The 115343-nt window shown below is 70.1% G+C and carries 103 protein-coding genes, 3 tRNA genes, 1 other RNA gene and 3 pseudogenes (1 of these 110 running past the window's edge); 67 read left to right on the forward strand and 43 right to left on the reverse strand.

Annotated elements, in window-relative coordinates; translation table 11 throughout:
• Positions 1-706: 706 nt before the first annotated feature.
• Positions 707-1378, reverse strand: a complete 672-nt coding sequence (locus RB614_RS20040) for a DUF6082 family protein (protein ID WP_308714093.1) — start codon at positions 1376-1378, stop codon at positions 707-709.
• 109 nt (positions 1379-1487) lie between these two features.
• Here RB614_RS20040 and RB614_RS20045 point away from each other — a divergent pair, with 109 nt between their 5' ends.
• Together RB614_RS20045 and RB614_RS20050 are read left to right on the forward strand one after the other, a co-directional pair.
• Positions 1488-2030 (forward strand): helix-turn-helix domain-containing protein, encoded by a 543-nt coding sequence (locus RB614_RS20045; RefSeq protein WP_308714094.1) that lies wholly within the window; start codon positions 1488-1490, stop codon positions 2028-2030.
• A 35-nt stretch (positions 2031-2065) separates the two neighbouring features.
• A complete protein-coding gene (locus RB614_RS20050; RefSeq protein ID WP_308714095.1) occupies positions 2066-2473 on the forward strand; it encodes a VOC family protein in 408 nt (135 codons plus the stop codon).
• Positions 2474-2554: 81 nt separating this feature from the next.
• Here RB614_RS20050 and RB614_RS20055 read toward each other — a convergent pair whose 3' ends face one another.
• Together RB614_RS20055 and RB614_RS20060 are read right to left on the reverse strand one after the other, a co-directional pair.
• Positions 2555-3184: an alpha-ketoglutarate-dependent dioxygenase AlkB gene (locus RB614_RS20055; protein ID WP_308714096.1), complete on the reverse strand. Its 630-nt coding sequence runs from the start codon at positions 3182-3184 to the stop codon at positions 2555-2557.
• 18 nt (positions 3185-3202) lie between these two features.
• Positions 3203-3799, reverse strand: coding sequence for a TetR family transcriptional regulator C-terminal domain-containing protein (locus tag RB614_RS20060; protein ID WP_308714097.1), 597 nt, complete (start codon positions 3797-3799; stop codon positions 3203-3205).
• A 34-nt stretch (positions 3800-3833) separates the two neighbouring features.
• Between RB614_RS20060 and RB614_RS20065 the strand changes: the two genes are divergently transcribed.
• Positions 3834-4319, forward strand: coding sequence for a GNAT family N-acetyltransferase (locus tag RB614_RS20065; RefSeq protein WP_428983067.1), 486 nt, complete (start codon positions 3834-3836; stop codon positions 4317-4319).
• Positions 4320-4443: 124 nt separating this feature from the next.
• Here RB614_RS20065 and RB614_RS20070 read toward each other — a convergent pair whose 3' ends face one another.
• From RB614_RS20070 to RB614_RS20085, 4 genes are read right to left on the reverse strand one after another with little or no spacing between them, the layout of a single operon-like run.
• Complete coding sequence (locus RB614_RS20070; protein WP_308714098.1) at positions 4444-5601, reverse strand: VWA domain-containing protein; 1158 nt, start codon at positions 5599-5601, stop codon at positions 4444-4446.
• Positions 5594-7765 carry a DUF5682 family protein gene (locus tag RB614_RS20075; protein ID WP_308714099.1) on the reverse strand — a complete coding sequence of 724 codons (2172 nt, stop codon included), beginning with the start codon at positions 7763-7765 and terminating at the stop codon, positions 5594-5596. The genes RB614_RS20070 and RB614_RS20075 overlap by 8 nt, the downstream gene beginning before the upstream one ends.
• Entirely contained in the window at positions 7758-8819 is a 1062-nt protein-coding gene (locus RB614_RS20080; RefSeq protein ID WP_308714100.1) for an ATP-binding protein, read from the reverse strand. Before RB614_RS20080 ends, RB614_RS20075 begins: the two co-directional genes overlap by 8 nt.
• Positions 8816-11665 carry an SWIM zinc finger family protein gene (locus RB614_RS20085; protein WP_308714101.1) on the reverse strand — a complete coding sequence of 950 codons (2850 nt, stop codon included), beginning with the start codon at positions 11663-11665 and terminating at the stop codon, positions 8816-8818. Before RB614_RS20085 ends, RB614_RS20080 begins: the two co-directional genes overlap by 4 nt.
• A gap of 200 nt (positions 11666-11865) precedes the next feature.
• Between RB614_RS20085 and RB614_RS20090 the strand changes: the two are divergent.
• The 4 genes and pseudogenes from RB614_RS20090 to RB614_RS20105 all read left to right on the forward strand — a co-directional run.
• Positions 11866-12258: pseudogene (locus RB614_RS20090) on the forward strand (DedA family protein); the annotation flags it as partial.
• 286 nt (positions 12259-12544) lie between these two features.
• Positions 12545-14866 (forward strand): endopeptidase La, encoded by a 2322-nt coding sequence (gene lon / locus RB614_RS20095; protein WP_308714102.1) that lies wholly within the window; start codon positions 12545-12547, stop codon positions 14864-14866.
• 438 nt (positions 14867-15304) lie between these two features.
• Entirely contained in the window at positions 15305-15856 is a 552-nt protein-coding gene (locus RB614_RS20100) for a DUF6230 family protein (protein WP_308714234.1), read from the forward strand.
• Positions 15857-15935: 79 nt separating this feature from the next.
• Positions 15936-17369: a DUF6114 domain-containing protein gene (locus RB614_RS20105; protein WP_308714103.1), complete on the forward strand. Its 1434-nt coding sequence runs from the start codon at positions 15936-15938 to the stop codon at positions 17367-17369.
• Positions 17370-17464: 95 nt separating this feature from the next.
• On the opposite strand, the gene RB614_RS20110 is transcribed toward RB614_RS20105, so the two are convergent.
• Complete coding sequence (locus RB614_RS20110; protein ID WP_308714104.1) at positions 17465-19135, reverse strand: DUF885 domain-containing protein; 1671 nt, start codon at positions 19133-19135, stop codon at positions 17465-17467.
• A 134-nt stretch (positions 19136-19269) separates the two neighbouring features.
• Between RB614_RS20110 and RB614_RS20115 the strand changes: the two genes are divergently transcribed.
• A complete protein-coding gene (locus RB614_RS20115) occupies positions 19270-20241 on the forward strand; it encodes a DMT family transporter (protein WP_308714105.1) in 972 nt (323 codons plus the stop codon).
• Here the strand turns inward: RB614_RS20115 and RB614_RS20120 are convergent.
• Together RB614_RS20120 and RB614_RS20125 are read right to left on the reverse strand one after the other, a co-directional pair.
• Positions 20189-21268 (reverse strand): PHP domain-containing protein, encoded by a 1080-nt coding sequence (locus RB614_RS20120; RefSeq protein WP_308714106.1) that lies wholly within the window; start codon positions 21266-21268, stop codon positions 20189-20191. The two genes, RB614_RS20115 and RB614_RS20120, sit on opposite strands and share 53 nt — an antisense overlap.
• A 9-nt stretch (positions 21269-21277) precedes the next feature.
• Positions 21278-22258 carry a DUF4034 domain-containing protein gene (locus RB614_RS20125; RefSeq protein ID WP_308714107.1) on the reverse strand — a complete coding sequence of 327 codons (981 nt, stop codon included), beginning with the start codon at positions 22256-22258 and terminating at the stop codon, positions 21278-21280.
• Positions 22259-22380: 122 nt separating this feature from the next.
• On the opposite strand from RB614_RS20125, the gene RB614_RS20130 reads away from it, so the two are divergent.
• Positions 22381-24225: a M48 family metallopeptidase gene (locus RB614_RS20130; protein WP_308714108.1), complete on the forward strand. Its 1845-nt coding sequence runs from the start codon at positions 22381-22383 to the stop codon at positions 24223-24225.
• Between the two features lie 53 nt (positions 24226-24278).
• On the opposite strand, the gene RB614_RS20135 is transcribed toward RB614_RS20130, so the two are convergent.
• Positions 24279-25262: a prephenate dehydrogenase/arogenate dehydrogenase family protein gene (locus RB614_RS20135; RefSeq protein ID WP_308714109.1), complete on the reverse strand. Its 984-nt coding sequence runs from the start codon at positions 25260-25262 to the stop codon at positions 24279-24281.
• An 82-nt stretch (positions 25263-25344) separates the two neighbouring features.
• Here RB614_RS20135 and RB614_RS20140 point away from each other — a divergent pair, with 82 nt between their 5' ends.
• Positions 25345-26490: a PQQ-binding-like beta-propeller repeat protein gene (locus tag RB614_RS20140; RefSeq protein ID WP_308714110.1), complete on the forward strand. Its 1146-nt coding sequence runs from the start codon at positions 25345-25347 to the stop codon at positions 26488-26490.
• Between the two features lies 1 nt (position 26491).
• Here RB614_RS20140 and RB614_RS20145 read toward each other — a convergent pair whose 3' ends face one another.
• Positions 26492-27232 (reverse strand): M23 family metallopeptidase, encoded by a 741-nt coding sequence (locus RB614_RS20145; RefSeq protein ID WP_308714235.1) that lies wholly within the window; start codon positions 27230-27232, stop codon positions 26492-26494.
• A gap of 66 nt (positions 27233-27298) precedes the next feature.
• On the opposite strand from RB614_RS20145, the gene RB614_RS20150 reads away from it, so the two are divergent.
• The 4 genes from RB614_RS20150 to RB614_RS20165 all read left to right on the forward strand — a co-directional run bounded on the left by RB614_RS20150 (position 27299) and on the right by RB614_RS20165 (position 29233).
• The gene (locus RB614_RS20150; protein ID WP_308714111.1) at positions 27299-27646 is read left to right on the forward strand and encodes a hypothetical protein; all 348 of its coding nucleotides are present in this window, start codon (positions 27299-27301) and stop codon (positions 27644-27646) included.
• 98 nt (positions 27647-27744) lie between these two features.
• On the forward strand, positions 27745-27912 hold the full coding sequence (locus RB614_RS20155) for a hypothetical protein (protein ID WP_308714112.1): 168 nt from the start codon (positions 27745-27747) through the stop codon (positions 27910-27912).
• A gap of 117 nt (positions 27913-28029) precedes the next feature.
• Positions 28030-28554, forward strand: a complete 525-nt coding sequence (locus RB614_RS20160) for a tRNA adenosine deaminase-associated protein (protein WP_308714113.1) — start codon at positions 28030-28032, stop codon at positions 28552-28554.
• A gap of 256 nt (positions 28555-28810) precedes the next feature.
• Entirely contained in the window at positions 28811-29233 is a 423-nt protein-coding gene (locus tag RB614_RS20165; protein ID WP_346434203.1) for a nucleoside deaminase, read from the forward strand.
• Here RB614_RS20165 and RB614_RS20170 read toward each other — a convergent pair.
• The 4 genes from RB614_RS20170 to RB614_RS20185 are packed head-to-tail and all read right to left on the reverse strand — an operon-like array spanning position 29207 to position 32172.
• Entirely contained in the window at positions 29207-29695 is a 489-nt protein-coding gene (locus tag RB614_RS20170; protein WP_308714115.1) for an acyl-CoA thioesterase, read from the reverse strand. The two genes, RB614_RS20165 and RB614_RS20170, sit on opposite strands and share 27 nt — an antisense overlap.
• Positions 29695-30324: a TetR/AcrR family transcriptional regulator gene (locus tag RB614_RS20175; RefSeq protein ID WP_308714237.1), complete on the reverse strand. Its 630-nt coding sequence runs from the start codon at positions 30322-30324 to the stop codon at positions 29695-29697. The genes RB614_RS20170 and RB614_RS20175 overlap by 1 nt, the downstream gene beginning before the upstream one ends.
• 40 nt (positions 30325-30364) lie before the next feature.
• Complete coding sequence (locus RB614_RS20180; protein ID WP_308714116.1) at positions 30365-31519, reverse strand: sensor histidine kinase; 1155 nt, start codon at positions 31517-31519, stop codon at positions 30365-30367.
• Positions 31516-32172 (reverse strand): response regulator transcription factor, encoded by a 657-nt coding sequence (locus RB614_RS20185; protein WP_308714238.1) that lies wholly within the window; start codon positions 32170-32172, stop codon positions 31516-31518. Before RB614_RS20185 ends, RB614_RS20180 begins: the two co-directional genes overlap by 4 nt.
• A gap of 113 nt (positions 32173-32285) precedes the next feature.
• On the opposite strand from RB614_RS20185, the gene RB614_RS20190 reads away from it, so the two are divergent.
• From RB614_RS20190 to RB614_RS44310, 5 genes and pseudogenes are all read left to right on the forward strand, one after another.
• A complete protein-coding gene (locus tag RB614_RS20190) occupies positions 32286-32825 on the forward strand; it encodes a hypothetical protein (RefSeq protein WP_308714117.1) in 540 nt (179 codons plus the stop codon).
• Positions 32822-33877, forward strand: coding sequence for a peptidoglycan-binding protein (locus RB614_RS20195; protein ID WP_308714118.1), 1056 nt, complete (start codon positions 32822-32824; stop codon positions 33875-33877). The genes RB614_RS20190 and RB614_RS20195 overlap by 4 nt, the downstream gene beginning before the upstream one ends.
• Positions 33874-34527 carry an ABC transporter ATP-binding protein gene (locus tag RB614_RS20200; RefSeq protein WP_308714119.1) on the forward strand — a complete coding sequence of 218 codons (654 nt, stop codon included), beginning with the start codon at positions 33874-33876 and terminating at the stop codon, positions 34525-34527. Before RB614_RS20195 ends, RB614_RS20200 begins: the two co-directional genes overlap by 4 nt.
• Entirely contained in the window at positions 34524-35711 is a 1188-nt protein-coding gene (locus RB614_RS20205) for an ABC transporter permease (protein ID WP_308714120.1), read from the forward strand. The genes RB614_RS20200 and RB614_RS20205 overlap by 4 nt, the downstream gene beginning before the upstream one ends.
• A gap of 186 nt (positions 35712-35897) precedes the next feature.
• Positions 35898-36023: pseudogene (locus tag RB614_RS44310) on the forward strand (type IV toxin-antitoxin system AbiEi family antitoxin domain-containing protein); the annotation flags it as partial.
• A 251-nt stretch (positions 36024-36274) separates the two neighbouring features.
• Here RB614_RS44310 and deoD read toward each other — a convergent pair.
• A complete protein-coding gene (gene deoD, locus RB614_RS20210) occupies positions 36275-36982 on the reverse strand; it encodes a purine-nucleoside phosphorylase (protein ID WP_308714121.1) in 708 nt (235 codons plus the stop codon).
• Between the two features lie 67 nt (positions 36983-37049).
• On the opposite strand from deoD, the gene RB614_RS20215 reads away from it, so the two are divergent.
• Together RB614_RS20215 and RB614_RS20220 are read left to right on the forward strand one after the other, a co-directional pair.
• Positions 37050-37136, forward strand: a tRNA-Ser gene (locus RB614_RS20215).
• 273 nt (positions 37137-37409) lie between these two features.
• Entirely contained in the window at positions 37410-39203 is a 1794-nt protein-coding gene (locus RB614_RS20220; protein WP_308714122.1) for an ATP-binding protein, read from the forward strand.
• 260 nt (positions 39204-39463) lie between these two features.
• Here RB614_RS20220 and RB614_RS20225 read toward each other — a convergent pair whose 3' ends face one another.
• A complete protein-coding gene (locus RB614_RS20225) occupies positions 39464-39958 on the reverse strand; it encodes a hypothetical protein (RefSeq protein ID WP_308714123.1) in 495 nt (164 codons plus the stop codon).
• A 292-nt stretch (positions 39959-40250) separates the two neighbouring features.
• Here RB614_RS20225 and RB614_RS20230 point away from each other — a divergent pair, with 292 nt between their 5' ends.
• Positions 40251-41987, forward strand: a complete 1737-nt coding sequence (locus RB614_RS20230; RefSeq protein ID WP_308714124.1) for an NACHT domain-containing protein — start codon at positions 40251-40253, stop codon at positions 41985-41987.
• The gene (locus RB614_RS20235; protein ID WP_308714125.1) at positions 41984-42373 is read left to right on the forward strand and encodes a cytidine deaminase family protein; all 390 of its coding nucleotides are present in this window, start codon (positions 41984-41986) and stop codon (positions 42371-42373) included. The genes RB614_RS20230 and RB614_RS20235 overlap by 4 nt, the downstream gene beginning before the upstream one ends.
• 229 nt (positions 42374-42602) lie before the next feature.
• Here RB614_RS20235 and RB614_RS20240 read toward each other — a convergent pair whose 3' ends face one another.
• The gene (locus RB614_RS20240; RefSeq protein WP_308714126.1) at positions 42603-44126 is read right to left on the reverse strand and encodes a hypothetical protein; all 1524 of its coding nucleotides are present in this window, start codon (positions 44124-44126) and stop codon (positions 42603-42605) included.
• Positions 44127-44815: 689 nt separating this feature from the next.
• Positions 44816-45745, reverse strand: a complete 930-nt coding sequence (locus RB614_RS20245; protein WP_308714127.1) for a hypothetical protein — start codon at positions 45743-45745, stop codon at positions 44816-44818.
• Between the two features lie 196 nt (positions 45746-45941).
• On the opposite strand from RB614_RS20245, the gene RB614_RS20250 reads away from it, so the two are divergent.
• Positions 45942-46925, forward strand: a complete 984-nt coding sequence (locus tag RB614_RS20250) for a hypothetical protein (protein WP_308714128.1) — start codon at positions 45942-45944, stop codon at positions 46923-46925.
• A 98-nt stretch (positions 46926-47023) separates the two neighbouring features.
• Here the strand turns inward: RB614_RS20250 and RB614_RS20255 are convergent, their stop codons facing one another.
• The 3 genes from RB614_RS20255 to RB614_RS20265 all read right to left on the reverse strand — a co-directional run bounded on the left by RB614_RS20255 (position 47024) and on the right by RB614_RS20265 (position 49231).
• A complete protein-coding gene (locus RB614_RS20255) occupies positions 47024-47698 on the reverse strand; it encodes a hypothetical protein (protein WP_308714129.1) in 675 nt (224 codons plus the stop codon).
• Positions 47699-47886: 188 nt separating this feature from the next.
• Positions 47887-48870, reverse strand: a complete 984-nt coding sequence (locus RB614_RS20260) for a hypothetical protein (protein ID WP_308714130.1) — start codon at positions 48868-48870, stop codon at positions 47887-47889.
• On the reverse strand, positions 48839-49231 hold the full coding sequence (locus RB614_RS20265; protein ID WP_308714131.1) for a nucleotide pyrophosphohydrolase: 393 nt from the start codon (positions 49229-49231) through the stop codon (positions 48839-48841). The genes RB614_RS20260 and RB614_RS20265 overlap by 32 nt, the downstream gene beginning before the upstream one ends.
• Before the next feature lie 196 nt (positions 49232-49427).
• Between RB614_RS20265 and RB614_RS20270 the strand changes: the two genes are divergently transcribed.
• Complete coding sequence (locus RB614_RS20270; RefSeq protein WP_308714132.1) at positions 49428-50450, forward strand: HNH endonuclease; 1023 nt, start codon at positions 49428-49430, stop codon at positions 50448-50450.
• A gap of 690 nt (positions 50451-51140) precedes the next feature.
• On the opposite strand, the gene RB614_RS20275 is transcribed toward RB614_RS20270, so the two are convergent.
• Positions 51141-51992: a GntR family transcriptional regulator gene (locus RB614_RS20275; protein WP_308714133.1), complete on the reverse strand. Its 852-nt coding sequence runs from the start codon at positions 51990-51992 to the stop codon at positions 51141-51143.
• Between the two features lie 714 nt (positions 51993-52706).
• On the opposite strand from RB614_RS20275, the gene RB614_RS20280 reads away from it, so the two are divergent.
• From RB614_RS20280 to RB614_RS20345, 14 genes are all read left to right on the forward strand, one after another.
• Entirely contained in the window at positions 52707-52949 is a 243-nt protein-coding gene (locus RB614_RS20280) for a DUF6284 family protein (RefSeq protein ID WP_308714134.1), read from the forward strand.
• A gap of 7 nt (positions 52950-52956) precedes the next feature.
• A complete protein-coding gene (locus RB614_RS20285) occupies positions 52957-53223 on the forward strand; it encodes a hypothetical protein (RefSeq protein WP_308714135.1) in 267 nt (88 codons plus the stop codon).
• Positions 53220-53558, forward strand: coding sequence for a MazG-like family protein (locus RB614_RS20290; RefSeq protein WP_308714136.1), 339 nt, complete (start codon positions 53220-53222; stop codon positions 53556-53558). Before RB614_RS20285 ends, RB614_RS20290 begins: the two co-directional genes overlap by 4 nt.
• Entirely contained in the window at positions 53555-55009 is a 1455-nt protein-coding gene (locus RB614_RS20295; protein WP_308714137.1) for a coiled-coil domain-containing protein, read from the forward strand. The genes RB614_RS20290 and RB614_RS20295 overlap by 4 nt, the downstream gene beginning before the upstream one ends.
• Positions 55009-55278, forward strand: a complete 270-nt coding sequence (locus RB614_RS20300) for a hypothetical protein (RefSeq protein ID WP_308714138.1) — start codon at positions 55009-55011, stop codon at positions 55276-55278. The genes RB614_RS20295 and RB614_RS20300 overlap by 1 nt, the downstream gene beginning before the upstream one ends.
• A 115-nt stretch (positions 55279-55393) precedes the next feature.
• Positions 55394-55558, forward strand: coding sequence for a hypothetical protein (locus RB614_RS20305; RefSeq protein ID WP_308714139.1), 165 nt, complete (start codon positions 55394-55396; stop codon positions 55556-55558).
• Between the two features lie 98 nt (positions 55559-55656).
• A complete protein-coding gene (locus tag RB614_RS20310; RefSeq protein WP_308714140.1) occupies positions 55657-56148 on the forward strand; it encodes a single-stranded DNA-binding protein in 492 nt (163 codons plus the stop codon).
• Positions 56149-56237: 89 nt separating this feature from the next.
• Complete coding sequence (locus RB614_RS20315; protein WP_308714141.1) at positions 56238-56765, forward strand: hypothetical protein; 528 nt, start codon at positions 56238-56240, stop codon at positions 56763-56765.
• 200 nt (positions 56766-56965) lie between these two features.
• Positions 56966-57331 carry a hypothetical protein gene (locus RB614_RS20320; RefSeq protein ID WP_308714142.1) on the forward strand — a complete coding sequence of 122 codons (366 nt, stop codon included), beginning with the start codon at positions 56966-56968 and terminating at the stop codon, positions 57329-57331.
• Positions 57331-59364 carry an ATP-binding protein gene (locus RB614_RS20325; RefSeq protein ID WP_308714143.1) on the forward strand — a complete coding sequence of 678 codons (2034 nt, stop codon included), beginning with the start codon at positions 57331-57333 and terminating at the stop codon, positions 59362-59364. The genes RB614_RS20320 and RB614_RS20325 overlap by 1 nt, the downstream gene beginning before the upstream one ends.
• A 60-nt stretch (positions 59365-59424) precedes the next feature.
• Entirely contained in the window at positions 59425-59598 is a 174-nt protein-coding gene (locus RB614_RS20330) for a hypothetical protein (RefSeq protein WP_308714144.1), read from the forward strand.
• A gap of 205 nt (positions 59599-59803) precedes the next feature.
• Entirely contained in the window at positions 59804-60157 is a 354-nt protein-coding gene (locus tag RB614_RS20335; RefSeq protein ID WP_308714145.1) for a hypothetical protein, read from the forward strand.
• Positions 60158-60173: 16 nt separating this feature from the next.
• Entirely contained in the window at positions 60174-60491 is a 318-nt protein-coding gene (locus RB614_RS20340) for a hypothetical protein (protein WP_308714146.1), read from the forward strand.
• A 69-nt stretch (positions 60492-60560) separates the two neighbouring features.
• A complete protein-coding gene (locus tag RB614_RS20345; RefSeq protein ID WP_308714147.1) occupies positions 60561-61961 on the forward strand; it encodes a bifunctional DNA primase/polymerase in 1401 nt (466 codons plus the stop codon).
• Between the two features lie 28 nt (positions 61962-61989).
• Here RB614_RS20345 and RB614_RS20350 read toward each other — a convergent pair whose 3' ends face one another.
• Entirely contained in the window at positions 61990-62766 is a 777-nt protein-coding gene (locus RB614_RS20350) for a hypothetical protein (RefSeq protein ID WP_308714148.1), read from the reverse strand.
• Between the two features lie 60 nt (positions 62767-62826).
• Between RB614_RS20350 and RB614_RS20355 the strand changes: the two genes are divergently transcribed.
• The 4 genes from RB614_RS20355 to RB614_RS20370 all read left to right on the forward strand — a co-directional run bounded on the left by RB614_RS20355 (position 62827) and on the right by RB614_RS20370 (position 66698).
• Entirely contained in the window at positions 62827-63522 is a 696-nt protein-coding gene (locus RB614_RS20355; protein WP_308714149.1) for a DNA cytosine methyltransferase, read from the forward strand.
• A 4-nt stretch (positions 63523-63526) separates the two neighbouring features.
• Positions 63527-64717 carry a DUF3631 domain-containing protein gene (locus tag RB614_RS20360; RefSeq protein ID WP_308714150.1) on the forward strand — a complete coding sequence of 397 codons (1191 nt, stop codon included), beginning with the start codon at positions 63527-63529 and terminating at the stop codon, positions 64715-64717.
• Positions 64718-65157: 440 nt separating this feature from the next.
• Positions 65158-65409 carry a helix-turn-helix domain-containing protein gene (locus tag RB614_RS20365; protein WP_308714151.1) on the forward strand — a complete coding sequence of 84 codons (252 nt, stop codon included), beginning with the start codon at positions 65158-65160 and terminating at the stop codon, positions 65407-65409.
• Positions 65410-65423: 14 nt separating this feature from the next.
• The gene (locus RB614_RS20370) at positions 65424-66698 is read left to right on the forward strand and encodes a tyrosine-type recombinase/integrase (RefSeq protein ID WP_308714152.1); all 1275 of its coding nucleotides are present in this window, start codon (positions 65424-65426) and stop codon (positions 66696-66698) included.
• Between the two features lie 78 nt (positions 66699-66776).
• On the opposite strand, the gene RB614_RS20375 is transcribed toward RB614_RS20370, so the two are convergent.
• Positions 66777-66864 (reverse strand) — tRNA-Ser (locus RB614_RS20375).
• Between the two features lie 95 nt (positions 66865-66959).
• Between RB614_RS20375 and ffs the strand changes: the two genes are divergently transcribed.
• From ffs to RB614_RS20420, 9 genes are all read left to right on the forward strand, one after another.
• Positions 66960-67054, forward strand: an RNA gene (gene ffs / locus RB614_RS20380) — signal recognition particle sRNA small type.
• A gap of 115 nt (positions 67055-67169) precedes the next feature.
• Positions 67170-69665: a DNA polymerase III subunit gamma and tau gene (locus tag RB614_RS20385; RefSeq protein WP_308714153.1), complete on the forward strand. Its 2496-nt coding sequence runs from the start codon at positions 67170-67172 to the stop codon at positions 69663-69665.
• 69 nt (positions 69666-69734) lie between these two features.
• Positions 69735-70067, forward strand: coding sequence for a YbaB/EbfC family nucleoid-associated protein (locus RB614_RS20390; RefSeq protein ID WP_308714154.1), 333 nt, complete (start codon positions 69735-69737; stop codon positions 70065-70067).
• Positions 70068-70088: 21 nt separating this feature from the next.
• Positions 70089-70682 (forward strand): recombination mediator RecR, encoded by a 594-nt coding sequence (gene recR / locus RB614_RS20395; protein ID WP_308714155.1) that lies wholly within the window; start codon positions 70089-70091, stop codon positions 70680-70682.
• A 260-nt stretch (positions 70683-70942) separates the two neighbouring features.
• Positions 70943-72610 carry an ABC transporter substrate-binding protein gene (locus RB614_RS20400; RefSeq protein ID WP_308714156.1) on the forward strand — a complete coding sequence of 556 codons (1668 nt, stop codon included), beginning with the start codon at positions 70943-70945 and terminating at the stop codon, positions 72608-72610.
• Between the two features lie 80 nt (positions 72611-72690).
• Positions 72691-73695 carry an ABC transporter permease gene (locus RB614_RS20405; protein ID WP_308714157.1) on the forward strand — a complete coding sequence of 335 codons (1005 nt, stop codon included), beginning with the start codon at positions 72691-72693 and terminating at the stop codon, positions 73693-73695.
• On the forward strand, positions 73692-74663 hold the full coding sequence (locus RB614_RS20410) for an ABC transporter permease (protein ID WP_308714158.1): 972 nt from the start codon (positions 73692-73694) through the stop codon (positions 74661-74663). The genes RB614_RS20405 and RB614_RS20410 overlap by 4 nt, the downstream gene beginning before the upstream one ends.
• 231 nt (positions 74664-74894) lie before the next feature.
• On the forward strand, positions 74895-75893 hold the full coding sequence (locus RB614_RS20415; RefSeq protein ID WP_308714159.1) for an ABC transporter ATP-binding protein: 999 nt from the start codon (positions 74895-74897) through the stop codon (positions 75891-75893).
• Positions 75890-77029 (forward strand): ABC transporter ATP-binding protein, encoded by a 1140-nt coding sequence (locus RB614_RS20420; protein ID WP_308714160.1) that lies wholly within the window; start codon positions 75890-75892, stop codon positions 77027-77029. Before RB614_RS20415 ends, RB614_RS20420 begins: the two co-directional genes overlap by 4 nt.
• 187 nt (positions 77030-77216) lie before the next feature.
• Here the strand turns inward: RB614_RS20420 and RB614_RS20425 are convergent.
• Both RB614_RS20425 and RB614_RS20430 read right to left on the reverse strand, forming a co-directional pair.
• A pseudogene (locus RB614_RS20425) lies at positions 77217-77456 on the reverse strand (hypothetical protein); the annotation flags it as partial.
• 27 nt (positions 77457-77483) lie between these two features.
• The gene (locus tag RB614_RS20430) at positions 77484-78119 is read right to left on the reverse strand and encodes an HNH endonuclease family protein (protein WP_308714161.1); all 636 of its coding nucleotides are present in this window, start codon (positions 78117-78119) and stop codon (positions 77484-77486) included.
• Positions 78120-78218: 99 nt separating this feature from the next.
• Between RB614_RS20430 and RB614_RS20435 the strand changes: the two genes are divergently transcribed.
• Entirely contained in the window at positions 78219-79640 is a 1422-nt protein-coding gene (locus RB614_RS20435) for an MFS transporter (RefSeq protein ID WP_308714162.1), read from the forward strand.
• Here RB614_RS20435 and leuA read toward each other — a convergent pair.
• From leuA to RB614_RS20450, 3 genes are all read right to left on the reverse strand, one after another.
• Positions 79624-81366 carry a 2-isopropylmalate synthase gene (leuA, locus tag RB614_RS20440; RefSeq protein ID WP_308714163.1) on the reverse strand — a complete coding sequence of 581 codons (1743 nt, stop codon included), beginning with the start codon at positions 81364-81366 and terminating at the stop codon, positions 79624-79626. The genes RB614_RS20435 and leuA overlap by 17 nt on opposite strands.
• Positions 81367-81511: 145 nt before the next feature.
• Positions 81512-82060 (reverse strand): nitroreductase family protein, encoded by a 549-nt coding sequence (locus RB614_RS20445; RefSeq protein WP_308714164.1) that lies wholly within the window; start codon positions 82058-82060, stop codon positions 81512-81514.
• A 76-nt stretch (positions 82061-82136) separates the two neighbouring features.
• Positions 82137-82910, reverse strand: coding sequence for a hypothetical protein (locus RB614_RS20450; RefSeq protein WP_308714165.1), 774 nt, complete (start codon positions 82908-82910; stop codon positions 82137-82139).
• 240 nt (positions 82911-83150) lie between these two features.
• Between RB614_RS20450 and RB614_RS20455 the strand changes: the two genes are divergently transcribed.
• The 7 genes from RB614_RS20455 to RB614_RS20480 all read left to right on the forward strand — a co-directional run bounded on the left by RB614_RS20455 (position 83151) and on the right by RB614_RS20480 (position 91876).
• The gene (locus RB614_RS20455) at positions 83151-84416 is read left to right on the forward strand and encodes an aspartate kinase (protein WP_308714166.1); all 1266 of its coding nucleotides are present in this window, start codon (positions 83151-83153) and stop codon (positions 84414-84416) included.
• Between the two features lie 2 nt (positions 84417-84418).
• Positions 84419-85477, forward strand: a complete 1059-nt coding sequence (locus RB614_RS20460; RefSeq protein ID WP_308714167.1) for an aspartate-semialdehyde dehydrogenase — start codon at positions 84419-84421, stop codon at positions 85475-85477.
• 206 nt (positions 85478-85683) lie between these two features.
• Positions 85684-87633: a vWA domain-containing protein gene (locus tag RB614_RS20465; protein ID WP_308714168.1), complete on the forward strand. Its 1950-nt coding sequence runs from the start codon at positions 85684-85686 to the stop codon at positions 87631-87633.
• A gap of 1 nt (position 87634) precedes the next feature.
• Positions 87635-88948: an extracellular solute-binding protein gene (locus RB614_RS20470; protein WP_308714169.1), complete on the forward strand. Its 1314-nt coding sequence runs from the start codon at positions 87635-87637 to the stop codon at positions 88946-88948.
• 670 nt (positions 88949-89618) lie between these two features.
• Entirely contained in the window at positions 89619-90452 is an 834-nt protein-coding gene (locus RB614_RS44315; protein ID WP_428983068.1) for a TIGR04255 family protein, read from the forward strand.
• Entirely contained in the window at positions 90445-91098 is a 654-nt protein-coding gene (locus RB614_RS20475; protein WP_428983069.1) for a hypothetical protein, read from the forward strand. The genes RB614_RS44315 and RB614_RS20475 overlap by 8 nt, the downstream gene beginning before the upstream one ends.
• Positions 91099-91183: 85 nt before the next feature.
• Positions 91184-91876, forward strand: coding sequence for a hypothetical protein (locus RB614_RS20480; protein ID WP_308714171.1), 693 nt, complete (start codon positions 91184-91186; stop codon positions 91874-91876).
• Between the two features lie 654 nt (positions 91877-92530).
• Here the strand turns inward: RB614_RS20480 and RB614_RS20485 are convergent.
• Positions 92531-92604, reverse strand: a tRNA-Pro gene (locus RB614_RS20485).
• 57 nt (positions 92605-92661) lie between these two features.
• Positions 92662-93564, reverse strand: coding sequence for a metallophosphoesterase (locus tag RB614_RS20490; RefSeq protein ID WP_308714172.1), 903 nt, complete (start codon positions 93562-93564; stop codon positions 92662-92664).
• Positions 93565-93589: 25 nt separating this feature from the next.
• On the opposite strand from RB614_RS20490, the gene RB614_RS20495 reads away from it, so the two are divergent.
• Positions 93590-94045: a GatB/YqeY domain-containing protein gene (locus tag RB614_RS20495; RefSeq protein WP_308714173.1), complete on the forward strand. Its 456-nt coding sequence runs from the start codon at positions 93590-93592 to the stop codon at positions 94043-94045.
• 123 nt (positions 94046-94168) lie between these two features.
• Here RB614_RS20495 and RB614_RS20500 read toward each other — a convergent pair whose 3' ends face one another.
• Positions 94169-96595, reverse strand: a complete 2427-nt coding sequence (locus tag RB614_RS20500) for a penicillin-binding protein (RefSeq protein ID WP_308714174.1) — start codon at positions 96593-96595, stop codon at positions 94169-94171.
• 436 nt (positions 96596-97031) lie between these two features.
• Between RB614_RS20500 and RB614_RS20505 the strand changes: the two genes are divergently transcribed.
• Complete coding sequence (locus tag RB614_RS20505; RefSeq protein WP_173040558.1) at positions 97032-97328, forward strand: WhiB family transcriptional regulator; 297 nt, start codon at positions 97032-97034, stop codon at positions 97326-97328.
• On the opposite strand, the gene bagB is transcribed toward RB614_RS20505, so the two are convergent.
• From bagB to RB614_RS20520, 3 genes are read right to left on the reverse strand one after another with little or no spacing between them, the layout of a single operon-like run.
• Entirely contained in the window at positions 97315-98463 is a 1149-nt protein-coding gene (bagB, locus tag RB614_RS20510; RefSeq protein WP_308714175.1) for an ArsA family ATPase, read from the reverse strand. The two genes, RB614_RS20505 and bagB, sit on opposite strands and share 14 nt — an antisense overlap.
• Positions 98464-98486: 23 nt before the next feature.
• Positions 98487-99464, reverse strand: coding sequence for an ATPase BagA (gene bagA, locus RB614_RS20515; RefSeq protein ID WP_308714176.1), 978 nt, complete (start codon positions 99462-99464; stop codon positions 98487-98489).
• A gap of 34 nt (positions 99465-99498) precedes the next feature.
• Entirely contained in the window at positions 99499-100626 is a 1128-nt protein-coding gene (locus RB614_RS20520; protein WP_308714177.1) for an Rv0361 family membrane protein, read from the reverse strand.
• 129 nt (positions 100627-100755) lie between these two features.
• On the opposite strand from RB614_RS20520, the gene sp36 reads away from it, so the two are divergent.
• The 5 genes from sp36 (at position 100756) to RB614_RS20545 (ending at position 107452) form a co-directional block, all read left to right on the forward strand.
• The gene (gene sp36, locus RB614_RS20525; protein ID WP_265247995.1) at positions 100756-100914 is read left to right on the forward strand and encodes a Sp36 family protein; all 159 of its coding nucleotides are present in this window, start codon (positions 100756-100758) and stop codon (positions 100912-100914) included.
• Position 100915: 1 nt separating this feature from the next.
• On the forward strand, positions 100916-101374 hold the full coding sequence (locus RB614_RS20530) for a RidA family protein (protein ID WP_308714178.1): 459 nt from the start codon (positions 100916-100918) through the stop codon (positions 101372-101374).
• Between the two features lie 137 nt (positions 101375-101511).
• Positions 101512-102282, forward strand: coding sequence for an MBL fold metallo-hydrolase (locus tag RB614_RS20535; protein ID WP_308714179.1), 771 nt, complete (start codon positions 101512-101514; stop codon positions 102280-102282).
• Positions 102198-105902, forward strand: coding sequence for an adenylate/guanylate cyclase domain-containing protein (locus RB614_RS20540; RefSeq protein ID WP_428983070.1), 3705 nt, complete (start codon positions 102198-102200; stop codon positions 105900-105902). Before RB614_RS20535 ends, RB614_RS20540 begins: the two co-directional genes overlap by 85 nt.
• Positions 105899-107452 carry a serine/threonine-protein kinase gene (locus tag RB614_RS20545; protein ID WP_308714181.1) on the forward strand — a complete coding sequence of 518 codons (1554 nt, stop codon included), beginning with the start codon at positions 105899-105901 and terminating at the stop codon, positions 107450-107452. The genes RB614_RS20540 and RB614_RS20545 overlap by 4 nt, the downstream gene beginning before the upstream one ends.
• A 34-nt stretch (positions 107453-107486) precedes the next feature.
• Here the strand turns inward: RB614_RS20545 and RB614_RS20550 are convergent, their stop codons facing one another.
• The 6 genes from RB614_RS20550 to RB614_RS20575 all read right to left on the reverse strand — a co-directional run.
• Positions 107487-108635, reverse strand: a complete 1149-nt coding sequence (locus RB614_RS20550) for an acyl-CoA dehydrogenase family protein (protein ID WP_308714182.1) — start codon at positions 108633-108635, stop codon at positions 107487-107489.
• A 3-nt stretch (positions 108636-108638) separates the two neighbouring features.
• Complete coding sequence (locus RB614_RS20555) at positions 108639-110660, reverse strand: ATP-binding protein (protein WP_308714183.1); 2022 nt, start codon at positions 110658-110660, stop codon at positions 108639-108641.
• 7 nt (positions 110661-110667) lie between these two features.
• A complete protein-coding gene (locus RB614_RS20560; protein ID WP_308714184.1) occupies positions 110668-112263 on the reverse strand; it encodes an acyl-CoA carboxylase subunit beta in 1596 nt (531 codons plus the stop codon).
• A 136-nt stretch (positions 112264-112399) separates the two neighbouring features.
• Positions 112400-113998, reverse strand: a complete 1599-nt coding sequence (locus RB614_RS20565; RefSeq protein ID WP_308714185.1) for an acyclic terpene utilization AtuA family protein — start codon at positions 113996-113998, stop codon at positions 112400-112402.
• Positions 113995-114846, reverse strand: coding sequence for a maleylpyruvate isomerase family mycothiol-dependent enzyme (locus RB614_RS20570; protein ID WP_308714186.1), 852 nt, complete (start codon positions 114844-114846; stop codon positions 113995-113997). Before RB614_RS20570 ends, RB614_RS20565 begins: the two co-directional genes overlap by 4 nt.
• A 13-nt stretch (positions 114847-114859) precedes the next feature.
• A protein-coding gene (locus RB614_RS20575; RefSeq protein ID WP_308714239.1) for a TetR/AcrR family transcriptional regulator crosses the window boundary here: on the reverse strand, positions 114860-115343 show its 3' portion. 95 nt of this gene lie beyond the right edge of the window; only the last 484 of its 579 coding nucleotides appear in the window; its start codon lies off the right edge, out of view — the gene reads right to left on this strand; its stop codon occupies positions 114860-114862.

Genomic DNA, 115343 nt, shown 5'->3' on the forward strand with positions numbered 1-115343 from the left:
TGGAAGTACGTTATGGCGGCCTCATAACGTACTTCCAGTACCGCTGAGCAGAGACTCGGTCCTCGATCGGCGGCCAGTGCCGCCCTGACGCCTCGGGCGGGCCGGTCGGGGCCGGGTGGGTTGCGGTCGCCAGGCGTGGAGGCTGAGGCTGCGGGAGCAACGGTCCGGACCCAACGCCCGGTCAGCTTAAGTTGATCAAGTCGGCCGACGGTACGTCCCGGGCGACCGCGGCGATCCTATGATCGACACTTCGGTCGGGATCGTCCCAGCAGATCGTGGTACGGATCGGCCCGCCTGGGGGCACCTGCGTACCACGATCTCGACGTCCGCCCGGTGCTGTCCTTGATCGATCGCGGCCCGGCTCGGGCCGGTCAACAGCCTGACGCTGCTGAGCGTGCCCAGCTCACGGCCTTGATCGAATCAGTGTGAGTGGCGTTGGGTCCGGACCGCGACGGGCATCGCGGTAGCTCATACCTTGGAATAGATCGTCTAGACCAACTTCCAGACAGAGATTTGAGCTACCGCGATGTCCGTGGTGGTCCGGGCCGTTGCGCGGGGTCCCGGGGGAAACGTGGAGCGCAGCGGAGCGTTTTCTTGGGGTGCGTTCCCGCGGCCTCACCCTCTGCGGTTCACAACCTTGACGCGGATGGCCGGCGCCGCGCCGGTAACGCAAGATGGTGAGAAATGGCCCGCCTCGCCGCGGTGGTCATGGCTGGCGCGGCCACCCGGACGACTTCGATCGTCTGCGCTTGGCCCGGCTGCTCTTCGGGTCAAGCGGGGTCGCGAGGTTCATGGGCGGCTCGTAGGAACGGGAGGGCGGGCCACTTTCGACAGCCCGCCGGTACTCGTCCGCGATCATTTGGTAGAAGGCGCGCTCGCGACGGCGGCGTGAGTGTGAGCGCCATGCTCCGAATATCCTCCAATACTCGCGTGACACTTCGCTCTCGAAGGATGCGCGTATGTAGGCACGGACCTGCTGATCGCCAATTTGGCGTTGCTCCCACGCGTACGACCAGACCGTAAGCATCATGTTGACGTAGTAGAAGAGCCGCTCATCCATGTCGGGAGGCGTTACCCGAGGGCCCCAGCACTGGGCATAGACGGGATCGTCCATGGCCATCTGGACGATATTTGTCGTGTACTCTCGCTGCAACCACAGGCGTTCGTGGCTCATCTGCTTTCGCTGGATCAGCGTGGACGTCGCCGCCACAAACAACGTGACGATACCTGCGGCCATCCAGTCTTGATCTCCGCTGTCCAAGCCAAGGTGTGGTGCGGGTAAAACGACGGCACCTACAAAGGCGGCTGCGGACAAGACCGCGAGTAGTGCTGCGATCTTTCCTGAGTGTGCGGTGAATCCGGCTTTGGAAACATGCATCTCGGGCCCCTGTCTGGTCGCTCAGGCTGTCCCTATGGTGATGCTCAAAAGCAATCGCCGCCTGTGGCGATTTCTTGGAGGAAGATCGCGGGCGTGGTGTGATGGCGGCGTGAGCCGTGCTGTCGAGGAGACCAACCGCCGGATGTTGCGGGCTCGCGACGCCATGGACCGGGCCTACGCGCAGCCGCTCGACGTCCCGGCGCTCGCTCGCCTCGCCCATGTATCCGAGGGGCATTTCATCCGGACGTTTCGGGCCACCTTCGGCGAGACGCCGCACCGCTACCTGCAACGGCGGCGGGTGGAGCGGTCGATGTTCCTGCTCCGCGAGACCGACCGCTCGGTCACCGACATCTGCTACGCGGTGGGGTTCACCAGCCTGGGCACGTTCAGCCGGACCTTTCGCGACATCGTCGGGCAGTCGCCGTCGCTGTACCGGCGGACCGCGGTGAACGTGCCGGTGCCCACCTGCTTCACCCGGACCTGGATGCGACCCGCGACGCCGGCGGGGCCAGCGACGCCGGCAGCACCCGCGACGCCAGCAGGGCCAGCGACGCCAGCAGGGCCAGCGACGCCAGCAGGACCCGGCACGCCGGCGGGATCCGCTACGACGGTGCGAACCGCGACCTGGATGGGACCCGTCAGTTTTGGATAAGACTCGCCGGCGGCGGTGGCACTAGCGTCACCGGCATGTTGAACGCGACCGCGATGTCCTCAATCTTCGTACTCGACCAGGATCAGGCCCTCAACTTCTACGTGGGCACGCTCGGGCTGGAGGTCAACACCGACCAGGATCTGGGCTTCATGCGCTGGCTCACCGTAAACGTGCCCGGGCAGCCGGACCGCACGATCCTGCTGGAGCGGCCCGGCCCGCCCTCGATGGACGAGGCGACCGCCGAGCGGGTGCGTGAGCTGGTCACAAAGGGTGCGGCCGGCGGGTGGCTGGGCTTCGACACCGACGACGCGCACCGGACGTACGAGGAGTTGAAGGCGAAGGGCGTGGACTTCACCGACGAGCCGACCGAGCGGCCGTACGGGACCGACTTCGGCCTGCGCGACCCGTTCGGCAACGCGATCCGTATCGTGCAGCGACGCTAAGGAGTCCTGCCGGCAGCCGGTGGAGGGGCGGCAGACCGGGACGTCCCCGCGAGCGAGGCCGTGGGGAAGCAGCCAAGGACGTCAGGAAACGCCCGCCGGGCGGAACTGGACGCTCACGCGGGGGCCGACCGGCCTGGCGGTCTTGGGCACGGCATGCTCCCACGTGCGCTGGCACGAGCCGCCCATGACGACCAGGTCGCCGTGGCCGAGCGGAAACCGGATGCTGGCACCGCCGCCACGGGGGCGGAGGAGCAGCGGCCGGGCCGTGCCGAACGAGACGATCGCGACCATCGTGTCGAAGCGGGACGAGCGGCCGTTGGTGTCGCCGTGCCAGGCGACGCTGTCGCGGCCGGTGCGGTAGAGGCACATCCCGGCCGTGACGAAGGGCTCGCCCAGCTCGGCCGCATAGTGGGCGGTGAGGCCCTCGCGGGCCTGCTCCAGCAGCGGGTCGGGGAGCGGGTCACCCTCGCCGTACCAGCACAGGAGGCGGGGCACGTCCACCTCCCGCTCATACATCTCGCGGCGCTCGGCCCGCCACGGCACGTCGTGCAGCAGCGTGTCGAGCAGCAGGTCGGAGCCGCGCACCCAGCCGGGGAGGTGGTCGACCCAGGCGCCGCGGGTCAGCTGGTGGCGCCGCACCTGGCCGGCGAGGGGGCCGAGGCTGGCCCGCTCGGCGAGGTCGAGCATCGAGGGCTGGTGTGCGACTTCCATACCCGCACCATACGCCGCTTAGTACACGCGTGCTAACCCGTACGCGGCCAGCGTGTCGTCCAGCACCCGCTCCTGGACGGCGGGCGGATAGCCGGCCGGATCGCCCGAGCCGAGCGCGGCGGCCCCCTCCACCAGCGCGATCAGGGTGGAGGCCACGGCCGCCGCGCGCTCGGCGGACCAGTCGGGCGCGGCGGCGGCGACCAGGCGGGTGATGCGCTGCCGCCACGCCTGGTTGTTCGCACGGTGTTGGGCGATCAACTCGTCATCGGCCACCGCCGCGGCGAGGAAGCCCACCCAGACGGTGCTCTCGGTGCGCAGCTCGTCATCGAGCGAGAGGCCCTGCCGGAGCACCGCGCGCAACGCCTCCCGCGGCGTCGCCGACGAGGCCTCCAGCGCCTCGACCCGGGCCCGGGTCCGCTCGTGCAGCAGGCGCCGGGCGTGCAGGAGCAGCGCGCGGCGGTGCGGAAAGCGGTGCATGACCAGGCCGGTCGTGCATCCGGCGGCGGCGGCGACCGCGCGGATCGTCAGGCGCTCCAGGCCCTGGTGGGCGAGCACGTCCCAGACCGCGCGAGAGAGCAGCGCCTCCTGCGCGGGTCGATCGGCCGTTCGTGCCATAGGCGTAACCGTAACGCATGTTACCGTAACGTTCGTGACGGGAAACGACGCGCGGTGGACGATCGAGGCGCGGCAGTGGGACGACCCCGCCGGCACCGCCCTCCGCAAGGAGCAGCGGGTCGAGCTCGACGCCCGATACGGCAGCGACGACCACGAGCCCGGGCCGCTGCCGTCGGCCGCCGACATCGACCACTTCCTCGTCGCGGTCGACCCGGCCAGCGGCGTGGCGCTCGGCTGCGGCGCCCTGCGCCGGCTCGACGCCACGAGCGCCGAGGTCAAGCGGATGTACGTGGTGCCACACTCCCGTGGCACCGGCGTGGCGACCGCCCTGCTCCGCGCGCTCGAAGCGGCCGCGGTCGAGCGCGGCTGGACGACGATCCGCCTGGAGACCGGCACCGCGCAGCCGGACGCGCAGCGCTTTTACGCGCGCGAGGGCTACACCCCGATCCCCCAGTTCGGCGTCTACATCGGATCGCCGGTTTCGCTCTGTTACGAGCGAAAGCTCAAGACAGAGATCTGAGCTACCGCGACGTCCGCGGTGGTCCGGACCGTTGCGCGGGGTCCCCGGGGAAACGTGGAGCGCAGCGGAGCGTTTTCTTGGGGTGCATTTCCCGCGGCCTTACTCTCCGCGGTCCATAGAAAGATCAGCGCGCCGCGAACCGCTCGGCGAACGCGCGCAGGTCACGGCGCTCGATCGCGGCGGCCATCAGCTCGGGAAACGCGTCCGGCGTACAGGCGAAGGCCGGCACGCCCAGCGACGCCAGTGCGGCCGCGTTGTCGTGGTCGTACGCCGGCGCGCCCTCGTCCGAGAGCGCGAGCAGCACCACCACCTGCACGCCCGCCTCCACCAGCGCGGCGACCCGGCGCAGCATCTCGGCCCGGACACCGCCTTCGTACAGGTCGCTGATCAGCACGAAGATGCTGTCTCGGGGCCGGGTCACCAGCTCCTGGCAGTACGCGATCGCCCGGTTGATGTCGGTGCCGCCGCCGAGCTGGGTGCCGAAGAGCACCTCGACCGGGTCGTGCAGCTGGTCGGTCAGGTCGACGACCGCGGTGTCGAAGACCACCAGTGACGTGCGCAGCGACCGCATCGAGGCGAGTACCGCCGCGAACACTCCTGAGTAGACGACCGAGGCGGCCATCGAGCCGGACTGGTCGACGCAGAGGATCACGTCACGCTGCACGGCGGTGGTGCGCCGCCCGTACCCGACGAGGCGCTCGGGCACGACGGTGCGGTACTCAGGCTGGTAGTGCTTGAGGTTGGCCCGGATCGTGCGGTCCCAGTCGATGTCGGCGTGGCGCGGGCGGTTGATCCGGGTGGCGCGGTTGAGGGCGCCGGTCACGGCGGCCTTGGTCTTGTCGGCGATGCGCCGTTCGAGGTCGTCGACGACCTTGCGCACCACCTGGCGTGCGACGTCCTTGGTCTGGTCGGGCATGACCCGGTTGAGCGAGAGGAGCGTGCCGACCAGGTGGACGTCGGGCTCGACCGCGTCGAGCATCTCGGGTTCGAGCAGCAGGCTGGTGAGGTTGAGCCGCTCGATCGCGTCGGACTGCATGATCTGCACGACCGTGCTCGGGAAGTACTCGCGGATGTCGCCCAGCCAGCGCGCGACCTGAGGCGCGGAGGCGCCGAGCCCGGCCGAGCGCCGACGCCCACCCTCAAGGGAGCCGTCTGCCGCGCCGGAGTCGTAGAGCGCGGCCAGTGCCGCGTCCATGGCCGCCTCGTTGCCGCCGAGCTCGCCCAGCGACTCTTCGGCCGCACCCCCGAGCACCAGCCGCCACCGGCGCGAACGCTCATCCATGCCGGATCTCCCGCCCGAGCAATGTAGACAGTGTGGGAAGTACGAGGGCGGCCCGGTCCTGGTCGAGGCGGGCCACCACCGGCTCGGAAGCGGACACGCCGCCGCGCACCCGCTCGCCGATCGAACGCCGCTCCGGCGGGGCGAACGTGCCGAACGTACGGCGCAGCAGCGGCAGCACGTCGGTGAACGAGTCGGCCGCCACCGCCGAGAGCCACTCGTCCACAAGGGACAGCAGGGCCGCGTCGTGCACGAGCAGCAGGCCGCCGCCGGCGAGGAACCCCTCGACCCAGTGCGCCGCTCGCGCCGGCGGTGTGCCCGCGGTCAGCACCAGCCCCATCCGGCGCCGGGTCTCGGCGGCGTCGAGGCGGCCGGCGTCGTACAGCAGGCGGGTCAGCCGCCCGGTGACCAGGCCGTGGATCTGGTCGGAGCCGGCGAGCCCGCCGAGCGTGTCGAGCCACCGCTCCCGCATCTCCGGCTGGTCGAGCAGTCCGAGCGAGCTGTGGACCGCGTCGATGTGGGTGCGCAGCGAAGCGGCCGCCTCGTCGGAGAGGGACGCGACCGCGCCGGGCAGGCCGACACAGATGCGCACCAGCAGCCCCTCGGTGACGGTACGCAGGGCGCTCACGTCGGTGCCCCGCACGTCGCCGTACCGGAGTGTGCGGGCCAGCGGCGGCACCGCGCCCATCAGGTGGGCCACGTCGGTGTCGAGCGCGGCCCGGGTGTCGAGCGCGCGGAGCACGGCCGGCGTGGCGTCGGGCAGGTCGGCGAGCAGGCAGACCTCGACCAGCGGCGTCACCTCGGCCAGCGTCTCGGCGGCGCGGGCGGCTTCGGTGACCTTGGCCGTGGCCGCGCTCGGCACCGTCGTGCCGTAGCCACCCGCCTCGACCACCGCCACCGCAAACTCCGGCAGCCACCGCAGCCGCCACTCCTCGCGAAACGTCCCCTTGCCCCGGCTGCCGCCCAGCGGCTCGCCCCACGGGATGCCGAGCAGCCGTAGCCGGTGCAGCAGCTGGCTGCGGGCCAGGTCGATCTTGCGGCGCAGGTCGAGGTCGAGGGCGCGTTCGAGGGCCTCGGCCTTGAGGCGGAGGCTGCGCTGCTGCGCGGCCAGGTCGCGGGCGAGCGGCACCGCGGGCATGTCGTCGGGCACCTCGCCGAGGCGCTCGCTCACCACCAGCCGCCGGCCGATCAGCTCGACGCGCAGCTCGTCGCCGTCGCAGAGCACCGCCCGGGTCGCCTCGGTCAGCTCGGCGAGCCCGGCCAGCGGGCGGCCCCGCAGCGTGGCAAGCGCCTCGGTCAGCCGGACCGCCTCGATGACGTGCGCGGACGAGGTCGGCACACCCTCGTCGCGGAGGACGCCGGCGGCCGCCACCAGCCAGCGGGTGACCACCTCGTCGGGCGCGGTGAAGAGATGGTGGTACCAGCCCGGCGAGCGGACGCCCGCGCCGTAGCCCTGCCAGGAGGCAAGCCGCCCGTACGTCCACGGCACCCAGGTGAACGTGACCTTGGTCTTCTTCCGCCCCTTGAGCAGCGCGGTGTCGTGGGCCGCGGTCACCTTGGCGGTCAGCGCCGGCACGTGCCACGCACCGCAGACCACCGCCACGTTCTCGTGCGACCTGCGCACCTCGCGGAGGACACCGCGCATGTACGCCTCGCGTACCAGATCCTCCGGATCCTCCTCGGCCTCGGCGCGGATCGCGGACATTGCCTCGCCGATGGCCTCGAAAGCCGGGGCGCCGCGATGCTCGACCACGTCTTCCCACCAGCGCTCGGGGTCGTCGTAGCCGGCGGCCCGGGCCAGCTCACCGATCGGGTCGGCCGGCCGCTCGGGCCGCTGGGCCTCCTCGTCGCGGGAGAGCCGGTAGGCGTATGGAAGATCGAAAAACCGCACTGGTACGCCGTGCGCGCCCGCCCACCGCATCGCCTGCCACTCCGGGGAGAAGACGGCGAACGGCCAGTACGCGGCCTGTCGCGGATCGTCGGCCGCGTACCCGAGCAGGGCCACCGGCGGCTCCAGCCGCTCGTCGGCGACCCACCGCACCAGCTCGTCGGCCTCGGGCGGCCCCTCGATGAGCAGCACGTCGGGGCGCTGCTCGTCGAGCGCCCGCAGCACCGCCCGGGCCGAGCCGGGCCCGTGGTGCCGTACGCCGTAGAAGTGCTCAGGCATCGCGCGCGGCGCGGTAGAAGGCGGACCAGCCGTCGCGCTCGCGTACGACCGTCTCCAGGTACTCCCGCCACACCACCGGGTCGGTCGTCGGGTCCTTCACCACGGCGCCCACGATGCCCGAGGCGACGTCGCGCGGCCGGAGCGTACCGTCGCCGAAGTGCGCGGCCAGCGCCCAACCGTTCGTGATCACGGAGATCGCCTCGGCGGTGGAGAGCGTGCCGGTGGGCGACTTGAGCTTGGTGCGGCCGTCTTCGGTGAGTCCGGTGCGCAGCTCGCGGAAGACCGTCACCACGCGACGGATCTCCTCCAGCGCCGGCGGCACCTCGGGCAGCTCCAGCGAGCGGCCGAGCTGCGCCACCCGGCGGGCCACGATGTCGACCTCTTCGTCGGCGCTGGCCGGCACCGGCAGCACCACCGTGTTGAACCGGCGGCGCAGCGCGCTGGAGAGCTCGTTGACGCCGCGGTCGCGGTCGTTGGCGGTGGCGATGATGTTGAAGCCCTTGACCGCCTGCACCTCGCCGCCAAGCTCCGGGATCGGCAGCGTCTTTTCCGACAGGATCGTGATCAGCGTGTCCTGCACGTCGGAGGGGACGCGGGTCAGCTCTTCCACCCGGGCGATGCCGCCGCTCTCCATCGCGCGCATCACCGGGCTCGACACGAGCGCCGCCGGCGAGGGGCCTTCGGCGAGCAGGCGGGCGTAGTTCCAGCCGTACCGGATCGCCTCTTCGGCCGTGCCGGCGGTGCCCTGCACCAGCAGCGTAGAGTCGCCGGAGATCGCCGCCGCGAGGTGCTCGGAGACCCAGGTCTTGGCCGTGCCGGGCACGCCGAGCAGCAGCAGCGCCCGGTCGGTGGCGAGCGTGGCCACCGCGACCTCCATGAGCCGGCGCGGCCCGACGTACTTGGGTGTGATCTTGCCGCCGTCGCCGAGCAGGTAGGTCACCACCGCCTGCGGCGACAGCCGCCACCCGGGCGGGCGGGACCGGTCGTCCTCGGCGGCGAGCGCGGCCAGCTCGTCGGCGAACAGCTGCTCGGCGTGCGGTCGCATTACCGTCATCGAAGCTCCTCGTACATCTCGCGGCGGAAGGTCAGTGCGGAGGCCAACTGCGCGACGGCGATGGCCTGGCGGGTCGGTGGGTCGGTGGCGTGCAGCGCCTCGGCGAGCGCGGCGACGCGGTCGGCGAAGCGCACCGGCATCGACGGGGCGGCGGTGCGGCACAGCTCGCCGATGTGCCACGCGTGGCGCTCGCCGCCGGCCAGCACCTTGATCGCGTCGAGCACCGCGACCGCGAGGTCGTCGGGCCAGGGACCGGTCTGCATGGCGAGCAGCCGGTGCGCCCGGATCGGGTCGCGGCCGAGCGCGCGGGCCGCGTACCGAGCCAGCTCGTCCGGGGGCAGCGCCTCGTAGAGCTGGGCGGTCAGCGCCTCGTCGTACGGCTCGAGGTCTTTGTTGACCGGGCGGGACATCTCGTCGGCCAGCTCGGTGACCCACGCCGGGTCGCGCTGCACCACCGCGGCCCGCGCGAGTCCCTTGTGGAGGGTGGACCCCCAGTCGTCCGCCACCGGCAGGGCGAGCACCCGGTCGGCAGGGCGCTCGAACGCGGTGGTCCAGGTGTCGAGCGGCGTGCGCGCCAGGATCTCTTCCAGGAGCCAGGCCTGCGGCCCGATGCCCCGTGCCGGCTTGGCCTGTACACCATCCCGGCGCATGCTGACGTCACACTCACCCGGCGGCGTGACCACCAGCCGGTCCCGCCCCAGCGCGCGCCGCTCGATCCGGACGCAGGCCAGCGCCCGCTCGGCCATCCGCTGGCGCAGCGCCGAGCCGGGCAGGGCGGAGAGCAGGTCGGCCGCGACCGACCGGACCTCTTTGCGCCGGTCGTCGAGCGCCCGCTCCAGCAGCGGCTCGTCGCCCCGGCCGAGCCCGGTGGCGAGGGCGCCGAGCAGCCGGGCCCGGTCGTCCGGGTCTTCGGCGTCGAACGTCTCGCTGAGCAGCGCGAGGCCGGCGGCCGGATCGGCGGCGCGCAGGGCGGTCAGGTAGGCGAGGCGCTGGCCCGGGGTGCCGGTCGCCCAGTCTTGCGGGTCGGGGTCGGCGGCCGCCTCGGTCAGCAGGTATCGCCAGTCGGCCCGGCGGGTCGCGAGCCAGCTCGCCCGGCGGCCGGCCACGGACGCGAGCGCCGGCCGCAGCGCGGTGCGCCGCCGACCCGTGTCGAGCAGGGCGGGCAGCAGCTCGGGCGGCACCCGGTAGCCGAGGTCGGCCGCGTGGGCGAGCCAGTCGCCGAGCAGGCCGAGGGCCACTTCGGTGCCGCCCGGCACGCCGCCGTCGCTGAGCAGCAGGGTGAGGCGGTGGGCCGCGGCGGCCGGCACCTGCGGGCTGGTCTCTTCCGGCGCGGGCTCGATCGGCACCCGGTCGGGCACCGGGCTGACACCGGCCCGGGCGTACGCCAGCGCGACCGCGGCGCCCTCCAGCAGCCCGGCCGGCCCCGCGCCGTCGAGCAGCACCCCGCCGATGGCACCTCCGGAGTACGGCCGGCGCTCGGTGCCGACGAGCGCGGCGGAGAGGAGGTCGGGCGGGAGCAGCGGGCCGCGCCGGTCGCCGGTGGGGCCGATCGGCGCCGGGACGAACCGCCCGTCCGGCCAGGCGGCGAGCGGGCGGAAGCCACCCGGGCCGTACTCCCCGGCGATCGTCGCCGGCCGGCCACCGCTCGCCGCGAGCAGCCACCAGGGCTGGTCGTGCCCGGCGCTGAGCGGGAGCGCGTCGCCGGCCCTGTCGACGACGTGCCCGTCGTCGGTGAGCGTCACGCCGCCGAGCAGCATCGGCACGTTTTCGCACCACGGCTCGGCCGCGACCGCCGCGGACCAGCCGGCGAGCGCCGCCGCCACGCCGACCGCACCGGCCGGTGCCTGCTCCGGCTGGCGGACCGCGTGTCGCTGCGCGACCAACGCCCGCATCGGGAGGTTTCCCGGATGCCAGCACAGGTCGGCGTCGAGGATCATGCCGGGCACCGCGTCGGCCGGGAACGCCTGCCCGATCGGCACGAACGTGAGCAGCAGCGCGAACCGCCCCGACTCCTCGCCGTGCAGCCAGGTGCGCCGGGTCGCGAGCCGCTCGTCGGCGAGGTCGACCTGGCCCAGCACGTACCACCGGTCGCGCACTCGCGGGCCGGCCAGCACCTCCTCGCTGGGGACCGGTATGCCGACCCGGGACCGCACGGTGGCGGCCAGTGGCGCGGGCAGCTCACCGAGCCGGCCGTACGCCGCGACGAGCAGGCGCAGCAGGGCCAGCTCGCCGAGGAGCCGGTCGGCCCAGTGCTGGCCGACCCCGGCGACCCGGCCGAGCCGGCGCACGGCGTTGGCCGCGCCGGGTGCTTGCGCGTCGACCAGGCGGGCGGCCATCGCCTCGTACGGCCCGTAGCCGGAGCGCTCGGCGCCGGCCAGCCCGTGGGCGACCTGGTCGGTGAGCCAGCGGTCGAGCTCGTCCAGGCCGGCCGTGATCCGGTCGGCGCGCTGCTCGGCCCGCTTGCGGGCGGCCGCCTCGTCGGGTGGGCCTTTCGGGGCGGCGGCTGGGCGGGACCGGGATGAACGGGCCGCGCGCCACTCGGCGACCCAGTCGGGTGCCGCTGCGTCGGGCGCGCCGCCCGCCGCCCACATCAGCATCAGGCCGAGCGCGTGCTTGCAGGGAAACTTGCGGCTCGGGCAGGAGCACCGGTACGCCGGCTCGGTCAGGTCGACACAGGCCTGGTATGGATGCTTGCCGCTGCCCCGGCACAGCCCCCAGAGCACGTCGCCGTCACGCCCCGCGGCCTCCCACTTGGTGGCCGCGCTGACCCCCTGGGCCGCGCGCGAGGAGCTGGCATCCGGGGCGAGTGCGAGCACCTGCGCGGTGCTCCACCGTTCGATCGGCACCGCAGCAATCTATTGCCCCCGTGCGACATCTCAGGGGGCCACCCCGAGATCGTCTCAGGGGCGGATCAGGGGGCCGCTCCGGGCTGCGGCCCTGATGTGCGGATATAGATGCGCCCATAGCGTCTATTGGCATGACGGAGTGGCTGGGGTGGGTCGCGGAGCTGCCAACGGCGGTATTCACCGCCGCGCTGAGCGTGATCATGGTGCTCGACGCGATTCCTCTGGTGGGCATCCTGGTGCCGAGCGACGTGGTGGTGCTGACCGCGCTCGGCGCGCGCGGGCCGCTCGGTGGGGGCAGCGTATTCCTGGCCATCGTGCTTGGCTGCCTGGCCGGCTGGTCGCTCGTCTTCCTCGCCGGGCGGCACCTCGGCGACCAGGTGCGCGGCAGCCGGGTCGGGCGCTGGATCGGCGAGTCGCGGTGGGCGGCGGCCGAGCGGGCGCTGCGCCTCGAAGGTACCCGGATGGTCATGGTCGCCCCGTTCCTGCCCGTCCTGAACACGCTGGTCCCGCTCGCCGCCGGTGGGCTCCGGATGCCGTACCGCCGGTTTCTCCGCTCGGCCACCGTCGGCGCCGCGCTGTGGGGCGGCCTCTACGTCGGCCTCGGCCTCTTCGGCCAGGCGGTCGGCGGCGCGCTCGGCGGTACGACGACCACGATGGCGGCAACGATCGCGATAGGCCTGGCGTTCGGATGGGTGGCCCTCTACGGCGCCCGCAGGCGCCTGGCGCTGGCCGGCCCGGACGCGGTGCTGGCCGGCCCGGACGCGGTGGCGGAGGCGGGGTCGGATGTGGCGGCGGTCACAAATGATGTACTGGTTGGAACAGAGTGCACCCTTCGTAACTTGAGTCGGAGTAGCTCAACTCAAGAACGGGGCGCACCTCATGACGACACTTCCGGTTCTGCCATTGACCGACGCGGTGCTGCTGCCCGGCATGGTCATCCCGGTGACACTCGACACGACGACGCAGTCCGCGATCGACGCCGCCCGTACGTCGGCCGGCAAGAAGCTGCTGGCCGTGCCGCGGCTCGACGGCGAGTACGGCTCGGTTGGCACGATCGCGACGATAGAGAAGGTGGGTCGACTCCCCACCGGCGAGCCCGCGGCGGTGATCCGTGGTCTCGCGCGGGCGCGCATCGGCTCCGGCGTGCCCGGACCCGGCGCGGCCCTCTGGGTCGAGGCCGCGGAGTTGGCCGAGGAGCCGCCCTCCGGTAAGGCCAAGGAGCTGGCCCGCGAGTACAAGGCGCTGGTCACCTCGCTCCTGCAGCGCCGGGGCGCATGGCAGGTCATCGACGCCGTGGAGCGGATGACCGACCTTTCCGAGCTGGCCGACTCGGCCGGCTACGCCCCCTGGCTCGCCAACGAACAGAAGGTCGAACTGCTGGCGGCCACCGACGTGACCGCCCGGCTGGAGCTGCTCGTCGGCTGGGTGCGCGAGACGATCGCCGAGCAGGAGGTCACCGAGCAGATCAACGAGGACGTCCGCGAAGGGCTGGAGAAGTCGCAGCGGGAGTTCCTGCTACGCCAGCAGCTCGCCGCGATCCGCAAGGAGCTCGGTGAGGAGGAGCCGGACGGCTCCGCCGACTACCGTTCCCGGGTCGAGGCCGCCGCCCTCCCCGAGAAGGTGCACAAGGCCGCGCTCGCCGAGGTCAACAAGCTCGAACGGGCCAGCGACCAGTCGCCGGAGGCGGGCTGGATCCGCACCTGGCTGGACACCGTGCTCGACATGCCGTGGAACACCCGTACCGAGGACAACACCGACCTCGGCGCGGCCCGGTCCGTGCTCGACGCCGACCACGCCGGACTCTCCGACGTGAAGGACCGCATCCTGGAGTACCTGGCGGTGCGCAACCGCCGCGCCTCCCGTGGCCTGCACGTGGTCGGCGGCCGTGGCTCGGGTGCCGTGCTGGCCCTCGCCGGCCCGCCCGGTGTCGGCAAGACCAGCCTCGGCGAGTCCGTCGCCCGGGCGCTGGGGCGCAAGTTCGTCCGGGTCTCGCTCGGCGGCATCCGGGACGAGGCGGAGATCCGCGGCCACCGGCGCACGTACGTCGGCGCGCTGCCCGGCCGGATCGTCCGGGCGCTGCGCGAGGCCGGTTCGATGAACCCGGTCGTGCTGCTCGACGAGGTCGACAAGCTGAGCGTCGGCTTCGCCGGCGACCCGGCCGCGGCCCTGCTCGAGGTGCTCGACCCGGCGCAGAACCACACGTTCCGCGACCACTACCTCGAGGTCGACCTGGACCTGTCCGACGTGCTGTTCCTCGCCACGGCCAACGTGATCGAGACCATCCCGGGTCCGCTGCTGGACCGCATGGAGCTGGTCGCGCTCGACGGCTACACCGAGGAGGAGAAGGTCGCCATCGCCCGTGACCACCTGCTCCCGCGACAGCTGGAGCGGGCCGGCCTGACCACCGACGAGGTCACGATCGCCGACGAGGCGCTGCGCGAGATCGCCGCCGCGCACACCCGCGAGGCGGGGGTACGGCAGCTGGAGCGCGCGCTGGCCAAGGTGCTGCGCAAGGTCGCGGTCGCCCTGGCCGGCGGTGGCGAGCCGATCCGGGTGGACGCGGGCAACCTGGTCAAGTACCTGGGCCGGCCGCGGTTCACGCCGGAGTCGGCGGAGCGTACGGCCGTGCCGGGCGTGGCGACCGGGCTCGCGGTGACCGGTGCCGGTGGCGACGTCCTCTTCATCGAGGCCACCGCCATGGAGGGCGAGCCGGGGCTGACCCTGACCGGCCAGCTCGGCGACGTCATGAAGGAGTCGGCGCAGATCGCGCTCTCGTACCTGCGCTCGCACGGCGCGGAGCTCGGCATCGACGCGGCCTCGCTGGCCAAGCGCCGGACCCACGTGCACTTCCCGGCCGGGGCGGTGCCGAAGGACGGCCCGAGCGCGGGCATCACGATGGTGACGGCGCTCGCGTCGCTCGCCTCGGGACGCCCGGTGCGCCCGGAGGTCGGCATGACCGGCGAGGTCACGCTGGCCGGGCGGGTGCTCCCGATCGGTGGTGTGAAGCAGAAGCTGCTCGCCGCGCACCGGGCCGGGCTGACCGACGTGATCATCCCGGCGCGCAACGAGCCCGACCTCGACGACGTGCCGGAGGCGGTGCGCGAGGCGCTCACCATCCACACCGTCGGTGAGGTGGCCGACGTGCTGGAGCTGGCCCTGCGGCCGGCGGAGGAGCGGGCTCCCGCACTCGCCGCCGCCTGACGAATCCCTTTGCAGACCCCGCTCCACGGTTACGGCCGTGGGGCGGGGTCGCTGTCGTTACGGAATCGTAACTACGGGGTGGCTCGGCTACGACCCGTGAGCGTCATGGCAGTTGGTAACCGGTTAGGGCCGATTTGTCATTACGCCGCTCGTACTAATGGGTGACGAGGAGTGACAAGCCAGGAACGAGCGTCACACGATCGTGTTACCAACCGGTAGCAAGGGGGTTGTGACGCGCGTCGCTTCGCGAGAGCATCGGCTCCGCGCTTGCTACCGGCCGGTAATGGCCAGGAAACAGCCCTCAACGCGTACCCCACGCTCCCATCCGTCGCCGGGGCTTCCGTCGCGCCGGTGACACCCATCGAGGAGGACCTTGTGAAGGATCCGCAAGGCCACCTGGTGCAGGGGCGCACCAGGTGGCGGCGCTTCGCCGCGTTGATGATCCCCGCGACCGCGGTCGCCGGGGCCATCGTCTTCGGTATGGCCAATGGCGCGATCGCCGCGTCGTTCGCCGTGTCGGGCCAGACGTTCAAGGTCTCCGCCAGCAAGCTGGACGGCGAGGGCTTCACGCAGTACGGCGGGATGGTGACCGAGAAGTCGAGCGGGAAGACGCACCCGGTCGCGGTCTCCGGCATCGCCAGCGCCAAGCTCTACGACCTGTGCCAGTCGGTCAAGGTGCCCAACCTCCCGGTGGTGCTCACCATCAACGCGGGTGGCGGCGGCGACCCCGCGACCGCCACCGACCTCCTCCTCGACATCGAGCGGCTCGAAGGCGACGCCACGTTCACCAACATCGACATCGGCGTGGACGAGACCGACATCGGCGGCCAGCGCGCGGGCGGCTTCGGCCAGCGTTCGGAGAAGGTCGTCATCACCGACCTCAAGCAGGTCGCGTGGTCGACCACCGCCGGCACGTTTACGCTGAAGGGCCTGAAGCTGAAGGTCAACGTCGGCGCCGACGCCAAGGAATGCTTCGTCACCACCGATTAGCCGCCACGAGGCCCGCGGAGGGACCGCCTTCGCGGGCCTCGTTCTGGCTTGCCGTCGTATCTCGCCATTGGAGGAGTTGGTGACTTCCGCGACGCCGCAGCATGCCCGGACGAACGTGCTGGTCCGGGGCTGGCGGGCCTTCCGCGTGTGGCGGCGGACCCGGCCCTTCTGGGGCGGCCTCTTCACGATCCTCTCCGGCCTGGAGATCTTCGCGACGACCCAGGGAAGCCTCGGCGGCCTGACGTTTCAGATGGGCCCGACCGGCTTCCTCTCCTGGCTGATCCCGACCATCCTGGTCGCCTGCGGGCTGCTGATGTGGGCCACGCCAGGGCAGCGCCTCTTCTACGCGATCGTCGCCGCGATGACGGCCGTCTTCTCGCTCATCGGCGTCAACCTGGGTGGCTTCCTCCTCGGCCTGCTGCTCGGCATGGTCGGGAGCGCGCTCGGCTTCGCGTGGACCCCGATCGCGCCGCCGCCGCCCGAGGCCGGCCCCGAGGAGCCGGACGCGGAGAACCGGCCGGAGCCAGGCGACCAGACCACAGTGGACACCCTGTTGGACGGACCCGAGGTGCCGCCGCAGCGCGACCACCGGCACGAGTCCGATGTGGACGCGACGACCGAGATCCCCACCCAGCGGCCCGGCCCCGGGCGGTCCCCGCTCTACGCGATCACCGTCGTGCTGCTGAGCCTGGCGGTGGCCGGGGTGACGCTGCACGGCGGGACTCCGGCGCACGCGGCGCCGTGCCAGACCGAGGCGCCGTCCGGTGCGCCCACGCCGACGCCGTCCGGCACTCCCACGCCGGCACCCGAGGGCGAGGAGGACGACGGCGGCAACATCATCACCGACATCCTCGAAGGCATCGGCGACCTGTTCGGCATCGGCGGCGACCGGGAAGAGGCACCGGCTGCGGAGGCGGCACCGACGCCGACCCCGAGCGGCACCCAGACCCCGGCCGCCCCCGCCGGGCCGACTCCCACGCCAAGCTGCCCACCGGCGAACGGCGGAACCGCGCCCGGCGGCGCTCAGCCCGGCGGCGAAGAGGACGGGGAGCGGCCGGCCGTCACCCGGGTGCTGCCCCCACCCGCCGACATCAAGGCGATCAACCGCATCCCGTCGATCATGACGGGCTCCAAGCTGACGAACTACAACCTGGAGTACCACGGGGTGACCGACCTACCACTGGACGGCGGCGGCACGATGAAGGTGCTCTGGTTCAACATGACCAAGGCGGTGACGGAAAACTTCGAGCTGAAGCCCGCCGTCCCGAACGACCGCCGCATGTCCATCAAGGCGTTTCCGCTGACGGTCGAGGGGAGCGTACGGTTCTTCACGCCGCGCTTCACCGGCAAGCTGCTCGGCCTCGACCAGGTCTACACGCCGGCTTCGCCACCGCCGCTGATCCCGGGCATCCCGGTGCCGGTGCTGCCGATCGTCTTCACCGACGTGGAGATCCAGCTCGCGTACGTCGACTGCAGGACGCTCACCGCGGACGGCCTGATCAACACCCCCTGACGCCGACCAGCGCCCTCCCAAAGGCGTTCAAAGAGACCCAATTCAAAATCTCAGATCCGGGCTACCGCGACGGGCGTCGCGGTAGCTCGGAATGTCTAGAGGCGCGACATCGCGGCCTTGAACGGGTCGAGGCCGAGCGAGCCGAGGTTGAGCGCGTCGCGGTGAAACTCCTTGAGGTCGAAGTCCGCACCCTTGCGCGCCTTGGCCTCTTCGCGGGCCTGGAGCCAGATGCGCTCGCCCACCTTGTACGCCGGGGCCTGGCCGGGCCAGCCGAGGTAGCGGTTGAGCTCGAAGCGCAGGTTTTCGTCCGGCACCCGGCAGTGCGCGCGCATGAACTCCCAGCCCAGCTCCGGCGTCCAGCGCTCGCCCGGGTGGAAGTCGAACGGGTTGTCGCGCGGGATCTCCAGCTCCAGGTGCATGCCGATGTCGACGATCACGCGGCCGGCCCGGAACGCCTGGCCGTCGAGCATGCCGAGCTTGTCGCCCGGGTCCTCCAGGTAGCCGAGGTCGTCCATGAGCCGCTCGGAGTAGAGGGCCCAGCCCTCACCGTGCCCTGACGACCAGCTCAGCAGCCGCTGCCAGCGGTTGAGCAGCTCGGCCCGGACCAGCGTCTGGGCGATCTGCAGGTGGTGGCCGGGCACGCCCTCGTGGTAGACGGTCGTGACCTCGCGCCAGGTGGAGAACGCGGTGATGCCCTGCGGCACCGCCCACCACATGCGGCCGGGGCGCGAGAAGTCTTCGCTCGGCGCGGTGTAGTAGATGCCGCCGTCGCTGGTCGGCGCCAGGCAGCACTCGATCCGGCGGACCGGCTCGGGGATGTCGAAGTGGGTGCCGTGCAGGTCGACGAGGGCCTTGTCGGCCAGCGCCTGCATCCAGTCGCGGAACGCCTCCTTGCCCTCGATCCGGCGGGACGGGTCGGCGTCCAGCGCGGTGACGGCGTCGTCGATCGAGGCGCCCGGGCCGGCGATCCGGGCGGAGACCGCGCGCATGTCGGACTCCAGGCGGGCCAGCTCGTCGAAGCCCCAGGCGTACGTCTCGTCGAGGTCGACCCGGGCGCCCAGGAAGTAGCGGGAGGCGAGCTGGTACCGCTCGCGGCCGGCGGCCTGCTTTTCCCGGCCCAGCGGCGCCATGGTCTTGCGCAGGAACTCACCGAACTCGGCGGTCGCGGCGGTGGCCGCGGCGGCGCCCCGGTCGAGCTCGGCGGCGAGGGTGTCGCCAGCGTCGAGCCGGTCGGCCAGGCCGTGGAAGAAGTTGTCGCGCTCCGGGTCGGTCCAGCTGTCGCACTGCTTGGCGACCTCGATCATCTGGGCCTGCGGGCTCGCGTGCCCGGCCTCGGCGGCCTGCAGGAGCGTCACCTTGTACTGCTCGAGGGCGGCCGGGAACTGGCTGAGGCGGGCCGCGATGTTGGCGACCGCCTCCTCGCCCTCGGTCGGCATCAGGTCGAAGACCATGCGCAGGCCGTGCAGCGAGCTGGCGATCACGTTGAGCTCGCTGGTCACCTCGCCCGCGTCGTACCGCTCGAGCTCCAGGCCGAGCCGCTCGACCATCGCCTCCTTCGCGACGCGCTCGGGTTCGGTCGCCGGCTCGGTCGCCTCGATCGCGGCCAATGTGCGGCGGGTCAGGTCTGCTTGGGCCGCGAACCCGTCTGGCGAGAGGTCGTCCAGCCGATCGTCGTGGCCTTTGATGCCGGCATAGGTGGCGCCGGTCGGATTGAGGGTGGCCCACTCGTCTACGTAGCGGTCCGCGAGGTCATCGATTCGTCCCACGGTGGAAAACCTTACGGGAGAGCAGTGTGACACGCCCGTTCATTGCCACTGCCCGAATCGGTGCCGCGTGACGGCCATCACCAGGTCCGAAATGCGCGCGACTTTCGTCGTACCCCTCCGGCAAAGTGTCAGGGGTGTCCGCCGCTTCCGCTCCTGACCGGCTCGACCTGCGCGCCTTCCTGCCGGGCTACCTCGCCCTGGCGGTGATCTGGGGTGCCAGCTTCCTCTTCATCAAGGTCGGCGTGCGCGAGCTGCACCCGCTCTACCTCACCCTCTTCCGGGTCGGCACGGGCACGCTGACGCTCCTCGTCGTGCTCGCGGTCATGCGCGTGCGGCTGCCCCGCGATCCGAAGCTCTGGGCCCACCTCAGCGTGGTCGGCGCGATCGGCGTGGCGCTGCCGTTCACACTCTTCGGCTTTGGCGAGGAGCGGGTCTCGTCGGTGCTCGCCGGCATCTGGAACGCGACCACCCCGCTGATCGCGCTGCCGATGGCGGTGTTCGCGTTTCGCACCGAGCGGCTGACCACCCGGGGCGCTGTGGGCGTCGGGATCGGCTTCGCCGGCGTGCTGACCGTGCTGGGCGTGTGGCAGGGCGTCGGCGGCTCCCACCTGACCGGCCAGCTCATGTGCTTCGGCGCGGCAGCCTGCTACGGACTCGGCATCCCGTACACGAAGCGGTTCGTCGCGGGCCGGTCGGAGTCGGGCGTCGCGCTCTCCGCGGCCCAGCTGCTCACCGCGACCGTGCAGCTGGCGATCGTGACACCGTTGCTGGTCGGCGCGCCGCCGGCCCCGACCGACCTCTCGCTCGACGTGATCGGCAGCGTGCTCGCGCTGGGCGCGCTCGGCACCGGCCTGGCCTTCGTGATCAACATGCGCAACATCCGGCTCGCCGGGGCCAGCACCGCGTCGACCGTGACCTACCTGATCCCGATCGCGGCCACGGTGATCGGCGTGCTCGCCCTCGACGAGCGGCTTTCCTGGTACCAGCCGGTCGGCGCGCTCATCGTGCTCGCCGGTGTGGCGGTGTCGCAGGGCCTGCTGCGCCGGCGGCCGGTCACCCGTGCGAGCGAGCCCATTCGACAACCTGCTCGGCAGGCCAGCTATTGATCACGTGCTGGGGGAGCACGCCGCAGAGCGCCGCCCGCTCGCAGCCGAAGCGCTGCCAGTCGAGCTGACCCGGCGCGTGCGCGTCGGTGTCGATGGCGAACGAGCAGCCGGCCTCCAGAGCCTTTCGGATCAGGCGTTTCGGCGGGTCCTGGCGCTCCGGCCGTGAGTTGATCTCGACGGCCTTGCCGTGCTCGGCGCAGGCGGCGAAGACCGCGTCGGCGTCGAACTGGCTCTCCGGCCGCCCGGAACGGCTCGCCCGGCGGTGGCCCTTGTCGCCCTCGCCCTCGGCGCCCTTCGGCCGCTTGGTGACCATCCGGCCGGTGCAGTGGCCGAGGATGTCGAGGTGCGGGTTGGCGATCGCGGTCAGCATCCGCCGGGTCATCTTGGCGCTCTCGTCGCGCAGGTTGCTGTGCACCGAGCCCACCACCACGTCGAGCTGGGCCAGCAGCTCCTCGTCCTGGTCGAGCGAGCCGTCGGCGAGGATGTCGACCTCGATGCCGGTGAGGATGCGAAAGCCCTCGGGCAGCGCCTCGTTGACCGCCGCCACGTACTCGATCTGCTTGTGCAGCCGCCCGGCGGTCAGGCCGCGGGCCACGGTCAGGCTGGGTGAGTGGTCGGTCAGCACCATGTACTCGTGGCCGAGCTCGACCGCGGCGAGCGCCATCTCCTCGATCGGCGAACCGCCGTCGGACCACTCCGAGTGGGTGTGGCAGTCGCCGCGCAGGGCCTGCCGCAGGCGGCTGGCCGCGTCGTCGAGGTCGACGCCCTCGGTGGCGAGCAGGCGGCGCAGGTACACCGGCTCCTCGCCGGCCAGCGACTCGGTCACGCAGCGCGCGGTCACGTCGCCGACGCCGGAGAGCTTGGTCAGCGTGCCCTCCGCGGCGCGGCTGGCCACCTCTTCGGCGGGCAGCGCGGCGAGCGCCTTGGCGGCCGAGCGAAACGCGCGCACGCGGTAGGTCGCCTCGTTGGCCCGCTCCAGCAGGAACGCGATGCGCCGCAGGTCGGCGACCGGGTCACGGGTGATCACGCCCCGAACCTACCGTCCCGCCCCGCGCGCGCTCAGGTAGTGCTCGACCGGGTCGCCGCCGCCCATGTAGTGCCACGGGTGGTCGGTGATGTACGCGTCGCCGATCAGCCGGAACTGGTCCGCCGCGGCCGGTACGTCGCCGGACTGCCAGAACGCGAAGGCGAACGAGTTGTGCAGCCTCGGCCAGCCCGGGCGCGGCTGGTACGCCGGGTGCCAGATCGACCGCTCCGCCGCGGCCCGGATCTCGGCGCCCACCTCGGGGCGCTGCATGTACGCCACGTCTTCGCCGCTGGGCAGGTCGAGCCACATCTCGATGTGCGCCTCGACCAGCCCGCCGTGCAGTTGCGAGCCGGGCGGCGCGTACCCGGAGGTCTGCCGGGCGAAGCCGAACATCTGCTCGTGGCTGCCGAACCACTTGCGGCACAGGTACTGCTGCATCGCGCCGTGCGCCCACTTGTGCAGCGGGTGGCGCTTGACCACCTCCTGGAAGCGGCGCTGCTGCTCCTCCAGGTCGACCTGGCGGCCGACGCCCGAGGTGAGCAGGAACGCGCGGGCGGTGGTGTCGTACGGGTCGCGGTCGACCACCTCGTCGAGGCAGTTTTCGGCGAACCGCAGCCGCTTGAAGAACAGGTCGAACTGATCCCGCTGGGTCTGCTCGGCCCGGGCCGCGCCACGCGCCTCCCAGGCCCAGAAGACGCCGTGCGCGCCCTGCACCAGCAGCGGCAACGTGGACTGCGGCTCGGCCGCCACCCACTCGCCGATCCACTCCTGGACGCCGCTGACGTCCGCGCAGACCGAGATGTAGAAGGCGTGGTCGTCCGGGTCGCGCACGGATTGCAGGAAGCCGCGCGCGGAGGGCCAGTCGCGCCGCTCCAGCGCGGTGATCAGCTGGCGTGCGGCCGGGTCGCGCTGAGCCTTGTCGATGGCTGGCCGTGGCTGTCCGCTCGGCTGCTGGGCGTGGGCCGGCCGTTTCCTGGAAAACAGTCCCATCGGTTCTTTCCCCCGTCTCGATGACCCTCGGAACTGTAGACCTGGCCGCCGACGTGCCGGAAGGGGTTGCTGGCCAGAGATCAACTCGGTAGTGTCCGCACGTTTCCACGGGGAGGAAGCGCATGGTCGCCGCAGTCCGCGCCGGTGCGTCAGTGCTCATGCTCGCCGGCTTCTATATCGTCGCGCTCGTCCAGGTCGCCGCCGCCATCGCGTTCGGCGTGTGGCTCAGCTCGCTCGTGCCGGGCGGCATCGCCCTGAAGATCATTTTTCCGGTACTGGTGGCCGCGATCGGCTCGGTGGCGGTCGGGCTCTGGAAGGCCGTACGCGCCAAGCCCAAGCCGCCCGAAGGGCTGAGCGTCGGCCCCGACCAGGCCCCCGAGCTGTGGCGTACCGTGCACGAGCTGGCCCACGTCGTCGGCACCCGGGTGCCCAACGAGATCCGCCTCGTGCCGGAGGTCAACGCCGCCGTCTTCGAGGACTCCCGCCTGCTCGGCCTCGTCGGCGGGCGGCGCACCCTCTACATCGGACTGCCGCTGCTCCAGGCGTTCACGGTCGACCAGCTGCGCGCCGTCCTCGCCCACGAGCTGGGCCACTACTCACACGCGCACACCCGGCTCGGCGCGATCGCGTACCGGGGGCGGCTCGCGATCGGCGGCACCGTCGGCCGGATCGGGCCGTACAACGTGGCGGGTTGGGTCTTCAAGGGCTACGCCCGGCTGTACCTGCTGGTCGACAACGCCTCCTCCCGCCGCCAGGAGCTGGAGGCCGACCAGGCCGCGGTCCGCGCCGCCGGCCGGGCCGCCGCGGCCAGTGCGCTGCGCGAGGTGCCGGTCGTGGACGCGGCGTGGGGCTTCTACTTCCGGCGGTACGTGGAGCCGGGCTGGGAGTCGGGCTACGCGCCGGACGACCTCTTCGGCGGGTTCGCCGAGCTGATCGCCGCCCGCAAGGACGAGCTGGACGAGCTGCGCGGTCAGGAGCCGCCGAGCGAGGGTTCGGTCTGGGACACCCACCCGCCGATCGCCGAGCGGATCGGCGCGATCGCCGCCACGCCGGAGGTGGTGCGCCCGCCGGACGGTCGCCGGGCCGGTGCGCTCCTGCCCGACCTGGGCGGCGCCGGGCGGGCGATGCAGGGCCGGATGCTCGACGTGGGAGAGCGGCAGGTGCTGCCGTGGGCGTACTTCACGGCCGCCACCGCCACCACCGTGATGCAGCGGGACGCCGACGCGGTCTTCCGGGCGATCGGCCGTACGGTCGGCACCAACCAGCTCAACCTGGCCGCACTGCTCGACATCGCCGAGGCCAACCGGCTCGGCACCGCGGCGGAGAGCCTCTTTCCGGACGCCACCCGGCGGGAGGTGCCGAAGCGGTTCGTCGACACGATGGCGATGCTGATCGCGCTCGCCGCCGTCCGCTCCAACGCGGCGTACTGGCAGCACTCGTGGACCGGGCCGGCCCGCCTCGTCGGGCGCGACGGCCAGCCACTGCCGACCGCCGAGATCGCCGCGCGGGCGGTGTCGCCGCAGACCGTGGGGGAGGCCCGCGCCTGGCTGGCCCACCTCGGCATCGACCCGGGCAGCGCTGCGGTGGTCGAGCAGCGGGCCAGCGCGACCGGCGCCGGCGTGATCGCGGCGATCGCCAACGTCAAGGTCGACGGCGTCGAGCACGACCTGGTGGTGCTGGACAAGGGGCTGGTGTTCGTCGGCAACCCCGGCAAGTCCGACAAGGGAAAGGTGCGCCTGGAGGAGCTGGTCGGCTCGGCGCCGGCCGACGAGATCGCCAAGCGGCACCGCTTCCTGCCGTACGAGGAGATCGCCTCGGTCGCCATCACCAAGAACGTGCCGCTGCGCGCCGACCTCACCCTGCACAGTGGACAGATGATCTCCGTACACGAGGCGTGGAGCAGTGAGCTGATCGCCAAGAACAGCCGCGACGTGCTGGCCGACGTCCTGAAACAGGTCTCCGACTAGCCCGTGATCAAAGCTCCCGCCACGTCGCTAGAACGACGTGGTGGGAGCTTTGATCACGGGGAGGGCGCGGGGCGGACGACGGTCACCGAGCGGCGGTCCGCTGCCACGGCGGTCACCCAGCCGCCGGCCCGGCCGAGGCGGAGCAGCGCGTCCGAGCGGGCCGGTACCTCCAGCGACTTGCCCGGCTTGGGCGGCCAGGCCGCGCGGGCGGCCGCACCGGGCGTGAGCCACGCGGTCAGCTCGCGGATCGGGTCGGCGCTGGCGAGGGCGTCTCGGGCCCGGCCGAGCGCGTCGAGCACCACGTCGAGGGCCGGCCCCACCGCCGCCGCGTTGCCGCCGCACATCGCCGCCACGAGCTCCGGCCGGGCGGCGGCGACCCGGGTGCCGTCGCGGAACGACCCGGCGGCCAGCGCCGCCGCGAGCGGATCGGTCGCGCTGGCGGCGAGCGCCGCGGCCAGCAGATGGGGTACGTGGCTGACGGCCGCCACCGCCCGGTCGTGCTCCTCGGCCGTCGCCGGTACGACCCGCGCGCCCAGCCCGGTGAGCAGCGTGGCCAGCTCCAGCCAGTCGGGGAGCGAAGTCTCCCGCGGCTCCAGGCAGAGCACCCACGCGCAGCCGGTGAAGAGGTCGGGATCGGCCGAGGTAAAGCCCGAGGTCTCCCGCCCGGCCATCGGGTGCCCGCCGACGAACCCGGCCAGCCGGTGCAGCCGGCGCCCGACCAGCTCGCGGACCGGGACCTTGACCGAGGTGACGTCGGTGACCAGTCCCGAGTAGCCGGCCTTGCCCAGCTCGTCGAGGACGATCTCGAACGCCGGCAGCGGCACCGCGACCACCACGAGCTCGGCGCTGGCGACCGCGTCCCGTACCGTCGGCGCGACCTGCCACCGCCCGCCGGCCGGGGCCTTCGCCGCCGCGGTGCGCGCGGTGGCCCGGGTGGCTGGGTCGGCGTCATAGCCGAGCACCCGGTGCCCGGCTCGGGCGAGCGCCCGCAGCGTCGATCCCCCGATGAGTCCCAGCCCGATCACCGCGATGTCCACGCGGGAGACTTAAGCACACCCCGACGCGGGACGGTTACCGAGATCTCCGGCTACCGCGCGAAACGGCGGTTACCGTAATCGCGTGACTTTCCGGGCTTTTCGCTTTAGTGTGCTCGGGCTGGTCGCCGCGCTGCTCCCGGCGGCTCCCGCCCTGGCGGCGGCGGTGTCCGCGGTGCCCGAGCGGACGCCCACGTTCGACGGCGTGGTCTGGGCGACCGCGTACGACGGGGACACCGTCTACGTCGGCGGCGACTTCACCGCCGCGGTCGTGTCCGGACGGTCCATCCCCCGGGCGCGGCTCGCCGCCTTCGACGCCCGTACCGGGGCGCTGCGCAGTTGGGCGCCGAGCGCCGACGGCCGGGTCCGGGCCATCGCGGTGTCCGGCGGCTCGGTGTACGTGGCCGGCGAGTTCGGTCGCATCAGTGGCGTGCGGCGGGACAACCTCGCGCGGCTCGACGCGGTGACCGGCGGGGTGCGCGGCGGCCTGGTGCACAGCGTCTCGGGACAGCCGTACGCGCTCGCGACCGGCGACGGCCGCCTCTACGTCGGCGGCACGATCAGCGCGGTCGACGGGGAGGCCCGGTCCCGGCTGGCCGCGTTCGACCTGCGCGGCGGGGCCCTCGACCTGTCCTGGCGCCCGGCCGCCGACGGCACCGTCCAGGCCGTCGTGGCCAGCGGCGACCGGGTGTACGTGGGTGGCAAGTTCGGCACGGTCGACGGCGTGGCCGGCTCCGCGCGGCTCGCCGCCCTGCACCCGGTGTCCGGCACCGTCGACCTGAGCTTCCGCCCGACCGTCGCCGAAGAGGTACGCGGGCTCGCGGTGGGCGGGTCCTCCGTGTACGCGGCGCACGGCGGCCAGGGCGGCCGGGTCGCGGCGTACGACTCCGGCGGCGGCAGCCGGTGGCGCCTGACCATGGACGGCGACCCGCAGGCGATCGCGGTGCTCGACGGCGTCGTCTACTTCGGCGGCCACTTCGACCACGTCTGCCGCTCGCCGCAGACCGGCGCGAACGGCACCTGCCTGGAGGGCTCGATCGGGCGGGTCAAGCTCGGCGCGGCGGCCACTGGCGACGGCCACCTGCTCCCCTGGACCGCGAACGCCAACGGCGTGGAGGGCGTACACGCGCTGGCGGCCAGCGGGCGGCTCGACAAGGTCGCCGCGGGTGGCGCGTTCACAAAGATCAACGGCGTGGCCCAGCCGTACTTCGCGCAGTTTTCCCAGGGCTGACCTACGGCTCCTTGGGGCAGCCCTTGCTCGCCTTGAACGACGCGACCTTGCTCACCGGCGACGTGCTCTTCTTCTTGCGCCAGTCGTCGAGGAACGGCGCCGGCCAGATCACGCCGCGGCGGATCCACCAGTCGCCCGTGCGCCCGCACACCGGCGAGATGCCGAAGTGCAGGTGGCAGACGTTGTTGGCGTTGCCGGTCTTGCCGACCGTGCCGAGCCGCTGGCCGGCCCGGACCCGTACGCCCGCCTCGATGCCGGACTGCACCACGGTCATGTGGGAGCCGTAGTAGCGCACGCCGTCGTCGCCGAGCAGCGACACGGAGAGCCCGCCGTTGTCGGGGCCCTGTGGACCACTCTTGCTGTATGTGTCGACCCGGCTGACCTCGAGCACCTTGCCGTCGGTGACCGCTACGACCGGCTCGCCGCAGTCGGCGAAGACGTCGGTCGCCGGGTAGCCGGAGTGGGTCGGGTGGTAGGACACGTTGCCGGACTGGACCGGAAACACGTACCGCCAGTTGCCGGTGGTCTTGGCGGCGGCGCTCTTGGACGGCGCCGGCTTGGGGGTGGGCGTGGTCGCCGCGCTCGGCGTCGGGCTGGGCTCCGGCGGGGTGGTCGTCGGGTCGGCCGCGGCCGTGGTCGCCGGCGGCGCCTCCCAGGCGACCGGCTCGCCCGCCTCCGGAGCGTGCCGCGCGCAGCCGGCCACCAGGGCGCCGGCCAGCACAGCGATCATCGCCGCCCGCATCCGAAGCACCCGGCCATAGTGGCAGACGAGCCGGGCCACCGCAGACCTGCCGGGTAGTCTGCCCTTATGGCGGACCACTTCCCGCATACCCCGTCGGGGTTGTTTCCGTCCCGGCCGCCGCGCCCCACCTACCGGGAGCCCAACCGGGTGCGGGGTGGTGCGCTGAGCGCCGGGTTGGGCGCGGGCGCCGCCTGGATGCTCTTCCTCGGCCTGCTCGGCGACGATCTGCGTACCTATGTCTGGTGGTCGCTGCTGGCCGGCGCGGTCGCCTGGGCGGCGGCCTGGGTCCTGACCCGGCAGGGCGACCGGGGTGTCGCCGCCGGGGTCGCGATCAGCGTGGGTGTTGCCTGGTCCGCGGCGGCGATCGCGGTCGCGGTCCGCTGGGGGATGAGCGGCGACTGGCCGCTCTGGTAGGTGTACTCCGCGCATTCGCCGGATCGCTCACCGCGACCTGGGGAGATAACCGGCACCCGGGCTTGACTAAGGGCGCCACCGTTGTGCACCCTCGCGGCATGGCCTGGACTGTGGAGCGGCTCGACCCCGACCGAAGCCGCCGCCGGCTCCAGCTCCTCGCGGAGCTCGCCAGCGCGAAGTCGGTGCGGGATCGCGAGCGCCCTCGGCGAGTGCGCGGAGATCGGCTGCGCGAGCTGATCGCCGTGCGCCGGCGCCTGGCAAGCTGAGCGGAGCCCCCTTCGGGCCACTAGATGAGCCCCGAGAGCACGATTCTCGGGGCGTTGTCCGGCCAGCCGCCGATCCGAGCGGCTACCGTCACGCGTAGCGCGAAACTTGGGGGGACCGTGTCGTACTTCGCTGCTGCCGTCGCGCGCGGCTCCACCGGCTGGGCCGCGTCCGAGCTGGATCTGACCGGTGCCGCCGACATCGACGAGGTCGTCGACCGGCTGCGCGACGTCGACCCCGACGCCGACGTGGCGCTGCTGTTCGTCGAGTCGGACGACTCCTATCTGGCCATCCTCCGCCTCGACCAGGGCGAAGACCTGCGCGTCTTCGGCTCCGACTCGGTGTTTGCCGAGGAGTCCCGGCTGGGCGCGCTGCTGCTCGGCGACGTGAAGGCGCCGGCGCTGGAGATCGACGAGGTGACCAACCCGCCGGCCCCCGCGGGCGACGACGAGACCGGCACCCCGCCGGCCGCCGAGCCCGACGTCGACCCGGTCGGTGACCCCGAGCTCCTCGCCGACCTCGGCGTCTCCGCGCACCAGCTGCTCAGCCTCTGCGCCCACGAGGGCCTGCTGCCGGCCGACGTCACCGCGGAGATCTGCCAGGTGCTGGGCTGCGCCGACGAGGTCGAAGACCTGCGTGAGTGAGCGAGTTGGCGCGGCGTCGTCTGGACGGAGCTGCCCCGCCGACGAAGTCGGGGTTTCGGGGTGGCGGAGGAAGACGTCGCCTTCGGCGCCGCACGAGCGAACGAACCAGGAATACAGTGAGTGAGCGAGTTGGCGCGGCGTCGTCTGGACGGAGCCGCCCCGCCTCCTCAGGCCGCAGGCGGGCCCGACGAAGCCGGGGTCTCGGGGCGGCGCGGGAAACGCAGTGAGTGAGCGGCGGGACCGCTACGAGGAGTGGATGCGGCGGGCGCTGGCGGTCGCCGGTTCGTCCGGCCCGGACATTCCGGTCGGGGCCGTTGTCTACGGCCCGGACGGTGCCGAGCTGGGCGCCGCCCCCAACGAGCGGGAGCTGACCGGCGACCCGACCGCGCACGCCGAGATCGTGGCGCTGCGCCGGGCCGCCGAGGCCACCGGCTCGTGGCGGCTGGACGGGTGCACGCTCGTCGTCACGCTGGAACCCTGCACGATGTGTGCCGGCGCGCTGGTGCTGGCCCGGATCTCCACGCTGGTCTTCGGCGCCTGGGAGCCGAAGACCGGGGCGGTCGGCTCGCTGTGGGACGTCGTGCGCGACCGCCGCCTCAACCACCGCCCCGAGGTCTACTCCGGCGTGCTCGAAGCGGAGTGCGCCGCGCTGCTACGCGACTTCTTCCGGCTCCAGTGAGCGTTCCGGCTTCAGGAGCGGCAAGGCCACCTCGCGGGCGGCTTCGGTCCACGGGGTCGGGCGGAGCGTGACCTGGTCGAGGCGGACGATCGCCCGGTGCCCTTCCGCGTAGCAGGTGCGGCCGTCGGAGGAGAGGAAGCGGAAGCCGTACCGCGCGCTGGTCTCGCCGAACGTGTCGAGCCAGAAGTGCACCAGCACCTCGCCCGCGCCCCGGATCGGCCGGTGGTACGTGATCGAAAACTCCCGTACCGCGTGGAAGAGGTCGGGCGTGGACGGTCCGTTGTGGTCGAAGTAGTGGCCCCGCGCGGTCCAGTACGGCGTGATGGCCCGCTCCAGGAGCACCGGGTAGCGCGCGTTGTGCACGATCCCCATCGGGTCGTGGTCGTCGAAGTAGACCGCGATCGGCTCGACGTGGCCGTAGTCGACCTCGAAGGGCGCGGGCGCGAGTGCGGTGTGCGTCATCATTCCTCCGGCAGCAGGGTCGGGTCGGTGCAGAGCCCGCGCAGCCGCTCAAGCACGGCCCGGCGGGCCAGCGGGTAGACGACCTGCGGCGAGAGCAGGCGAAACTGCATGACGGCGGCGACTCCGGCCGCCTCGATCTCGTACGCCAGCATGGCCACGTCGGTGTCCGGCCGCAGCTCGCCCAGCTCGACGGCGTGGCGGGCGAGCTTCTCCACGTACTCCATCCACTCGGCGTGGCTCTGCGCGATCCGCTCGTAGACCGGGCCGGAGCGGGCGTTGTACTCGAACTTGACGGTCGCGAAGAAGCAGCCGCCGGGCAGTGCGCTGGACGCGTAGAAGTCGAGCCGCGCGACGTGCAGCGCCCACAGCCGGCGGATGCCGCGCGGCGCCTCCCGGGCTGGCCCGATCACCCGCTCGGCCCACTGGTCGCGGGCCCGCTCGACGGTGGCGAGCTGGAGATCCTGCTTGGAACGCCAGTGGGCGAAGAGGCCGGACTTGCTGACGCCGAGCGCCTCGGCGAGGTGGCCGAGCGACAGGCCGTCGAGCCCGTCCTGGGTGACGAGCGCGACCGCGGTGTCCAGCACCGCCGTGCGCGTCCGCTCGCCCCGGGCCACCCGGCCGTCGACCATCACCCGGCCAGCATATAAATAAGACCGACCGGTCGTAAATCTAATTCGCCGGAAGAGTGACCTGAACCACCAGCCCGCCGCCCTCCCGGGGCGTCGCCCGGACCGTACCGCCGTGCGCGGTAGCCACCGCCCGGACGATCGACAGGCCCAGGCCGAAGCCGCGCCCGCCGTCGATCCGCTCCCGGCCCAGCCGCCGGAACGGCTGGAAGAGCGCCTCGATCTCGTACGGCGGGACGACCGGGCCGGTGTTGGTGACGGTGAGCACGGCCCACCCGTTCACCGCCTGCGTGGTGACGGCGAGCCAGCCACCCGGGGTGTTGTGGCGGGTCGCGTTCTCCACGAGGTTTTGCACCAGCCGTTCCAGCAGGATCGGGTCGCCCCGGGTGGGCGCCGGGGCCAACTGCCGCAGCACCTCCAGCTCGGCGGTCTTGAGCTGGTCGAGCACGTGCTCCGCCACCTCGTACAGGTCGAGCGGGGAGCGGTCGGCCACCTCGTTCTCCGCGTCGGCGAGCGTGAGGAGCCCGTCGATCAGCCGCTCGTGCCGCTCGTTGACGGTCAGCAGCGACTCGCCGAGCTGCTTGGTCTCGGTGGCCGCGCCGGGCCGGGTCACGGCCAGTTCGACGAGGGCCCGGTTGAGGGCGAGCGGGGTACGCAGCTCGTGCGAGGCGTTGGCCACGAAGCGGCGCTGGCCGTCGAAGGAGCGGTCCAGCCGTTCCAGCATGACGTCGAACGTGTCGGCCAGCTCCTTGACCTCGTCGCGCGGCCCCTTCAGCGCGATCCGCTCGTGCAGCCCGGTACGCGCGCCGTCCGCCCCGGCGATGCGGCGGGCGGTGTCGGTGATCCGGTGCAGCGGCTGGAGTGCCCGCCCGGCGACCAGCCACCCGAAGGCGCCCGCGACCACACCCACGCCCAGCAGCGCGATGCCGCCCTGGGTGAGCAGTGAGTTGAGGGCGTCGTCCCGCACCCGATCGCGCTCGGCCAGCGCGTGCTGGACGGCCTGTGCCATCGCGGCGTTGTTCGGAAACAGCTCCCGCACCTGGTCCTGACGGATACCGATATCGGCGCGGGAGCCCAGGTTGCGGTCCAGGCGCTGCGCCATCAGCAGGTACGTCACGCCCAGCAGCACCGCCCCGGCCAGGAAGAACAGCCCGCCGTAGAGCACCGTGAGCCGTACCCGGATGGTCCATCGGTTCATGGCACTCGGTACCCCACTCCCGGTACGGTCTCCACCACCTGTGGCTCGCCCAGCTTGCGGCGGAGCTTCATCACGGTGACCCGGACGACGTTCGTGAACGGGTCGATGTTTTCGTCCCAGGCCTTCTCCAGCAGCTGCTCCGCCGAGACGACAGCGCCACCGGCCCGCAGCAGCTCGGCCAGCACCGCGAACTCCTTGTTGGCCAGCGGCACCAGGCGCCCGTCCCGATAGACCTCGCGCTTGGCCGGATCGAGCTGGATGCCGGCCCGCTCCAGCACCGGCGGCGCCGCCGGGCGGGCCCGCCGCCCGAGCGCGTGCACCCGGGCCGAGAGCTCGGCGAACGCGAACGGCTTGGTCAGGTAGTCGTCCGCCCCGATGCCCAGGCCCTCCACCCGGTCGCGGACCCGGGCCGCCGCGGTCAGCATGAGCACGCGGGCCGCCGCGCCACTCGCCCCTATCGCGCGGCAGACGTCGTCGCCGTGCACGAGCGGAAGATCACGATCGAGTACGACGACGTCGTACTCGTTGACCGGGACGCGCTCGAGAGCGGCCGCGCCGTCGTACACCACGTCGACCGCGAACGCCTCCCGTCGCAGCCACTCGGCGACCGCGTCGGCCAGCATCTTCTCGTCTTCGACCACCAGGATCCGCACCATCCCATGGTCACTCAACAGCGGATAACACCCGCGTTAACTCGTCGGTTATGCCCGGGTTACTGCCGTCCCGGTTCACTTCCCGGTGTTGCTTCTATCAGGGGAGACCATCGATGAGAGTGCGTATCCATCTGGCGCTCGCCGCGGCGGCGCTGGCGTTCCTGTCCGCCTGTGGTGGTGAGACGGACGCGGGCGGCGTGGCCACCGTGGGTGGCAGCGCGGCGGCGAGCCCGTCGGCCAGTGCCGACACCGCCGATCAGGGGCGGAAGTTCGCCCAGTGCATGCGGGACAACGGCCTGCCCGACTTTCCGGATCCCGGTCCGAACGGGCAGCCGATGGGCGGCGGCGACTTCGACCGCAAGAAGCTCACGTCCGACGCCGGCGTGAAGGCGCTCCAGGCGTGCCGCGACCTGGCGCCCAACGGCGGCGAGCGCGCCGACCTCGATCCCGCCCAGCAGGAGCAGCTGCGCCAGTGGGCCGAGTGCATGCGGGCCAACGGCATCGAGATGCCCGACCCCAACCCCAACACCGGCGGGTTCCTCGGGCTCGACGGCGGCGAGCTGCCGTTCGACCCGGACGACCCGAAGTTCCAGGCGGCGATGGAGGCGTGCCAGGACAAGTTCACGTTCCGCGGTCAGGGAGGCGACCAGTGAGGGGTCGTACCGTCCTCCTGGTCGGCGGGGCCGTCCTCGTGGTCGCCTCAGGTGCCGCGGCGGCCGTCGGCTTCGGCGGCGCGGACGCCTCCACGCCGCCGCGCAGCGCGCTCCCGCCGGCGACCGCCACCATCACCCGCGGCACGCTGATCCAGACCGAGACCGTGGACGGCACGCTGGGCTACGGCGATCCGGTGGCGGTCAAGGCCAAGGGCTCGGGCGGCACGCTCACCTGGCTCCCGGCCGAGGGGTCGACCATCACCCGCGGCAAGACCGTGTACAAAGTGGACGACGATCCGGTCGTACTCCTCTATGGAGCGACGCCGTTGTACCGCGCGCTCACGACGGACGTCTCCGGCGCGGACGTGGCGGAGTTCGAAAAGAACCTCGCCGCGCTCGGCTACGACGGGTTCACAGTGGACGACGAGTACACGTCGGCCACCGCGGACGCGGTCGAGCGGTGGCAGGAGGACCTCGGCCTGGAGGAGACCGGCACCGTGGCGCCCGGCCAGGTCGTGGTGGCGCCCGGCGAGATCCGGGTGGGCGAGCTGCAACTGAGCAAGGGCGACCAGGCGGCCGGGCCGGTCCTGACGTACACCGGCACCACGCGCAGCGTCACCGTCGACCTGGAAGTCGACAAGCAGCAGCTGGTCGAGAAGGGGCTGGCGGCCACGGTCGAGCTGCCGGGCGGCGCGCGGGTCGCCGGCACGGTGTCCGCGGTCGGCTCGGTGGCCGTCACCTCGCCGGCCGCCTCGAACGGCGACTCGAAGACCACCATCGACGTCACGGTGACGGTCAGCGACCAGAAGAAGCTCGGCACGCTCGACCAGGCGCCGGTGGACGTGATCCTCGAGTCCGACAAGCGCGCGGACGTGCTCACGGTGCCGATCAACGCGCTCGTCGCGCTCGCCGAGGGCGGGTACGGCCTCCAGGTCGTCGAGGGCGACACCACCCGGTACATCGCGGTGAAGACCGGGATGTTCGCCAGCGGGAAGGTCGAGGTCTCCGGCGACGGTGTGGCCGAAGGGACGGTCGTGGGGGTACCCAAGTGATCACGCTCTCGTCGGTGTCCAAGGTCTATCCCGGCGGGGTCGCCGCGCTCCGCGACGTGTCGCTCTCGATCGCGGCGGGCGAGCTGGTCGCGATCGTCGGACCCTCCGGGTCCGGAAAATCCACCATGCTCAACCTCATCGGTACCCTCGACCGCCCGTCGTCGGGCACGGTGAGCATCGACGGGTACGAGGTGTCGGCGCTCTCCGACCGTTCCCTGTCGGCCCTCCGGGCGACCCGGATCGGCTTCGTCTTCCAGCAGTTCCACCTGGCCGCGGGCGTGTCCGCGCTGGACAACGTCGCCAACGGCCTGCTCTACGGCGGCGTGCGCATCGGCGAGCGCCGCCGGCGGGCCGCGGCGGCGCTGGAGCGGGTGGGGCTGGGGCACCGCATGCGCCACGACCCGCACGAGCTCTCCGGCGGTGAGCGCCAGCGGGTGGCGATCGCGCGGGCGGTGGTGGGGGAGCCGGCGGTACTGCTGGCCGACGAGCCCACCGGCAACCTCGACTCCGCCTCCGGCGCCACGGTGATGGCGTTGCTGCACGACCTGCACGCCGCCGGTACCACGGTCGTGGTGATCACCCACGACCGCGACATCGCCACGTCGCTGCCGCGGCAGGTGGCCATGCGTGATGGGCAGGTGCGGCCGTGAAGCCCGCGCGCCTGTCCTTCACCGATGTGCTGCGGGTCGGCGCGGCCGGGCTGCGGGCGCGGCCGCTGCGGGTGTTCCTGTCCGCATTGGGCATCGCGATCGGCATCGCGGCCATGCTCTCGGTGGTGGGCATCTCCACGTCGTCCCGCGCCGAGCTGGACCGCACGCTGGACCGGCTCGGCACCAACCTGCTGACGGTCGGCCCCGGCCAGAACTTCTTCGGCGAGGACTCCCACCTGCCCGACGAGGCGATCGAGATGATCGACCGGATCGAGCCGGTGGAGTCGGTGAGCGCGACCGGCAACGTCGACGCGCAGGTCTACCGCACCGACCAGATACCGGCCACCCAGTCCGGCGGCATCGCGGTGCGGGCCACCCGCATCGACCTGCCCGACACGGTCGGCGCCACGGTGGCCAGCGGCGCGTGGCTCAACGAGGCGACCGCCCGGTACCCCGCCGTCGTACTCGGCGCCACCGCCGCCGACCGCCTCGGGGTGGCCCTGGCCGGCCCGTCCGTGCAGGTGTGGCTGGGCGGGCGGTGGTTCACCGTGGTCGGGGTGCTGCAGCCGGTGCCGCTCGCCGAGGAGTTGGACGCGGCCGCGCTGGTCGGCTGGCCGGTCGCCGCGTCGGAGCTGGGCTTCGACGGCTACGCCACGACGGTCTACACCCGTACGGCGGAGGCGTCGGTGGAGGCGGTGCAGGGCGTGCTCGCCGCCACCGCCAACCCGGAAAACCCCAACGAGGTCAAGGTCTCCCGGCCCTCCGACGCGCTGGCCGCCAAGCAGGCCACCGACGAGGCCCTGAACGGCCTGCTGCTCGGCCTGGGTGCGGTGGCGCTGCTGGTCGGCGGCGTGGGCGTGGCCAACACGATGGTCATCTCGGTGCTGGAACGCCGCGCCGAGATCGGCCTGCGCCGCTCGCTGGGCGCCACGCGGGGCCAGATCCGCACCCAGTTCCTGGCCGAGTCGCTGTTGCTCTCCGCGCTGGGCGGCCTGGCCGGGGTGCTGCTGGGGGTCGCGGTGACCACGGCCTACGCCACGACCCAGTCCTGGCCCACCGAGGTCCCGGTGTGGGCCCTGACCGGCGCCCTGGCCGCCACGCTGGTGATCGGCGCGATAGCCGGCCTGTACCCCGCGGTGAGGGCCAGCCACCTCCCACCCACGGAAGCCCTGTCCACCCCCTGACCCCCCTTCGCAGTTGATCAGGGAGTTGGAGGGCGTGTTTACAGCGTGTCGCTCCATTAACTCCCTGATCAACCGCGCTTACCAGCAGGCTCCGTGGGATGGGGGTTGTCCACAGGGGGCCTGGTTATCCACAGGGAGACGGGCCCGGGTGGAGAGACGGCGTGGCCGGTGCCAGTCTGTCTCCCCGTGGACATCGGGACTCTGGCGGCTCAACAGGACGGGGTGGTGACGGCAACGCAGTGTTCGGCCGCCGGCATCGACCGGGACGACGTGGCGTCGCTGTGTGACAAGGGTGAATGGCGGCGGGTGTTTCGTGGGGCGTACTTTGTTGCCGATCAGGTGTCCGAGGTTCCGGCTCGGGCTCGGATCCGGGCCGCGTTGCTTACGCTCGGGCCGGACGCGGTTGCCACGCTGACGTCGGCCGCCCAACTACTCGACCTGCCGTGCGTTCCGTCGGACCCGGCCGTGCACGTTGTTACGCCGACGGCCCTACGGCGGCGCGATCAGGACGGGCTGGTGGGCGTGTCGTGCGGCGCGAACTCCCTGATCAACCGGGATTGGGGCTATGCGATGCTGGTGTCCAGCGCTACCTCGACCATTTCGGCGAAGGTGCGTTCGCGGTCCTCGGCGGTCGTACGTTCGCCGGTCTTGATGTGGTCGCTGACCGTCAGGACCGTCAGGGCCCTCGCCTTGAACCGCGCGGCGATCGTGTAGAGGGCGGCCGACTCCATCTCGACCGCGAGCACGCCGTAGTCGGCCAGGCGGTCGTACAGGTCGGGGCGGTCGGTGTAGAAGGCGTCGGTGGCGAGGATCGGGCCGACGTGCATCTGGATGCCGCGGCGCTCGGCCACCTCGACGGCGGTGCGTAGGAGTCCGAAGTCCGCGACCGGCGCGTAGTCGACGAGGCCGTCGAAGCGGGCACGGTTCATGTTCGAGTCGGTGGCCGAGCCGATGGCCGCGATCACGTCCCGCAGCTTGAGCGACTCGGTGAGAGCGCCGCACGACCCCACCCGGATGAGGGTGTTGACGCCGTAGTCGTTGATCAGCTCGTGCGCATAGATCGACGCGGACGGCATGCCCATGCCCGAGCCCTGGACCGACAGGCGGACCCCCTGGTAGGTCCCGGTGAAGCCGAACATGCCGCGGACCGTCGAGTAGCACTTGGCGTCCTCGAGGTAGTGCTCCGCGATCCACTTGGCCCGCAGCGGATCCCCCGGCATCAGGACCCGCTCCGCGATCTCGCCCGGCTGGGCGCCGATGTGCGTACTCATGCCGCCGATCCTGCCAGGCGGCATGCCGCCCCAAGGCGGCCCCCACCGGTCAGGTACCCTTCTCGGCGGTGGTGTGTCCGAGTGGCCTAAGGAGCACGCCTCGAAAGCGTGTGAGGGTGCAAGCCCTCCGCGGGTTCAAATCCCGCCGCCACCGCTCCTGAGCAGGCACGAACGCCCGAGCCGTCGAGCGCGACGGAGTCGGGCGTTTTGCTTTCTAGTCTCATTTCGACTCAGTCGCGGTCGCCGTTGCGTGTCGCCCGACCCGCCCGAGTGCTTTCTTGATCTTGATTAGGGGATGTTAACGCAGGCCCCGGTAGGTGGGCAGGTCCTGTACAACATCACGGGTGGTCCTGTACAACGCGGACTGTTCCTGTACAACAGCTGTGGCACAATCGGCGGTAGGCAGGTTGTACAGAAGGAGGGATCAATGATCCCCGCGGACATCCCAGCGCTGCTCGCAGAGCTTCGGCGGGTCGGCAACGATCACTTTCGCTGCGAGGTGAAGCGCTCGCAGGGTGGCCCGCCGGCCACGCTTTGGGAGTCGATCAGTGCCTTCGCCAACGCGCAGGGCGGATGCATCCTGCTCGGCATTGACGAGCGGTCCGGCTTCACCGTGGTGGGCGTCAACGACGCCGGCGCTATGGAGAGCCATCTGGGCGCCGTGTGTTCTGAGATGGAACCTACTGTGCGGGCCGAGATCTTCACGGCGACGGTCGACGACAAGAACGTGGTTGCCTGCTATGTGCCGCCGACCCCTCGGGATCAGCGACCGTGTCACCGCAGGAGTCTCGGCCCGTGGGCGGGCTCGCGTATCCGGGTGGCGGACGGAGACCGGAAGCTCACCGACTACGAGGTCGCGATCCTGCTAGCGAATCGTACCGAACAGAAGTACGACGTCCGAGCCGTGCCTGGCAGCAGCTTCGCGGATCTGGATCAGAAGGCAGTCAGCCGATTTCTGGGCCGGATCCGCGAGACCAAGGGCGAGCTTTTCCGCAAGGTTGACGACGAGCGTGCGCTGACCATGCTCAACGTTCTGACCGTGCACGACGGCGACCTCGTGCCGACCCTGGCCGGGCTACTTGCATTTGGGATCTACCCGCAGACCTTTGAGCCGCAGCTCAACCTTACGTTCGTAGCCTATTCCGGTACCGAGCCCGGCACTCTCGGCCCGGCGGGTGAGCGGTTTATCGAGAACCGATCGGTGGACGGCTCGATTCCCTTTATCGTGAACGAGTGCGTACGTGTCCTGAAGCGGAACATGAAGCGTCGCAGTATCGTCTCCGGCATTTTCCGCATCGATGAATGGGAGTATCCGGAAGAGGTCTTGCGGGAGGCGTTGGTCAACGCGCTGGTGCATCGCGACTACTCAGATTTCGCGCGCGGCATGCAGGTCCAGGTTGAGATGTATCCCGATCGGCTGGTTATTCGGAATCCCGGCGGACTGTATGGGCCAGTCGACGTTGGTGCCCTAGGCACGACCACGGTGACATCCTCCAGAAACAAGGCACTACTCAAGATTCTTGAAGACACACCACACTTTGACGGCCACATGGTGTGCGAGAATCGCGGAAGCGGGATCACCCGAATCCGAATCGTTCTAACTGAGGCCGGTATGGAGCCTCCGGAGTTCATTGATGGGGTCTCCTCGTTCACTGTCGAGTTCCCCAACCACGCGCTGCTCGACCAGGACGCGATTGAATGGCTGCAATCCCTAGACAATCGACCGTTGTCACGGTCTCAAATGACTGCGCTCGTCATGATGCGCAACGGTGCGGTACTGACTAACGGCACCTATCGCGCCTCCACCGGGGTCCAGGACAGCCGAACCGTGAGTCGAGAGCTTCGCGATCTTGTCGAGCGCGGCTTGATCGAGCAACAGGGTACGCGTGGCACGACAACCTACCGGCATTCGGACGGCAGGACGTTCGAGCAGGAGGAGGATCTCTTTACGCTGACTCGTCTGGACGATCGCGACGCCGAGGGATCCGCTTCGACCGCCGACGCACCAACCACCGAGGAGCTTGTGCTGAGCGTTATGTCGAGGACCGAGCTGTCGCGTACGGACATCGAGCAGCAAACCGGTCTGAGAGGCCATCAGGTGCTGCGTGCGCTGCAGTCGTTGCGGGACCGCGGTCTTGTTCGGATGATCGGGCGGCCTCGATCGCGGAGCGCGCGGTACGTCGCGACTTCACCAGCCCCGGCACCAACGGAGCGCTCTTAAGCGCTCACAGACAACGCTTCGTCGCAATTGTCGTCTCGTTCCTCTCCGTTCGCGAGTGGCCATGCGCGCCGGCCGCTTCGTGTAGGCGCCGCGGAGGATGGTGTCGACCGTTGCTGAACAGACCAGGGCAGACCTCGAAAGCGCGTGAGGGTGCAAGCCCTCCGCGGGTTCAAATCCCGCCGCCACCGCTCTTGGCCGTTGACGCCCGGTAGATCCCATGAGCGCCGAGCGTTTGCCTGCGTCCTCCGACCCTGTCCGCGTCAAGTTTCGTTCAGGGACGGCATCACCAGCTCAGACCAAGGCGCCTCGTCGTCACCTGTGATCAGCTGTACGCCGACGCTGCGGCAGAGTGCGAACCAGGCCGGGTCGACAACTCGGCTGACAAGCAGGACAGCGCTGGCAGGGCCGCGCAGGGCAGAAACACGGTGGCGGTACTCGAGCACTTGGCCGAGTCCGAGCCGCAGCTGACTGATGTCGTTTCCTGCGCTACAGCTCTTTACCTCGGCGATCATCTGCACACCCGCCGGGCTTTGCCAGGCGATGTCTACCGGCGGATCGACCAGCTCACCGGCAAATATCCCGTAGCGCTCCAGGTATGCGATGAGCCGCCTACAGAGGGCGTCGTGTTCTCGTACGGCGGCTTCCTTCGCCTCCGGACTGGTTTCTTGCGTGGGTGGGTAGAGGCCCTCTGCCGGTTTGCCGCGATAGGAGCGATCGAAGCCTGGACCAGCCGACGATCCTGGTGCCCTCTCCACTGGTGCGGCGTCTCCCAAGAGCCGCCGACGGATCTGTGCGGCCTCGGCTCGCATCTCGGACGGACGGGCTTGGAAGTCGTTGAAGACCTCGCGGTCTAGCCGGTTGCCGTTGCTACTTTCGTTGACGATTTTCTATGTCTTGCGGGCAACTCCCACTAGGTTGCGAAAGTCGGGATGCCTGGGGTCGGTGTGTATGGCGGGGCTTTGCAGGATTGTCGAGAGTTCTGCGACTCTTGGATCGCCCGAGTCGAGTTGGCGCCATCCGTTGTCGACCACAAGTTCACACGCGAGAATGATCTCGTCTCTGACCGTCTTTGTTGATCTCAAGGCTTGGGATATACGCGACGTTGAGGCCCGAGGCGACGATTGGCCGACGGTCAACGATATCTTGAAGGCATCAATCGTGCCCGCTAATGTGCAGGTCATCGCGGACATGCATAAGAATCTGCCGGGATCATCGAAGGTTATCTGGATGATTGACGGCATGAACGAACTACGCAGCGAACTGAGCGCGAAGGTACTTGAAGCACTGACGAACGAACTCCGAGGAACTGTGCGATCTCGGCTAATTGTCGCCGACAGATCGGATTCGCGGTATAAGGGCGCCGACTGGAGGGTCCGTCTTGTGAATCCGCTAGACTCTGCGGTCGTCGAGCAGCACGTTCCGATTGTTGAGCTGGTTACTGAGGAAGATAAGAGGCGTCGAGAACTGTTACGGAGCCCGTTCTTTCTTGATGTCGCGATCACTAACGAAGGCCTCACTTGGAGGTCTAGTGTCCAAGCAATTCACGGCTTGTTCGCATCTAGGGTCAAGTTGAATGAGTTAGAGATCGACGTACTTTCGGCTTATGCGCTCTCGGTGTACGAGGCCAAGGCGGGCCTTGCATTTGAACTGGATGATATGGTTCGGGCAGTTGGCTCTCCGATCGCCAAGCGGCTCATAGAGTCACGGCTTGTTCAACCCGTGACCGGAACGAAGGTTTCTTTTTACCACCAGCTCCTCCATGATTACCTATCTAGCCGCAGTGTCGCGCAGCGGCCGGAGACTTGGGTTCCACGGTACTTCGATGCGCTCAGCTTCGATGCCAACACCTACGAATCTGTCTTTATGGTGCTGGACCAACTCGGTTCAGAAGACGCATTCGCTAGGTACATCACTGCGCTTTATGACTGGAACTGGTTCGCAACCATTCGATGTGTCGAGCGTGCGCTGAGCGACGGCTGGGCCGTGCCCCACCACCTCAAGCTTATGCTATCTGCCATGCTGTGCGAAAAAAGGTTCGATCCTGTTGCGGGATCGCGTGCTAGAGCAGATAGCTGGAGTTCAAAGCTTGATGCGGTCACAGGTTTTGGATTCGCGCGGGTCACGACCATACCGGGCCTGGTGGCAGAGGTTGAGCAGTTCAGAAAGGGTTCGGAGCCCTCGTGGTTTCAGGACTGGTACAAGCTGTTCGCGCTGATCGGCACGCCAAGTCACGTTCCATCCGAAAACGAAATCGCACTGCTGGCAAGCCCTAATCCCTTCATTGGCTGGATCGCTGCGCAGGTGACGCGGCATTGTAATCTGACTGACGAAGGTGCTCGTCAGATCCGTGCGATATATTCGGGGGCTCGCCACGCCACGGACGACGTCTCCTGTTCGATCAGATGGAGGGCCGTACATGCCGTCGGGCGAAACCCGTCGTCTGATAATGCCCGAATGCTTTTGTCTGCCATTGACGGCGATTCGTATTCCTGGGTAAAGTACGGTGCTGTTAGGTCTCTTCTAGAAATGGCCGCGATCTCGGAGGAGGCGGATTCTCTAAAGTTTCTGTCAGAGGTGGGCGCTAGACTGTCGAAGCTACCTCAAGAGGCGCTCGCGCAGGTGGCTTGGGCAACCCGCTACGAAGGTACGACGGCCGGATGGGCTAGCCGGGCCTTGCCGTTGCTTGAGGCAGCTTACGAACTCCAAGAGACCGACAAGGAAAGGGAGCAGTGGCAGAACCGAATGGAGGCTTTCAAGGCGTGGGCAGCTCGGGAGACGTCGTGACAGATGACGCGTCTGTTCTTGAACTAGTGCGTGCCGCGTGGCGAGTTAGGGAAAATGCTCGCATTCTGGGTAAAACGCAGGTCGGTGCGGCGGTGCTAGCTAGCGATGGAAAAATGTACCTGGGTTGTAATGTCGAGCACAAGTTTCGTTCTCACGACGTTCATGCAGAGGTGAATGCGCTGACCTCTATGGTCGCAGCGGGTCAATCGTTGGCCCTCGCCGTGGCCATTGCGAGCAAACGCGATCACTTTACACCCTGTGGTGCGTGCATGGACTGGATCTTCGAACTTGGCGGCCCGAGCTGTCGCGTTTACATCTCGAACAGCGAAGATGCCATTGCGTTTGAACACCTGGCAGCGGCCTTGATGCCGTTCTACCCCCATTGATCTTAGTTAGCCCGACACAGAGGTGCGAAGCCAGCGCCCACATGATGCTGGCCCGGCAAAGTCTTTGGGAACGGTCGCTGATAACGGTTTCAAGAATCGGTCCTGACCGCCTGGTAGCAGCGAATAGCTGGGGGTTGGTCTCGGCGCCGCGGGTTTCCGTCGGCGGACCGGACATGCGCAAGTGGGCGCCTCTCGCATGACTGCGAGCAGGCGCCCACTGGATGTAGTGCTATGCCACTGCCGCGGTGCCGGCGTCTGGTTCGTCTCCGCCTTGGCGGAGTTCGTCGAGCACCGCCTTATCCGCTTTCAGTTTCGATGCGGAGTCTTTCCGGCGCGCGTCTACGACGATCGGGATGACCTCGATGCCCTTGTCCCTGGCGACCAGCTTCGCTGCCCTCTCGACCATCTCTGCGTTCTCGGCGCTCATCTCCTCGTCGGTGTACCCGATCGCAACGAAGAAGGCGACCTTGACCTCCTCGGAGATCGCGTACTGGGGCGTCTGCTCCAACAGGCCATGCCAGAACTTGGTGTTGTTCATGAGTTTGATCTCGACGACCGCACGGGCCGACCAGCCCTGGGAGAACTTGAAGTCGACCGGGCCGCGGCCCGCGTTCGCCTCGCCCGAGATGTCAATCTCGTTGGCGCGGCAGTAGTGGGTGGCGCTGCTGCGGAAGAGCAGCTGCACCTTCCGCTCCGGCAGCGCGATGTTGCGGTACCAGAGCATCTGCCAGTCACCCTGGTGCTCGATGCCGTGTTGGAACGCCGCTAGGACCGCCTTGACGAACGTCGGGAACTCGGCCGGCTCCGTGGCGACGAAGGCCAGCGGCGACCGCGTGGCCATCTCCCCACCCAGCTCCCACCAGCGGATGCGCATCTTCGGGTCGGTGTCGACCGGGTACGGGCGGTGCTCCTGCTCTTCTTCCTTCAGCAGGTACTTGGCCACGATGTCCGGGTTCTGCCGAGCCATCTTCGCCTTCTGCCGGCGGTCGACGTTCTGTGCCAGGTCGAAGTTGAAGTCGCCGCGCAGGTCGGCGGCGTGGTTCGCCCAGGCGTAGGTCCAGAAGGCGTTGGCGGTGACCACCGGGATGTCCTTGAGGAACCGGTAGGGCACCAGCAGCACCGGCTGTCGCTTGCCTACGAAGGGGTTGACTGGAAGCTCCGTGTCGCGTTCCTGCCAGCGTGCGTACTCCTCGCTCCAGTACGCGTTCCGGACCCGGAAGGTCTCCATCGGCACGCCGTGCCGGCGGCAGACCTCCTGGGTGTACTCGATGAAGTAGCTCTTCAGGATGTTGCACACGGCGTCGCTGATCCGGTCGAGCCCCATCCCGCCCTGGAACAGGGCAAGCATCTCCATGTGCTCCAGGTTGTCCATACCGAGGCCGAGCGCGGTGCGGACGCCCTCGAGCATGCCCTCCTGGAGGCCGCGGCCGGTGCCCGAGCCCATGGGCGACGTCTCCGCCACCCCGAGGCAGAACTCCGGCGGTTCAGGGAACATCAGCAGCCGCGAGGCCTTCAGCCACGCGGGATGCTGCTCGTTGCCGCCGGAGTCGCGGACGAGGCCGAAGACCATCCCGAAGAAGTCGAGGATGTGGTCGTGCGCCGTGCGCCACCGTTCAGACTTCTCGGGGTAGATCAGGAAGGGGTCGACGCACAGGTTGGTGTCCGCCAAGAGCAGCGGGTCGAACCAGTCGTCGTCCGAGGTGCGTTCAATCGCGTACAGCTCGCTGAAGTGCACGGTGGATCTCTCCTTCATGGGCGCGGAGCGTGTGTCGCTCCTCGCGGCGTTGCGCCCGCCCATGAGGCAACTCACGGACCCCAAAATGCTGCGGGGCACGTGTGATCCCTGTAAGGTTCGCTGTGCGACCTAGCCAATCGCAGCGAGACCCCGGGCGGGATGTCGACCTCGGCATCCTGTAGCCGGGGTTTTCGCGTGCCAGCGTAGCAGACGGTAGTCGCCCGCCGTGCATACCAACGTGACGAGTCTGAATGTGCCGCACGTCACCTCGCGCGTTTAAACGGCCTCTATTCAGCGCCAATACCCCTCCTGTGGACAACGTACAAGTTGTCGTACCCCCGCTGTATGATGCCGAGCTTTCACCGCCGTAAGTTACGCAGAGTAGTTGCACTTAGGGGTCGCGCGAACAACCCGCCACCAAGTGGGATAGCGAACCTTAAGGTTCACGATGTAACTCTCCGTTATCCACGCGGCATCCGCCCGAGTTCTGACCGTCACCGGCTATCCACAGCGTCGGCGCCGTCCTCCACATCCTGTGCACAGGGAGGAAGCCGCGGACGCGTTGAATACGCGACGCGGCCGACCGAAGCCAGCCGGGGCCGTTCGGCGTGGCGCGGTTCCGGGAACGGCCACAATCCATCTCGGCGGCCCCGCGCTTGGATGGACTCAGGCGAGTGCGAGACCCGGCCGGCGCAACCGACCGTCGCCTATCTCGGCGTGGCCGGCTGGCCAGGGCAGTTGTGCAGCTCGGGGAATGGATCGCGCGGCCCGCATGGCAGCATCTCTCGCGGGTGTCGCAGTAGGTCTTCAGCGGTGGGGCTGGGGCTGACCACGGTTGGCGGTGCCGCCTCGCAGCGCAGCACCGTCTGGCACAGCACCGGCGCGTCGACCTGGCAGACGCGCCAACCGTCGTCCTGAACCAGAGTGAACGTCCACGCGCCTGCGCCGATCTGTGTACCTGTGGCTCCGCCCGGCTGGCGGTCCCGGAAGGTGAACTTCAGCGCCACGTCCACCGCGACGGCGGCCCGGTCACCGTTGACGTCGACCGAGCTGGGCACATCGGCCTCGGCCTTGAGCAGCTGGACGCCACCCGCGGCCAGCTCGGCCGCCTCGACGTCACGCGCCATCGCCGCCGCCTGGCCACCCAACTCGTCCCGGCGTCCGTCACAAAGCAGCCGCCGGAAAGCCAGCTCGTTGGGCGCGACCGCGAGCGGCCCGGCCGCCAGGTATACGGTCACCGCACACTCGGGGCACTCCGCGCCTGCTGGCCCGTGATCGACTCCGAACGTCCACAGCGTGCCGACGGGTACGGCACAGAGCAGCATCGCGGCACTGCCGCCCAGGACAGCGAGCACAACCCGGCGACCCGGCCGTTGATCAGCAACAGCCACCAAGGCGACGCCGGCTCCAGTGAGCGCCAGCCACAGCCCGCCCGCCCATCGCAACGCCGCCTGCCCATCCGCGACTGGAGACAACCACGCCAGGATGACGGCCGAGGGCAGCGCGACCGCTCCTGCCGCTGCGGTGACGGCTGCCAGCCATGGCCAGCGACGCTGCACGACTCCCCGGAGCCGCCCGCCCATGTCGCCTGAGTGGACCATCAGCCCAGGGTGCCAGCTTGCCTGCCCGGTGGCCATCGAGTACCTGCTATGCGTTGGTCAAACTCATGATCGGGCCTCAGCCTGGCGAACGCCGGTCGGTCGCGGTGATGTTGCGCCACTGCTGACCGGCGCTGAGCGGAGTGGGCTTGAGCAGGAGCGCCGGTTGAGGTCGCTACGGCCAGTGCGGATCTAATCCGTTGCGCAGCCATTGCCCGGTGACAGAATGCCTTCCATGCAACGCAAGCCGACGTTTAGGGCTCTGACCTTCACGCCCCTGGCCAATGGTCTCGACTACCTTGACAGTGTCGTGGCCCATCTGGGTGGAAAGCCGACAAAACGGGATCTGAAGTATGCGGTTCTTCACCTGTACTCCGCTATCGAGGTTCTCCTCAAATACAGACTGATACGCGAGCACTGGACAACAGTGGTCAGTCGTATGGATTCTGCTGACAAAACGAAGTTTGAGAGCGGCGACTTTGAGTCCGCGTCTTCGCTGGAGAGCTACGACCGGCTCGTTCGGATCTGCGGGCTTCCCCTCGACAAGGAGGACCGGAAAAAGATCGAGACGGTTGGGAAACTTCGGAACAAGTTGCAGCACTTCGGGCTGAGCGCGACGACGGAGGAAGTTGCTGCGACAACGGCCCGTGCTCTGGACTTCCTGTGGAGGTTCATCCACGAACACGTGGTCCCCGGTGCAGAGGACGACGAGGAGGCCGAACTCGATGACGTACTGGATCGAGTACGGGCGGACCTCGGCACGATTCTCTCCCTTGTAACCGCCCGGATGAAGGAATTGGATCCCATCCTGGCGCAGAAGGATGTTGTCGTTGACTGCCCAGCTTGTCGCCAATCGGCGCTCATCGTAGATGACACAGGCGTACCGACCTGCGCCTTCTGCTATCGCGAATGGGTGGCCGACGAAGCGGCGAGCGAATACGTCGGCGCGACACACGGACTCAATGAGCATTCCGTGCTGAAAGACGGTGGAGTATGGCCGGTCTACTCCTGCGTTAATTGCAGTGAAGAAACGTTGGTAAGCGGAGTCTCGATCCGAGAACAAGAAGGCGAACACTGGGTTTGCTTCACGTGCGGTATGTCGGTGAGCCTTCTGGATCTGGACGCATGTACTCGCTGCGGTGCGATTACGGACACAAGCGGCGACGACGGGGCTCCTATGTGCTCATCGTGTTGGGCCGAAGTTATACGGTCGGACTAGGCGCTACGTAATGGGAGGGGATCAAAGCCGAGCTTTGTTGGCCTATGCGGCTGGAGGTCGCTGTGCACGCGGGTAGGTGTGATGTGCTGTCAGGGTGATTACCCTGTATTTGGCGTTCGCCGATACACGAGCAAGCCGTCCGCAATTTCCCTGCTCAGCGACGCTGCTGCTTGAAGTTTTGCGACAATCTCGTCAGGGTCTGGATGCTCGAAGATTTGTGCGAGCGCCTCGTCGAGGTTCCGCGCGATCTCGGCCATAGCGACGTGACCAGCTACAAGGTCCACGGCATCGACGCGGATGGACTCCCTGTCTCCGGCGGGTAGAGGGATCATGAGATCGTGTAGGCGTGGGATTGACACACTTGGTCTCGGGCTGTGTAGCGGAAGCATTGCCTCTCCTTGGGGACTGGAAAGGTAGGCACCGACGTATTCCATCGAGGTCACGTCGATTGAAGGTTGAACCACGACCAGGCCCTGACCCGGCTGGACGCCGCTGTAGCTTGCCGGGAGTACGGTCCAGATCCGATCCTTGGCCAGGTTCCGACCGACCAGGTCGCCCTCCCGAAGCCTCCGCGGCGGATTACGACGCGTGGTGCGGATCGGTAGATCGTCAACGGGCGTCAGCGGGCGTGTCAGTAGCGAAGGCGGCAGTACCCGATCTGTACTTCGGAACGTCGTCAGCTCTGTGCTGGCGACCTCATGGGTTGGTACCGATCCACCATAGATGCTCGCGAAGGTACTCAGCTTCACCCACCGTGCGGCCCGGTCGGGCATTGGTCAGCTCCCTGCTTTCAGTCGTAATCCCCCGGCTCCTCAGGACTACCCCCAATGACCGGTCAGATGCGAAGCGACTTCAGCGGCGCGTGGATCTTGCTGGCGATGCGATGCCCGTGATTGCCACTATAGATGGACGACGCTTGCGCCTGGACGCTCATCTCCTGCTTCTGGGCAGGCCGGGTGGTCTAGATGGTCGCTCGGAAGGTATGCGTTCTGTGCCAAGCGAAGTATTTCTCGCGGTCCTGAGTCCACCATTCGGTGGTGCGCCCGAGGAGGTGATCGTCGCAATGCCGCGCGACCGAGGGCGACAGGGTGACTTCCGAGCTGATAGCGATCTTGCCGCCTGGGTCGACGGTGATGTAGCCGTGCTCATACAGGCTGTCGCAGCCGAGTAGACACGCCAGCATGGCGACGTTGTCCAGATCGAGTTTCTCGGTGTCCGAGCATTCGGTGCGTCGCTTGATATGTGCGGCGACAAGGAACTGCGGAGGTAGCTGCTCGCCGCAGAGGGCGCAACTCCTGCCGCCAAGTTGGCGGAGCCTGCGCTTGAGAAGGCGTTGCTCGGCCCGGTACGCCGCGTTCCTGGTGCGATCGAGCGGCCCGGAGAAGCGGTTGACGGCGTCAGCGACGTCACTGCCGGCCGGTGCGGTCGGCAGGGCGTAGTCGGACGGGTCCAGGTTGGCCAGCTCGGCCAGGCCCTCAGCCTCTGCGCCCTCCCAGACCCTGAAGCCTTGCACGATGCCGCTGGTCCAGCCCAGAACCGGGCGCACCTCCTCGATTGGGATCTCCACCGAGCGTGTGCCCGTGAGGGCGTACATGTACTCCCAGGTTTGGCCCTTGCCGTCACGCTGCCACAGCCGTTCGGCCAAGGGTTCGTTGTGGAACCGCCACGCGATCGTGGCGGCAAGGTAGAGCCGCCCGTAGCCGTAGAACATGACGAAGTCGCCCGGCTGAAGCCTGACCACCTGGCCGACGTTGCGGTCGTCCACACCGGGGGTGACGCCCCACATCTGGGCCGACCCATCGGGGAACAGCTCGCGGAGCCTGGCCAGGTCGGCCGCGCTCAGAAGGTCGACATGGGAATTGAACGGCACCGGTGAGGCGATCGTGTCCTCGTAGTGCTGCCGCACGGCGCCCTCAAGCCGTGCCGGCTGCAGTGCCACCCTCATGCGACCCCTCCCCGAGCTGGTCGTACTTGTCGGCGCGTCCGTACGCCAAGCTGGCTGGATACCGCTGTTCGTTGAGCGCGATCTTCTCATCGAGGGCCGACAAGACATCGATGTCCAGAACGTCGGCGAGTCGTAACAGATATGCCAGCACGTCGGCGATCTCGTGACGCACGTTCGCCGCCTGCCGGGAATCCTGCATCACAGCTGCCGCCTGCTCAAAGGTCAGCCACTGAAAGATCTCCAACAGCTCGCCCGCCTCGCCGGCAACGGCCATGGCGAGGTTCTTCGGGTTGTGGAACTGCCGCCAATCGCGCTCATCGACGAACGTGGCCAACCGCTGTTGAAGCGAGTGAAGGTCCATCCTGGCTGCCTACCACAACACAGCGAAGTCGTCGGCCTGGGACAGGGCAGTGCCCGCTACGCCGCGCGTACGCGCCTGAGGAGCGGCCATTCCGTAGGACTGCCGATGCCGTACGCCATGCCATCGAGGGGCAGGCCCTTGCCGCCAGCCCGCCAAGCGCTCCGAGGTGTCGATAGGCCGCTCTATGCTTCCCGGTATGGCGCTGACCGACATCACCCGACAAGCCGTTCTGGACGCAATGGAAGAGTTCGACCGGCTGGGCCGCGATGCGTTCCTCGAACGCTACAAGTTCGGTCGCGCTTTAACCTACTTCGTCGAGCACGACGGTAAGCTCTACGACTCCAAGGCCCTCGCTGGATACGCCCACGGTCAGATCCCCGGCCAACGCCGGTGGACCACCGACGACTTCACCGGCGGAGAAAACTCCGTCGCCCGGCATCTTCGCGACCGACTCGGCTTCTCCATGCACGTCCGAAACAACCCCGACTGGAACCACGACGAGCTGATTCTCGCCTGCGACTTGGTCTACGCCAACAACTGGCACGAACTCCGAGCCGAATATCCCGAAGTCATCGAGTTGTCAGCCCTCCTCCAACGATACTGGGCACACCCGGTCGACCAGCGAACAGAGACGTTCCGCAACCCCAACAGCGTCGGTCGAAAGACCACCGACATCGCCACCCACCATCCCGATTACGGTGGTGCCCCTACCCGCGGCGGCAAACTAGATCGCGAAGTCCTGGCCGAGTTTCTCGCCGACCCCGACGAGATGCATCGCCAAGCCTTGGCGCTCAGGGCCGCCATCCTTGCCGGCCCCACCGACGAAACGGGGGCCACAGACCCTGCGGACCTCGATCTAGATGACGCCAGCGCACAGGAAGGCGGCCTACTGGAACGGCTGCACCTGCGCCGCGAACGGGACCGCGGGATCCGCAACAAAGCCGTCAAGGCGTATAAACGCAAACATGGCCACGTCGCCTGTGAAGCCTGCGGCTTCGACTTCGCCGCCACATACGGTCCTCACGGCGAAGATTACATCGAATGCCATCACAAGGTACCGCTCTCAGAGTCCGGCGCCACCACCACAAAGGTCGCCGACTTCGCGCTGCTCTGCTCGAACTGCCATCGCATGATCCACCGGGTACGACCATGGCTCACCATGGACCAGTTGATTCAGATCATTACCACCAGGCGGCGGTCGCAAACACCGACCCCTTGACCGCTAGAAACCGACACGTCCCTTGCGGCTTCAAGGCCGAGAGCCCCGCGCCGACTCCGAACTGCTGAACGGTCAAGCCTGGATTCCCACCGACGGCATCGACCCGAGGATGACGGGCCAAGCCCTGCATGACGCGCCGCATCCCGCCTGTGTAGGGCGCTGTTCAGCCCCGGCGCACGCGATTGTGGATCTCCCTCGCCGCATCGGCGGCTGAGACCTCGGCGGTGTTAAGTGTCAGATCAGCCGCGCCTAGGGGCCTCGTCTCATCCCATACCGCCAGCCGCGCGTCTAGGTCGCCTGTCCCGCGCGCACGGATTCGCTCTGCCGCAACGTCGCGTGGGCACCACAGATAGGCGACAAGCCACCGCGTCCCTGGAACGGCGGATGCTACAGCAGAAACGCCTTCCTCTTGGCCAAGATGAACTACTGGAACGCAGTCGGTAAGCTGCTCTATGAGCGCAGGTCGGTCGATCACGTAAGTGGACCCATAGCGGCTGTTTTCCCAGACAACTTGGTGTTGCTCACGAAGTGAGGCAATATCAGAGTCTCTCGCAATCCGGTAGCCGGCCGTTCTTCCTGCCCCCGCTTTCAACCGGTGGAATAGGGCGTAGCGAGGGTCAATCCTCGTTAGCTCGTGCGTGACGGTATCCTTCCCGCTACCTGGCGGGCCGTACAGGATAATGCCGTGTGTCATGCCGCCTCGCCTAGAATCCTCTTGAGTAATTCCTGTGCTTGATCCTGCAACGGCGCGCTGGACGCTGAGTTGTCGACAACCACATGTTCGCCACTCGGCCGGAAATCGGTATTGATCCGGGCTAACCATACGGACCAGTCGGAGAGCTTTGCCGCATCGCGCGCTGCGCCCCGGCGCCGAATGTATGTGTGCATCGTATCGGCGTCGCAGTACACCCATACAAGCGTCGTCACGGCGTTCATGCCACCGAACAGCGCCTGCGTCCGGCCGATCCAGGAGGGATCGCTAAACTCCTGAACGAACGGCGCGGTCACGATGGCGCTGTTGCCACACTCGACGTTCTCCGTGGTCGCCGCAACGAGTGCCTCATATTCTCGCGGACGAATCGTGCTGAGATATGGGTCAGAATCGCGGTCGTGTGGTGACTGGCCGAGGATCTCTAGGGCGATTTCGACAACGGGCCGCGTAAGCGTGTCCTTGTCGAGCATCGGCCAGCCTGTTTCCCGTGCGATGATCCGGCCTAGTTCCGTCTTCCCACTTCCGGCGTATCCGCCGATCAACAGCACGTGCGGCTTTCGGAGGCGCACTTCGCCTCGACGTGCCTGATCGGGAGCGCGAACAACCCGCTTAGAGCGCGACTTGCTCTCCACTAGGCCATCGGCAATCAGAATCTTCATTGCTTCATTAATCGTGAAGACGCTGACGCCCCATGTCTGAGCCAGTTCACGCGTGGAGGGCAGCACGTCTCCGTTCCTCAGCACCCCTGCGTCGATCTCGTTTCGGATGTTTCGCGCAACCTGCTGGTGTAGCGACTCTGCCCGCGTGAGTCGTGGCCGGGGTGAAGACATGCGCGCTCCCTCGGAGCTAGTGGTGTCTCGATCAGCAAGAGCCTATCAGACGCCTAACAGTGAGCTAACAGTCGCGGGCTGCACATATGCGCTGCTAGCGGCCTATCTGTGCCACTCCCCGTCTGGCCAGTTGACCAGGGGTCCTAACAACTGTTAGGTTGCACGTATCACACCAGCCGGTTGGTAACCGGAACGGCGGAGCGGCTTCGGCGGCGACGTGCGATCCCCGGGACGCCAGCCGCGCACTTGATGTTTGAGAACTCCACAGTGGACCGGGATGCCAGGGAGATCCGTCTCTCCGATTGGTCCCGATGCGTGCGATCTAGGGGTGGCGCGCGGGTGTCGGCTGTTGACCTTGTCCGGCCGCAAGACCTGTCCGCCCGCTCCGCCCAACCGAGGGTCGCGAAATCCAGATCTGCGTATTCCGCCCCTGGTCAGGGGCTGTTTCTGCTGCTTTGCGGGACACGGCGCTACACGCGTCGTGTCCCGCGCTCCCTTCGACGTTTAGGCGGTGCATTGCCATGGCTGCTTTCGCTGAGCTGCTTCGAGTTTCGGCACGTCAGGGCGCCTGCTGGCGCGAGTGCACCGGTTGTACCGGCCTCGCTGCGCTGGCGCCGGACGAGACCCATTGCCCGGCCTGCCGACCCGGAACGCAGCGCGTCACGCGCCGCCGGTCGGCTCGGGCCGCCTGATCCGGAAGGACTTCCCCGACCCATGTGGATCAACTTCGACGACGCCGAGCCCTCGCCCGGCGACCTGGCCGCGATCGAGGCCGAGTGGCCGCAGATCGAGGCGGACCTGGCCGAGCTGGACGCAGAGATCCGTGCCATCTATGCCGCGGACCGCGGCGGCCCGACCGAGCTGGATTGGCGCCGCACGCGCCGCAGCGCCGCCCGGGTGACCCGGACCGCGACCCGCGCGGCCCGACCGACCGCCGACCTGCGGCCTGCCGCCTGAGGTGCCGATGAGCCTCTACGCGGACAACGATGGCCTGTTCCCCGACGACGCCGCGGTCCTAGTCCGCTTCCCGCTGCCGACCACGCCGACCGACGCCGACCGCGCTGACTGGCCCTGGGTGGCCGGCCACGTGTTGGGGCAGTGCGGCCCGGATGAGTGGCACATCGTCGTGGACGGCTCGCCTGAACTGGCCGAGCCGGACCCGGACGACCCGGACGGCGAACCGCTGTTCCCGGCCTGTTTCCGGGACGCCAGTGAGCTGCGGCTGGCATGACCGCCGACGTGTACGCGGCGGTGCACGCCGCGGCGAACTGGCTGGACGAACACAACGGCGCCGGCCACACCGAGCTCATGGCCCGCATCCTCAAGGTCACCGAGGAGGCGGGCGAGGTCGCCGCGGCGTGGATCGGCGCGACCGGTCAGAACCCGCGCAAGGGCGTCACGCACACCTATGGCGACGTGGCCGCCGAGTTGGCCGACGTCGCGTTCACCGCCCTCGTGGCGATCGATTCCCTCGGCTTCGACCCGGCCGATGTCGTCGCCGCCTGTGCGGCGAAGGTGACCGGCCGCCTCGACGTCCCGGCAATGTCCGGAGGTACCCACTCATGATCACCTTTCGAAATCCGCATGTGGCCGACCCGGACGCGGACCTGACCCGGTCGGTCCGGCACACGTCCGTGATCCGGCAGGTCTTCTACGTCGTCGTGCTGCTGGTGGCGCTGGCCGGTCAGGTGCTCGGCGCGCACGAGGCCCTCGGGATCCCGATCGGGTTCGCGGTCCCGGCGGTGGTGGCGTTGGAGTTGGGCGGCATCGTGGTGCTGTCCAACGCCGACGTGCGGCGCCGGCTCGGTGAGCGGGCCGTCGCATCCCGGATCCTGTCGGCTGGGATCGCGGCCGGTGCGGTCGCGTTCAACCTGGCCACCCACTCCGATCGGCTGTTGGGGGCGTTCTTCGGCGGCATGTCCGCGTTGGGCTATCTGGTGTGGCTGATGCACACCGAGAACCAGCGCCGCGACCGGCTCCGCGCCACGGGCGCCCTGCCGCCGACCACACCGGCGTACGAGCTGGTTGGGCACTGGCTGCGCCACCCCGTGCTTACCCTGAAGGCCAGGAGCCTGGCCAAGGCCAACCCCGCCCTCGGCCTGTACGGGTCGCTGGATGCGGCCCGGACGCAGGCCCGCAGCGAGCGGCGGCAGGCCGCGATCGCGAAGGTGCTGCACCGCAAGATCCGCACCGCGGTCGATCCGGTCACCGCGGACATCGCCACCGCCAGCTACAACCTCGATGAGGTCGCCGCCCGCCTAGCCGCCAGCGCCGACTACGACGCGCTGACCTCGCTGATCAGCACCGACCTGCACCCGACCCGGCTGGTCAACTCCGACGCCGATCTCGTCACGCAGCTCGAACGAGCACGCGAGGCAGAAGCCACCGCGCTGGCATCCGCACGAGACGCCAAGGCGGAGGCGGAGCGGCTGGGCACCGAGGTGACCACTCTGGCAGCCGAGGCCGCCACCACAACGCAGGCATTGGATGGCGAGCGGGCGCGGCACGCCGAGACGGCGGCCGAGCTGACCGCGGCGCTGGCGCGGGCCGAGGCCGAAGCGCAGCACCGCGACGCCGCCGACGCCCGCCTCGACACCCTCGTCGCCCAAATGGCCGGACTGGAGCAGGCCCGGCACGCGGCCGAGACCGAGACCGCGCAGGCCCTCGACACGGCCGCTGGGCTGGCCCGTGAAAACGAGGCCCTGAGCGCCCGCCTCGCCGAGGCCGAGGCACACGTCGCCCGGCTCACCGCCCAGGCCGTCGAGCAGGCCAAGCCCACTGTCCGGGCAACGGCGAAGCGGCAGCCCAGCGCTGCTGAGCGGGTCGCGAAAGCGATCGCGCGTAGCCCTCGGGCAAGTGACGCCACCATCGCCGCCCGGCTCGACCTTTCCGAGGCCACCGTGCGGCGGCACCGTCGACAGGCTGTCGACAGCGTGTCGACAGCCAGCGAGACGCCAGAGACCAAAACGGGTCGCGTGGTGGAGCTGCCCGAGCGACGTAACGCGGCGGTGGCGTGATGGCCCGCCGCAGACCACGGACCCGCCGCGCCCGCCGTAACCGCGGCGGTCGCCTCGTCTGGCGCTTCCTGCTCGGCCAGCCGCTGGACGGGCGCCGCTACTCGGACGCCACGTTCTGGCGCCGCGGCGGCAGGATCCGCCGACACCCATGGGTGTTCACCTGGACCTGGTGGACCCTCGCCGCGGGCTGGCAACGCGCCGGCATCCGCCTGGCCGCCGTGGTCGTGCTGCTCACAGCCACACTCGCGGCCTTGGCGCTGGCCGCCTGACCTCGATCGCAGGGCTAGCAGCACCCATAGCCCTGTCCGGGAGCGCGGCCCATGGCCTAGGAAACCGTGCCGCGCTCCCGGTCACCGTCACGAACCCGAAAGGGGGTTCGATCCGATGGCCAACGCTACCCCGCCACCCGGTTGTACCTGCGGCTACACCGGCCGCTGCCGCGGCTGCGGCCGGCTCATCGCCGCGACCGCGACCCGCGAGGGTCGCTCGCCGGCCCAACGCACCGGCATCGCCGCACTCACCCGCCTGTCCACTAAGGACGCCGCGTAGCCGAGTCCGGCTCTACGCCTTCGCTCCCTTTGTTTCATCCCGCTGCGGGGTGTGGCGACCGTCCACGCCCCGCGGCCCGTTCAAGCCCCGGGAAGGGGATGTCCACAGTGGCCAACGAACCCGTCATCACGGTCATCGGGAACCTGACCGACGACCCCGAGCTGCGTTACACCCCGTCCGGCGCCGCGGTCGCCAAGTTCCGTATCGCGTCGACCCCGCGCACCTTCGACAAGCAGACCAGCGAGTGGCGCGACGGCGAACCGCTCTTCCTGACCTGCAACATCTGGCGCGACTCGGCCGAGCACGTGGCCGAGTCGCTCAAGCGCGGCACCCGCGTCATCGTGCACGGCCGGCTGCGGCAGCGCTCCTACGAGACCCGCGAGGGCGAGAAGCGCACCGTGTACGAGCTGGAAGTCGACGAGATCGGCCCGTCGCTGCGCTACGCCACCGCCGCCGTGCAGCGGATGACCCGCACCAACGGCAGCACCACGGCGGCGCCGGCCGCGCAGGGCGACGACCCGTGGTCGGTGCCCGCCTCCACCGCCGCACCCGCCAGCGGTGGTTCGTTCGACGACGAGCCGCCGTTCTAGCCCCCGCTGGCCGGTCGCCGCGGCGGCGCTGCGGCCGGCCTCGCCTCAGGGCACCCCTGTCCGAGACACGGATCGGAGAGCACAGCCTGATGAAGACGTTGGAGCCCGAGCAGTGGCGCGTTCTGGGCCGCATGGTCTCCCTGTGCGGCGCCCGGGCGCGGCTGGGCGAGATGTTGAAGTCGCAGGACGCCAGCCCGGAAGCGGTCAGCGACATGGCCGAGCGTGGCCTGATCCTGGCCACGCTGGACGGTGAGCAGATCGACCTCACGCCGGGGCTGATCAAGACGCACCGCCGCAGCATGTTCCTGCACCTGGCCCCGGCGGGCGAGAGCTACTACTGGAACGACCCGCACCGGGTGCTGCGTTCGCTCGGCCGGACCACCCACGGCCTGACCCTGACCTACCTGCTCGGCATGATCCTGTTCGAGGACATCGCCGAGCTGCACCGCGAGGGCATGCTCTACGCCCTGACCGAGGACGACACAATCGACCTCAGCGAGGCGCGCCAACCGTTTGCTGGTAGTTCCAAGCTCATCCTGCCCGGTGGCGCAGAGGTGTGGATCGACGTCGTGATCGTCCGGACCACCAACAAGGGTCAGCTCTACTGCGAACGCTGACCGCTGCTGCTCAACCTGCTGCGGGCCGGGTGTGTTCTTCCACCCCCGGTCCGCAGCGTGGATCTGTCGCTTCCGCCGGCAGGTGCAACGCCTGCCGGCTTTGTTTGTCTCGCCGGTCCGGTGACGCGCCGCGTCCCGCTGGCAAGTCGACGCGTCGGGTCCGCGGTGGATCCGACGCTTGGGACTTGGAAAGGATATTGATGGCTCGCCGTCTGATCCCCGACGCCGATATCCGCAACGACGAAGACCTGCTCAACATGCTGGAAGGCATCCGCGCTGTTGGCCTGGCCGGGCACGACGAGATCGACGAGTTGGCCGGGCTGATCCGGGTGAAGATCGAACGGTATGGCCGCCGCAACGGCCTGTCCCGGATGCGGGCGAAGTTCTGGGGCCGCCAGGTCGCCCGCCCCCTCGTGCGCGCGGCCGACGAGATGCTCGCGGTCGCCGCCTACGCGCGGGTGTGCCGCAACCGGTTCGAGGCGTTCCTGATCGCCTTGGACGACGAGAAGCCCGGCGCCGGTGACTTCACCGTCCGCGCCCGCGACAACGGCAGCAGGGCTGCCTGATGGCCCGGCAGAGCCGCGGTATCCGTGGCACCGACGTGGCGCGGGGCGCCTACCGCGAAGTGAAGCAAAGCCCGTGGCCGTACGTGATCCCACCGATCGCGGCGGTGGGCAACCTGATCCTGTCCGGGATCCTGTCGCTGATCTGGGGCGCCTACGCCCAGCCCACCGTGTGGGAAGTGGCATGGCGGGCCGCGCTCGTGCTCGGCTGCTCCGCGGCGATCGTGTGGACCACTTGGGGTGTCGGTCGGGCTCGGAAGATGGAGCTGCGGGCCGCGTCGCTGCTGATGGCCACCGGCTCGTGTGTGGGCCTGTTCGTGCTCACCTTCCGCGGCTGGTCCCGCGATTCGGTGCTGGTCTACCTGCTGGTGATGGTCACCGCCTCGATCCTGCTGGCCACAACCAAGCTGCTGCGCGGCGACGGCACCGACGCCCGCGCGAACCTGTTCGGCGAACTGGGCGAGCGGGTCAAGGAGTTGCAGGACGTCGGTCAGACCGGCAGGCCGAAGGTGGTCGACGGCCGGATCGTGACGCACACCGAGATGGTGCCCGGCGCCGACTTCAACAGCCTGGCCAAGCCGGATGTCCGCACCGCGATCGCCTCGGCGCTCGATGTGCCGCCGGGCGGGGTGCGGATGGTGAGGAATCGGAACACGCCCCGGGTGGGGCGGATGGAGGTGTCCCCTGTGGACATGCTCGAACACCCGCCGGCCTGGCCCGGCCTGTCCGCCCCCGGCGGCACCATCGGAGCGCCGATCCGGCTGGCGGTTTACCAGACCGGTGCGCCGATCCCGCTGCTGCTGCCCGGTAACCCGGCCGCCGGGCAGAACCCGATCGGGGTTCTGCTGCTGCTCGGGCAGTCCGGATCCGGCAAGACCGAGCTGCAGCTCATGCTGGCTGCCGAAGCGCGTTCCCGCGCGGACAGCGAGGTCGTCTACATCGACGGCCGCAAGGGACTCCAGTTGCCGCGGGCGTTCCGGGACGCGATGCACGTGTTCATCCACCGCGCCGACGAGGGCGAGCGCTATCTCGACGGGCTGATCCCGGATGTCGCCAAGCGGGCCGGGCAGATCGGCGGACACGGGCACGAGCAGTGGACGGCCGGGTGCCGTCGGTGCCCGCCGTTCCGGGTGGTGATCGTGGATGAGGCGAGCAAGTTCGTCGAGTCCGAGGACACCCTGGTCGAGCTGGCCGAGTCGGTCCGCTCGGTCGGCGTGTTCGTCCTGCTGGGCATCCAGCGGGCGACCGGCGACCGGATGCCTACTAGCGTCCGGACCACGGTCGGCGGCGTGATCTGCATGGGCGTGCGGGACGTGGGCGAGGGCGCCCGGGTGCTGTCCGAGGAGACCATCGAGGCCGGTGCGGACCCGGGGTGGAAGAACCGCAAGCCCGGCGCCCTGTACGCCGAGCTGCCGGGCACTGACCCGGACGACTGGTCCCTGCCCGGCCGCACCTTCAAGCCGGACCGGGATGCGGTCATCGCCGAACTCGTCGCCCACCTGGCCGGCACCGGTCAGAGCACGACCACGCCGGCCGCGGCACCGGCACCGGCGCCGGCCGTCCCGCTGCCGCGGGCAGCCGCAGCCATGCCGGAGCGGGAGCGGGCAGGCGAGGACGACGCGGACGACCCGGACGCCGACAACGATCCCGAGTTGGCGCCGCCTCCGGTCGATCCGGAGTGCCCGCCGGACGCCGACCCGTACGATCCGATCACCGTCCCGGTACGGGAGCGGATCCCGCTCGACCTCGACCCGGAGGACGGCCGACAGTACACCCCGACTGAGATCCGGCTGATGGTCCGCACCACGATCCTGGCCGCCTACGAGCGAGGCACGCGGCAGGTACGGCCGTCCAACTTCGCCCCGCTCGTCGACAAGGTCGGCGACGAAGGACTCAAGCCACCGACCCTGAGCAAGATCCTCGGCGAGTTCTGCCAAGGACCGGCGCCGCTGCTGCGCCGGTCCGAGGACCGCGGCGTGTACGAAATCCTTCCGCCGCAGGGCAGCCCGAGCCCGGCGCTCGCCGAGGCCGCCTGAACCCGGGCGCCCGCTGTCCACCCTTTTCCGAAGTCCTGTGGCCCGAAAGGGGGCTGTCGCATGCGCACGCCCACCATCGCCAACCGGATCCGCCGGGTCGCCGCGTGGCGGCCCGGCGCCCGGCCCGGCGCCCGCGTCATCAAGATGCTCTGCCCGCACTGCCACCGCTGGCGCTCGCCGCGGTACTTCCGCCGCTACGGCGGCGGCTGCCGCAAATGCATCGGCACCGGCTGACCACGCCCGCACAACCACCCGCGCCCGTCACGCACAGTCACGCGGACGGACGCGTATTTCACGCGCTTCACGCACTTCACGGACTTCACGCGAGCACCCGGAAACCCCGCCTACGCGTGCGCGTGCGCGCGCGCGAGCCTCCGTGAAGTCCGTGAAGTGAAGTCCGTGAAGTCAAAGGATCATCTACAGAAAGTGATAGTCAATCATGGCTTCCTGGTTCCGCCTCGCCCGGCGCGGCGCCGCCAACGAGTTCGGCCGCCGGCTGTGGCGCTGGTTCGCCGCCTTCGAACTCATCCGCTGGCTGGCCCGCCGGGTCCTGCCGACCCTGCTGATCCTCGTCGCCCTCGCGGTCGCCGTCTGGCTGGCCGTCCGCGCCGCGGGATGGTGGCTGCCCCGGCTGACCGCCCTGGCGGCCATCGCCGGCACCCTGGCCGCCGCCGTGTGGCTGGCCCGCCGCTACCGCTGGGAACTACGCGCCGGCCTGCCCCGCACCGCCGTCGCCGCTCTCGCCCTCGTCGTGGCCGGCGTGCTCGGCACCGCCGTCTATCACCTGCGCTGAGGGGAGGTGACCGTCGTTGAACGGCTTCGAGACGCTGCCGCTGTTCGGTGAGCCCGACCGGCCCACCGTCCCGCCGCCACCGGTGGTCAAGGTGCAGTGGTCCAACTACCGCACCGTGGGGCGTGTGCAGTGCATGCACTGTCTCGCCGTGGCCCACGCCCGACGCGGCACCGGCCCGGTCGACATCCGCGGCGCTCGGCGCCGCCGCACCGGACCCGACGGCGAACTACTGCTGTGCACCGCACACGCCGAGGCCAAACACGCCGCCGATGTCGTCGCCGGGCTCGTACCGCCGCCCAAGGGCCGAGCACTAGCGGTACGCCGGGCTGCCTAGCGGCTCACCTGAGCGCAGCTGACCTGGATTCCCTGCTTCGCACTGCCCATCCGGAAGGGAGGACCCTGCATGCCCGAACACGCGTACCGGGTGCTGGTTACCGGCTCTCGTACGTGGCCACGACCTGGCGACATCACCACTGCTTTGGACGAGCTGCACGAGCAGCACGGCGGTCGGCTGATCATTGTGCACGGCGCGTGCCCGCGCGGCGCCGACGCGATCGCGGACGCCTGGTGCCGCCGACGTCGGGTGAACGTCGAGCGGTGGCCGGCGGACTGGTCGATCGGCAACCATGCCGGTCACGTCCGTAACGCCGCGATGGTGGCCACCGCACCGGCGCTGTGCCTAGCGTTCATCCACGACCGGTCGCCCGGCGCCACCGGCTGCGCCATGCTCGCCAAGGAAGCCAAGATCCCGACGATTCGGCACCGGCGCGACCAACGGCCCACCGAGATCGCCGCCGCGGTCCGGGCACTGCGGCCGGGCTGGCGGATGTGTACCGGCGGCTGCGGCTGGCCCGTCGATCCCGCCATCGGCTGCGGCAACCACCCGACCTGCCCGGCACCGGACAACGGCCGCGGCTGGCACGGCGCCGGAGCGGACCTGCTGCCGGCTGCGTTCGCGCTAGCCCGCGATGGCCTGCCGGTGTTCTGGCTCGGCCGCACCAAACGCCCGGTCGCCAACTGTCCCGCCTGCCCGAAGGTCGAAGACGACCCCGACCACGACCCCGAGGCGTGCACCTGTCTGACCTGTCACGGGTTCTACGCCGCCAGCATCGACCCGGACCGGATCGCGGCGATGCACGCCGCCGTCCCGGGCGGCATGCTCGCCATCCGCACTGGCACCGCATCTGGCCGGGTGGTGATCGACATCGACCCGCGCAACGGCGGCACGGTGCTGCCCGAGCTGATGCCGCCCACCCGGTGCGCCCGTACCGGCTCCGGCGGCTGGCACCTGCACTACCGCCACCCCGGCGGCAAGCTCGCCGGCAAGCTGCACGGGCATCCGGGGATCGACATCAAGGCCGACGGTGGGTACGTCGTCGCCCCACCCTCGATCCACCCGGCCACCCGACAGCCGTACCGGTGGGTGGGGGACCGGCCAGTGATTGAGATGCCCCCGCCGCTGATCGTCGCCTGCCGACCCGCCGAGCCGCCGCCAGGCGTCGGCCCGCCCGCCGCGCCGACCCCGACGACGAGGGGACGGGGCATCTCATCTGCTGACGCCCTGCTGGCCGCACACCTCGACGCGCTCGCCCGAGCACCCGAAGGCCGACGCCGCACCACGCTCTACGGCGTGGCCCGCGGGGTCGCCCGGATGGTCGCCGCGGACGCGATCACGTCCGGCGACGCGTACGCCGTGCTCTACCGAGCCGGCCGAGCGGCCGGGCAGAGCGACCGGGACACCCGCGCCGCGATCGCGGACGGTTTCCGGCACGAATCCGTTGCCACCGAAGGGATCCCCGCGTGACCGGCCGCCATCTTGTCGTGACCTGTGGTCAGTCGAACAGCGATTGCTGCCCGTCCACTTCGGTGACGCTCTCCTGCGGCTCGTCGTCCACCATCGGGTCGTCGTCATCCGATGATGGTCCCCACCGTAGCGGCGGGGGCGGATCCTGTTCGGCCTTGGCGAGGATCGCCGCGGCCAAGTCCATCATCTCGGTGATCGACCGGGCGTGGATGACCAGGAACTCCGGTCGCTCGTCATCAATGCCGAAGCCGCAGGAACTGCGCTGGACCAGCGGCTGTAGCCACTGCGCGTGTTCACGGTCGATGGCCGCCAGGACGACCGGTCGGTCGGACCACGACCGCTCGGCATGGCTGCGGCAACTGGCGGCCGGTACGCACCCGGTCGCCGCCAGCGCGTACGTGAGCCCGGCAACCCCGAGGTCGAGGCCGCACAGGCTGACGGAGTCGACGTCGCCGTGCTCGGCAAGCGTCGCCATGTCGGCCTCGTCCTCGGGTTCCTCGGACGGGAAGTCCGGGTTGTGGCCCTCGATCACGCGGGCGAAGTCCTCAAACGATTCGGCATCGGTCGCCACGGCATCAACGGCCGCCGCCGCGGCCCGCTCGTCGGCCACCACCACGGCCGCCTCGGACAGCGGCACGTCGAAGATCGCCCACACGCCGCGGAAGAACCCGATCCCTTCGTCGTGGATCTCATCCCGGGCCGGCATCCAGAACGTGGCAGCCCCCGGAAGAGCCGAATCAAGATCGATGTCCGTGCGAGGGATCAACCGTGTCTCCTCCCGGGCGACGGCGTCCACATCAGTCAATCAGCAACCAGAACCCCGCTCAACCCAGACCACGGGCACGCGGCGGACGGCGGTGGCAGCGTGAACGTGCTCGAACTGTTCGCCGGCATCGGCGGCCTGTCGTTGGGGTTGCAGCGGGCCGGGATGACCATTGTCGGCCACGTCGAACTCGATCCGTTCTGCCGCGCTGTTCTTTCCAAGCACTGGCCGGAGGTGCCCTGCCATGACGATGTCCGCACCGCCGTCGCCTGGTGGCGTAGCCAGCCGCGTCCCCGGGTCGATGTCGTCGCCGGCGGCTACCCCTGCCCGGGAGAAAGCAACGCCGGCAAACGACGCGGACACGAGGACGAACGGTGGCTGTGGCCGGAGATGGCCCGCGTCATCCACGCCATCCGACCCCGATACGTCATCGCCGAAAACGTCCTGGGCCACCGCACCCGAGGGCTTCGTTTCGTCCTCCGAGACCTCGACCGGCTCGGATACACCGCCCGTGCCGGCATTGTCCGAGCTTGCCAGATGGGGGCACCACACCCACGGTCCCGCCTGTTCATCCTGGCCCACACCAGCGGCCAGGGACGCGGACCGGGGAGCGGGCTGGAACCGCCCCGGACGGCCCCTGTCCGAACGGGTTGGTGGGCCAGTGAACCCCAGGTGGCTCGAATGGCTCATGGGGTTCCCGCCGGGGTGGACCGACGTCGAGCCCTCGGAAACGCTGTCGTCCCCCACGTCGGCGAGCACATCGGCCGCATCATCCTCGACCACCACGCGAGCGGGTGACCACATGACCGAACCGACCGACACCGAGACAGCCGTGGGCGGCGCGATCCTCGACCGCCTCCACCAGATCATCACCCGCTATGTGATCCTGCCCAGCCCGGAAGCCCTCGACGCGGTCGTGCTGTGGACCGCGGCCACCCACGGGCAGCCGGCATGGGCGCACGCCCCGCGGCTGGTCATCCGGGCGCCGGAGAAGCGGTGCGGCAAGTCCCGACTGCTCGACGTCGTGGAGGGCACCTGCTACAGCCCGCTGATCACCGTCAACGCCTCCACCCCGGCCGTGTACCGGTCGATCGGCGGAGACGACCCGCCGACCATCCTGCTGGATGAGGCCGACACGATCTTCGGCGGCAAGCAGGCCGAGGCCAACGAGGACCTGCGCGGCCTGCTGAATGCCGGCCACCAGCGCAACCGGCCGACCATCCGCTGGAACCAGCAGCAACAGCAGGTCGAGCGGATCGCCACCTTCGCCATGGCCGCCCTCGCCGGCATCGGCCAGATGCCCGACACCATCGAGGACCGGGCGATCGTGGTCAAGATGCGCCGCCGCACCCCGGCCGAAAAGGTCGCCCCGTTCCGGCAGCGCCGCGACGGCCCCGCGCTACGGCAGATCGGCTCCGACCTGACCACCTGGATCCGCGGCAACATCGTCGAACTGGAACAGGCCGAACCAGTAATGCCCCTGGAGGACCGGGCCGCCGACACCTGGGAACCGCTGATCGCGGTCGCCGACCTCGCTGGCGGGAACTGGCCGGAACGAGCTCGACGCGCGGCCCAGGCGCTGAACGCGGCCCGCGAGGGGGACACCGAATTCTCCGACCGGCTCCGGCTGCTGATCGACTGCCGCACCGTCTTCGGCAGCTTCGACGCCATGCCGTCCACCGTTCTGCTCGACCGGCTCAAGGCACTGCCCGAGTCGCCGTGGGCCGACTACAACAGCGGCGCCGGCCTGACCGCGATGAAACTCGGCGTGCTGCTGCGCGAGTACGAGATCACCTCGGACAACATCACCTTCCCGCACCCCACCGGCCGCGTGAAGGGCTTCCCCCGCACCGCGTTCACCGACGCCTGGCAGCGCTACTGCCCACCCGAAGACGACCCCGCACCAGAGCCGTACAAGCCGTACAAGCCGTACGCCGACCCCGACATCCCCAGCTCAGACCGCGTACGGCTTCTACACCCCCGTACGGCTTAAGCCGTACACCCCGCCACCAGCACCAACGCCGGCCGCGCCAGGTCGCGTACGGCTTAGCCGTACGCACGCCGAAAAGCCGTACGTGCCCTGAGCAGCCAAAACATAGATCGCGTACGGCTTGTACGGCTTGACCCCAAACCAGCACCCCCACAAGCCGTACGCGAGCACCACACAGCGGCTACCAGAACGGCCCGCTGAGAGCCTCACAGACGCTTTGGTGCATGTAATGACATCAGGACAAGACAGATCTTGGCTCAACGGCCCTCTCAGCGGGCCGTTCTGCGTGGCTCTCCCGGCGAACGTGGCCCACCCTCACCGGACGACCTCCGACCCGCGAACGGGTCGCCACGCACGCGCACAGCAGGCCAGAACGGCCCCAGGGCACACCGCGAAGCACGCGCCGAGGCCGTCCTCCCCTCGTCGAGAGGAGCAACACCAGCATGGCCGCCCAAAAGGCATCCACACAGCGTCCCGAAAGCCTGACCGGTGCCGCCGAGAGCGGAATCGTGCTCACGATCGAGCAGGCTGCACGGAAACTCGGGATCGGGCGAACCACGATGTACGCGCTCGTCATGAGCGGCGAAGTCCGCTCGGTCACCATCGGTCGACTTCGCCGCGTACCCACCCGGTGCCTTGACGAGTACGTATCTGGACTGCTCGAAAACGCACAGACCGTAATACCTGCCGCCTAAGGAGAACACATTATATGGGACGCCGGCCCAATGGTGCATCAAGTATCTATAAGGGCAAAGACGGTTACTGGCACGGTCGGGTCACCGTGGGCACCAAGGACGACGGTAAGCCGGACCGGCGGCACGTCCGCGGTAGGACCGAGGCCATCGTTACGAAGAAGGTTCGCGAGTTGGAAAGGGAGCGGGATAGCGGACGTGTCCGCACCGCTGGCCAGCGATGGACCGTCGCGGCCTGGCTCACGCACTGGGTCGAGACGATTGCCGCGCCGTCGGTGCGAGAGAACACGATCGCGGGCTATCGCGTGGCCGTCAACCGACACCTCATCCCCGGTCTCGGCGCGCACCGCTTGGAGAAGCTCTCGCCCGAGCACCTCGAACGTTTCTACACGAAAATGCAGGAGAACGGGAGTTCGGCCGGTACTGCCCACCAGGCACATCGAACTATTCGCACAGCGCTGAATGAGGCCGTGCGCCGTGGCTACCTCGGCAGGAATCCCGCCACGCTGGCCAAGGCGCCGCGACTCACGGAACAGGAGATCGAGCCATATTCCGTCGAAGAGGTTCAGCGAATTCTGAGCGCCGCGGACAGCCGGCGCAACAGCGCCCGATGGGCCATCGCGCTTGCGCTGGGGCTCCGACAGGGTGAGGCCCTGGGACTCCGATGGTCTGACGTAGATCTCAGCAGGGGAACTTTGCGCGTGCGCCGCGGGCGGCTCCGGCCGAAATACACGCACGGGTGCGATGGGAAATGCGGACGCAAGCCCGGCTATTGTCCGCAGCGCCAGCAGGCGCGGCCCGACACGAACGACACGAAATCACGGGCCGGCCGCCGAACGGTTGGCGTACCGGGGGAGTTGGTCGCTCTCCTTAGGCGCCACCGCGAGGAACAGGAAACGGAGCGCAAGACGGCTGCCCAGTTGTGGCATGACGAGGGATGGGTATTCGCCACGCCCACCGGCCGCCCCGTCAACCCAAACACCGATTATCACGAGTGGAAGCAGCTCCTCCGTGACGCCGGGCTACGGGACGGCCGGTTGCACGACGCCCGGCACACGGCCGCCACGGTGCTCCTGATCCTCGGCGTCCCTGAGCGGGCAGTGATGGGGATCATGGGATGGGCAACTACCGGGATGGCTGCCCGCTACCAGCACCTCACGGACCCGATCTGGGCGGACGTGGCTAAGCGGGTGGATGGCCTCATCTGGAAGCCGGCTGATGACGCGGACGGCTCGACAGAGGAACCGACCGACCTTGATGATGGGGCCGCCGGAGTGCACGTAGCGGCCTAACTGAGACCGAAACTGAGACCGCAAGATTAACGCCCGGTGGGTCTATGAAGATCCACCGGGCGTTTGCGCTGCTCAGGATGGCGGAGGATACGAGATTCGAACTCGTGAGGGGTTGCCCCCAACACGCTTTCCAAGCGTGCGCCCTAGGCCTCTAGGCGAATCCTCCGCCGGACAGAGTACAGGCTGGCCGGTCCCCGGGACGAAGCGGGCAGACGCGTGCCCCGGTGCCTCGGCGCGGTCGGCGGGCCCGGTAGACTGGGCGGCGCCCCTCGTGCGGCGTACACCTCGTGAACCTCCCCAGGGCCGGAAGGCAGCAAGGATAAGCGGGCTCTGACGGGTGCACGGGGGGCCTCTTCATGGGCGGGAGATCAACCGGAGTGCCCGCCATAAGCACCCGACCGAGTGTCGTACCCCGCTGGCAAGCTACCCAGCGGGCGGGGACAATGGCGCGGTCGAGAGGAGGCGGCGAGAGTGGCACTGGCGCTCTACCGCAAGTACCGGCCCCGTACGTTCGCAGAGGTCATCGGGCAGGAGCACGTTACCGAGCCGCTGTCGCAGGCCCTGCGGAGCGGGCGCCTCCACCACGCCTACCTCTTCTCCGGGCCGCGCGGCTGTGGCAAGACCTCCAGCGCCCGCATCCTCGCCCGCTCGCTCAACTGCGCCCAGGGTCCGACGCCGGAGCCGTGCGGTCAGTGTGACTCGTGCAAGTCGCTGGCCAACGACGGTGCCGGATCGATCGACGTCATCGAGATCGACGCGGCCAGCCACGGTGGTGTCGACGACGCGCGTGAGCTGCGGGAGCGGGCGTTCTTCGCGCCGGCGACCAGCCGATACAAGATCTACGTGATCGACGAGGCGCACATGGTCTCGTCGGCGGGGTTCAACGCGCTGCTCAAGCTGGTCGAGGAGCCGCCGGAGTACGTCAAGTTCATCTTCGCGACCACCGAGCCGGAAAAGGTGCTCGGGACGATCAAGTCGCGTACGCATCACTACCCGTTCCGGCTGATCCCGCCGGGTGTCCTGCGTCCCTACCTCGAGCAGCTGTGCGCGACCGAGGGCGTCAAGGTCGAGTCGGCGGTGTTTCCGCTGGTGGTGCGGGCTGGTGGGGGCAGTGCCCGTGACACGCTCTCGGTGCTCGACCAGCTGATCGCCGGCGCCGGGCCGGAGGGCGTTACCTACGCGCGCGCGGTCGCGCTGCTCGGCGTGACCGACGTGGCCCTGATCGACGAGATGTGCGACGCGCTGGCCGCCGGGGACGGTGCCGCGGCTTACGGGACGATCGACCGGGTGGCGGATGCGGGGCACGACCCGCGGCGGTTCGCGTCCGATCTGCTGGAGCGGCTGCGTGACCTGATCGTCCTGCAGCAGGTGCCCGACGCCGCGACCAAGGGGCTTATCGACGGGCCCAGCGACCAGATCGAGCGGATGGTGGCGCAGTCGGCACGCCTCGGGCCGGCGACGCTTTCGCGCTGCGCCGACATCGTCCACAACGGACTGGTGGAGATGCGCGGCACCACGGCGCCGCGGCTGCTGCTGGAGTTGATCACGGCGCGCATGCTGCTGCCGGGTTCGGACCAGACCGAAGACCTGCTGCAGCGGCTGGAGCGGATGGAGCGCCAGATCGCGACAGGCGCCACCCAGGGAGCGAGCAGCGCCAGGCACGCGACGGGCGCCGGGCACGCGGCAGGCGTCACCCAGGGAGCGAGCAGCGCAGGGCACGCGACGGGCGCCGCCCCGGGAACGACCAGCGCAGGGCACGCGACGGCCAGCGGCCACGCGGCAGGCGCCGCCCAGGGAACGAGCGGCGGCCAAGAACCAAGCGGCGGGAACGCGACGAGCAGCGGCCACGCGGCGAGCGGCGGCGGCGCCCAAGGGGCGAGCGGCGCCCACACCACCAACGGCCAGGCGACAGGCGCGACCAGCGGCCAGGCGACAAGCGCGACCAGCGACGACGAGCCGCACCGAGCGGTGCAGCCGCAAGCCGACGCGAGGCTGCGGGCGGCGGTCATGGATGATCCGGCCACGCCGGAGCCGGAGCGGCCGGGGACCAGCCTGCCACCGCAGCTTGACGTGGCTGGTGTCCGGCGGTCGTGGGACGAGATCCTCCGGATGGTCAACGATCGCAACAAGCGGATCGCCGCCCTGGCCCGTAACGCGACCGTCCGCGACCTCGATGGTGACGCGCTGGTGTTGACGTTCCAGTCGTCGGTGCTCGCGTCGATGATGGCCAAGGAAGCCGGCGTGCTGAGCGACGCCGTCTACGACGTGCTCGGTGCTCGCTGGGAGGTGCGCTGCGAGGTCTCCGGCGACCAGCGGCCAGCAGCGGCCGCGGCGGCCCGGGCCACCCGGGCCCCGGAAGGACGGGCTACCCCGGCTCCGGAAGGGCGGGCCGCCCAAGCCGCGGACCGAGGGGCCACCCGGGGTCCGGATGGACCGGCAGCCGCCGAAAGACGGCCTGGCCAAGCCACGGAAAGGCAGGCCGCGCCGGGGAGAGCGGGACCGGAGCGAGGGGCGCCGGAGCAGAAGGCGCCGGTCACCACCGACTGGCCGGAGCCGGCCCGCCCGGGTGGCGGGACCGCCAGCGCGGACCCGAAGAGCGGCAACGCGGACGCCAAGAGCGGCAACGCGCCGGAGGCGCCGCCACCCGTGGCGCGTGTGGAGTCCAACGGACTGGCGGCGGCGAGGGCCGCGGCGGCGGGACGTGGTGCGCGTACCCCTGCGTCTTCTCCTACGGCCGACAGCACCTGGGCGGGTGAGCCGCCCTACGACCCGGACTACGACGGCCCGCGGTCGAATGGCGCGGTCGCGAGCCCGGCCACGACGGCGGTCGCGTACGAGGGTTTCGACCCGGGCGACGAGCCGACCGACGAGGTGGTCGACGAGCGGACCGCGCGGCAGAGCAGCGAGCAGCAGGCCATGCAGTTGTTGCAGCAGACCTTCGGCGCCGAAAAGATCGGCGAGGTCTAGGGCGGCGCCGACCAAGGTTCGCGGCCGCCGCATTAGGCTGACACGGAATCGACACACGAGGAGACGGCGATGCGTCCCGGTGGACAGCCCAACCTGCAGCAGCTGATGAAGCAGGCGCAGAAGATGCAGCAGCAGCTCGCCGAGGCACAGGCCGAGCTGGCCGAGGCCGAGGTGACCGGCACGGCCGGCGGTGGCCTGGTGACGGTCACGATCGCCGGCTCCGGTGAGGTCAAGTCGGTGAAGATCGATCCCAAGGCGGTCGATCCCGACGACGTGGAGACGCTCGAGGATCTCGTGCTCGCCGCGCTGCACAGCGCCAACGAGGCGGTGCGCAAGCTGACCGAGCAGAAGATGGGCCCGGTCGCGGGTGGGATGGGCGGCCTCGGCCTGCCCGGCTTCTAAGCACAGACAGCACAGACGAGCATGTACGAAGGCGCCATCCAGGACCTGATCGACGAGTTGGGTCGGCTCCCCGGCGTGGGTCCGAAGAGTGCCCAGCGGATCGCGTTCCACGTCCTTTCCGCCGACCCGGCGGATGTCACCCGGCTGGCCACCGCGCTGCGCAAGGTCAAGGAGCTCGTGCGCTTCTGCACGACCTGCTACAACGTTGCCGAGTCCGAGCAGTGCCGGATCTGCCGCGACCCGCGCCGCACCGACGAGGTGCTGTGCGTGGTCGAGGAGCCCAAGGACGTGGTGGCGATCGAGCGGACCGGGGAGTTTCGCGGGCGATACCACGTGCTCGGCGGGGCGATCAATCCGCTGGAGGGTATCGGCCCGGACAACCTGCGCATCCGCGAGCTGATGGCGCGGCTGAGCGGGGGCGAGGTCAAGGAGCTGATCCTGGCCACCGATCCCAATACCGAGGGCGAGGCGACCGCCACCTATCTGGCCTTGCTGGTCAAGCCGATGGGCATCGCGGTCACCCGCCTCGCGAGTGGCCTTCCGGTCGGTGGTGATCTTGAATACGCCGATGAGATCACGCTCGGTAGAGCATTCGAGGGTCGCCGGGCCATCTGAGCGGGACGCCGCGCCATCTGACAGCGTGCCCGGGAAACATCGTCGTGATGTAACAACTTCGCATCGACAAACTTAGGACAAAGGGGCCGTTTGCCCACAGCCTGTCGATCTTCTATGCGTTGACCGTGGCGGCAAGGACACGATCCGGTACCAACCCTTATTCGGCTGGTTTTCGGCGGGTAAGAGCGCCCGCTAGTGTCGCGCCATCGGTGACCCCCGTCACCGCGTATGTCCGTACCCCAAGGACGAGGTGAAGCACCATGCGTGCAGCAAGGCCCAAGGCCGCTATCGCGGTCGTTGCGGTCGCGGCCCTCGCGGTAGCCGGCTGTGCCGAGAGCGATCGCGACAACGAGGGCTCAGGCCAGAGCACCAAAGACACCCTGGTCTTCGGCACAGCCGGAGATCCCAAGGTGCTCGACCCGAGCCTCGCCAGCGACGGTGAGTCGCTGCGTGTCGCCCGCCAGATCTTCGAGACCCTGGTCCGGCCCGAAGAGGGCGGCACAAAGGTCACCCCGGGTCTGGCCGAGAGTTGGACGCCGGACGCCACCGGCACGGTGTGGACGTTCAAGCTGCGGTCGGGCGTGAAGTTCCACGACGGTACGGACTTCAACGCCGAAGCGGTCTGCGTCAACTTCAACCGGTGGTACAACGCGACCGGCCTGATGCAGAGCGCCGACGTCACGGCGTACTGGCAGGACGTCATGGGTGGCTTCGCCAAGAACGAGGACCCCGAGCTCCCGCCGAGCCTCTTCAAGTCCTGCACGGTCAAGGACACGACGACGGTCGACCTCGCCTTCACGGCGGTCTCCAGCAAGATCCCGGCCGCCCTGATGCTGCCCTCGTTCTCCATCCACAGCCCGAAGGCGCTGCAGGAGTTCGACGCGAGCAACGTCAGCGGCACCGCCGACGACATCAAGTACCCGTCGTACGCGATGGAGCACCCGACCGGCACCGGCCCGTTCAAGTTCAAGTCGTGGAACGTGGCGGACAAGACGCTCACCATCGAGCGCAACGAGGACTACTGGGGCGACAAGGCAAAGCTCAAGACCCTCGTCTTCCGCACGATCTCCGACGAAAACGCGCGCAAGCAGGCCCTGCGCTCCGGTGACATCCAGGGGTACGACCTGGTGGGTCCCGCCGACGTCGAGCCGCTCAAGGGTGAGGGCTTCAACGTGCTGACCCGGCCCGCGTTCAACGTGCTTTACCTGGCCATCAACCAGAAGGGCAACCCGAAGCTCGCGGACGTCCGGGTGCGCCAGGCGATCGCGTACGCGCTGAACCGCCAGGCCCTGGTCGACTCGAAGCTGCCCCCGGGTGCCGAGGTGGCGACGCAGTTCCTGCCGTCCACGGTGGACGGTTGGAACGACCAGGTCACCAAGTACGACTACAACGTGCAGAAGGCCAAGGACCTGCTGGCCCAGGCGGGCGCGTCCAACCTGACGCTGCGCTTCCACTACCCGACCGAGGTCACCCGGCCGTACATGCCGAGCCCGAAGGACATCGCCGAGCTGCTCGCGGCCGACCTCAAGGCCGCCGGCATCAACGTGCAGACGATCCCGCTCAAGTGGACGCCGGACTACCTCAACGCCACCACCTCGGGCAACAAGCACGACCTGCACCTGCTCGGCTGGACCGGTGACTACGGCGACGGCTACAACTTCATCGGCACGTTCTTCGCCCGGCAGAAGGACGAGTGGGGCTTCAACAACCCCGCCCTGTTCGAGAAGTTCGCCAAGGCCGACGGCACCGCCGACGCGGCCGCCCGCTACGCGCTCTACAAGGAGCTCAACGCCGACATCATGAACTTCCTGCCCGGCGTGCCGATCTCCCACTCGCCTCCGGCCCTTGTCCTCGGTAAGGACGTGACCGGCGTCAAGGCAAGCCCGCTCACGGATGAGCGGTACGCCACCGCCGAGTTCAAGTCCTGAAATATATATAGATAGGAACGCGTGGGCGGGCACTCACCAGGTGCCCGCCCGCGCGGCCCTCTTCAACCGCCGAGGCGCCCGTGTTCCGATTCATCGTCAGACGGCTGCTCCAGCTGATACCAACGCTGTTCGGCCTGTCGATCCTGCTCTTCATCTGGTTGCACCGCCTCCCCGGCGGTCCGGAGACCGCACTGCTCGGTGAGCGCGGCACACCCGAGTCGCGCGCTCAGATCCGGGAAAGCCTGGGCCTGAACGAGCCGCTCCCGATCCAGTACGGCCGCTTCGTCAAGCGGCTCGTCCGGCTCGACCTGGGTACGTCGATCTCCACCAAGCGCGACGTGACCACCGAGTTCCTGCAGCGCTTCCCCGGTACGGTCGAGCTGACCATCACGGCCATGCTGATCGCGATCGGCGTGGGCATCCCGCTCGGCTACCTCGCCGCACGGCGCCGTGGCTCGTTTCTCGACCAGGCCTCGGTGGGCGGCTCACTGCTCGGCACCTGCGTACCGATCTTCTTCCTGGCGTACGTGCTGAAGGCGATCTTCGCGGAAAACCTCGGCTGGTTTCCGAGCATCGGGCGGCAGGACCCCTCGATCGACGCCACCCACGTCACAAACTTCTTCGTGCTCGACGGCCTCATGACCCGGGAGTGGGACGCGGCCGCCGACGCGATCTGGCACCTGATCCTGCCGGGCGTCGCGCTGGCCAGCATCCCGCTCGCGATCATCGTGCGGATCACCCGGGCGAGCGTGCTCGAGGTGCTCGGCGAAGACTTCGTGCGTACGGCCGAGGCCAAGGGCCTGACCGAGCGCACCGTTCGCCGCCGGCACGTGCTGCGCAACGCGATGCTGCCGGTGGCCACCTCGATCGGCCTGCTGACCGGCCTGCTCCTCTCCGGCGCGGTGCTGACCGAGACGGTCTTCGCGTTCAGCGGCATCGGCGCGTTCATCTACGACGCGATCAGCAACCTGGACTACCCGGTGCTGATGGGCTTCATCATGATCATCGCGGTCATCTTCGCGCTGGTGAACCTGCTGGTCGACGTCTCATACAGCCTGATCGACCCGAGGGTGAGGGTGCGATGACGCTCGCTCCCGGCAAGAAGAAGGAAAAGCTGGACCGGCTCGCCGAACTCTCCGCCGTCCACGACGACGAGCGGGGCGTCAGCCTGTGGCGGGAGGCGATGCGGCGGCTGCGGCGTAATCCGGCCGCCATCGTCGGCGCGGTCATCCTCGCCGCTTTCGTGCTGGTCGCAGTCATCGGCCCGTTCCTCGTGCCGTACGAGCCGACCGACACCATCGGCGTCCGGGAAAAGGTGGTCAGCTCGGGCCACGGGATCATCCCCGGCCCCTCCGCCGACCACTGGCTCGGATACGACCACCAGGGGCGTGACGAGTTCAGCCGGATGGTCGTGGGTGCCCGCCAGACCCTGATCGTGGGCATCGTCTCGACGCTCATCGGCCTGACGATCGGCGTCCTGATCGGCGGCGTCGCCGGTGCGGCGGCGGGGCTGGGCGGCCGGTGGGGGCGGCTCGTCGACAACGTCCTGATGCGGATCGTCGACATGATGCTCTCGCTGCCGAGCCTGCTGCTCGCGGTCAGCGTCGCGGCGCTCCTCGGGCCGAGCCTCGTCACCGTCATGATCGCGGTCGGCATGGTGTCGGTGCCCGTCTTCGCCCGGCTGCTGCGCGGTGCGATGATCGCGCAGGCCAACCGCGACTACGTGCTGGCGGCGAGCTCGCTCGGCGTCCGCAAGTCGAAGATCGCGATCAGCCACATCGTGCCCAACTCGCTCGCCCCGGTCATCGTGCAGGCCACGCTGACCCTCGCCACGGCCATCATCGAGGTCGCCGCGCTCTCCTTCCTCGGCCTCGGCAACCCCGACTCCGCCGTACCCGAGTGGGGACTCATGCTGGCCGACGCGCAGAAGTACCTCGACGTGCGTCCCGGCCTGGCGATCTACCCAGCGGTGGGCATCATCATCACCGCGCTGGGCTTCACGCTGCTCGGCGAGGCGATGCGCGAGGCCCTCGACCCGAAGCTGCGGAGGTGAGGCGACCAGTGAGCGGGAGCCGGGAGGCTACGGGCCTCCACCAAGGCGGCGGACGAGCGCCGAGCGGCGGAGCGGGGTAGGCGTGAGCGGGAGCCGGGAGGCTACGGGCCTTGACCACGATGGCGGACGAGCGCCGAGCGGCGGAGCGGGGTAGGCGTGAGCGGGAGCCGGGAGGCTACGGGCCTTGACCACGATGGCGGACGAGCGCCGAGCGGCGGAGCGGGGTAGGCAATGGCACTTCTCGACGTACAGGATCTGTCGGTCACGTTCTCCCGGCGCGGGCAGCGTACGGTGCACGCAGTCGACGGCGTCTCGTTCACCGTGGACGCCGGCGAGGTCGTCGGGCTGGTCGGCGAGTCGGGCTGCGGCAAGAGCGTGACCTCGCTCGCCCTGATGGGACTGCTGCCCCGCCAGCGAGGTGTCCACGTAGGAGGGTCGGCCAGCTTCGACGGCACCGACCTGCTCAAGCTGGACCCGCGGTCGATGCGCGACGTACGTGGCCGCGACGTCGCGATGATCTTCCAGGACCCGCTCTCCTCGCTCAACCCGGTGGTGCCGATCGGCATCCAGGTGACCGAGGTGTTGGTCCGCCACCGCGACATGAGCCGCGACGCCGCCCGCAAGGAAGCCGCCGAGCTGCTCGACCGGGTCGGCATCCCGGACCCGAGGCGGCGGCTCAAGGAGTACCCGCACCAGCTCTCCGGCGGCATGCGGCAGCGCGCGCTGATCGCGATGGCCGTGGCCTGCCGGCCCCGGCTGCTCATCGCGGACGAGCCCACCACGGCGCTCGACGTGACCATCCAGGCGCAGATCCTGGAGCTGCTCAAAGAGTTGGTACGCGACTCCGGCACCGCGCTCATCATGATCACGCACGATCTCGGCGTGGTGGCCGGCATGTGCGACACGATCAACGTGCTGTACGCCGGCCGGGTGGTTGAGACCGCCCGCCGCAAGGAGCTGTTCGCCGGCCGCCGCCACCCGTACACGGTGGGTCTGTTGAGGTCCATCCCGCGTCTCGACGCGGGTCGCGGTGAAAAGCTCACGCCGATCCGCGGCTCGGTGCGCGACGTGCTGCCGTGGACCGAGGGCTGCGCCTTCGCCCCGCGCTGCGACCGGCGGGTCGACGCCTGCGTGGGCGAGCCGCCGGCGATGACGCCGACCCACACCGGGCACGAGTTCCGGTGCGTCAACCCGTTCCCTCTCGTCCAGCCAGAGGAGGCGCGGGCATGACTCTTCCAGCCACGGATGTGGGTACCACTCGCGCGGGCGCCACCGATGCGCTCGTGGAGGTGCGCGACCTCAAGGTGCACTTCCCGATCACGACGGGCGTCCTCTTCGACCGGGTGGTCGGCCACGTGAAGGCCGTCGACGGGGTCGACCTGACCGTGCCGCGCGGCCAGACGTACGGCCTGGTGGGCGAGTCGGGCTGCGGCAAGTCGACGCTCGGCCGGGCGATCCTCCAGCTCACCCCGCCGACCGCGGGCGAGGTGCGGTTTGACGGCATGGAGCTGACCCGGCTCTCTGCGGGCAAGATGCGCGGCCTGCGGCGGCGCATGCAGATGATCTTCCAGGACCCGATGTCCAGCCTGGACCCCCGGCAAAACGTCGAGTCCATCCTCACCGAGGGCCTGGCCGCACACGGGATCGGCGCCGGCCGGTCCGAGCGCCGCGACATCATCAACCGGACGCTCGACGCGGTCGGCCTGCCGCACTGGGCGCTCTCCCGCTACCCGCACGAGTTCTCCGGCGGCCAGCGGCAGCGGATCGGCATCGCCCGGGCGCTGGTGCTCGGGCCCGAGCTGATCGTCGCCGACGAGCCGGTCTCCGCGCTCGACGTCTCGATCCAGGCCCAGGTCATCAACCTCCTGGACGAACTGCAGGAGGAGCTCGGCCTCACCTACCTGGTGATCGCGCACGACCTCGCGGTGGTGCGCCACATCTCCGACGTGGTCGGCGTGATGTACCTGGGCGCGCTGGTCGAGGAGGCGCCGAGCGACCGGCTGTACCGCGAGCCGCTGCACCCGTACACCCGGGCGCTGATGTCGGCCGTGCCGGTGCCCGACCCCGACCTCGAAGACCGGCGCGAGCGCATCCTGCTCGCCGGCGACCTGCCCTCACCGGCCAACCCGCCCTCCGGCTGCCGCTTTCACACCCGTTGCCCGTGGGCGCAGCCGACCCGCTGCGCCGACGAGCGACCGGTGCTGCGCGACGTGGGCGGCACCAAGGTGGCCTGTCACTGGGCGGAGCAGATCGCCTCGGGTGAGCTGCGGCCACACGAGGTGCGGGTCGAGCTGGTCCGCCCCGGCGACGAGGGCGAGGCGCCGTCCATCGTCTCCGCGCCCAGCGAGCCGGGAACCTACGTATAGAGACATTTATGCCCCGGTCCGCGCCAGCGGCGGACCGTTTGCGCGGGGTCCCCGGGGAAACGTGGAGCGCAGCGGAGCGTTTTCTTGGGGTGCTTTCCCGCGGGCACCGCTGCGGCCGGCGGCGAGCTGGCGCTCGCCGAGATCCCCGGCCTCCGCTGCCGGGTCCGCGAGACAAGGCCAGCCGGGATTAGCCCTCGGGGCGGTTGAGCAGGGCGACCGCGATCGTGTGCACCGCGGCGAGGTCGGCCGGGTCGGTCAGGGTGGCCCGCCCGCCGGTCACGGTGTACCACTCGTCGGCGTCCTTGTACTGGACGCGCAGGGTGACGTCGCTGCCGGAGAGCTCGCTGCGCAGCGTCAGGTCGCCGGTGACGACGCCGACCTCGTCGGTCATGACGCCGCCGGGACCTGCGGTGATGTCGGTTGTCTGCTCAGCCATCACCGCAGTGTAGGGACGTCACTCCGGCGCGGCCGAGCAGGTGTCCAGCATGTCCGACAAGGCCGCTTTCTCCGTCGTGGTGATCCTGAGCTGCCAGAAGTGCTTCACCGCGATCCAGTCCACCGCGTAGTCGCACCAGAACTCGCGGTTGGCCGGCTTCCACTGTGACGGGTCCTGGTCGCCCTTGGCCCGGTTGGACGAGGCCGACACCGCGATCAGCTGCGGCCGGGTCAGGTCGTTGGCGAAGTCGCCGCGCCGCTCGTCGTCCCACTTGTCGGCGCCGGACCGCCAGGCGTTCGCCAGCGGCACCATGTGGTCGATGTCCACGCCGGACGGCTCGGTGACGGTGCGCTCGTCGTACACGCTGACCCACCGCCCGCCGACCACGTTGCAGCCGCTGAGCTTGACGTCTTTGCCATCCCGCTCGAGCACCGTGTCGCGTACGTCGCAGTTGCGGCCGGCGTCGCGCCAGTGCGGAAAGCGCTCGCGGCTGTACCCGCGCATCGAACCCGCCTTGGCGACGGTGAGCTGGCCGAGCAGGCGGGCCGAGTCGCCGGCGTCCGGTCCGGTACTGGTGGTGCCGGTGGCGTCCTCGACCGGCACGCAGCCGGCGAGGACCAGGACGGCGGCGCAGAGGGTGGGGATGAGGCGCACCCCTTCAGCTTGCGGGTCCTGCGGCGATCCGCACGGTAACCCGGCGCGGTTTCGGCGTTTCGCGGCTTAGGCCGCATCTCGCTGGGCAAAGCTGTAGTCGTGAGTGGCAGCCTCCGGCTCGGCACAGGTTCCGGACGGGGCGCGCTGCTGGCGGCGACGCTCGCCTCCGGCATGGCGTTCCTGGACGGCACGATCGTCAACGTCGCCCTGCCCCACCTGGGCGCCGACCTCGGCGCGTCGCTGGCCGGTCTCCAGTGGACGGTCAACGGGTACATGTTGACGCTCGCCGCGTTCGTGCTGCTCGGCGGCTCGCTCGGGGACCGGTACGGGCGGCGCCGGGTCTTCGTGATCGGCGTCCTGTGGTTTACCGCCGCCTCCGTCCTGTGCGGCCTCGCCGCCAACGTGGAGTGGCTGATCGCGGCCCGCGCCCTGCAGGGTCTCGGCGCCGCGCTGCTCGTACCCGGTTCGCTCGCCCTGCTCCAGGCGAGCTTCCACCCCGACGAGCGGGGCAAGGCGATCGGCGCGTGGACCGGGCTCTCCGGCGTCGCCACGGCGGCCGGACCGTTCGTCGGCGGGTGGCTCATCGACGCGCTCACCTGGCGCGCGATCTTCTTCCTCAACGTGCCGCTGGCGCTGATCGCCGTCTTCGCGGCCGTCCGGTGGGTGCCGGAGAGCCGCGCGCCGCGCGCCGAGCGGTTCGACGTGGCCGGCGCGCTGCTGGCCGCGGCCGGGCTCGCCGGGATCACGTACGCCCTGATCGAGAGCGCCGACCGTGGCTTCAGCTCGTGGTCCGTGCTGCTCTCGGTCGCCGTCGGCGTCGTGGCGTCGGTCGCGTTCGTACTGGTGGAGCGGCACCGCGGTCCGGCGGCCATGCTGCCGCTGTCACTGTTCGCGTCGCGGCTGTTCAGCGCCTTGAACGTATACACGGTCGCGGTCTACGCCGCCCTCGGTGGCCTGTCCTTCTTCCTCGTCGTGTACCTGCAGAACGTCGCCGGCTTCTCCGCGGTCGGCGCTGGTGCGTCGATCCTGCCGGCCACGGTGCTGATGCTCGCCGGCTCGTCGTGGTCGGGCGCGCTCGCGACCCGGCTGGGCCCGCGCCCGCAGCTGACGGCCGGTCCGCTGGTCGCCGCCGCCGGGCTCCTGCTGCTGCGCCGGGTCGGGTCGGACGCCAACTTCTGGACGGATGTGCTGCCCGGAACCGTGGTCTTCGGCGCCGGGCTGACGCTGCTGGTGGCGCCGCTGACCGCCGCGGTGCTGGGCGCCGTCGACGACGAGCAGGCCGGCGTCGCGAGCGGGGTCAACAACGCCGCCGCGCGCGCTGGCGGGTTGCTCGCCGTCGCGGCCCTTCCGCTCCTCGTGGGACTTTCGGGCACGGCGTACGAGCAACCCGACGAACTGGCCGCCGGCTTCCGGGGCGCGATGTTGTGGTGCGCCGGGCTGTTGGCGGCCGGGGCGGTGCTCGGTCTTGTGTTGGTGCACCGCCCTGGTGTTCAGCGCGCCGCCGCTAGCGAGCGCGGTTGACGGCGCTGGTCACGGCCTTCATGGAGGCGGTGACGATGTTGGCGTCGAGGCCGACCCCCCAGACCGTGCGACCGTCCACCTCGCACTCCACGTACGCGGCGGCCTGCGCGTCGCCACCCGCGGACATCGCGTGCTCGGCGTAGTCGAGCACCCGTACCTGGATATCGACGGTCTGCAGCGCGTTGACGTACGCGTTGATCGGGCCGTTGCCGACCGCGACCAGCGGCCGCCGCTCGCCGCGGAACGTGACGTCCGCCTCGATCTCGACCTTGCCCTCCACAGTGGACGTCGCGTACGTGTGCAGGCCGAGCGCGGGCTCCTCCTGGTGGTCGACCAGGTACTCCGTGGCGAAGATGTCCCACATGCGGCCGGGCTCGACCTCGCCCCCCTCGGCGTCGGTGAACTGCTGCACCACGCCGGAGAACTCGATCTGCAGCCGGCGCGGCAGGTCGAGGTGGTGCTCCTCCTTCATGATGTACGCCACGCCGCCCTTGCCGGACTGCGAGTTGACCCGGATCACCGCCTCGTAGCTGCGGCCCAGGTCCTTGGGGTCGATCGGCAGGTAGGGCACCGCCCACTCCTGCTTGTCGACCGTCACGCCGGCGGCCGCCGCGTCGAGGGCCAGCGCGTCGAAGCCCTTCTTGATCGCGTCCTGGTGGGAGCCGGAGAACGCGGTGTAGACCAGGTCGCCGGCGTACGGGTGGCGCTCGTGCACGGGCAGCTGGTTGCAGTACTCGACGGTCCGCTTGATCTCGTCGATCTCGGTGAAGTCGATCTGCGGGTCGATGCCCTGCGAGAAGAGGTTGAGGCCCAGCGTCACCAGGTCGACGTTGCCGGTCCGCTCGCCGTTGCCGAACAGGCAGCCCTCGATCCGGTCGGCGCCGGCCAGCAGGCCCAGCTCGGCGGCGGCGACGCCGGTGCCGCGGTCGTTGTGCGGGTGCAGGCTCAGCACGACACTGCTGCGCCGGGGCAGGTGGCGGTGCATCCACTCGATCGAGTCGGCGTACACGTTGGGGGTGGCCATCTCGACGGTTGCCGGCAGGTTGACGATCAGCGGGCGGTCCGGCGTCGGGTCGACGACGTCGATGACCGCGCTACAGATCTCCAGCGCGTAGTCGAGCTCCGTGCCGGTGTACGACTCCGGCGAGTACTCGTAGAAGATCTCGGTGTCCGGGGTGTGGATCTCCGCGTACTTCTGGCACATCCGCGCCCCGTCGACGGCGATCGCGGTGATGCCCGGGCGGTCCAGGCCGAAGACCACGCGGCGCTGGAGCGTGGAGGTCGAGTTGTAGAAGTGCACGATCGCCCGCTTCGCCCCGCGCAGCGACTCGAACGTGCGGTCGATCAGGTGCTCGCGGCACTGGGTCAGCACCTGGATCGTGACGTCGTCCGGGATCAGCTCCTGCTCGATGAGCTGGCGTACGAACTCGAAGTCGGTCTGGCTGGCCGACGGAAACCCGACTTCGATCTCCTTGTACCCCATCTGCACCAGCAGCTGGAACATCCGCCGCTTGCGCTCGGGGGACATCGGGTCGATCAGGGCCTGGTTGCCGTCGCGGAGGTCGACCGCGCACCAGCGGGGCGCGACCTCGACGCGGCGGGTGGGCCACTGGCGGTCCGGCAGCTCCACGGAGAACTGCTGGTGGTAGGGGAGATAGCGCTGGAAGGGCATGCGGCTGGGCCGCTGCCGCGCGATGGGATTTTGATCTTGCGTGCCGGCAGACATCGAAAACGCTCCTGGAAAGTCATGGGCTGGTGGGTAACCGGACAAGAAAGCCGGCGCACACGCCAGACTCCGCGACGAGGTGCCGGCCTAGAGGGCCTCGTCGCGGCGGCGAAGAAGGAGCGCCTGCCACATGACAATCGACACTTTAGGTGATCGACCCCTGGTTTACCAAGAGCTGGGCGATGGAAGCGCGGGTGCGCAGCGCCGTCTCCCAGGTCCGGAGGTCGGGCGGGAGGATCGCCGGGTCACCCAGCCGCCCGATCGCCACCACGACGGATGGGCGCAGGTCGTCGGCCATTTCGAGGTCGGAACGAAGGCCGTCCCCATCGAAGTCGGCGATCTGGTGGACGTGCAGCCGGAGCGCGGTGGCCTGCACCGTGAGATGCGCCACGGCCTGGCCCAGGTCGTACGGCGCGTGGGGCAGGGCCGCATCGTCGAGGTGGGCGGCGACGATCAGCGCCGAGGCGTTGCCGGCCCAGCGCTGGCACTCGGTGGAGAGGTTTTCCAGGATCCGCTTGTACGTCTCTTCGTCCCGCCGGCCGACGGCGAACCGCCACGGCTGGCTGTTGGCGAACGACGGCGCCCAGCGGGCCGCCTCGAGCAGGGAGCCGACATCCTCGTCGGACAGGACGGCGACCGGGTCGAAGGCAAGCGGGCTCCACCGGGTCGCGAGCAAGGGGTGTAGCTCGGACATGGCGCCGAGTGTGCCGTATCGGACGCTCTGTCACCACTCGGGGGTCACCCGGCGTGTCTACTGATCAACTAAGGGTTTATGCGGAGGGGGTCGGTGACGGGGTGGGCGTGGGCGACGGCGGGGCGGCCATACCCAGCGGCTCCTGTGCCACGACCGGACCGGGGAGCGTGATCGCGGCTGGCGCGGCGGAGGGCTGGCCGGCGAGCAGGAGCGTGCCGAAGCTCACCTTCGCCCCGGTGAACGTGCCATCCGGCGCATAGCAGTAGATACCGGCATCGAGCGGGGCGTTGACCGACGCGGTGGTCGTCTCCACGGAGAAGCAGGCTCCGCTCGCGCCGGGCAGCGGCTGCGCGGTCGAGACGGAGAGCGGCGCGGTGCGGTCGGTGAGGACCTCGCGCCAGTCGGTGAAGGGATGCTGCACCCGCGGATCGATGCCGCGGTCGAGCGCGCCGTCCGGCTCGGCGACCCGTACGCAGGTGGGCTGCACCGGCCGCTCGGCCGAGGGGAGCGCGCATTGGAAGAGTCCGGCGGCATTTTGCGCAATCGAGACGTCGGCGGTGCCGCCGAGCGCGCCGAGCGGTACGTCGACCCGCCAGCTGCCGTCGGCCGCGCTGGTCAGCACCACCGTACGGTCCGAGCGACCCGGTGCCGACCAGGTGTACAGCGCGGTGATCTTGCGGTCCTGTGCGGCCGCCGCGAGCCCCGCGAGCTGTACGCGGGCGTCGGGCGCACCGGTCGGCGCGGCGGTCGTCGGCGCCCCCGCCTCGGGCGCCGGCTCGTCGGAGCCACAGGCGGTCAGTGCGACGAGCCCGAGGAGTGCCGCGGTGCCGGCGATTCCGCGCGTATACACGTTCACATTCTCTTGTCCCGGCCCGAGCGGAGCGGATGACACGCCGGGCGGCGGCGTGCCTCCCACACCGGGCGCCGGCCGGATGCTGGGATCGCGTGTTCGGGTCGTCACAGGGCGCCGGTAACCTGGTGTCGTCTTACGTGGCGCCGCCGGCCTCGGACCGGCGGCGTCGGCACGTGAGGCGCTGTGGCCGGCATGCGGCCGGCTGTGACGGGCGATGTGGGAAGGAGCGAGACTGCCGTGGCACTCGTCGTGCAGAAGTACGGCGGTTCGTCGGTCTCGGACGCGGAGCGGATCAAGCGAGTCGCGGAGCGGATCGTGGCCAGCCGCAAGGCGGGTGACGATGTCGTCGTGGTCGTCTCGGCGATGGGTGACACGACCGACGAGCTGCTCGACCTGGCCCACCAGGTGAGCCCCGTGCCGGCCGGGCGCGAGCTCGACATGCTGCTGACCTCCGGTGAGCGCATCTCGATGGCGCTGCTCGCGATGGCGATCCACAACCTCGGCTTCGAGGCCCGGTCCTACACCGGCTCGCAGGCTGGCGTGATCACCACATCGGTGCACGGCAAGGCGCGGATCATCGACGTCACGCCCGGCCGCCTGCGCGGCGCGCTCGACGAGGGCGCGATCGCGATCGTCGCCGGCTTCCAGGGCGTCTCGCAGGACACCAAAGACATCACCACGCTCGGCCGGGGCGGCTCCGACACCACCGCGGTCGCGCTCGCCGCGGCGCTGCGGGCGGATGTCTGTGAGATCTACACAGACGTCGACGGCGTGTTTTCCGCAGACCCGCGAATCGTTGCCAACGCTCGTCACATCAAGCAGATCACGTACGAAGAGATGCTGGAACTGGCCGCGTGCGGTGCGAAGGTGTTGCACTTGCGCAGCGTGGAGTACGCGCGGCGGGCCGGGCTCCCGATCCACGTCCGCTCGTCGTACTCCCAGAACACCGGCACCATGGTCACCGGATCGATGGAGGACCTTCCCGTGGAGCAAGCACTGATCACCGGGGTCGCCCACGACCGGAGCGAGGCGAAGATCACTATCGTCGCCGTTCCGGACGAGCCGGGCGCGGCCGCCCACATCTTCCAGACGGTGGCCGACGCCGAGACCAATATCGACATGATCGTGCAAAACGTCTCCACGGAGGGCACGGGCCGCACGGACATCTCGTTCACCCTGCCCAAGGCGGACGGGCCGACGGCGATGGCCGCGCTGAGCAAGGTGCAGGAGACGGTCAAGTTCAAGGGCCTGCTGTACGACGACCACGTCGGCAAGGTCTCCCTGATCGGCGCCGGCATGCGCTCGCATCCGGGGGTGGCCGCCAAGTTCTTCGCGTCGCTCGGCGAGGCCGGCGTCAACATCGAAATGATCTCCACATCGGAGATCCGGGTTTCCGTCGTCTGTCGCGACACCGACCTGGACGCCGCCGTGCGCGCTGTGCACGCCGCGTTCGACCTGGGTGGTGCTGAAGAGGCGGTCGTGTACGCCGGGACGGGGAGGTAGGCATGCCGATGCCCACACTCGCCGTCGTCGGCGCCACCGGTGCGGTCGGCACCGTCATGTGCGACCTGCTCTCCTCCCGCCGCAACGTGTGGGGCGAGATCCGCGCCGTCGCCTCGGCCCGTTCGACCGGCCGCAAGGTGCAGTGCCGCGGCGAGGAGCTGACCGTCCAGGCCCTCACGCCGGAGGTGTTCGACGGCGTCGACGTGGCGATGTTCGACGTGCCCGACGAGGTTTCCGCCGAGTGGGCGCCGATCGCGGTGTCGCGGGGGGCGGTCGTCGTCGACAATTCCGGCGCCTACCGCATGGACAAGGACGTGCCGCTGGTCGTCCCGGAGATCAACCCGGAGCAGCTGCGCAACCGGCCCAAGGGCATCATCGCCAACGCCAACTGCACGACGCTCGCCATGATCGTGGCCGTCGCGCCGCTCCACCGGGAGTACGGCCTGCGCGAGCTCGTCCTCGCCTCGTACCAGGCCGTCTCGGGTGCTGGCCAGGCCGGCGTCGACACGCTGCACGACCAGCTCGCCAAGGTCGCGGGCGATCGCCTGCTCGGCGGGCGCCCGGGCAACGTGCGGCAGGCGGTCGGCGACGACCTCGGGCCGTTCCCGGCGCCGCTCGCGCTCAACGTGGTGCCATGGGCCGGCTCGCTCAAGGAGGCCGGCTGGTCCTCCGAGGAGCTGAAGATCCGCAACGAGTCCCGCAAGATCCTCGGCCTGCCCGACCTCAAGGTCTCCGCCACCTGCGTCCGGGTGCCGGTCGTGACCGGGCACTCGGTGGCCGTCCACGCGGTCTTCGGCACCGAGGTCGACGCCGAGGGCGCCCGCGAGGCGCTGCGCAACGCGCCCGGCGTGATCCTGGTCGACGATCCGGCGGCGGGCGAGTTTCCGATGCCGATCGACGCCGTGGGCACCGACCCGTCGTGGGTGGGACGGCTGCGCCGCTCGATGGACGACCCCCGCTCGCTCGACCTCTTCGTCACCGGCGACAACCTGCGCAAGGGCGCCGCGCTCAACACCGCCCAGATCGCCGAGCTGCTCGCCGCCGAGATGGCCACCCGCTGACCACGCGTCCTTGGCCCCGTGGCGTCGCCCTCGACGTGTGCCAGGACGAGCGGCTCTCAAAATCGGCCTTGACCAGCGTCAATAGCGATTTTCGCGGCGGACCGGTCGGTTGCGATATTGGGCTATCCTTTGCGGCGATGTTTCCGCTGTTGCCGGGCGGTGACATCGGTCGATCATGATCGCGGCCTCGCGGAGAGGAGCAGTGGTTGCCCGCCGACCCGCCTCCTCCGCTCAAGCGGGCCCTCTATTTGTTCGCCGGGGTCCTGGCGACGGTCGCGGTCACGATTTCGACCGGCACTCCGTCCAACCCGTTCCGGTGGGTCGCTCTGATCATCGGCGCGGTGATCCTGGTCTTTTCCACGACCGGGTTCGTCAGCGCCGGCAAGCCGCGCCCCAAAGACCCGGCGCGACCACGGTTTCGGATCCGGCGCACCGTCGTGCTGGGCGGGCTGGCCGTGCTGATCACCGGAACCCTGGTCTGGGCCGTGGGCCCGCGCGCGGGCGGCTGGGCCGAGGCGACCGACGTGTGGTGGTCCGGCTGCGACCACCCCACGATGCTGCGCGTGCTCGCCACTCCGGAGGGCGTCGAGCCGATCAGATACCTCGCGGACGAGTACCAGCGGCACACCGCGCGCGACCACCACGGCTGCCCCGCGGTACGGATGCACGTCTACGCCGAGCCGCCCGACGAGGCCCGCGAGCGGCTGCTCAACGGCTGGCCCAATGTGGACGGCGGCGCCTATCCCCGGCCCGACCTGTGGCTGCCAGACTCCACTTTGTACGCGAGCGAGGCTCTCGCCGGTTCCACGGACCGTCTCGTCGGGGTGACCACGACGGTGGTGGCCTCGTCGGCGATCGTCCTGGCCGTGCCCGCCGGCGCCGCGGCGCGCGAGGTCGACGGCGCGCGCCACGGCCGGACCTGGTCCGAGCTGATCGCGATGGCGGACGAGCGGGGCTGGGGCCTCGCCCGCCCTGACCCGGTCGCCTCCACGGTGGGGCGGCTCGCCACCGTCGCGCTGTACACGGACGAGGGCCACCCCGACCGGATCGCGCCTATCGCGCGGACCCGGGCCGTCGAGCAGCAGCTCGCGCGCGGCCTCGACGCGGGGCACTACCCGCCGGGCACCGAGTCGAGCCTGCTCTGCCAGCACCGCCGCGAGGGCACGTCGCCGACTGCGGTGATCGTCACCGAGCAGGCGATGGTGCGGTTCAACCAGGGCGCCGGGCTCGGCGGGCGGTGCGCATCGGCCGGGACGCCGCTGCCGGAGGAGCAGATCCTGACCGCGTTCTACCCGTCCGACACGTTCACGCTGGACCATCCGGTGGTGGCGATCCGGTGGGCCGACACCTCGCCGGCCCAGCGGGCGGCGGCGGACGGGTTCACCGCCTGGCTGAAGTCGTCCGGCGGCCGGTCCGTCCTGCTGAGCCTGGGCCTCCGTCCACAGCGGACGACCATCAGCGAGCCGGTCAGCCAGCGCTTCGGCGCGGTGCCGGGGCTGGGTGCCACGCCAAAGGCCCGGGCCCTGCCGGCCGAGCCGGCCGTCGAGGCCGTGCTGGCCGCCCAGCGGCGCGCGGTCCGGCACAGTCGGGTGCTGCTGATGCTCGACGCCTCCGGCTCGATGGGGCTCGCTGTTCCCGGTGCCAGCACGACGCGCTTCGGGGTGGCGGCCGCCGGTGTCCAGAGCGCACTGTCCTATCTGGGGGAACGCGACGAGTTCGGCCTGTGGGTCTACCCGGGCGCGCCCGGTGCCGTACGCTCGCTCGTGCCCATCGGCCCGGCCAGCCCGCCAGCCCGCCGTGACGCCGCTGCCCACGCGCTGGCCACCGTGCGACCCGGCGGTCCCACCCCGCTTCGCCCGGCGGTCCAGCAGGCCGTCCGGGCGGTGGGCGCGAGCGACGACACCCGTTCGGCCGCGGTGGTCATCCTCACCGACGGCCAGGACCAGGACGCGGCCCTCACCGAGGGCCCGCTCCGGGAGGAGGCCCGCGACCGGCGGGTACGTGTCTTCGTCCTCGCCGTCGGCGCGGCGAGCTGCGCCCGCCAAGGGCTGGCCGACCTGGCCGACGGCACGGGCGGGGCCTGCTTCGACGCGGAGGTCAGGGGGACGGACAAGGTGCTGGAAGACCTCTTCAGGTCGCTGTGGGGAGGGCCCTGACATGTCGCGCATCGGCTGGGCGTGGGGCGGTGTACGCCGTGCCTGGGGTTGGTCCGGCTTCGCCGCCGGTCTGGCCGCGGGCACCGTCTTCGCGGTGGTCGGCGCCAACTACCTGATCGACCGCCCTGGCCGCGAGGCGCTGGAGGAGGGGACGATCGTCATCCTCAGCAGCTTCGACGAGAGCATCGGCGAGCAGCAGCTCGCACTCGTGCGGCAGTGGAATGCCACGCACCCCGAGCACAAGGCGGAGTTTCGGGCGCTCCAGGGCGTCGCCGACGACCACTACAGCGAGATCGTCGGGCAGGCCGAGGCGAGCAGCAGCGACGTCGACATATTCAGCCTCGACGTACCGTGGGTCGCCGAATTCGCCGACCGCGGTTTCATCCGCGAGATGCCGGTGTCCGGCGAGGAGCTGGAGGGCTTTCTCGCGCAGCCGCTGGAGACCTGCCGCTGGGGCGGAAAACTGTGGGCGCTGCCTTTCTACACGAATGCGGGCCTGCTCTATTACCGTTCCGACCTGGTCGGAGACTTCCAGCCGCCCACGGGTTGGCCGCAGCTGACGAGCGACATCACCAAGGCGTTCGACGCGATCCCCGACGACAGGCAGCCCGCCGCCGGATACGCGGGCCAGCTCGCCGACTACGAGGGCCTCACGGTCAACGCGCTGGAAGCGATCTGGGCCGAGGGCGGCGACGTCGTCGACCACGGCGGAAACGTGGTCATCGACTCACCCGAGGCCCGCGCGGGCCTGCGCCGCCTCGCCACCGGGCTGGCGCAGACAAACCCGCAGGTCATCGACCGCGACGCCCGCACATACCACGAGGCCGAGACGACCCAGACCTTCCGCGAGGGGCGCCTGCTCTTCATGCGCAACTGGCCGCTCGCCCTCCGCGACCTCGACACCACCACCGAAAACAAGACCATCGAGTACGACGTGGTGCCGCTCCCGGGCCCGAGCGTGCTCGGCGGGCAAAACCTCGCGATTGCCAGCAGCACTGACCAGCCGGCGGCCGCCAAGGCCCTGATCCAGTTTCTGACCAGCCCGCGCAGCCAGCAGATCCTCTTCGAACGCGGCGGCTTCGCCGCGACCCGCGAGCTGGTCTATCACGACGACAGCGTCAACCAGCGGTACCCGTACGCCAAGACCCTGCTGTCCGCGCTGAGGGTGGCCCGCCCGCGCCCGGTGACGCCGCACTACGCCCAGTTCAGCCGGACCTTCCGGCAGGGCGTCAACGAGGCATTGGACAACGACGGCGAACTCCCCGACGACTTCACGTCGCGCCTGGAAGCCGCCCTGGACGGCCGAGTCCCCTAACCCACTGATGCAGAAGGGCCACCTTCACCAATGAAGATGGCCCTACTCTGGCTTGCTCTGTCGGGGTGGCCGGATTTGAACCGACGACCTCTTCGTCCCGAACAAGGTCAACTTCTAGGAGGTGCCGGCGGACATGGGCGTTGAGCTGGCTACATAGCTGGTCTTCATCGGTCCGCTTGCACCCTGAGTGGGGTTGTGCTGCAAGATCGTCTCCCAATTCTCTCCCAACTCGCGGCCTGGCGTGGCTGGCACTTCTTGATCTCAGGTGTGAGCCTTACCAGGGCATCCGGTTTAGGAACGATGTAGCCGGGTCTGCCCTGTGGCAGCGACGCATGGCGCGCGCCACCCATGATGTGGTGTTCAATGGAAATCCTCGTTGTCATGCTGGCAGCCTCGGCATCCCCACGGACGTATCAACACCTCGGGTATGGCCGTCGGCCCACGCTGTGGCCCGCGACGACCTGCGGACCAAGAGGCGTACGACGAGTCAGATCCTCGCAGCCGGTGCCCAGGAACACGAGCAGGCACAGTCTCCGCAGTCCCGGCAGACTGTCAGATCTTGGTCAAAACGGGACAATCGTTCGAGGTGTCGCAACCAAACGCACTGTACCACGGTTACAGTTCGGGTTACACTTCTGGTTAGAGGCCAGGCTCGTCCCCGGGAGTATATATGACAGAATGGGAAAACTTCCCAAACCCACCAGTGCGCTTAGTTTCCTTCGAACTACGGTTCCCTGTCCGTCGGAGAATCGCAACACGTCCAGTGTGGGACGCCTTCGAGGAGGGGTTGACGTCCGACCTGCCGAACGTGGAGTCGTTCGTAAGGGAAGGCGATGACGCGCAGCTGCCCGTACACGAGAACGACTTGGTGCTACGTAGGTCCAACGTGGATCGCGATTGGGCAGTTACCCTACGCTATAACGGCGTAACGGTCGAAACTACAGCGTACGTATCGTATGGCGGCTTGAGGAAGTGCATCGATTCGGTGCTGTTGGCCTTGGAGTCCGTGCCTTGGGCATCCCCGACACGACTTGGCCTTCGGTACATCAATGAGATCAGGGTACCCGGCGCTAGTCGGATCTTGGACTGGAGACCATATGTCAATCCATGCCTTCTTTCCCCTTTGAATGATCATCCGGTAGGCTACTCTGCGTCGTACCTGCAAGCTGGCCTCGGGTTCCACTCACTGTCTGGGCCCGAACACACGTACGCACACTACGGACCTCTGCCTGACTCACCCCTAGAGCCCGATGACGTGCTTCAACTGAAGGAAATCGATGGCCCTTGTTTCATACTGGACATCGACAGCTTTGTTAGTGGTACAGCGAAGTCTCCCGTAGCGGCCACGCGGAAGGAGGTATTAGATGTGGTCGATCGCCTACACGACGCCGTTGAGGCGGTTTTCAACTGGAGCATCACTGAAAGACTTCGCGAAGAAGTACTTAGGGTTCCTCCTTCCGAGACGGAAGAAGGCGCGGAGAGGGCAGGGGATAGAGGTGCCTGACATCTCGCATTTCGAGGACTCCATGACGCGAACCAACGTCAGCAACGTACTTCGCAGCAATGAACCGGCTGACCACCCGACCGCCATTAGCCAGGCCACGAAGCGTGCTGCCGCCGATCGCGATGAGGCAGGCATGGTAACGCTCGACGCCGCTCAAAAGCATGAAGCCTTGCTGCGACAGTTGTGGGACGTGGAAACCGACAAGAGGCTTAAGGGCGGCCTTCAGGCTCTCTTGGTGGAGCTCACAGAAGGATACGGCCTAGGCTGGAGTGACATCGCCAGGCTGATTAAGGTCAGCGTGCCAGCGATTCGGAAATGGCGCAACGGGGGTGACATCTCAACACAGCGCCTCTACGCACTCGGCCAGCTCGCAGCCTACATGAAGCTCCTTGAGGATCAGGGTGGAGTGACTGATCCAGCTGCTTGGCTCGCGACGCCGATCGAATCTGGGATCGATCGATCGATAACAAAGGCGTCGATCTACACGGCAGGACTTGCAGTACCGTTGCTATCCTACGCAGATAACCACATCGGGCTGGATGATCTGTTGCATAAGATCGGTACATCGGCGACGCAATCTGCTAGCAATACGACGCTTGTCCGCGGTGAGGATGGCTCCATTTCCATCGTGCCAGTGGGGAGTTAGTGTGACTGATCCGTTGGAGACGCCTAGAGCGATCAGCGAGCTATATATCGCGCGGAGCTCAGACGTCACTCTTCTGCGACCCATCATGACTGGCGATGTCTTCGAGGACGTGGACATTCCGGGCGTAGAAGCAACGGACGGCGACGAGGCACGGCTGGCAATGGTTGTATCGCATCCATGCAGTATGAGGGACGGTTATAAGCTCCGAGAAGCACTGCAAGCACTTCGAGTCATCAAGTACGCAGCTATCGAACTCTCTGGGTGGAAGGGCCATTACGACGTAATGCCACTTCCAAACCTCTACGAGAGAGGTTCCGATGACGAGATGGTAAACCCGGAGGATTCGTACGCTGCGGTATTTGAGCTGCGTGGGCGCGTGGAGACATCGGCCATGCATCTCGACAAACGAATCGCCTGCCTATCGGAGGAAGGAGTCGCATATCTACACCAACGTATGAACTTCTCAGATACGCGGTTTCCGCCACGTACGGGCGATCTGGTCGCCGCTTGCGCAGGACCTTTCTCGGAAGCTGAGCTTGCCGAGCAATGGAACCAAACCTACGACCTGTCCGACTTAGATGAGCCTAAGCGAGACGAGGTGCTCGCAACGGCCGCCAAAGAATTCGATGAACTATTGAGTCAACAAAGAGAAGGTCAGGCGGAGGGTAGAAAGAAGAATATGTATCGCCTTCGCGATGACCTTTCGAGCCAGAGGAAAGCACCAGGTGCTCGCAGGGAGATCCTGCGGATAATCAAACAGAGAATTCGAGGATCCTGACGCGCGTCTAACGCCCAGTCGCCTGGCTTCATTGGTTATGGCAAATCGGCATCCGGGAGTTTTCACGCCAAGTGGACATTGACAACCCGGAGGCCGACGGCTGGCGGGGCCTGGCCAGTTTGTCACGAAGGTCGTGGTGGGGCCGGCGGCGCGAGCAACCTCGGGCAGGCCCCTGGCCTGCCGGCGATAGCCGGCCCAGGGGTCGCAGAGGCTCCAAGGTCAAGGGCGGCCGCTTGCGGCCGTCGCTTGCGACGCGCAGCGCCCTTGGCCTTGGAGGGGCGGCCCCGCACACTTCGCGCTGCCGGCCCCGCCACGACCGGCAGCGAGTCGCGCCACGGCCGCAACCACGCGGCTTCGCCGCGTCCAGCTCGGCGCGGCGCCCGGCCGGCTGCCGGCCCATCAACATCAACACCCGGGAACCGTCGAAGTCTTGGCGGCCCGGGGTTTCGCATCTTCGCGCCAGCCGACGGGCGTTAGGCGTGTCCCGCCGCGTGCGACAGCTAAGCGGCGGGCGCGCGCCCAGGCGGCGGCGCGAGCGGCCCGTTTCGGGCCGCCTTGAAGATCGTCTCCCAGATTTCGCCCCGATCACCTGGGAGAGTGACGTCAGGACCGATCTCCCGTATGGCAGATCGGTCCTGACCTGGCGTTTCTCTGTCGGGGTGGCCGGATTTGAACCGACGACCTCTTCGTCCCGAACGAAGCGCGCTACCAAACTGCGCCACACCCCGAGGCAGTGCCCGCGTAATAGTAGCCCACGGCCTCAGCCGGACAAACTCGGTATCCGGTCAGCGCGGGATGAGTGTCAGCAGCGATGCCTCGGGTGGGCAGGCGAAGCGGACCGGGGCCGTCGGGTGGGTGCCCAGCCCCGCCGAGACGTGGAGCCAGGCGTCCGAGCCGGGCCAGCGGAAGAGGCCGCGCGCCATCGAGCGGGGGAGGTCGCAGTTGGTGACCAGCGCGCCCACGAACGGGACGCGGACCTGGCCGCCGTGGGTGTGGCCGGCCAGCAGGAGGTCGAAGCCGTCGGCGGCCATGGCGTCCAGGATGAACGGCTCGGGCGAGTGGGTCAGGCCCAGCCGTACGCCGGCGTCGGCCGAGGCGGCGCCGGCGACCGAGGGGTAGTCGTCGCGTTCGATGTGGGGGTCGTCGACGCCAACCAGCTCGATGAGGCGGCCGCCGGCCTTGAGCGTGGTACGGGCGTTGTTGAGGTCGGCCCAGCCGTGGCCCACGAGCAGGTCGCGCAGGTCGTCAGCGGGGAGCTCGGCGCCGTGGCGGCGGCGGGAGGTGCGCTCGTGCCGGTTGAAGTAGCTGAACGGGTTTTTCATGACGGGGCCGGTGTAGTCGTTCGAGCCGAAGACGAAGGCGCCCGGGTAGTCGAACAGCGGCTGTAGCGCGTGGAGCACGCCCGGTACGGCATCGGGGTGGGCCATGTTGTCGCCGGTCACCACGACCAGGTCGGGGTCGGTGCCGGCGAGGGCGGCCACCCACTCCTGCTTGCGCCGCTGGCCGGGCATCATGTGCAGGTCGGACAGGTGGAGGACGCGCAGCGGCTCGGCGTCCAGCGCGAGCACCGGCACGTCGTACCGCCGCAGGGTGAAGATGTTGCGCTCGACGAGCGAGGCGTAGGCCAGCGTGGCGGCGCCGGCGGCGGCCGTGCCCGCGGCGAGTCCGAGCAGTGTGCGCTTCCGCATGCCGACCAGGGTAGTTTGACCCACCATGGGCTCGCTCAAGGACACCCTCACGACCGACATGCGCGCCGCGCTGAAGGCGCGTGACGAGGTCACCACATCCACCCTGCGGATGGCGCTGGCCGCCGTCGGCAACGCCGAGGTCGCGGGCGACACCAAGCGCGAGCTGTCCGACGAGGAGGTGCTCGCGGTGCTCACCAAGGAGGCGAAGAAGCGCCGCGAGGCCGCCGTCGCGTTCGCTGGCGCCGGCCGCGCCGAGCAGGCCGCGAAAGAGACGGCCGAGGGTGACGTGCTGGCCCGCTACCTGCCCAAGCAGCTCGCCGACGAGGAGCTGGCCGAGCTGGTCGCCGGGGCGCTCGCCGCCGGCGGGTTCAGCGGGATGGCGCAGATGGGCCCGGCCATGAAGGCGGCACAGGCCGCGGTGGCGGGCCGGGCCGAGGGCGGTCGGGTGGCCGCCGAGGTACGCCGCCAGCTGGCCGGCTGACGGCACGACCGGGCGATATGGCGGACGGGCGCCGGGAGGCCTGAGCCCCACGACGCCCGCTCCGGCACCACCGGACCGCCGCCTCGGCCTCGCCTCGCACCCACAAGACCCACCAGATAGGCCCTAGTCTCTCGGTGGCGGGAAGATCGGCCGTCCGCCCGGACCTCGGGTCGGCGGACTGCCCGGGGTGCCGGGCTGCGCGCCCTTGCCGTTGCTCACCTGGACGCTCACGATGCCCCCCTTGATCGTGCGACCGTCGGGGCTGGTGCCGGCGGCGGTGCCCGCGGGGCAGGGCGAGTCGATCGGCGTGGGGTCGACGAAGACCTCGAAGCCGGCCGACTTGAGCCGGCTGCGGGCCTCGTCGATCGTCTTGCACTTGACGTCCGGGATCGACCGCTGGTCACCCTCCACGATCTTGCCGTTGGGGGGTGTGAACTGCTGCGACGGCTTGCCCTTCATCGCGTCGCGGACGGTGCTCCACACGGCGTCGTTGACCTCGTCGTGCGTGAAGTGCGTGCTGGTCTGAGCCCAGTCGGGGTCGGCGATGATGCCGGCCACCATGAGCTGCTTGGTGCCGACGATCAGCGACGCGGTCTTGGCGCTGTCGGTGGTGCCGCTCTTACCCATGATCGGCTTGCCGACGATGTCGCGCGCCCGCCCAGCCGTCGCACCCTTGCACTTCGACGTCGCAGACCGGTCACCCACCGGGCAGCGGGCCGCGTCGACCGCGGCGCGCGCCGCGTCGGCCTTGATCCGCTGCTCGCAGCGCGGGTTGGCGATGTCGAGCTTGTTGCCGTCCTGGTCGACGATCTCCTGCACCGGGATCGGCTCGCAGTACTTGCCGTCGGCCGCCAGCGTGGCGTACGCGTTGGCCATCTCCAGCGGGGTGGCCGAGGAGACGCCGAGGGTGAACGCGCCCCACTGGTCGGCGGCCGCCCGGTTGTTGGCGAGCGCGGCGTCGCTGCTGGCCCGGAACTGGATGCCCATCTTCTTGGCGGTGTCGACCACGTTGGCCGCGCCGGCGCGCTCCTCCAGCGGCACGAAGTACGTGTTGATCGACTGGCCGAACGCGGACCACATGTTCATCGGGCCGTAGCCCTTGCGACCGGCGTTCTCCGGGCAGTATTTGTTGGTGCCCTTGCAGGCCGCGGGCGAACTCGAGTCGATGATGTACTTCGACGGGTATGGCGAGACCGTGTTGATCGTGGTCTCGAGCGGGTAGCCCCGCTCCAGCGCGGCCACCATCGTAAACATCTTGAAGGTCGACCCGAACTGGTAGCCGTGGATGTCACCACCGCCGGTGAGCAGCGGGTTGGTGGTGTTGGGGTACGTGCCGCGGATGCCCTTTCGGGCCTTTGCCGGGTTGGACGAGATCTTGTTTTGCGGCTTGGCGGGGTCGTCGAGCTTGAATACCCGGTTGACCGCGAGCGCGCGCACCCGCCCGCTGCCCGGCTCGACGGCGGCGAGCATCAACGCGTTCTTGTTGGTGGGTTTTAGGTGCTTGTCGATGTTGGCCTTGGCCACCGCCTGGGCCTTGACGTCCAGCGTGGTGACGATGCGGTAGCCGCCGCTCTTGAGCCGCCGTTCCCGGTCGTACGACGTCGCGCCGAACGTCTCCTGCTCCATCCACCAGCGGTAGAAGAAGTCGCAGAAGAAGCCCCAGTGGTTTTTGCTGGTGGCGACGCACCCGTTCGGCGTGCGCTTGTCCTTGACGGCGAGCGGCTCGGCCTTGGCGGCGGCGGCCTGCTCGGGTGTGATCGCCTTGATCTCGACCATGTTGTCGATCACGTAGTTGCGCCGGTCGAGGGCCTGCGGCTTGCCCGCCGGGGTCGTGGGGTCGAACGCTGACGGGGCCTTCACCATGCCGGCGAGCAGCGCGGCCTCTTCGATCTTGAGGTCACGGGGGTGCTTGCTGAAGTAGACCTGGCTGGCGGCGAAGATCCCGTACGCCCCGCGGCCGAAGGGAGCGATGTTGAGGTAGCGCTCCAGGATCTCGTCCTTGGTCATTTCCTTGTCGAGCTGGAGCGCGTACTTCATCTCGCGGAACTTGCGGGCGTTGGTGTCTTCGGTGGCGGCGACGACGTCCTGCGGGTGGGTCGCCGAGTACGCGATCAGCATGCGGACGAGCTGCATGGTCAGCGTGGATGCGCCCTGGGTGGTGCTGCCGGCCTGGTTATTGGCGACGAACGCGCGGGCGATGCCCTTGGCGTCGACGCCGTTGTGGGTACGGAAGGTGTGGTCCTCGGCCGCGATGATCGCTTCCTGCATGATCGGCGAGACGTCCTTGAGCGGGACGTCACGCCGGTTTTCGTCGTACATCGTGGCGATCAGCGTCTTGCCGTCGGAGGCGTAGACGTATGTCATCTGCGGCGACCGCTTGACGGTCAGCTCGCTGGGCAGCCGGTCGAAGGTCTCCGCCCCAGCCTTGGCCGCCAGGCCCGACATCGCAACCGCGGGGAAGGCCGCGGCGGCCACAACCACACCCGCCAGGAGCCCGCAGATCAGCAGCGATGCGGCGTTCGCAAAAATGTTGTGATCACGCTTCCGCATCCAGGTCACCTCGTCAGGGTACGGGACCTCGCAACGATGGGCCGTCCCGCGTCGTATCACCCACCCGACGCTGAAACTTGTCGGACTTTCGGGCATGTCCTGCGGGCACCGGCCTCGTTGTGCTAGACGCATGACCCCCTGCGTGCGGATGCGTTCTGCCGATGTTGAGCCTGACCCACGTGCGGGACACTTGGCTCGCGTTTTCGCAGATCGCCGCCGGGTAAGCCTAATCTCGGCCGCCTGGAAACGGGTGGACCGTCTGGGTTTTGATGGATTTGCCAGACAACGTTGCGTAATCGGACGACTACAGAGCATGATGGTCCGGCGAGTACTGCACGTCACTCGCTGGGGCTCGGGGGGAGTGCCAGCGGGTGGCCGGGGGGAATCCGGCCGGGCACGGGTCGGGGAAGCGGACTGCAAGGGGGGACGTGGACTGATGGGGATGATCACAGACTGGCCGAGCATGGCTGCATGCCAGAGCGGCGACCCTGACGCGCTGTTCGTACAGGGCGCCGAACAGAACGTAGCTAAGCGGATCTGCCGCAGCTGCCCGGTGCGTTACGAGTGCCTCGCCGACGCGCTCGACAACCGGATCGAGTTCGGTGTGTGGGGTGGCATGACCGAGCGCGAGCGGCGGGCGCTGCTGCGCCGGCACCCGCAGGTGGACAGCTGGCGGAAGATGTTCGAGGCGGCACTGCGCGACAAGGAAAAGGTGCTGGTCACGGCTGGCTGAGAGCGTCACCTACCGTACGCAGCCCGTCGACGTCGTGGACGTCGGCGGGCTGCGCCGCGACTTCGACCGTCGGCACGGCGGGGTAAGCGTCGGTGAAGACGGCCGCCACCCGCCGTTCCCGGGTCGCCTGCTCGGCCAGCGCGGCGTGCACCCGCAGCGCGTCCGCGGCGGCGCCGAAGCCGCCGCTCCGTTCCAGCTCCTCCGCGGCGGCCCGGCTGCGCTCCGCGGACAGCCCCTCGGCGGTCGTACGGTGCACCCGGTTGAGCACCAGCCCCGCGAGCGGCATGCGCTCCTCGCCGAGCCGCCCGGCGAAGTAGGCGGCCTCCCGGACCGCGTCCGGCTCCGGCGCCGCGACCAGCAGAAACGCCGTCTCGCGGGCCTGGAGGATGCGGTACGTCTGCTCGGCGCGCTGGCGGAAGCCGCCGAACATCGAGTCGAGCGCCGCCACGAAGCCGGACAGGTCGGTCAGCAGTTGGGCGCCGAGCACCTTCTGCACGACCCGGGAAAACATCCCGAAAGAGGCCGTGACCAGGCTGAACATGCTGCGTCCGCCGGCTCGGGCGGGCGCCAGCAGCAGGCGCAGCATGCGGCCGTCGAGAAAGCGGGACAGGCGCGCGGGCGCGTCGAGGAAGTCGAGGGCCGAGCGGGACGGCGGGGTATCCACCACGATCAGGTCCCACTCGCCGCGGGCGTGCAGCTGGCCCAGCTTTTCCATCGCCATGTACTCCTGGGTCCCGGAGAACGTCGAGCTCATGGCCTGGTAGAAGGGGTTGGCGAAGATCTCGGCGGCCCGGGTCGGGTCGGTGTGCGCGAGCACGACCTCGTCGAACGTCCGCTTCATGTCGAGCATCATGGCGTGCAGCTCGCCGCCGCTCTCGTCCGCTTCGATGCCCTTGACCTGCCGCGGCGTGTTGTCGAGCTCGGTCAGCCCGAGCGACTGGGCGAGCCGGCGGGCCGGGTCGATCGTGAGTACGACGGTGCGCCGCCCGTGGCGCTCGGCGGCCCGGAGCGCGAGCGCGGCCGCCGTGGTGGTCTTACCGACCCCGCCCGAGCCACAGCAGACGACGATCCGCACGCCGGGGTCGGCAAGGATGCGGTCCACGTCCAGCCGCCGGCCCGCGTGATCGGAAGACACCGACCGAGCGTATCCGGGCCGGCTCACTGCGTGCCGAGTAACTCAGCCGCCAGGGTGTCCAACGCGGCGCGGTCGACCCCGCCAGGCAGGAGGGGCAGCTCCACCATCGGCTCGCCCAGCTCGGCGAGCTCCACCCGGAGCGACTCCTCCAGCTCGTGGCGGGTGAGGTATGCCTTCGCCTCGGCGTACAGGCCGGAGACCGTGGCCCGGTCGGTGGCGAGCCCGGCCGCGGCCAGCCCTCGGCGCAGCTCCGCCTGGTTGACCTTGGTGCCGGTGAGCAGGGGCGGGCGGGTCGCGTTGACGATGACCTTGCCGATCGGGATGCCGAGGGCGTCGAGGTCGGCGATCGCGTCGACCGTCTCCTGTACCGGCATCTCCTCCAGCAGCGTGACCACGTGCACGGCGGTCATCGGCGAGCGGAGGAGGGTGGCCACGTTTTCGCTCTGGGTCTTGATCGGGCCGACCTTGGCCAGCCGGGCGGTCTCGGCGGTCACGTTGAGAAAGCGGCCGATCCGGCCGGTGGGCGGGGCGTCGAGCACGACCGCGTGGTACACCCGGCGGCGGTCGACGGTGCGGGTCGTGGCCTCCTTGACCTTGCCGGTGAGCAGCACGTCACGTAGGCCGGGGGCGATCGTGGTGGCGAAGTCGATCGCGCCGAACTTGCGCAGCGCCCGCCCGGCCGCGCCGAGCTTGTAGAACATGTCCAGGTATTCGAGCAGGGCCAGCTCGGCGTCGACCGCGAGCGCCCGCACCTCGCCGCCGTCCGGGGTGCCGGCGACCCGGCGCTCCTCGTACGGCAGCGGGCCGAGCCCGAACAGCTCGGCGATGCCCTGCCGCCCCTCGACCTCGACCAGGAGCGTGCGGCGCCCGCCGGCTGCCAGCCCGAGCGCCAGGGCGGCGGCGACCGTGGTCTTGCCGGTGCCGCCCTTGCCCGTCACGACATGGAGACGCGCCGGCCAGGCCGGATTGACCTGGCCGGGGATCTGCTCACTCGCCCGCACGCTCCGAGCGTAGTCCGCGGTGCGGCCGGCGGGGTCAGCCGCCGATCTCGCAGACGAACCAGCCGGTCTTTTGCACGACGGTGAACTGGAACTGCTGCTCGGCGACCTTTTCGTCCTGGGTGGTCATGGTGACCTTGACCGAGACGGTCGCGCTCTCCGCCTCCTGGCTGTCCACCTTCGGCTCGTCCCACTTGTACCGCGGGTTCTTGTACTTCGTGGCGTTCGCCTTGACCTCGTCGACCTTCGTGGTCAGCGCCTCCTCGTCGCGGGCCTCGGCGCAGACCAGGTCGTTGGCCTTGGTGGCGTCCTGGTCGTTGTAGACCGCCTTGAGGAAGTCCTGCACGGCGGCCACCGGCTCGGCGGCCCCGTCGTTGGGCTCGGTGTTGCGCATGAGCAGGAAACCCGCTGTCACGCCGCCGCCGCAGAGCAGCACGACGACCACCGCCACGACCGCGAGGATCAGGGGCGTCCGCGACTTCTTGCGCTCCGGGGCCGGCGCGCCGGGGTATCCCGGGTAGCCGGGCTGCGCGTACGCCGGGTCGGTCGGGAAGCCCGGCTGGCCGGACGTGGGCTGCCCCGGGAAGGGCTGGGCCGAGATCGGCGGCGCGTACGGCCCGCCGGAGACCGGCGCCGGGTAGGGCTGGCCGGGCACCTGCGGGGGATAGCCGGGCTGCTCGGGCGGGGGCGGCGCGTACGCCGGCTGGCCAGGCGGCGGCGGGTAGGCGGGCTGCCCGGAGATCGGCTGCCCGGACACGGGCTGACCCGGCACGGGCTGGCCGGGCATCGGCGGCGCGTAGCCGGGCTGCTGCGCGGGCAGGCCGGGCTGGGGCGGGGCGTAGCCGGGCGGGGGCGGCGGATAACCGGCCTGGGTGGGTGGGTAGCCCGGCTGGGCCGGCGGCGGGTAACCGGGCGCCGGCGGGTAACCGGGCGCGGCGCCGGGCGTCGTGTACGCCGGTGGCGGGTAGCCCGGCTGCTGCGGCGGCACCGGCTGGGCGGGCGGCGGCGGAACGATCGGGTGCGCCGGCGGCGGTGGCACGGCCGGCTGCTCCGCCGGTGGTGGCGGGTCGGTGGGCGCGGCGGCGAACGGGTCGACGGGCGCCGGATAACCGGGCGCCGAACCCTCCTGCTGCTCGCCGGCACCACCGTTAGGCGGTTGCGTCATTGGTATCCCCCAGGCCCACGGTCGCAGTGTGCCCGTCAGGGTAGCGCCCGGTGGCGAACGATCGAAGACCCGCTTGCCGCGTACCGGCCCAACGGCGAGCGCCACGAGCGTGCCGGTTAGGGTGCCGGCATGCAGAAGTGGGAGTACGCCACCGTGCCGCTGCTGGTCCACGCCACCAAGCAGATCCTCGACAACTGGGGTGAGGACGGCTGGGAGTTGGTGGCCGTCGTTCCGGGTCCCAACCCGGAGCAGCTCGTCGCGTACCTCAAGCGGCCGAAGGCGGCCTGACGTGAACGACCCGTACGCGAAGCTGGCCGAGCTCGGCCTGACGCTGCCGGAGGTCGTCCCGCCGGTGGCCGCATACGTGCCCGCGGTGCAGTCGGGCAAGCACGTGTACGTCTCCGGCCAGGTGCCGATCGCCGAGGGCAAGCTGCTGGCCACCGGCAAGGTGGGCGGGGGCGTCTCCCCGGAGCAGGGCAAGGACCTGGCCGAGCGGTGCGCACTCAACGCGCTCGCGGCGATCGACTCCCTCGTCGGCCTGGAAAACGTGGTCAAGGTGGTCAAGCTGACCGGCTTCGTCGCCTCGGCCGAGGGGTTCACCGGCCAGCCCGGCGTGATCAACGGCGCCTCCGAGCTCTTCGGCGCGGTCTTCGGCGAGGCGGGCCAGCACGCGCGCAGCGCGGTGGGCGTGGCGGAGCTTCCGCTGGGCGCTCCGGTCGAGGTCGAGGTCATCGTCGAGGTTGCCTGAGCACCACCCGGTGGCGCCTGGGCACCACCCGTGGCGGCTGAGCGGTGACACGCGCGGCACGGATGTAAGTAGTCGAGGCTGAGTGCTACCTGAGTGAAAAGCCCGCGGTGTCACCCCTGAGTCGTACGATCGCTGGCATGGTGGGGCATGTCACCGCGCCCGCGGCGGCGCTGGCCGACCGGTTGCCGGAGTGGGTCACGCTGGTGCGCGCCCCCAACCCGGGGCCGATGACGCTCGACGGCACCAACACCTGGGTGCTGCGCGCGTCCGGCGCCGAGCGCTCGGTCGTGATCGACCCGGGCCCGCTCGACGAGGGGCACCTGCGCGCGGTCGCGGCGACGGGGCCGGTCGGCGCCGTGCTCGGCACCCACGGCCACCCCGACCACGTCGAGGGGCTCCCCCGGTTCGTGGAGATCACGGGGGCCGGCGACGACGCCCGGGGCCTCGACATCACGCACGTCCCCACGCCCGGGCACACGGCCGACTCGGTCTGCTTCCTGGTCGAGGTGGGCGGCGAGCGGGTGATCTTCACCGGCGACACGATCCTGGGCCGCGGCACGACGGTCGTGGCCTGGCCCAACGGCGACCTCGGGGCCTACCTGGCGAGTCTCGAGCTGCTCTCCACGTACGAGGGAGTGCCGGCCCTGCCCGGTCACGGCCCGGCGCTGGCCGACTGCGGTGCGGCCGCCCGGTTCTACCTGGCCCACCGCCGTGCCCGCCTTGACCAGGTCAGACAGGCGATATCAGAGGGCGCCGGGAGCGCGCAAGAGGTCGTGGCGAAGGTCTACGCGGATGTGGACCCGTCGCTGTGGCCCGCCGCCGAATGGTCCGTACGCGCCCAACTGGCGTACCTCGGACACGACGGTGGGGAATCGACTTCCGGGTCGGTGTGGTTGGACTCACCGTGACCTGCCCGGTGTGCGGCACCGTTGCGGTGCCTGGCGCGCGTTTCTGCCACAACTGTGGCGCCGCGCTGCCGGCCGCCGCCTCCCTTCCGGCCGCCGAGCGGCGGGTGGTCACTGTCCTTTTTGGCGACTTGTCCGACTTCACCTCTTGGTCGGAAGACCTCGATCCGGAACGTGTCGGTGCCGTCACCGACCGCGTGCTGGCCGCGCTGGCCGGCGCGGTGAAGACGTTCGGCGGGCACGTCGACAAGCTCACCGGCGACGGGATCATGGCGGTCTTCGGCGCGCCGGTGGCCCACGAAGACGACGCCGAACGGGCGGTCCGGGCCGCGCTGAGCATGCAGCGGGCGGTCCGCCGGGTGCTCGACGACGAGCGGGGCGGCGGCGCGCCCCTCGGCCTGCGGGTCGGGCTCAACACCGGCGAGGTGGTCGCCGGCATCCAGGCCGCGATCGAGTACACGGTCATCGGCGACACGGTCAACACCGCCGCGCGTCTCGCCGACGCCGCCGCGGTGGGCGCGGTCTACGCCGGCGCCCGCACCGCGTCGGCCACCCGGCACGTGGCGTCGTGGCGGGAGCTGCGGCCGTTGCGGCTCAAGGGCAAGCGCGAGCCGGTCGAGGCGTACGAGCTGCTGGGCCTCCACGACGCCCCGGGCACCCGCTCGGGCGTCGGCGACGAGGCGCCGTTCGTGGGGCGCGAGGCGGAGCTGGGCCGGGTGGCCGGCCGCCTCGCCGAGGTGATCGAGAGCGCCGAGCCGCGCGTGCTCGTGCTGACCGCCGAGGCCGGCATCGGCAAGAGCCGGTTCGCCTCCGAAGTGGAGCGGTTCGCCTCCGGATACGACGTGAGCGCCGGGCGGTACACGGCCACGACCGGCGCGCGGGTGCTCTCCGTCCGCTGCGCCGCCTTCGGCGAGCGCCGCCGGCTGGCTCCGCTCGCCGACATGGTGCGCACCGCGATCGGCCTGCCGCGCGATGCGGCCACCGCGGTCACCCGCGCGGTCGTCGAGGAGAGGCTCAAGAGGCTCGGCCAGCGCCTCGGCCGGTTCCGGTCCGACCCGCCGCCGGTCGCCGTCGAGCTCCTGCTCGCCTTGATGGGGTACGGCGAGACGCCGACCGCCCACGGGGTGCCGGCCGGGGTGGCGGAGTGGACGCCGGACACCGCCGCGCCAGACGTTGAGGCCACGCCGATCGCGGTCGCCCAGCTGCTCACCGGCCTGGCCGGCGAGGTGCCGCTGGTGGTGATCGTCGACGACCTGCACGACGCGACGCCGGAGACGATCGAGGCGCTGGGCGTCACGCTGTCGCACCTCACCGGCCCGGTGCTGGTGCTGCTGCTGGGCCGCCCCGAGCTGGTCCGTACCGCCGGGGCGCTGACCCGGGTCGCCGACGCCGAGGTGCACCCGCTGCCCCCGCTGCGCGGCGCCGACGCGGCCCGGCTGCTCACCTCGTACCTGCGCGGCGGGCGGCTGCCACAGGCCGACACCGATCGGCTGCTCTCCACCGCGCAAGGCAACCCGTTCTACCTGGCCGAGCTGGTCACGCTGCTCATGGAGCGGGGCGCGCTCACCCCGGTCGCCGGGGCCAGCGGCACCTGGCGGCTGGCACCCGGCTCGCTCGGCAGCCGGCTGCTCTCCCGCGACCTCGCCGCGGTGCTCGCCGCCCGGATCGACGCGCTCCCCGCCGACGCCCGGGCCGTGCTCCGCGACGCGGCCGTGATCGGCGACAACGTGCCCGAGGGGACGCTGGAGGCGCTGCGCGAGCGGCGGGCCGGCCATGACGGGCGCCCGACCGCGGTCGCCGCCGTCGAGCTGGAACGGGCCGTCGACGAGCTGCTGCAGCGGCGCATGCTGCGGCGCACCCGGGACGGGTTCGCCTTCCCCACCCCGCTGATGCGCGAGGCGGCCTACGCGGGCATCGGCAAGGCCGACCTCGCCGACCGGCACGCCACGCTGGCGCAGTGGGCCGCACCGGCACCCTCCGCGCTCCCGGCCGGCCGGGTCGCCCGGGTCGGGGGCTTCGGCGGGATGACACCGGCCGACCGTGACGCCTTCATCGCCGACCACGTCGAGCGGGCCGCCGCGCTCGCCGACGCGATCAGCCTCCGGCCGGACGCGGTGGCCCGCACGGTCCTACCGCTGGGCGTCGCCGCGCTGGGCCGGGCCGCGCGCCGGTCACTCGCGATGGGCGAGCCGACGCTGGCCGCCGAGTACGCCGAGCGCTCCGTCCGGCTCGCCGGCGACGGGCTGCCCAGCGCCGACCGGCTCGTGCTGGCCCGGGCGCTGCTTCAGACCGGCCGGTCCGGCGACGCGCTGGCGTACGCGGAGAAGCTCTCCGCCAACGCGGGCGACGACGCGGCCGTACGGGCCGGCGCACTCCTGGTCATGGGCCGGGCCTACCGCGTGCTCGGCGAGCCCGACCGCGCGCTGCAGGCCTGGCAGGAGGCGATGCAGGTGGCCACCGAGGCGGGGCTGCCCGGGCCGCGCGCCGAGGCGATGCGGCGGCTGGGCATGGCCGACTACCTGCGCGGCCGGCTGGGGCAGGCGAGCAGCCGCTTCGCCGGGGCGTACCAGGTGGATCTCGCCTCGGGTGACCGCCTCGGGCAGGCCTGGTCGCTGCAAGATCTTGCCTGGGTGACCACGACGCGGGGTGACTTCGCCGGCACGGACGCGGTGCTCGGGCGGGCGGCGCGGCTCTTCGCGGAGCTGGGCGACCCGACCGGGCGGGCGTGGCTGCGCGGCACGACGGCCTTTGCCCGGCTGCTGGCCGGGCGGCTGGCCGAGGCCCGGCGGCTGGCCCGGGTCTTCCTGCCCTTCGGCGAGCGGGTCGGCGAGGCGTGGGCGGTGGGCACGCTGCGCGCCGTCGAGGCGTTCGCGGCGGCCGAGCTCGGCGACCTGGCCGAAGCGGACCGCGGGGCGCGCCGGGCGTACCGCGACTTCGACGCGGTCGCCGACGACTGGGGGCGCGGCTTCGCGCTCGTGGTGCGCGGGGCGATCGCGCGCGGGCTGGGGGAGTTCGAGCACGCCACCGACCTGCTGACCGACGCCCTGGCGTACGCGGAGCGCACCGGGCACCCGCTGCTGACCGGGATGGCCGGCACCGCACGTGGCTTCGTGGCGCTCGACAGCGGCGACATCGAGGGCGCCGCCCGCGACGCCCAGTCCGTGATGACGAAGGTCGAGCCCAACAACCCGCTCGCGCCCGCGCAGATCGGCCCGCGGGTGCTGCTGGCCCGGGCCCGGCTGGCGGAGGGTGACGCGGCCACCGCGATCGGGCTGCTGGCGCCGATCGCCACCGCGGCCAAGGGGCCGGGACTGCTCTTCTCGCGGCGGCAGGCCCTCGCGGCGTACGCGGCGGCGCTGCTCGCCGAGGGGCAGCGGATCCAGGCGCTCGACTGGGCCCGCCGGGCGGTCGCCGTGCCCGCCGAAGACGTGCGCAGCTGCGTGGTCGCCGCCGAGGTGCTCGCAGAGTCGCTCGCCGCCGCTGGCCAGCGGGAAGAGGCACTCGTGGCGGCCGATGACGCCGTGCGGTACGCGTACGGGACGCAACGGGTGGCCGAACGGGCGGGCGCGGACGCGGTGCGGGAGCGGCTCGGCCGAGTGTCTTCGGTACCTTCTAACCCGTGACCGATGGCCCCCCGAGCGCGCTGCCGTTGCCGGTGGTGCCGGGGCTGTCCGGATTGTCGGTGCTTGCCCGTGGTGGGTACGCCACCGTCTACCGCGCGATCCAGGAGTCGGTCGCCCGCGAGGTCGCCGTCAAGGTGGAAAACCGCACCCTTGACAACGAGCGTGACCAGCGCCGCTTCCTGCGCGAGGCGCGGGCGGCGGGGCGCATGTCGTCGCACCCGCACGTGGTCGACCTCTTCGACGCCGGCGTGACCGCCGACCAGCACCCGTACCTGATCATGGAGCTGTGCGAGGGCTCGTACGCCGATCGCATGCGCGACGCCCCGCTCGTGCCCGCCGAGGCCCGCGAGGTCGGCATGAAGATCGCCGACGCGCTCTCCGACGCCCACCATCTCGGCGTACTGCACCGTGACGTCAAGCCGGCCAACATCCTCCGCTCTCGCTTCGGCGAGCCCGCACTCGCCGACTTCGGCCTGGCGGTCCTGGCCGAGGCGCGCGACTCCTCGGTCACGCTCGAGGTGCTCACCCCGGCGTACGCGCCACCGGAGATGTTTCGCCACAGCGCGCCCTCGCCCGCCGTCGACGTGTACGCGCTCTGCGCCACCCTCTACGCGGTGATGCGCGGCAAGCCACCCCGCTGGCGCGAAGACCGCAACCCGAGCCTGATCACGCTGATGGAGCTGTTCAGCCAGCCCATCCCCGATCTGCCCGGCGTGCCGGCGGCCATGATGGAGGTGCTGCGGCACGGCATGGCCAACGAGCCGGAGTCCCGCCCCTCGGCCGAGCAGTTGCGCGACATGCTGGCCGGGGTGTCGCTGACCGAGCCGCCGCCCTCCTCGGCACCGCGCGGCGTCTACGTCTCCCGCTCGTACGCCCCGCCGACCCCGACCCCGTCCCACCCGGTCTCGCCCGGTGTCAGCCCTTCCGGCCCGAGTGCCGGCCCGCCGCCCCCGCCACCCACCTACCCGCGGGCGCCCGGGTTCGTACCGGCCCACGACAGCACGCCGACCGTCGGTGGCCGCCGGCGGCGGAGCCTGCACTGGATCCTCGGCGGCGTCGCCGCGCTCGCCCTGCTCGCGGTGGTGAGCGCGAGCGCCTGGTACGTCAGCGGCCGCCCCGATCCCAGGCCCAGCCCCACCGCACTCCCGACCACCGGCTCCCCGCTCCCGTCGCTCGCCGGCGGCGCGCTGCCCGGCTGCCTGCTGCCCATCGCCGGCGGCCGCTGCCCCGACGAGCTGGAGTGCTACGGCGCGGCCGACGCCAGCGGTCCGGGGATCCGGGCGCAGCGGGTCGACTGCGCCGGCCGGCACACCTGGGAGGCGTACGCGGTCGGCGACCTGCCCGCCGGCGCCGACCCGGACGGCGTCGCCGGCGACCCGGCGGTCAAGTCGCTCTGCACCGACAGCACGTTCATGCGGACGACGCTGCTCCTGTCCACCCAGGGCTGGCAGTTCGAGGTGCTGCGCCCGGACGGCGAAGGCGACCGCACGTTCCGCTGCCTGGCCGGCAAGGGCCGGGACGCCCTGCAAGGTCCGACGTTGGCCCGGTGACCGCTTCCAGTTCGACCGCCGGAAGGCCGTGAGGTCAGTACGACTTGGGCTGGTCGAGGACGTGTTGGGCGACGAAGTTGAGGATCATCTCGCGGCTGACCGGGGCTATCCGGCCCGCCCGCACCGCGCCCAGTAGCGTCGCCACGCCGTACTCGGTGGTCATGCCGTTGCCGCCGTGCACCTGGATGGCCGTGTCCACGGCGAGCGCGGCGGCGTCGGCGGCGGCGTACTTGGCCATGTTGGCGGCCACCCCGGCCTCCACGTCGCGGCCGGCGTCGTAGAGCGCGGCGGCCTTGGCGATCATCAGGCGGGCGAGCTCCACCTGTACGGCCGCGTGCGCCAGCGGGTGGGCCACGCCCTGGTGCGCGCCGATCGGGCGGCCCCACACCTGGCGGGTGGCGGTGTAGGTGGAGGCGCGGGACAGGGCGTACCGGGCGGTGCCGGCGGCCATCGCGGCCACCGTGATCCGCTCCGGGTTGAGCCCGGAGAAGAGGGCGGGCAGGCCGGCCTCGACGCCGCCGATCAGGGCGTCCGCCGGGACGCGTACGTCGTCCAGGTACAGCAGGAACTGGTTCTCCGGCGACACGATCTCCATGTCGAGCTTGGTGGCCAGCAGGCCAGGGGTGGAGATCGGCACCAGGAAGAGGGCCGGCTGGAGGCGGTCGCCGGCCGAGACGCGGGCCACGACGAGCACGTGTTCGGCCTCGTCGACTCCGGAGATGAAGCACTTGCGGCCGGAGATCAGCCAGTCGTCACCGTCGCGGCGGGCGGTCGTGGCCAGCCGGTGCGCGTTGGAACCGGCCTCCGGCTCGGTGATCGCGAAGGCCACCTTGAGCGTGCCGTCCGCGAAGCCGGGCAGGTATGCCGACCGCTGGGCGGGAGTGCCGTGCTTGGCGATCACCGTGGCGGCGATGGCCGGTGACACCACGAGCAGCAGCAGCGGGCAGCCCGCCGCGGCCAGCTCCTCGCAGACGATGGCCAGTTCGGTGATGCCGCCGCCCCCGCCGCCGTACTCCTCGGGGACGTTGACGCCCAGGTAGCCGAGCTTGCCGGCCTCCGACCAGAGTTCCGTGGTGTGCTCGCCGGTTTTCGCCTTTGCCACGAAGTATTCGTGGCCGTAGCGGCGGCCGAGGGCCGCGACCGCGTCGCGGAGGTCGGCCTGTTGGGGGGTGAGTTCGAACATCGCCTACTCCGGGGTGAGGACCGCCAATACCGCACCTGTGTCGACCTGCGCGCCCGCGGTCACCGGCACCGAGGTGACGACACCGGCGGCCGGGGCGTGTACCGGGTGTTCCAGCTTCATCGCCTCGAGCGTCATCAGCAGCTCGCCGGCCTTGACCCGCTGGCCGGGCGTGACGAGCACCCGGCTGACCGCACCGGGCAGCGGGGCGAGCAGCGAGCCCTCGGTCAGCTCGGGCTCCGGCTCGGGAAAGCGGGGCAGCTCGGTGAGGGCGACCGAACCCTCCGCACTGTCTACATAGGAGACGTTGGCGACCCGGTCGACGTCGAGCGCGAGACGGATGCCGTTGACGTCGAGGATCACCCGGTCCGGCGCGGCGGAGACCAGCGCGACCGGCGGGTGGTCGTCGGTGACCGAGGGCTGGCCGAGGCCGGCGAGGTCGAGGTCTTCCGGGTCGACCGCCCGCACCCACCAGTTGGCGAGTTCGCCGGCGCGGTCCAGGCGGTAGCCGACCTCGACCGGGCCGGCCGGGCCGTCGTACACGGTGGTCTGCGAGCCGGACGGCACGTTGCGCCACCCGGACGGCAGCGAGCGCAGCACCGCGGCGGACTCGCGGCGGGCGGCCGCCTCGGCGAGCGCGGCGGCCAGGCAGGAGACCCGCACAGCGTCCACAGAGGACAGCAGCGGGGCGAAGACCTCCTGGTGCCGGTCGAGGAAGCCGGTGTCGATGTCGCCGGAGTGGAAGGCCGGGTGGCGCAGCACGCGGACCAGCAGGTCGCGGTTGGTCACCACGCCGTGGATGCGGGAGCGGGTGAGCGACGACGCGAGCAGCCGGGCCGCCTCGTGGCGGGTGGGCGCCCAGGCGATGAGCTTGGCCAGCATCGAGTCGTAGTGGACGCCGATGACCGAGCCGTCCCGTACCCCGGAGTCGAGCCGCAGCCCCGGCTGTGCCAGCGGGCGGAACTGCGCCGCCACCTCGGGCACCCGCAGCCGGTGCAGGGTGCCGGTGGAGGGGAGCCAGGCGTAGGCGGGGTCCTCGGCGCAGAGCCGTACCTCGATCGAGTGGCCGCGGATCGGTGCGGCGCCGGCGATCGGCAGCGGCAGGCCCTCCGCGACCAGCAACTGGAGCTGCACCAGGTCGAAGCCGGAGACGCACTCGGTGATCGCGTGCTCGACCTGGAGGCGGGTGTTCATCTCCAGGAAGTAGAACTCGCCGCTCGGCGCGAGCAGGAACTCGACGGTCCCGGCCCCCACGTAGCCGACCGCGCGGGCGGCGGCCACCGCTGCCGAGCATAGCTCCTCGCGCATCGCGGGCGTGACGGCTGGCGACGGGGTCTCCTCGATGATCTTCTGGTGCCGCCGCTGGATCGAGCACTCGCGCTCGCCGAACGGGACCACACTGCCGTGCGTGTCGGCGAAGATCTGCACCTCGACGTGGCGCGAGCGCTCCACGTACCGCTCCAGGAAGACCGTCCCGTCGCCGAACGCGCCGGCCGCCTCCCGCCGCGCCGAGGCGACCGCCTCGCCCAGCGACTCGGCGTCGCGCACGATGCGCATGCCCCGCCCGCCACCGCCCGCGGACGCCTTGACCAGCACCGGAAACTCGGTGACCGCGTCGGGGTCGAGGTAGGTGGGGAGCATCGGCACGCCGGCGTCGGCCAGCAGCGTCTTGGCCTCGATCTTCGAGCCCATCATCTTGATGACCTTGGCGGGCGGCCCGACCCAGGTCAGGCCCGCGTCGACCACGGCCGCCGCGAAATCCGCGTTCTCCGCGAGAAACCCATAACCCGGGTGTACGGCGTCCGCGCCGGTCTTGCGCGCCGCCGCCACCAGCAGATCCCCGCGCAGGTACGTGGCCGTGGGCGCGTTGCCCGGCAGGTGCACCGCGTAGTCCGCCTCGGCGACGTGGGGGGAGTTGGCGTCGCCGTCGCTGTAGACCGCTACCGTCTCGATCCCGATCAGCCGGCAGGTGGCGAAGACGCGCCGCGCGATCTCGCCGCGGTTGGCGACCAGCAGTCGTCGAATCATCGCCACCTCACATCCGGAAGACGCCGAAGCCCTCGGCGCCCTTGATCGGTCCACTGTGGATCGCAGAAAGGCAGAGGCCCAGCACGGTACGGGTGTCGCGCGGGTCGATCACGCCGTCGTCGTACAGCCGGCCGGAGAGGAAGAGCGCAGCCGACTCCGCCTCGATCTGCCGCTCCGCCATCATGCGCATGGCCTTGTCGGAGTCCTCGTCGTACGCCTGTCCCTTGGCCTCGGCGGCCTGCCGCGCGACGATCGACAGCACGCCGGCGAGCTGGGCCGGCCCCATCACGGCGGACTTCGCGTTCGGCCAGCTGAAGAGGAAGCGCGGGTCGTACGCCCGGCCGCACATGCCGTAGTTGCCGGCACCGTACGAGGCGCCGAGGTTGACGGTCACGTGCGGGACGGTCGAGTTGGCCACCGCGTTGATCATCAGGGCGCCGTGCTTGATGATGCCGCGCTGCTCGTACTCGGTGCCGACCATGTACCCGGTCGTGTTCTGCAGGAAGAGCAGCGGCGTGTCGGAGGCGTTGGCGAGCTGGATGAACTGGGTCGCCTTCTGCGCCTCGTCGGAGAAGAGCACGCCGCGCGCGTTGGCCAGTACGCCGACCGGATGGCCGTGCAGGTCGCCCCAGCCGGTGACGAGCGCCGTGCCGTACGCCGGCTTGAACTCGTCGAACTCGCTGCCGTCGAGCACCCGGGCCAGCACCTCGCGCGGGTCGAACGGCACCTTGAGGTCGGCGCTCGCCACCGCGAGGAGGTCTTCGGCGTCGTGCTTCGGCGGTGCCGCCAGCCGTGCGGGAGGTCCGGCCTTGCGCCAGTTCAGGCGCCGTACGCACTGGCGGGCCAGCCGGATGCCGTCGCGCTCGTCTTCGGCCACGTAGTCGGCCAGACCCGAGCGGGCCGCGTGCATCGCCGCGCCGCCGAGCGACTCGTCGTCGGTCATCTCGCCGGTGGCCATGCGTACCAGCGGCGGGCCGGCCAGGAAGACCTTGGCCTGGTTGCGCACCATGATCGTGTAGTCGGACATGCCCGGCACGTACGCGCCGCCGGCCGTCGCGTTGCCGAACACCACGCTCAGCGTCGGGATGCGCGCGGCGGAGAGCCGGGTCAGGTCGCGAAACACCTGCCCGCCCGGGATGAAGATGTCTGCCTGGCTGGGCAGGTCGGCGCCGCCCGACTCGACCAGGTTGATCATCGGGAGGCGGTTGGCCAGCGCGATCTCGCCGGCCCGGCGGGTCTTCCTCAGCGTGTACGGGTTGACCGCGCCGCCGCGCACCGTCGGGTCGTTCGCGATGATCACGCACTCGACGCCCTCGACGACGCCGATGCCGGTCACCACGCTCGCGCCGACCGGGAAGTCCGTGCCCCACGCGGCCACCGGCGACAGTTCGAGGAACGGCGCGTCCTGGTCGAGGAGCAGCTCGATCCGCTCGCGGGGGAGCAGCTTGCCGCGCGCGTGGTGGCGGGTCACGTACTTTTCGCCACCGCCGTTGCGGGCCGCGTCGAGCGCCGTATCCAGCTCCGCCAGCCGCTCCAGCATCGCGCCGCGGTTTTCCAGGTACGACGGGTTGCGCGGGTCGATGGCGGTGTCCAGGACGGCCATGGCTCAGACCCCCATCTGTTTCGCGATCCCATTGGTGATCACGGTCGTGCCTCCCGGCCGCACGCCGCGACGGCGATGGTCTTCGCCATCGCCACCTCCGTAACGAACGGCTGACCCACCGCGACACGGATGCTGCTCACCGTGACTCCCGAAGACGCGCGCGCAACCGCTCTCCCAGCGCTTTCCCTTGTGGATCAAGCCAATCCCGCCGCGCGAGCACGCCCCGGACCACGAAATTTATGGCGAAAAGATTAGACATTTCGTACCGCTCGATCGGGTACTCGGCGAGTTCTGGCAACAACTCGACAAACCGCTCCCGGCTGAGCCACCCGCGTAGTACGGCAAAGTCCTGGGCCGACCGCACCCAAACCCCCACGTTCGCATCGCTCCCCTTGTCCCCCGACCGTGCCCCCACCCGCCAACGCAGTTGATCAGGGAGTTCGTCGGCGTGTCGTGCGGCGTGTCGGTCCACGTACTCCCTGATCAACGGGGCGGTTTGCGTGGGTGGGGGGATCTCCACGCGCGGTCCGTCGTGGGGGATGGACCAGTGGGGGAGCTGGGGGATCTCGGCGGTTTTGAAGGTTGTGTTTGGGGTCGGGTCGGTGGGTGGGGTGGTGAGCGTGCAGCCGGGGTAGCTGGCCAGCGCGAGCTCGACGGCGGCGCTGGAGAAGGCGCGGCCGGCCCGCTTCGGGTCCGGGTCGTGGATCGCCGCGTGCAGGAGGGCGCCGTCCGCCGTCTTCGTCAGCGTGAACGCCAGACCTTCCTTGCCGACCGCGTCCTCCATCTGGGCGCGGACCAGGGCAGCCTTGGCGTCGAGGTCCAGGCCGGTGAGCACGAACGTCATGGCGTTGCGGTAGCCGTCGAGCCCGGCGACACCGACCTTGAGCGTCGGCGGCGGGGGCGTGCCCCGGGTCCCGGTGATCCGCACGCGGTCCGCCCCCTCCTGGGCCAGCCGGACGGTGTCGAGGTGCGTCACCACGTCCGGGCCGGGGTAGGCGGGCCCGGCTATCTCGTACACGAGCTGGGCGGTCACCGTCTCCACGGTCACCGCACCGCCGGTGCCGGGGTGCTTGGTGATCACTGCGGAACCGTCGGCGTGCACCTCGGCGATCGGAAAGCCGGGCCGCCGCCCGCCGTCCGGCAGCTCGGTGAAGAAGCTGAAATTGCCGCCGGTCGCCTGCGCGCCACACTCCAGTACGTGACCGGCGACCGTCGCACCGGCGAGCGCGTCGAGGTCGTCGCGGGTCCAGCCGAAGTGGGCGATCGCCGGCCCCACCACCAGCGACGCGTCGGTGACCCGGCCGGTGACCACGACGTCGGCACCCGCGTCGAGGCAGGAAGCGATGCCGAACGCCCCGAGGTACGCGTTCGCGGCGAGCGCGTCCGGCTGGTCGAGCGCGTCGCCTTCGACGTACCCGATGGTGGTGGAAAGGCCGAGCCGGGCGGCGAGGGAGCGGAGGGCGGCGGCCAGGCCGGCGGGGTTGAGGCCACCGGCGTTGGTCACGATGCGGACCCCGCGATCGGCGGCCAGGCCGAGGCACTGCTCCATCTGCCGCAGGAACGTGCGGGCGTAGCCAAGCGACGGGTCCTTGAGGCGGTCGCGGGCGAGGATCAGCATGGTCAGCTCGGCCAGGTAGTCGCCGGTGAGCACGTCGAGCGGGCCGCCCTCGAGCATCTCCCGCCACGCGGACGCCCGGTCGCCGTAGAAGCCGGAGGCGTTGCCGATGCGGATCATGACCGGGCGCCGGAGGGCTCGCGGCCGGCGCCGGGCGGCCCGGCGAAGGCCTGCGCGATGTCGAGCCACTCGTCGGCCACCGGCCCGGTCGCGACCAGCGCCAGGTCGGCCCGGTGCCGCCGCTGCGTGACCAGCAGGCAGAAGTCGAGCGCCGGGCCGACGACCCGATCCGTGGCGTCGCTCGGCCCGAACTCCCAGATGCTTTGCCGGCTGGTGCCCGGCTCGCCGCCGCGCTCCTCGCTCCGGACCGCGCCGGCCCCGGGGCCGGACGGGCCGATCAGTTCGACCCGGACCGGCGCCGCCGGGATGTCGCGGCCGTGGGTCATGAAGCTGTGGCCGAGGGTACGGACGCCGAGGTAGGCGATGTGCCGCAGCCGATCGGTCGGTGTACGGCGGTGGCCGAGCGTGTCCGCGATGTCCTGTCCGTGCGCCCAGGTCTCCATGATCCGCGCGGTCGCCATCGAGGCGGGTGACATCGCCGTGCCGTACCAGGGCAGCTTGACCCCGGGCGGCGTGGCGGCCAGCGCCTCGGCGAGGGCCGCACGCCCGGCCCGCCACCGCTGGAGCAGCTCGGCCGGCGGGCAGAGGAAGCTCTCCGTGCCCCGGTCGACGAAGCGGAACGGATCGCCGGCCGCGCTGGCCACCGAGGCGTGGAAGGCCGCCGGGTCGGTGGCGGCCAGCAGCGCCACGTGGTCGGTCCAGGCCAGGTGGGCGACCTGGTGGGCGATCGTCCAGCCGTCCGCCGGGGTCAGCCGGGTCCAGTGCGCGTCCGGCAGCGGCCCGACCCGGGCGTCCAGGTCGCCCGACTCGGCGTCCAGGTCGGCGAGGAGTGCGGCGAGGTCGGGCATGAGTGCCTCCGCGTCACAGAAGGGTGGCCAGCTGCCGCTTCCACGCGGCGAGCAGTGCCGTGCGCCGCGTGGTGTCGTCGGAGAGCAGGTTGGCCACGCCGAGGCCGCGGAGCAGGTCGAGCGTGGCCTGCACCGCCTCGCGCACGCCCGGGGTGCGCTCGTCGGCGCCGAGCAGCTCGACGGTCAGCCGGTGCATCTCCCGGCCGACCCGCGCCTCCAGCGGGACCAGCGCCGCGCGCAGCTCGGCGTCGGTGCGGGCGGCGACCCACACCTCCAGCGCGGCCACGTAGAGCGGCCCGGTGAACGCCGACGCCAGCATGTCGACCACCCCGTCGAGCCGCCGCGGCCCCGGCGGGAGGGCGGCCGCCTCCTTGCGGATCTCCTCGGCACGGCGCTCGGCCAGGTGCTCGACGGCGGCCATGACCAGCGACGCCTTGGTCGGGTAGTGATGCAGCTGTGCGCCCCGCGAGACACCCGCCATCGAGGCGACGACCGTG

The sequence above is a fragment of the Phytohabitans maris genome (assembly GCF_031085175.1).
Lineage (GTDB): Bacteria > Actinomycetota > Actinomycetes > Mycobacteriales > Micromonosporaceae > Phytohabitans > Phytohabitans maris.

Bases quoted from the DNA above. Each gene is read 5' to 3' on its own strand.
- RB614_RS20560 (WP_308714184.1), bottom strand. From the start codon at position 112,263: ATGGCCGTCCTGGACACCGCCATCGACCCGCGCAACCCGTCGTACCTG.
- RB614_RS20315 (WP_308714141.1), top strand. From the start codon at position 56,238: ATGAAGACGTTGGAGCCCGAGCAGTGGCGCGTTCTGGGCCGCATGGTC.
- RB614_RS20155 (WP_308714112.1), top strand. From the start codon at position 27,745: ATGGCCTGGACTGTGGAGCGGCTCGACCCCGACCGAAGCCGCCGCCGG.
- RB614_RS20100 (WP_308714234.1), top strand. From the start codon at position 15,305: ATGATCCCCGCGACCGCGGTCGCCGGGGCCATCGTCTTCGGTATGGCC.
- RB614_RS20570 (WP_308714186.1), bottom strand. From the start codon at position 114,846: ATGCCCGACCTCGCCGCACTCCTCGCCGACCTGGACGCCGAGTCGGGC.
- RB614_RS20270 (WP_308714132.1), top strand. From the start codon at position 49,428: ATGGCGCTGACCGACATCACCCGACAAGCCGTTCTGGACGCAATGGAA.
- RB614_RS20310 (WP_308714140.1), top strand. From the start codon at position 55,657: ATGTCCACAGTGGCCAACGAACCCGTCATCACGGTCATCGGGAACCTG.
- deoD (WP_308714121.1), bottom strand. From the start codon at position 36,982: ATGAGTACGCACATCGGCGCCCAGCCGGGCGAGATCGCGGAGCGGGTC.
- RB614_RS20300 (WP_308714138.1), top strand. From the start codon at position 55,009: ATGGCCCGCCGCAGACCACGGACCCGCCGCGCCCGCCGTAACCGCGGC.
- RB614_RS20040 (WP_308714093.1), bottom strand. From the start codon at position 1,378: ATGCATGTTTCCAAAGCCGGATTCACCGCACACTCAGGAAAGATCGCA.
- RB614_RS20220 (WP_308714122.1), top strand. From the start codon at position 37,410: ATGATCCCCGCGGACATCCCAGCGCTGCTCGCAGAGCTTCGGCGGGTC.
- recR (WP_308714155.1), top strand. From the start codon at position 70,089: ATGTACGAAGGCGCCATCCAGGACCTGATCGACGAGTTGGGTCGGCTC.
- RB614_RS20070 (WP_308714098.1), bottom strand. From the start codon at position 5,601: ATGGATGAGCGTTCGCGCCGGTGGCGGCTGGTGCTCGGGGGTGCGGCC.
- RB614_RS20255 (WP_308714129.1), bottom strand. From the start codon at position 47,698: ATGCCCGACCGGGCCGCACGGTGGGTGAAGCTGAGTACCTTCGCGAGC.
- RB614_RS20555 (WP_308714183.1), bottom strand. From the start codon at position 110,660: ATGATTCGACGACTGCTGGTCGCCAACCGCGGCGAGATCGCGCGGCGC.
- RB614_RS20390 (WP_308714154.1), top strand. From the start codon at position 69,735: ATGCGTCCCGGTGGACAGCCCAACCTGCAGCAGCTGATGAAGCAGGCG.
- RB614_RS20285 (WP_308714135.1), top strand. From the start codon at position 52,957: ATGAGCCTCTACGCGGACAACGATGGCCTGTTCCCCGACGACGCCGCG.
- RB614_RS20150 (WP_308714111.1), top strand. From the start codon at position 27,299: ATGGCGGACCACTTCCCGCATACCCCGTCGGGGTTGTTTCCGTCCCGG.
- RB614_RS20330 (WP_308714144.1), top strand. From the start codon at position 59,425: ATGCGCACGCCCACCATCGCCAACCGGATCCGCCGGGTCGCCGCGTGG.
- RB614_RS20445 (WP_308714164.1), bottom strand. From the start codon at position 82,060: ATGTCCGAGCTACACCCCTTGCTCGCGACCCGGTGGAGCCCGCTTGCC.
- RB614_RS20075 (WP_308714099.1), bottom strand. From the start codon at position 7,765: ATGCCTGAGCACTTCTACGGCGTACGGCACCACGGGCCCGGCTCGGCC.
- RB614_RS20520 (WP_308714177.1), bottom strand. From the start codon at position 100,626: ATGACGCAACCGCCTAACGGTGGTGCCGGCGAGCAGCAGGAGGGTTCG.
- RB614_RS20495 (WP_308714173.1), top strand. From the start codon at position 93,590: ATGGGCTCGCTCAAGGACACCCTCACGACCGACATGCGCGCCGCGCTG.
- RB614_RS20535 (WP_308714179.1), top strand. From the start codon at position 101,512: ATGGTGGGGCATGTCACCGCGCCCGCGGCGGCGCTGGCCGACCGGTTG.
- RB614_RS20480 (WP_308714171.1), top strand. From the start codon at position 91,184: ATGACTGGCGATGTCTTCGAGGACGTGGACATTCCGGGCGTAGAAGCA.
- RB614_RS20055 (WP_308714096.1), bottom strand. From the start codon at position 3,184: ATGGAAGTCGCACACCAGCCCTCGATGCTCGACCTCGCCGAGCGGGCC.
- RB614_RS20295 (WP_308714137.1), top strand. From the start codon at position 53,555: ATGATCACCTTTCGAAATCCGCATGTGGCCGACCCGGACGCGGACCTG.
- RB614_RS20180 (WP_308714116.1), bottom strand. From the start codon at position 31,519: ATGAACCGATGGACCATCCGGGTACGGCTCACGGTGCTCTACGGCGGG.
- RB614_RS20550 (WP_308714182.1), bottom strand. From the start codon at position 108,635: ATGTTCGAACTCACCCCCCAACAGGCCGACCTCCGCGACGCGGTCGCG.
- RB614_RS20490 (WP_308714172.1), bottom strand. From the start codon at position 93,564: ATGCGGAAGCGCACACTGCTCGGACTCGCCGCGGGCACGGCCGCCGCC.
- RB614_RS20125 (WP_308714107.1), bottom strand. From the start codon at position 22,258: ATGGGACTGTTTTCCAGGAAACGGCCGGCCCACGCCCAGCAGCCGAGC.
- RB614_RS20245 (WP_308714127.1), bottom strand. From the start codon at position 45,745: ATGGCCACCGGGCAGGCAAGCTGGCACCCTGGGCTGATGGTCCACTCA.
- RB614_RS20250 (WP_308714128.1), top strand. From the start codon at position 45,942: ATGCAACGCAAGCCGACGTTTAGGGCTCTGACCTTCACGCCCCTGGCC.
- RB614_RS20500 (WP_308714174.1), bottom strand. From the start codon at position 96,595: ATGCGGAAGCGTGATCACAACATTTTTGCGAACGCCGCATCGCTGCTG.
- leuA (WP_308714163.1), bottom strand. From the start codon at position 81,366: ATGTCTGCCGGCACGCAAGATCAAAATCCCATCGCGCGGCAGCGGCCC.
- RB614_RS20320 (WP_308714142.1), top strand. From the start codon at position 56,966: ATGGCTCGCCGTCTGATCCCCGACGCCGATATCCGCAACGACGAAGAC.
- RB614_RS20240 (WP_308714126.1), bottom strand. From the start codon at position 44,126: ATGAAGGAGAGATCCACCGTGCACTTCAGCGAGCTGTACGCGATTGAA.
- RB614_RS20335 (WP_308714145.1), top strand. From the start codon at position 59,804: ATGGCTTCCTGGTTCCGCCTCGCCCGGCGCGGCGCCGCCAACGAGTTC.
- RB614_RS20275 (WP_308714133.1), bottom strand. From the start codon at position 51,992: ATGTCTTCACCCCGGCCACGACTCACGCGGGCAGAGTCGCTACACCAG.
- RB614_RS20265 (WP_308714131.1), bottom strand. From the start codon at position 49,231: ATGGACCTTCACTCGCTTCAACAGCGGTTGGCCACGTTCGTCGATGAG.
- RB614_RS20290 (WP_308714136.1), top strand. From the start codon at position 53,220: ATGACCGCCGACGTGTACGCGGCGGTGCACGCCGCGGCGAACTGGCTG.
- RB614_RS44315 (WP_428983068.1), top strand. From the start codon at position 89,619: ATGACAGAATGGGAAAACTTCCCAAACCCACCAGTGCGCTTAGTTTCC.
- RB614_RS20050 (WP_308714095.1), top strand. From the start codon at position 2,066: ATGTTGAACGCGACCGCGATGTCCTCAATCTTCGTACTCGACCAGGAT.
- sp36 (WP_265247995.1), top strand. From the start codon at position 100,756: ATGCAGAAGTGGGAGTACGCCACCGTGCCGCTGCTGGTCCACGCCACC.
- RB614_RS20230 (WP_308714124.1), top strand. From the start codon at position 40,251: ATGATCTCGTCTCTGACCGTCTTTGTTGATCTCAAGGCTTGGGATATA.
- RB614_RS20345 (WP_308714147.1), top strand. From the start codon at position 60,561: ATGCCCGAACACGCGTACCGGGTGCTGGTTACCGGCTCTCGTACGTGG.
- RB614_RS20060 (WP_308714097.1), bottom strand. From the start codon at position 3,799: ATGGCACGAACGGCCGATCGACCCGCGCAGGAGGCGCTGCTCTCTCGC.
- RB614_RS20410 (WP_308714158.1), top strand. From the start codon at position 73,692: ATGACGCTCGCTCCCGGCAAGAAGAAGGAAAAGCTGGACCGGCTCGCC.
- RB614_RS20400 (WP_308714156.1), top strand. From the start codon at position 70,943: ATGCGTGCAGCAAGGCCCAAGGCCGCTATCGCGGTCGTTGCGGTCGCG.
- RB614_RS20080 (WP_308714100.1), bottom strand. From the start codon at position 8,819: ATGACGGTAATGCGACCGCACGCCGAGCAGCTGTTCGCCGACGAGCTG.
- RB614_RS20470 (WP_308714169.1), top strand. From the start codon at position 87,635: ATGTCGCGCATCGGCTGGGCGTGGGGCGGTGTACGCCGTGCCTGGGGT.
- RB614_RS20415 (WP_308714159.1), top strand. From the start codon at position 74,895: ATGGCACTTCTCGACGTACAGGATCTGTCGGTCACGTTCTCCCGGCGC.
- RB614_RS20165 (WP_346434203.1), top strand. From the start codon at position 28,811: ATGCGGCGGGCGCTGGCGGTCGCCGGTTCGTCCGGCCCGGACATTCCG.
- RB614_RS20460 (WP_308714167.1), top strand. From the start codon at position 84,419: ATGCCGATGCCCACACTCGCCGTCGTCGGCGCCACCGGTGCGGTCGGC.
- RB614_RS20190 (WP_308714117.1), top strand. From the start codon at position 32,286: ATGAGAGTGCGTATCCATCTGGCGCTCGCCGCGGCGGCGCTGGCGTTC.
- RB614_RS20370 (WP_308714152.1), top strand. From the start codon at position 65,424: ATGGGACGCCGGCCCAATGGTGCATCAAGTATCTATAAGGGCAAAGAC.
- RB614_RS20325 (WP_308714143.1), top strand. From the start codon at position 57,331: ATGGCCCGGCAGAGCCGCGGTATCCGTGGCACCGACGTGGCGCGGGGC.
- RB614_RS20305 (WP_308714139.1), top strand. From the start codon at position 55,394: ATGGCCAACGCTACCCCGCCACCCGGTTGTACCTGCGGCTACACCGGC.
- RB614_RS20130 (WP_308714108.1), top strand. From the start codon at position 22,381: ATGGTCGCCGCAGTCCGCGCCGGTGCGTCAGTGCTCATGCTCGCCGGC.
- RB614_RS20360 (WP_308714150.1), top strand. From the start codon at position 63,527: ATGACCGAACCGACCGACACCGAGACAGCCGTGGGCGGCGCGATCCTC.
- RB614_RS20505 (WP_173040558.1), top strand. From the start codon at position 97,032: ATGGGGATGATCACAGACTGGCCGAGCATGGCTGCATGCCAGAGCGGC.
- RB614_RS20365 (WP_308714151.1), top strand. From the start codon at position 65,158: ATGGCCGCCCAAAAGGCATCCACACAGCGTCCCGAAAGCCTGACCGGT.
- RB614_RS20145 (WP_308714235.1), bottom strand. From the start codon at position 27,232: ATGCGGGCGGCGATGATCGCTGTGCTGGCCGGCGCCCTGGTGGCCGGC.
- RB614_RS20540 (WP_428983070.1), top strand. From the start codon at position 102,198: ATGGTCCGTACGCGCCCAACTGGCGTACCTCGGACACGACGGTGGGGA.
- RB614_RS20420 (WP_308714160.1), top strand. From the start codon at position 75,890: ATGACTCTTCCAGCCACGGATGTGGGTACCACTCGCGCGGGCGCCACC.
- RB614_RS20175 (WP_308714237.1), bottom strand. From the start codon at position 30,324: ATGGTCGACGGCCGGGTGGCCCGGGGCGAGCGGACGCGCACGGCGGTG.
- RB614_RS20170 (WP_308714115.1), bottom strand. From the start codon at position 29,695: ATGACGCACACCGCACTCGCGCCCGCGCCCTTCGAGGTCGACTACGGC.
- RB614_RS20280 (WP_308714134.1), top strand. From the start codon at position 52,707: ATGTGGATCAACTTCGACGACGCCGAGCCCTCGCCCGGCGACCTGGCC.
- RB614_RS20565 (WP_308714185.1), bottom strand. From the start codon at position 113,998: ATGATCCGCATCGGCAACGCCTCCGGCTTCTACGGCGACCGGGCGTCC.
- RB614_RS20260 (WP_308714130.1), bottom strand. From the start codon at position 48,870: ATGAGGGTGGCACTGCAGCCGGCACGGCTTGAGGGCGCCGTGCGGCAG.
- lon (WP_308714102.1), top strand. From the start codon at position 12,545: ATGACGACACTTCCGGTTCTGCCATTGACCGACGCGGTGCTGCTGCCC.